102 protein-coding genes and 1 riboswitch (2 of these 103 cut by a window edge) are annotated in these 115,343 nt (G+C 40.5%); of the genes, 42 read left to right on the forward strand and 60 right to left on the reverse strand.

Going from position 1 to position 115,343, the window contains the following annotated elements; all coding sequences use genetic code 11:
• The 4 genes in view from M472_RS24785 to M472_RS24795 are tightly spaced (at most 3 nt apart) and all read right to left on the reverse strand, a layout consistent with a single transcriptional unit that may run on beyond the window.
• On the reverse strand, positions 1–7 hold the 5' end (the start) of the coding sequence (locus M472_RS24785; RefSeq protein ID WP_031301273.1) for an alpha/beta hydrolase family protein. Its footprint begins 1,358 nt before the window's first position; 7 of the gene's 1,365 nt are visible here — the first part of the coding sequence; it begins with the start codon at positions 5–7; its stop codon lies beyond the left edge, outside the window.
• 3 nt (positions 8–10) lie between these two features.
• Positions 11–595, reverse strand: a complete 585-nt coding sequence (locus tag M472_RS24790; protein WP_021068509.1) for a hypothetical protein — start codon at positions 593–595, stop codon at positions 11–13.
• The gene (locus M472_RS44300; RefSeq protein ID WP_021068510.1) at positions 588–1,064 is read right to left on the reverse strand and encodes a hypothetical protein; all 477 of its coding nucleotides are present in this window, start codon (positions 1,062–1,064) and stop codon (positions 588–590) included. Before M472_RS44300 ends, M472_RS24790 begins: the two co-directional genes overlap by 8 nt.
• Positions 1,054–1,326 (reverse strand): DUF2089 family protein, encoded by a 273-nt coding sequence (locus M472_RS24795; RefSeq protein WP_021068511.1) that lies wholly within the window; start codon positions 1,324–1,326, stop codon positions 1,054–1,056. Before M472_RS24795 ends, M472_RS44300 begins: the two co-directional genes overlap by 11 nt.
• A gap of 266 nt (positions 1,327–1,592) precedes the next feature.
• On the opposite strand from M472_RS24795, the gene M472_RS24800 reads away from it, so the two are divergent.
• Positions 1,593–2,330, forward strand: coding sequence for a lysophospholipid acyltransferase family protein (locus M472_RS24800; RefSeq protein WP_022829235.1), 738 nt, complete (start codon positions 1,593–1,595; stop codon positions 2,328–2,330).
• On the opposite strand, the gene M472_RS24805 is transcribed toward M472_RS24800, so the two are convergent.
• Both M472_RS24805 and M472_RS24810 read right to left on the reverse strand, forming a co-directional pair.
• Positions 2,327–3,391, reverse strand: a complete 1,065-nt coding sequence (locus M472_RS24805) for a glycosyltransferase family 2 protein (RefSeq protein ID WP_021068513.1) — start codon at positions 3,389–3,391, stop codon at positions 2,327–2,329. The genes M472_RS24800 and M472_RS24805 overlap by 4 nt on opposite strands.
• Positions 3,392–3,440: 49 nt before the next feature.
• A complete protein-coding gene (locus tag M472_RS24810) occupies positions 3,441–4,415 on the reverse strand; it encodes a lysylphosphatidylglycerol synthase domain-containing protein (protein WP_031301276.1) in 975 nt (324 codons plus the stop codon).
• Between the two features lie 230 nt (positions 4,416–4,645).
• Between M472_RS24810 and ruvC the strand changes: the two genes are divergently transcribed.
• The gene (ruvC, locus tag M472_RS24815; RefSeq protein WP_021068515.1) at positions 4,646–5,209 is read left to right on the forward strand and encodes a crossover junction endodeoxyribonuclease RuvC; all 564 of its coding nucleotides are present in this window, start codon (positions 4,646–4,648) and stop codon (positions 5,207–5,209) included.
• Here the strand turns inward: ruvC and M472_RS24820 are convergent.
• The gene (locus tag M472_RS24820) at positions 5,206–6,249 is read right to left on the reverse strand and encodes a hypothetical protein (protein ID WP_021068516.1); all 1,044 of its coding nucleotides are present in this window, start codon (positions 6,247–6,249) and stop codon (positions 5,206–5,208) included. The two genes, ruvC and M472_RS24820, sit on opposite strands and share 4 nt — an antisense overlap.
• A gap of 282 nt (positions 6,250–6,531) precedes the next feature.
• Between M472_RS24820 and M472_RS24825 the strand changes: the two genes are divergently transcribed.
• The 5 genes from M472_RS24825 to M472_RS24845 all read left to right on the forward strand — a co-directional run bounded on the left by M472_RS24825 (position 6,532) and on the right by M472_RS24845 (position 11,755).
• Entirely contained in the window at positions 6,532–7,002 is a 471-nt protein-coding gene (locus tag M472_RS24825) for an Lrp/AsnC ligand binding domain-containing protein (protein ID WP_021068517.1), read from the forward strand.
• A gap of 113 nt (positions 7,003–7,115) precedes the next feature.
• Positions 7,116–8,990: a DNA mismatch repair endonuclease MutL gene (gene mutL / locus M472_RS24830; RefSeq protein WP_021068518.1), complete on the forward strand. Its 1,875-nt coding sequence runs from the start codon at positions 7,116–7,118 to the stop codon at positions 8,988–8,990.
• A 10-nt stretch (positions 8,991–9,000) separates the two neighbouring features.
• Positions 9,001–9,714, forward strand: a complete 714-nt coding sequence (locus tag M472_RS24835) for a rhomboid family intramembrane serine protease (RefSeq protein ID WP_021068519.1) — start codon at positions 9,001–9,003, stop codon at positions 9,712–9,714.
• 50 nt (positions 9,715–9,764) lie between these two features.
• Complete coding sequence (locus M472_RS24840; RefSeq protein ID WP_021068520.1) at positions 9,765–10,643, forward strand: rhomboid family intramembrane serine protease; 879 nt, start codon at positions 9,765–9,767, stop codon at positions 10,641–10,643.
• Positions 10,643–11,755, forward strand: a complete 1,113-nt coding sequence (locus M472_RS24845) for an endonuclease/exonuclease/phosphatase family protein (protein ID WP_021068521.1) — start codon at positions 10,643–10,645, stop codon at positions 11,753–11,755. The genes M472_RS24840 and M472_RS24845 overlap by 1 nt, the downstream gene beginning before the upstream one ends.
• On the opposite strand, the gene M472_RS24850 is transcribed toward M472_RS24845, so the two are convergent.
• Positions 11,745–13,370, reverse strand: coding sequence for a S41 family peptidase (locus tag M472_RS24850; protein WP_021068522.1), 1,626 nt, complete (start codon positions 13,368–13,370; stop codon positions 11,745–11,747). The genes M472_RS24845 and M472_RS24850 overlap by 11 nt on opposite strands.
• 289 nt (positions 13,371–13,659) lie before the next feature.
• Here M472_RS24850 and M472_RS24855 point away from each other — a divergent pair, with 289 nt between their 5' ends.
• From M472_RS24855 to M472_RS24865, 3 genes are all read left to right on the forward strand, one after another.
• A complete protein-coding gene (locus M472_RS24855) occupies positions 13,660–14,229 on the forward strand; it encodes a hypothetical protein (RefSeq protein WP_021068523.1) in 570 nt (189 codons plus the stop codon).
• A 94-nt stretch (positions 14,230–14,323) separates the two neighbouring features.
• Positions 14,324–15,721 (forward strand): class II fumarate hydratase, encoded by a 1,398-nt coding sequence (gene fumC, locus M472_RS24860; RefSeq protein ID WP_021068524.1) that lies wholly within the window; start codon positions 14,324–14,326, stop codon positions 15,719–15,721.
• Positions 15,722–15,824: 103 nt separating this feature from the next.
• On the forward strand, positions 15,825–16,259 hold the full coding sequence (locus tag M472_RS24865; RefSeq protein WP_021068525.1) for a hypothetical protein: 435 nt from the start codon (positions 15,825–15,827) through the stop codon (positions 16,257–16,259).
• Between the two features lie 60 nt (positions 16,260–16,319).
• Here the strand turns inward: M472_RS24865 and M472_RS24870 are convergent, their stop codons facing one another.
• Entirely contained in the window at positions 16,320–17,426 is a 1,107-nt protein-coding gene (locus tag M472_RS24870; protein WP_021068526.1) for a toxic anion resistance protein, read from the reverse strand.
• A gap of 6 nt (positions 17,427–17,432) precedes the next feature.
• Positions 17,433–18,209: a hypothetical protein gene (locus tag M472_RS24875; protein ID WP_021068527.1), complete on the reverse strand. Its 777-nt coding sequence runs from the start codon at positions 18,207–18,209 to the stop codon at positions 17,433–17,435.
• A 108-nt stretch (positions 18,210–18,317) separates the two neighbouring features.
• On the opposite strand from M472_RS24875, the gene M472_RS24880 reads away from it, so the two are divergent.
• Positions 18,318–19,331: an acyltransferase gene (locus M472_RS24880; RefSeq protein WP_021068528.1), complete on the forward strand. Its 1,014-nt coding sequence runs from the start codon at positions 18,318–18,320 to the stop codon at positions 19,329–19,331.
• A 2-nt stretch (positions 19,332–19,333) separates the two neighbouring features.
• Here the strand turns inward: M472_RS24880 and M472_RS24885 are convergent, their stop codons facing one another.
• Together M472_RS24885 and M472_RS24890 are read right to left on the reverse strand one after the other, a co-directional pair.
• Positions 19,334–20,566 (reverse strand): ROK family transcriptional regulator, encoded by a 1,233-nt coding sequence (locus M472_RS24885; protein WP_021068529.1) that lies wholly within the window; start codon positions 20,564–20,566, stop codon positions 19,334–19,336.
• 204 nt (positions 20,567–20,770) lie between these two features.
• On the reverse strand, positions 20,771–21,148 hold the full coding sequence (locus M472_RS24890; RefSeq protein WP_021068530.1) for a DUF3127 domain-containing protein: 378 nt from the start codon (positions 21,146–21,148) through the stop codon (positions 20,771–20,773).
• A gap of 67 nt (positions 21,149–21,215) precedes the next feature.
• On the opposite strand from M472_RS24890, the gene M472_RS24895 reads away from it, so the two are divergent.
• The 9 genes from M472_RS24895 to M472_RS24935 are packed head-to-tail and all read left to right on the forward strand — an operon-like array spanning position 21,216 to position 28,589.
• A complete protein-coding gene (locus tag M472_RS24895) occupies positions 21,216–22,379 on the forward strand; it encodes a THUMP domain-containing class I SAM-dependent RNA methyltransferase (RefSeq protein WP_021068531.1) in 1,164 nt (387 codons plus the stop codon).
• Between the two features lies 1 nt (position 22,380).
• A complete protein-coding gene (locus M472_RS24900; RefSeq protein ID WP_031301278.1) occupies positions 22,381–23,028 on the forward strand; it encodes an HD domain-containing protein in 648 nt (215 codons plus the stop codon).
• A 40-nt stretch (positions 23,029–23,068) separates the two neighbouring features.
• Positions 23,069–23,914, forward strand: a complete 846-nt coding sequence (locus tag M472_RS24905) for a phosphodiester glycosidase family protein (protein WP_021068533.1) — start codon at positions 23,069–23,071, stop codon at positions 23,912–23,914.
• 21 nt (positions 23,915–23,935) lie between these two features.
• Positions 23,936–24,700 (forward strand): glycerophosphodiester phosphodiesterase family protein, encoded by a 765-nt coding sequence (locus M472_RS24910; RefSeq protein ID WP_021068534.1) that lies wholly within the window; start codon positions 23,936–23,938, stop codon positions 24,698–24,700.
• A 1-nt stretch (position 24,701) separates the two neighbouring features.
• Positions 24,702–25,535 (forward strand): endonuclease/exonuclease/phosphatase family protein, encoded by an 834-nt coding sequence (locus tag M472_RS24915; RefSeq protein WP_021068535.1) that lies wholly within the window; start codon positions 24,702–24,704, stop codon positions 25,533–25,535.
• Between the two features lie 46 nt (positions 25,536–25,581).
• Positions 25,582–26,367, forward strand: a complete 786-nt coding sequence (locus M472_RS24920; RefSeq protein ID WP_021068536.1) for a DUF4197 domain-containing protein — start codon at positions 25,582–25,584, stop codon at positions 26,365–26,367.
• A 21-nt stretch (positions 26,368–26,388) separates the two neighbouring features.
• On the forward strand, positions 26,389–27,654 hold the full coding sequence (pepT, locus tag M472_RS24925) for a peptidase T (RefSeq protein WP_021068537.1): 1,266 nt from the start codon (positions 26,389–26,391) through the stop codon (positions 27,652–27,654).
• A 19-nt stretch (positions 27,655–27,673) separates the two neighbouring features.
• Positions 27,674–28,000 (forward strand): carboxypeptidase-like regulatory domain-containing protein, encoded by a 327-nt coding sequence (locus tag M472_RS24930; RefSeq protein ID WP_021068538.1) that lies wholly within the window; start codon positions 27,674–27,676, stop codon positions 27,998–28,000.
• A gap of 19 nt (positions 28,001–28,019) precedes the next feature.
• Complete coding sequence (locus M472_RS24935) at positions 28,020–28,589, forward strand: nitroreductase family protein (RefSeq protein WP_021068539.1); 570 nt, start codon at positions 28,020–28,022, stop codon at positions 28,587–28,589.
• A 39-nt stretch (positions 28,590–28,628) separates the two neighbouring features.
• On the opposite strand, the gene M472_RS24940 is transcribed toward M472_RS24935, so the two are convergent.
• From M472_RS24940 to M472_RS24980, 10 genes are all read right to left on the reverse strand, one after another.
• Complete coding sequence (locus tag M472_RS24940; RefSeq protein ID WP_022829237.1) at positions 28,629–29,279, reverse strand: hypothetical protein; 651 nt, start codon at positions 29,277–29,279, stop codon at positions 28,629–28,631.
• On the reverse strand, positions 29,269–29,817 hold the full coding sequence (locus tag M472_RS24945) for an RNA polymerase sigma factor (RefSeq protein WP_021068541.1): 549 nt from the start codon (positions 29,815–29,817) through the stop codon (positions 29,269–29,271). Before M472_RS24945 ends, M472_RS24940 begins: the two co-directional genes overlap by 11 nt.
• Before the next feature lie 96 nt (positions 29,818–29,913).
• Positions 29,914–31,167 carry a YeiH family protein gene (locus M472_RS24950; protein ID WP_021068542.1) on the reverse strand — a complete coding sequence of 418 codons (1,254 nt, stop codon included), beginning with the start codon at positions 31,165–31,167 and terminating at the stop codon, positions 29,914–29,916.
• A gap of 3 nt (positions 31,168–31,170) precedes the next feature.
• A complete protein-coding gene (locus tag M472_RS24955) occupies positions 31,171–32,088 on the reverse strand; it encodes an epimerase (protein ID WP_021068543.1) in 918 nt (305 codons plus the stop codon).
• Positions 32,085–33,551 (reverse strand): phytoene desaturase family protein, encoded by a 1,467-nt coding sequence (locus M472_RS24960; protein WP_021068544.1) that lies wholly within the window; start codon positions 33,549–33,551, stop codon positions 32,085–32,087. The genes M472_RS24955 and M472_RS24960 overlap by 4 nt, the downstream gene beginning before the upstream one ends.
• A gap of 214 nt (positions 33,552–33,765) precedes the next feature.
• Complete coding sequence (locus M472_RS24965; RefSeq protein ID WP_021068545.1) at positions 33,766–35,550, reverse strand: acyl-CoA dehydrogenase family protein; 1,785 nt, start codon at positions 35,548–35,550, stop codon at positions 33,766–33,768.
• Positions 35,551–35,575: 25 nt separating this feature from the next.
• Positions 35,576–36,751, reverse strand: a complete 1,176-nt coding sequence (locus tag M472_RS24970; protein ID WP_021068546.1) for an acetyl-CoA C-acyltransferase — start codon at positions 36,749–36,751, stop codon at positions 35,576–35,578.
• Positions 36,752–36,778: 27 nt separating this feature from the next.
• Positions 36,779–36,928: a four helix bundle protein gene (locus tag M472_RS45940; protein ID WP_021068547.1), complete on the reverse strand. Its 150-nt coding sequence runs from the start codon at positions 36,926–36,928 to the stop codon at positions 36,779–36,781.
• Positions 36,929–36,981: 53 nt separating this feature from the next.
• Positions 36,982–39,408 carry a 3-hydroxyacyl-CoA dehydrogenase/enoyl-CoA hydratase family protein gene (locus tag M472_RS24975; protein WP_021068548.1) on the reverse strand — a complete coding sequence of 809 codons (2,427 nt, stop codon included), beginning with the start codon at positions 39,406–39,408 and terminating at the stop codon, positions 36,982–36,984.
• A 90-nt stretch (positions 39,409–39,498) separates the two neighbouring features.
• The gene (locus M472_RS24980; protein WP_021068549.1) at positions 39,499–39,954 is read right to left on the reverse strand and encodes a MarR family winged helix-turn-helix transcriptional regulator; all 456 of its coding nucleotides are present in this window, start codon (positions 39,952–39,954) and stop codon (positions 39,499–39,501) included.
• Positions 39,955–40,233: 279 nt separating this feature from the next.
• On the opposite strand from M472_RS24980, the gene M472_RS24985 reads away from it, so the two are divergent.
• On the forward strand, positions 40,234–41,196 hold the full coding sequence (locus M472_RS24985) for an isopenicillin N synthase family dioxygenase (protein ID WP_021068550.1): 963 nt from the start codon (positions 40,234–40,236) through the stop codon (positions 41,194–41,196).
• A 79-nt stretch (positions 41,197–41,275) separates the two neighbouring features.
• Here M472_RS24985 and M472_RS24990 read toward each other — a convergent pair whose 3' ends face one another.
• The 4 genes from M472_RS24990 to M472_RS25005 form a co-directional block, all read right to left on the reverse strand.
• Positions 41,276–42,028 carry a porin family protein gene (locus M472_RS24990; RefSeq protein WP_021068551.1) on the reverse strand — a complete coding sequence of 251 codons (753 nt, stop codon included), beginning with the start codon at positions 42,026–42,028 and terminating at the stop codon, positions 41,276–41,278.
• On the reverse strand, positions 42,028–43,212 hold the full coding sequence (locus M472_RS24995) for a PCMD domain-containing protein (protein WP_021068552.1): 1,185 nt from the start codon (positions 43,210–43,212) through the stop codon (positions 42,028–42,030). The genes M472_RS24990 and M472_RS24995 overlap by 1 nt, the downstream gene beginning before the upstream one ends.
• A 123-nt stretch (positions 43,213–43,335) precedes the next feature.
• Positions 43,336–43,701, reverse strand: coding sequence for an MmcQ/YjbR family DNA-binding protein (locus M472_RS25000; protein ID WP_021068553.1), 366 nt, complete (start codon positions 43,699–43,701; stop codon positions 43,336–43,338).
• A 26-nt stretch (positions 43,702–43,727) separates the two neighbouring features.
• On the reverse strand, positions 43,728–44,294 hold the full coding sequence (locus tag M472_RS25005; RefSeq protein ID WP_021068554.1) for a thioredoxin family protein: 567 nt from the start codon (positions 44,292–44,294) through the stop codon (positions 43,728–43,730).
• Between the two features lie 228 nt (positions 44,295–44,522).
• Between M472_RS25005 and M472_RS25010 the strand changes: the two genes are divergently transcribed.
• The 3 genes from M472_RS25010 to dnaK all read left to right on the forward strand — a co-directional run bounded on the left by M472_RS25010 (position 44,523) and on the right by dnaK (position 50,206).
• The gene (locus M472_RS25010; protein ID WP_021068555.1) at positions 44,523–47,222 is read left to right on the forward strand and encodes a TonB-dependent receptor; all 2,700 of its coding nucleotides are present in this window, start codon (positions 44,523–44,525) and stop codon (positions 47,220–47,222) included.
• Between the two features lie 46 nt (positions 47,223–47,268).
• Entirely contained in the window at positions 47,269–48,156 is an 888-nt protein-coding gene (locus M472_RS44305; protein WP_021068556.1) for a GLPGLI family protein, read from the forward strand.
• 145 nt (positions 48,157–48,301) lie between these two features.
• Positions 48,302–50,206, forward strand: a complete 1,905-nt coding sequence (dnaK, locus tag M472_RS25015; protein WP_021068557.1) for a molecular chaperone DnaK — start codon at positions 48,302–48,304, stop codon at positions 50,204–50,206.
• Between the two features lie 52 nt (positions 50,207–50,258).
• Here the strand turns inward: dnaK and M472_RS44310 are convergent, their stop codons facing one another.
• The 3 genes from M472_RS44310 to M472_RS25025 form a co-directional block, all read right to left on the reverse strand.
• Positions 50,259–50,705, reverse strand: coding sequence for a hypothetical protein (locus M472_RS44310; RefSeq protein WP_021068558.1), 447 nt, complete (start codon positions 50,703–50,705; stop codon positions 50,259–50,261).
• A gap of 146 nt (positions 50,706–50,851) precedes the next feature.
• On the reverse strand, positions 50,852–51,766 hold the full coding sequence (locus M472_RS25020; protein WP_021068559.1) for a sugar phosphate nucleotidyltransferase: 915 nt from the start codon (positions 51,764–51,766) through the stop codon (positions 50,852–50,854).
• Positions 51,767–51,910: 144 nt separating this feature from the next.
• A complete protein-coding gene (locus M472_RS25025; protein ID WP_021068560.1) occupies positions 51,911–53,458 on the reverse strand; it encodes a helicase HerA-like domain-containing protein in 1,548 nt (515 codons plus the stop codon).
• A gap of 219 nt (positions 53,459–53,677) precedes the next feature.
• Between M472_RS25025 and M472_RS25030 the strand changes: the two genes are divergently transcribed.
• The 3 genes from M472_RS25030 to M472_RS25040 all read left to right on the forward strand — a co-directional run bounded on the left by M472_RS25030 (position 53,678) and on the right by M472_RS25040 (position 56,510).
• Positions 53,678–54,022, forward strand: coding sequence for a hypothetical protein (locus M472_RS25030; protein ID WP_021068561.1), 345 nt, complete (start codon positions 53,678–53,680; stop codon positions 54,020–54,022).
• Between the two features lie 106 nt (positions 54,023–54,128).
• Positions 54,129–55,703, forward strand: coding sequence for a SulP family inorganic anion transporter (locus M472_RS25035; RefSeq protein ID WP_021068562.1), 1,575 nt, complete (start codon positions 54,129–54,131; stop codon positions 55,701–55,703).
• A 159-nt stretch (positions 55,704–55,862) separates the two neighbouring features.
• A complete protein-coding gene (locus M472_RS25040) occupies positions 55,863–56,510 on the forward strand; it encodes a carbonic anhydrase (RefSeq protein WP_021068563.1) in 648 nt (215 codons plus the stop codon).
• Between the two features lie 65 nt (positions 56,511–56,575).
• Here M472_RS25040 and M472_RS25045 read toward each other — a convergent pair whose 3' ends face one another.
• From M472_RS25045 to M472_RS25075, 7 genes are read right to left on the reverse strand one after another with little or no spacing between them, the layout of a single operon-like run.
• Positions 56,576–57,823: a sugar MFS transporter gene (locus tag M472_RS25045; RefSeq protein WP_021068564.1), complete on the reverse strand. Its 1,248-nt coding sequence runs from the start codon at positions 57,821–57,823 to the stop codon at positions 56,576–56,578.
• A 14-nt stretch (positions 57,824–57,837) separates the two neighbouring features.
• Positions 57,838–59,031, reverse strand: a complete 1,194-nt coding sequence (locus M472_RS25050) for an AGE family epimerase/isomerase (protein WP_021068565.1) — start codon at positions 59,029–59,031, stop codon at positions 57,838–57,840.
• Positions 59,032–59,052: 21 nt separating this feature from the next.
• Positions 59,053–59,901, reverse strand: a complete 849-nt coding sequence (locus M472_RS25055; RefSeq protein ID WP_021068566.1) for an endonuclease/exonuclease/phosphatase family protein — start codon at positions 59,899–59,901, stop codon at positions 59,053–59,055.
• Between the two features lie 3 nt (positions 59,902–59,904).
• On the reverse strand, positions 59,905–61,677 hold the full coding sequence (locus tag M472_RS25060; protein ID WP_021068567.1) for a RagB/SusD family nutrient uptake outer membrane protein: 1,773 nt from the start codon (positions 61,675–61,677) through the stop codon (positions 59,905–59,907).
• Positions 61,678–61,680: 3 nt separating this feature from the next.
• On the reverse strand, positions 61,681–64,917 hold the full coding sequence (locus tag M472_RS25065) for a SusC/RagA family TonB-linked outer membrane protein (RefSeq protein ID WP_021068568.1): 3,237 nt from the start codon (positions 64,915–64,917) through the stop codon (positions 61,681–61,683).
• A gap of 10 nt (positions 64,918–64,927) precedes the next feature.
• Positions 64,928–66,130: a DUF5689 domain-containing protein gene (locus tag M472_RS25070; protein WP_021068569.1), complete on the reverse strand. Its 1,203-nt coding sequence runs from the start codon at positions 66,128–66,130 to the stop codon at positions 64,928–64,930.
• Positions 66,131–66,137: 7 nt separating this feature from the next.
• A complete protein-coding gene (locus M472_RS25075; protein ID WP_144062624.1) occupies positions 66,138–68,264 on the reverse strand; it encodes a hypothetical protein in 2,127 nt (708 codons plus the stop codon).
• Positions 68,265–68,569: 305 nt separating this feature from the next.
• Between M472_RS25075 and M472_RS25080 the strand changes: the two genes are divergently transcribed.
• Positions 68,570–69,799: an ROK family protein gene (locus M472_RS25080; RefSeq protein ID WP_021068571.1), complete on the forward strand. Its 1,230-nt coding sequence runs from the start codon at positions 68,570–68,572 to the stop codon at positions 69,797–69,799.
• Positions 69,800–69,871: 72 nt separating this feature from the next.
• Here M472_RS25080 and M472_RS25085 read toward each other — a convergent pair whose 3' ends face one another.
• Positions 69,872–71,152, reverse strand: a complete 1,281-nt coding sequence (locus M472_RS25085; RefSeq protein WP_158499861.1) for an FAD-dependent oxidoreductase — start codon at positions 71,150–71,152, stop codon at positions 69,872–69,874.
• Positions 71,153–71,275: 123 nt separating this feature from the next.
• On the opposite strand from M472_RS25085, the gene M472_RS25090 reads away from it, so the two are divergent.
• On the forward strand, positions 71,276–72,946 hold the full coding sequence (locus tag M472_RS25090) for a glutamine--tRNA ligase/YqeY domain fusion protein (protein WP_021068573.1): 1,671 nt from the start codon (positions 71,276–71,278) through the stop codon (positions 72,944–72,946).
• 120 nt (positions 72,947–73,066) lie between these two features.
• On the opposite strand, the gene M472_RS25095 is transcribed toward M472_RS25090, so the two are convergent.
• The 4 genes from M472_RS25095 to M472_RS25110 all read right to left on the reverse strand — a co-directional run bounded on the left by M472_RS25095 (position 73,067) and on the right by M472_RS25110 (position 76,381).
• Positions 73,067–74,023, reverse strand: a complete 957-nt coding sequence (locus M472_RS25095) for a methylenetetrahydrofolate reductase (protein WP_021068574.1) — start codon at positions 74,021–74,023, stop codon at positions 73,067–73,069.
• A 48-nt stretch (positions 74,024–74,071) separates the two neighbouring features.
• Positions 74,072–74,175, reverse strand: a riboswitch (SAM riboswitch).
• Between the two features lie 50 nt (positions 74,176–74,225).
• The gene (gene rimM / locus M472_RS25100) at positions 74,226–74,750 is read right to left on the reverse strand and encodes a ribosome maturation factor RimM (protein ID WP_021068575.1); all 525 of its coding nucleotides are present in this window, start codon (positions 74,748–74,750) and stop codon (positions 74,226–74,228) included.
• Positions 74,751–74,836: 86 nt separating this feature from the next.
• Positions 74,837–75,382, reverse strand: a complete 546-nt coding sequence (locus tag M472_RS25105) for a 30S ribosomal protein S16 (RefSeq protein ID WP_021068576.1) — start codon at positions 75,380–75,382, stop codon at positions 74,837–74,839.
• Between the two features lie 114 nt (positions 75,383–75,496).
• Positions 75,497–76,381 carry a hypothetical protein gene (locus M472_RS25110; protein WP_021068577.1) on the reverse strand — a complete coding sequence of 295 codons (885 nt, stop codon included), beginning with the start codon at positions 76,379–76,381 and terminating at the stop codon, positions 75,497–75,499.
• Between the two features lie 84 nt (positions 76,382–76,465).
• On the opposite strand from M472_RS25110, the gene M472_RS25115 reads away from it, so the two are divergent.
• Positions 76,466–79,828 carry a UvrD-helicase domain-containing protein gene (locus M472_RS25115; protein WP_021068578.1) on the forward strand — a complete coding sequence of 1,121 codons (3,363 nt, stop codon included), beginning with the start codon at positions 76,466–76,468 and terminating at the stop codon, positions 79,826–79,828.
• Between the two features lie 68 nt (positions 79,829–79,896).
• Positions 79,897–82,782, forward strand: a complete 2,886-nt coding sequence (locus M472_RS25120; RefSeq protein WP_021068579.1) for a PD-(D/E)XK nuclease family protein — start codon at positions 79,897–79,899, stop codon at positions 82,780–82,782.
• Positions 82,783–82,811: 29 nt separating this feature from the next.
• On the opposite strand, the gene M472_RS25125 is transcribed toward M472_RS25120, so the two are convergent.
• From M472_RS25125 to M472_RS25155, 7 genes are all read right to left on the reverse strand, one after another.
• A complete protein-coding gene (locus tag M472_RS25125; RefSeq protein ID WP_021068580.1) occupies positions 82,812–83,681 on the reverse strand; it encodes a cupin-like domain-containing protein in 870 nt (289 codons plus the stop codon).
• A 169-nt stretch (positions 83,682–83,850) separates the two neighbouring features.
• Positions 83,851–84,891, reverse strand: a complete 1,041-nt coding sequence (gene porN, locus M472_RS25130) for a type IX secretion system ring subunit PorN/GldN (protein ID WP_021068581.1) — start codon at positions 84,889–84,891, stop codon at positions 83,851–83,853.
• Positions 84,892–84,910: 19 nt separating this feature from the next.
• A complete protein-coding gene (gene porM, locus M472_RS25135) occupies positions 84,911–86,434 on the reverse strand; it encodes a type IX secretion system motor protein PorM/GldM (RefSeq protein ID WP_021068582.1) in 1,524 nt (507 codons plus the stop codon).
• Positions 86,435–86,477: 43 nt separating this feature from the next.
• Entirely contained in the window at positions 86,478–87,119 is a 642-nt protein-coding gene (porL, locus tag M472_RS25140) for a type IX secretion system motor protein PorL/GldL (RefSeq protein ID WP_021068583.1), read from the reverse strand.
• Positions 87,120–87,170: 51 nt separating this feature from the next.
• The gene (gene porK / locus M472_RS25145) at positions 87,171–88,469 is read right to left on the reverse strand and encodes a T9SS ring complex lipoprotein PorK/GldK (protein WP_031301284.1); all 1,299 of its coding nucleotides are present in this window, start codon (positions 88,467–88,469) and stop codon (positions 87,171–87,173) included.
• Between the two features lie 255 nt (positions 88,470–88,724).
• Positions 88,725–89,492 (reverse strand): uroporphyrinogen-III synthase, encoded by a 768-nt coding sequence (locus M472_RS25150; protein WP_021068585.1) that lies wholly within the window; start codon positions 89,490–89,492, stop codon positions 88,725–88,727.
• Between the two features lie 12 nt (positions 89,493–89,504).
• Positions 89,505–90,437 (reverse strand): DUF4271 domain-containing protein, encoded by a 933-nt coding sequence (locus tag M472_RS25155; RefSeq protein ID WP_031301285.1) that lies wholly within the window; start codon positions 90,435–90,437, stop codon positions 89,505–89,507.
• Between the two features lie 100 nt (positions 90,438–90,537).
• On the opposite strand from M472_RS25155, the gene M472_RS25160 reads away from it, so the two are divergent.
• Positions 90,538–91,104, forward strand: coding sequence for a DNA-3-methyladenine glycosylase I (locus tag M472_RS25160; RefSeq protein WP_021068587.1), 567 nt, complete (start codon positions 90,538–90,540; stop codon positions 91,102–91,104).
• On the opposite strand, the gene M472_RS25165 is transcribed toward M472_RS25160, so the two are convergent.
• The 3 genes from M472_RS25165 to M472_RS44315 form a co-directional block, all read right to left on the reverse strand.
• Positions 91,101–91,646: a phosphoribosyltransferase gene (locus M472_RS25165; protein ID WP_021068588.1), complete on the reverse strand. Its 546-nt coding sequence runs from the start codon at positions 91,644–91,646 to the stop codon at positions 91,101–91,103. The genes M472_RS25160 and M472_RS25165 overlap by 4 nt on opposite strands.
• A gap of 5 nt (positions 91,647–91,651) precedes the next feature.
• Positions 91,652–93,697 (reverse strand): transglycosylase domain-containing protein, encoded by a 2,046-nt coding sequence (locus tag M472_RS25170; protein ID WP_021068589.1) that lies wholly within the window; start codon positions 93,695–93,697, stop codon positions 91,652–91,654.
• A 137-nt stretch (positions 93,698–93,834) separates the two neighbouring features.
• Positions 93,835–94,461, reverse strand: coding sequence for an outer membrane beta-barrel protein (locus tag M472_RS44315; RefSeq protein ID WP_021068590.1), 627 nt, complete (start codon positions 94,459–94,461; stop codon positions 93,835–93,837).
• Positions 94,462–94,691: 230 nt separating this feature from the next.
• Between M472_RS44315 and M472_RS25180 the strand changes: the two genes are divergently transcribed.
• The 3 genes from M472_RS25180 to M472_RS25190 all read left to right on the forward strand — a co-directional run bounded on the left by M472_RS25180 (position 94,692) and on the right by M472_RS25190 (position 97,750).
• Entirely contained in the window at positions 94,692–96,113 is a 1,422-nt protein-coding gene (locus M472_RS25180) for a Gfo/Idh/MocA family protein (protein WP_021068591.1), read from the forward strand.
• A gap of 245 nt (positions 96,114–96,358) precedes the next feature.
• Positions 96,359–96,643: a hypothetical protein gene (locus tag M472_RS45135; protein WP_144062625.1), complete on the forward strand. Its 285-nt coding sequence runs from the start codon at positions 96,359–96,361 to the stop codon at positions 96,641–96,643.
• A 48-nt stretch (positions 96,644–96,691) separates the two neighbouring features.
• Positions 96,692–97,750 carry an Mrp/NBP35 family ATP-binding protein gene (locus tag M472_RS25190; RefSeq protein ID WP_021068593.1) on the forward strand — a complete coding sequence of 353 codons (1,059 nt, stop codon included), beginning with the start codon at positions 96,692–96,694 and terminating at the stop codon, positions 97,748–97,750.
• A gap of 49 nt (positions 97,751–97,799) precedes the next feature.
• Here the strand turns inward: M472_RS25190 and M472_RS25195 are convergent, their stop codons facing one another.
• Both M472_RS25195 and M472_RS25200 read right to left on the reverse strand, forming a co-directional pair.
• Positions 97,800–99,083 (reverse strand): FecR family protein, encoded by a 1,284-nt coding sequence (locus M472_RS25195; RefSeq protein WP_021068594.1) that lies wholly within the window; start codon positions 99,081–99,083, stop codon positions 97,800–97,802.
• Between the two features lie 34 nt (positions 99,084–99,117).
• A complete protein-coding gene (locus M472_RS25200) occupies positions 99,118–99,654 on the reverse strand; it encodes an RNA polymerase sigma factor (protein WP_021068595.1) in 537 nt (178 codons plus the stop codon).
• 583 nt (positions 99,655–100,237) lie between these two features.
• Between M472_RS25200 and M472_RS25205 the strand changes: the two genes are divergently transcribed.
• Together M472_RS25205 and M472_RS25210 are read left to right on the forward strand one after the other, a co-directional pair.
• Positions 100,238–100,555, forward strand: a complete 318-nt coding sequence (locus M472_RS25205) for a hypothetical protein (protein WP_144062626.1) — start codon at positions 100,238–100,240, stop codon at positions 100,553–100,555.
• Between the two features lie 162 nt (positions 100,556–100,717).
• Positions 100,718–101,110: a hypothetical protein gene (locus M472_RS25210; protein ID WP_021068597.1), complete on the forward strand. Its 393-nt coding sequence runs from the start codon at positions 100,718–100,720 to the stop codon at positions 101,108–101,110.
• 99 nt (positions 101,111–101,209) lie between these two features.
• Here M472_RS25210 and M472_RS25215 read toward each other — a convergent pair whose 3' ends face one another.
• Genes M472_RS25215 through M472_RS25225 form a run of 3 tightly spaced genes read right to left on the reverse strand, consistent with a single transcriptional unit; the run spans position 101,210 to position 106,627 of the window.
• Entirely contained in the window at positions 101,210–102,562 is a 1,353-nt protein-coding gene (locus tag M472_RS25215; RefSeq protein WP_158499862.1) for a RagB/SusD family nutrient uptake outer membrane protein, read from the reverse strand.
• An 11-nt stretch (positions 102,563–102,573) separates the two neighbouring features.
• Positions 102,574–105,819 (reverse strand): SusC/RagA family TonB-linked outer membrane protein, encoded by a 3,246-nt coding sequence (locus M472_RS25220; protein ID WP_158499863.1) that lies wholly within the window; start codon positions 105,817–105,819, stop codon positions 102,574–102,576.
• A gap of 10 nt (positions 105,820–105,829) precedes the next feature.
• The gene (locus M472_RS25225) at positions 105,830–106,627 is read right to left on the reverse strand and encodes a TlpA family protein disulfide reductase (RefSeq protein WP_021068600.1); all 798 of its coding nucleotides are present in this window, start codon (positions 106,625–106,627) and stop codon (positions 105,830–105,832) included.
• A 426-nt stretch (positions 106,628–107,053) separates the two neighbouring features.
• Here M472_RS25225 and M472_RS25230 point away from each other — a divergent pair, with 426 nt between their 5' ends.
• From M472_RS25230 to M472_RS25245, 5 genes are all read left to right on the forward strand, one after another.
• Positions 107,054–107,458 carry a helix-turn-helix domain-containing protein gene (locus M472_RS25230; protein ID WP_021068601.1) on the forward strand — a complete coding sequence of 135 codons (405 nt, stop codon included), beginning with the start codon at positions 107,054–107,056 and terminating at the stop codon, positions 107,456–107,458.
• Positions 107,459–107,462: 4 nt separating this feature from the next.
• Complete coding sequence (locus M472_RS25235) at positions 107,463–107,819, forward strand: hypothetical protein (RefSeq protein WP_158499864.1); 357 nt, start codon at positions 107,463–107,465, stop codon at positions 107,817–107,819.
• 39 nt (positions 107,820–107,858) lie between these two features.
• Complete coding sequence (locus M472_RS45365; RefSeq protein ID WP_022829239.1) at positions 107,859–108,005, forward strand: hypothetical protein; 147 nt, start codon at positions 107,859–107,861, stop codon at positions 108,003–108,005.
• 3 nt (positions 108,006–108,008) lie between these two features.
• The gene (locus tag M472_RS25240) at positions 108,009–109,379 is read left to right on the forward strand and encodes an RNA-binding domain-containing protein (RefSeq protein WP_021068603.1); all 1,371 of its coding nucleotides are present in this window, start codon (positions 108,009–108,011) and stop codon (positions 109,377–109,379) included.
• Positions 109,380–110,492: 1,113 nt separating this feature from the next.
• Positions 110,493–111,122 carry a hypothetical protein gene (locus tag M472_RS25245; RefSeq protein WP_021068604.1) on the forward strand — a complete coding sequence of 210 codons (630 nt, stop codon included), beginning with the start codon at positions 110,493–110,495 and terminating at the stop codon, positions 111,120–111,122.
• 169 nt (positions 111,123–111,291) lie between these two features.
• Here M472_RS25245 and M472_RS25250 read toward each other — a convergent pair whose 3' ends face one another.
• The 4 genes in view from M472_RS25250 to M472_RS25265 are tightly spaced (at most 6 nt apart) and all read right to left on the reverse strand, a layout consistent with a single transcriptional unit that may run on beyond the window.
• Positions 111,292–112,161, reverse strand: coding sequence for a DUF4302 domain-containing protein (locus tag M472_RS25250; protein ID WP_021068605.1), 870 nt, complete (start codon positions 112,159–112,161; stop codon positions 111,292–111,294).
• 6 nt (positions 112,162–112,167) lie between these two features.
• Entirely contained in the window at positions 112,168–113,070 is a 903-nt protein-coding gene (locus M472_RS25255) for a zinc-binding metallopeptidase (RefSeq protein ID WP_021068606.1), read from the reverse strand.
• A gap of 1 nt (position 113,071) precedes the next feature.
• Positions 113,072–114,670 (reverse strand): RagB/SusD family nutrient uptake outer membrane protein, encoded by a 1,599-nt coding sequence (locus M472_RS25260; RefSeq protein WP_021068607.1) that lies wholly within the window; start codon positions 114,668–114,670, stop codon positions 113,072–113,074.
• 4 nt (positions 114,671–114,674) lie between these two features.
• Positions 114,675–115,343: the final stretch of a SusC/RagA family TonB-linked outer membrane protein gene (locus M472_RS25265; protein ID WP_021068608.1), read on the reverse strand. 2,994 nt of this gene lie beyond the right edge of the window; 669 of the gene's 3,663 nt are visible here — the last part of the coding sequence; its start codon lies beyond the right edge, outside the window; the stop codon is at positions 114,675–114,677.

A 115,343-nucleotide genomic window follows, 5' to 3' on the forward strand; every position in this document is an offset into this window, starting at 1 on the left:
TACGCATCAATTAGATATATAAATTAAGAAACTGTAATAGCGTGTTTAATAAGAGGACCAAAAGAACGATAATAACCATATCTCCCCCTTTCTTACTATTCATTGCAATTTTCATTCCCATTGTCAAAAGAATAAAGAAAACAATCAGACAACCAATCGAAAAGAAACCAAAAATGAGCATTAAAATGATCTTATCCAGCGGAATCTTACTGGGATCATCGATATGATCTAACACCAGAAATTCGATCGATTTCAAAAAATCAGATACAACAGGTATACTACTTACCAATAGCAATACATACATCCCGAAATGGGCAATCAGCACCGTATTAAGCACATCGACAAATCGTGTTCGACTAAACCGGATCAGTGCAAAAAAATACAATAATAGCGTATTAGCTATTATGGTAAACCCTAAGTTATACAAGGAAGAATACCATTCTTTAGGTTTCACATGCACCAGTTTTAAGGACCCCAGCATCAATGTATCACTATAGTTGGTCAACACAACTGCAAACGCAAAACCTATGAATCCGAACAGAAGCAACTTCTTTTCGGAACTATCTACAAAGGGGTTGAATGTCATATTAGCCATTTTCTCTTATTTTTGTGATAAACTGTTGAATTTCCTCGGGATGTTGTGTGCCTACGAGAATCTTCTTTCCATTTTTAAATTCAAGCTGCACTCCATATTTCCCTTTGCTGGTATACGCTACCCCACCACTTCCAATCCGATGCCCCCATCCACCAAATTCGTACAGAGAATATTTACGGATATATACTTTTTGAACGTCTCTCCAAGCCCAACGCTTTCGCCATGCAAAGGGCAAAAATGTAATCTCGATCCCATCCGCATCTATAGTCGTACATAACCTGGCAAAGGCAAAATAGATAATTAACGCCAGGATTATCAACAAACCAAAATCAAAGGTTAGGTCGCCTATTTCCTTACGTTCACGATAAATATCTATCAGAGGAATCAACAAGAGCAATGACAGCAAAACAATAACCCATATCTTTGCAAAACTCTGCTTCTCCAGGTAAATATTAGAATTATTTTTCATGTTGTAAATCATTTACTTTAGCGATTAAATCATCTAATCTGTTGCGGACCGTAGGATAACTTTTCCCAAGCTTAGAAGCCATATCTTTAATACTTCCTGAACTCAATAAAAATTCCAGCACAAACTCTTGTTCTTCAAGATTAAGCTGCATATACACAGGCAATCGATAGGTTCCAGACACCTCTGTATCACAGTTCGTACAATTAAGCTTGGCTACTTGTAATTTTCCATCACAACTCGGACACTTCACGGGTAATTTCATATGTGTATAATTATTTCATGATCGGCATCTAGAGGTCTCATGATTGTTTGTGTTTCGATAAACAGGAGTATCTCATATCAACAAACCAAACAAGAACCTAAATATTAACAAACAAAACATTAATATTATTACATACAATTTAAACATTATTAAACAAAAAGCCAAATAGATTAATAAAAATGAACAAAGGACTATCTGCTCAAGATTGCTCAATTGTATTGCATATACGCTGTAATTTCTCTAAGTTTGCTGCATTATTTTTTTGTATGAGAAGATTTTTTGGATACCTTCTGACTCCTATTTTTTATTTCTGTTTTGCAGTTGCACTTTTGATTTTCCACCCGATTCAATGGTTATGCCTAAAATTGGGCGGCTATACAGCTCATAAGCGGAGTGTAGATATCCTTAACTTCTTTCTCACTTCTTGTAATTATACGCTATTCAATTCGGTACAGTTTACCGGACATGAGAAACTGCCTATTGGCGTTCCCATCATATTTGTAGCCAATCATCAAAGTATGTTTGATATCCCTGCTATAATATACCATCTAAGGAAACATCATGCTAAGTTCATTTCAAAGATAGAGCTTGCTCATGCTGGAATCCCAAGTATATCCTTCAATTTGCTACATGGAGGAGCTGCTAATATCGATCGCAAAGACCCCAAACAATCCATAGCAGAGATATTAAAATTGGCCAATAACATGAAACAAAAAAATTGGTCTGCTGTCATATTTCCAGAGGGAACACGAACTAAAACAGGGAAAATGAAAAATTTCTCCGTTGGCGGTATTGCAACACTATTAAAGAAAAATCCGAATGCCCTCGTCGTTCCTATAGCTATAAACGGTTCTTACCAAATGGTGCAATATGGAATGTTCCCACTGAGACCATTCACTAAAATGACCTGGGAGGTATTAGCCCCTATAGACAAGGAAGGACTAAATGCTGAAGAGATCGTAAAACAAGCAGAAGATCTGATCAGATCAAAAGTAGAACATTAATTTACCTGCCTGCCCTTCCAATCATATTTACCTGTATTCCCAGCTATACCGATATATACCATATAAAAGCTATGGACTATAGATAGAATTGGTACATATTTTAATAATTCTTTTCTGCCCATAAAGGAAGAAATAGGTACCATAAAAAAGAATTCTACAATTATCTTTAAAGCAAAAGCAGTCAAAAGAAGCCAGTTAAACTCAGGCATTCGGATAAAAAACACAAGCAGAGAAACCAAAAGAGCTAGATTAAATAGCCAAATACTCACTCCTAACGCCACTACTTTTTTATTCTTATACTTCGTACTCTTAGAGGCCCATCGTTTACGTTGGCTGATAAACGATTTCAGATCAGGTTTAGCATCAGTATACACAATCGCCTCCTTTGACTTACAAAAGCCAATTTTATCGGCATATTTCTCTGCTACTTTATGAAGGAAAAGCTCGTCATCTCCCGATGCTAGATTATCAATACCTGTGAATCCTCCCATTTCAAAAAACACAGATTTTCGATAAGCTAGATTCGCTCCGTTACAGGTCGTAGGAGAACGAAGACCGATCCCAGCAGCCCCCAAGCCAATGAGATACATAAACTCCAACGTCTGCAACTCTTCGAAATGGCTTTTTTCTTCCGAATATAAAACTGGAGAAGAAACTAAATAACTATCGTGAGCTTCGAAATATTGTACTATTGTCTGGAGCCAATTCTCTCCCATCCTACAATCCGCATCCGTAGTTACTATAATATTCCCAGCAGCCATTTCAATGGCTTTAGTAATGGCATATTTTTTATAAGAATTAAGTTTATCACCTACTGAAAGCTGTAGCAACTTCACTCCTTTATCGGAATACGACTGTACGATATCCGCAGTTGTATCGGTCGAATGGTCATCAACAATAATAAGCTCAAGTCTCTCCCTAGGAAAATTTTGATGCAATATACACTCGATAGTACGCGCAATATTATCCTCCTCGTTACGCGCCGCAATGAGCACCGAAACGGTTTCGGATATAGAATCAGTTGATTTAAAATAAGGTATATTTCTCCATCCCTTACGCATGTAAAAGACAAGGAAGACATATACTACAGCACAAAATATTAGGGCAAAATTAAGAATTACTATCACTTAGGTAATTAACATTCAATACAAAAAAAGAACCAATAATAGCCGGCAGAATCAAGTTAACAAACCATATACAAGAAACAATAGCCATGACTGCTATCTCCTGTGTGGTAACATAACTATATAGATTGCTAGCGACAAAACTACGTACACTAAAGTCAAATATATCCAATGAAGGTACAGCAGCTTGCACAAAGAAAAGAATAAAAATCATTAATATCATAGATATCAACGGTATTTCAGGCAAAATAACCACCATCAGTATCACATATTGTGATGTAAAAATCACAAACCTAGCCAAAGAAAGAAGAAGGACATGGAGAAGTTCCCTGGAACTTACATCTTTTAAAACAGAAAAAAAAGGTTTCACTTTACTTAGCCAACTCAATTTCCCAACAAGATGATCTATCCATTGTACGTTAAAATATAACAATAAAAAAGCAAATGCGTAGATTATGGCAATCATCCAAATGGCCAAAATAACCGAAGCAGGAGCATCTATAAAGACTGTAACAAACCAAGCGATGCTTAGTGCACCAAAAAAACTAGTCAATACCAGTTGAGCGAACAGCCCTACTCCCATCAATACAGCACCTCGTGCGCGATTCTTTGGTTGTAGAAGCAATACACGTCCCCCATACTCTCCGATTCTATTAGGGGTGAATATTGCCCAAGTCAAACCGCAGAAAACGGACTGTATAGCTTTCCAATAGCTCAGAGACTCTAGATTCCGACTTAGATATCTCCATTTGACGACCTCTAAGAACCAATTACACAACATCAAAACAACAACAACGCCCAACGTCACATACATGGTTGATGATGGAATGCTCTTCACTAATGAAGTAAATGCCAGCAGATTTTGTTGATTATTGACCTTGGTTATTATAAACCAAATTGCCAAACCTACAATACCGAACTTAATGCCGTAATTAAGATATTTTTTCTGTGTCTTTGTCAATTTCAAAATTTTGAAAGCACAATTTTAAGCATATTTTTTCAGTACCCCTATTTTTTACAGCTTGTTTAAAATTTTCGAGACATTTTTATTATATCCAATAAATACATAAAACAGCATCACTAGTCTATATGGTAATAAGCGGCATGTATGATTCCTGTTCTCTAACAGGCCTACGAAGATCAAAACTAACCACAGTCAAAAGCAAACAAATAATTACTTAGTTTTGTACCATGCAAAAGGAAAAGGCCAAAGAAAGAATTATTTTGGGAATTGACCCAGGGACCATCGTTTTGGGATATGGAGTCATAAAAGAAGTCGGAAAAAAAATAACTTTGGAAACGCTGGGCGTTGTAAAGATGGGACATCTTGACGACCATGGCCTGAAACTGCAGCGTATATTTAAAAAAACCTTAGCCTTAATTGAAGAGTATAAACCGGACTGTGTCGCTTTAGAAGCTCCCTTTTACGGTAAAAACATTCAGGTCATGCTAAAACTAGGGAGAGCACAAGGAGTAGCCATGGCTGCAGCTCTCAGTCAGGATATCCCCATTTTTGAATATGCTCCACGAAAAATAAAACAATCTGTAACGGGCAATGGAAGTGCAAGTAAAGAACAGGTTGCGGCTATGCTGCAGAGTTTGTTGGGTTTTAAAGAAACTCCGGAGTTTCTAGATGCTACAGATGGTCTAGCCGTGGCAGTATGTCACTCTTTTCAACAGAACACCACTACAGGTAGTAAAAGCTACTCCACCTGGTCAGCGTTCATTAAAGACAATCAAGATCGGATCCGCTAGAGCTGCACCTGTCTGATGACATTTTTAACATTTAGCTCTACAATATCCGTCATACTCTTACATCGATAATAATTGTCATTATTATAATATCCTGCATATCCTTCTCGAAGCTGAATGATATTTTCAACGGTTGATAACTGCTGAGTTTGAGAAGCATCTCTCAAATCTTTTATGCGATGACGCTCACTCCGCACACGATGTACAATAGAAGACCGTTCTTCCTGTTGATACTGCAAGACTGTCCTATCATTCAAGTGTTCCATACAGAGTTTGACATAAGGAAAATTTTCCTTAAAAAACTGAGGCATATATACCTTTGGATTACCTTCATAAAACTGTTGGTCAAAGTCAATTGCTCTTATCCTGAACTGAAAATCGTCAAAATCTGGAGTTATTTGCATGACAAAGTTGTAGGCCCGCATATCGCCCAACAACGATATAATACAACGCTCATTAAACTTAACAAACTCCTTGGCAATTCTTGTCTGATTGTAATCGGGATTTTCGATTCTCCCCTTACTAAAAACATCGCCCGGAATGCCTACGATATGCTCCTCTACCAAAGTGTCACGATCATAGACATAGTTCACTTGGTTGGGAGAAAGAATCTCCTCTAATTCAAGCCCATAAATTCGAGAAGCATCGGCTTGTTTAATATAAAAATAATCATAGACATCATTCAATCGATTTACTATCCGAATTCTAAATGGCTTTGTATTACCAAATGCACAGTACTCAATCCTATCTATAATTTTATGCTGTACTATTCGTGTATTTCCAGACGCCTTAAGCACCGCATAAACGACCTTCAATCCTTCGTACAATTGATCCTGCAAATGCGGCGGATATAGCGGAGTCTCCCAAAAGGTATCGTTACCATTCTTATCCATCACAGGCACTGTCTCTTGGAAATGTAATAAATCATAGTAAGAAATCGGCAATTTGGCTTCCCGTTGATACATTTTAAGGTATTTCAACAAACCAATACCAACCGAAAATATCGGCTTCTTGCGTGAAATCTTTACATCATCAATCTCCATAAATAGTTACTTAATTCTTTAATTTTTATAAAGATAAAGAAAAGCGGCAGTGTAAAAAAACAGAACTATTATTAAAATATCACAAAATACAATTCATTTTTTTCAAAAAATAAAAATACAATATGATTTTTTGTTATTAATTTTGAAAAATATTAAACAGAAAAAAAGTCATCGTTTCAGTGCGCTGATCTATTAAAAACGTATTTTAAGATCAAGCAATAAGAAACCTGATATTTATTATTGACAAACACAATAAAAGAAACAGTATAATTTTTACATTCTATGGAAAAAAACTATTCAAATTACGATCTAGATAATCTTGACGTTCAGATTTTATCCATTTTAATGGAAGATGCATCTATTCCATATACAGAAATAGCAAAGAAATTAATTGTCTCTGGAGGAACCATACATGTCCGTATGAAAAAAATGGAGGAACTTGGTATCATACATGGTTCCAACCTTATTATAAACCCGCAGAAAGTTGGTTTTGATATAACAGCATTTTTAGGGATCTACCTAGAAAAGGGATCTCAGTATGCTGATGCAGTAGAGCAACTGAGACAAGTCAAGGAGGTCGTTGAATTGCATTACTGTACAGGTCAGTACAGTATGTTTGCCAAAATCATATGCAAGGATACTGCACATCTCCGTAAAGTTCTTAATGAAGACATACAAGGACTAAAAGGAATACAACGTACAGAAACCATTATCTCTTTAGAAGAGAGCATAAAAAGGCAAATCACATTATAAGAAAGAGTTACTTATGGCAGGCCAGGATCTGCCATAAGTAAAAAGCCTATGGCTGCTAGGTAAAAGCCATAATTGATATCACACATAAAGGTTTTTTCGTAACTTCGCAACGTATGTCTGATATTATACAATTACTCCCAGATTCCGTTGCCAATCAGATCGCCGCAGGTGAAGTGGTCCAAAGACCTTCCTCTGCTGTGAAAGAACTCATAGAGAATGCTATCGATGCTGGAGCAGACCGTATCAAGTTGATCGTTAAAGATGCCGGCAAAACCCTAATTCAGGTCATAGACAATGGATGTGGGATGAGTATTACCGATGCACGCTTATGCTTTGAGCGACACGCTACCAGTAAGATTAGAAAAGCAGAAGACTTATTTGCGATCCGCACGATGGGATTCCGTGGTGAAGCAATGGCATCTATCGCCGCAATCGCTCACGTAGAACTAAAGAGCAAACGTGTAGAGGATGAACTGGGTACCATTGTTGAGATAGAAGGCTCTAAGGTAATTGACCAACGCCCGGAAGCACTGCCTGCTGGAACAAGCATAGCAGTAAAAAATCTCTTCTATAATATTCCAGCTCGACGCAACTTTTTAAAGAGCAACTCCGTCGAAATGCGTCATATTATTGACGAATTTCAGCGGATCTCACTAGCCCATCCTGATATTTTTTTCAGCTTACACAGTGACAACAATGAGCTCTTTCATCTCTCACCAGGTAGCTTAAAACAACGAATAGTTCATCTCTTCGGAAATAATTATAATCAAAAATTAGTACCGGTAGAAGAAGAAACAACAATCATCAATATTCAAGGGTTTATTGGCAAGCCCGAATATGCAAAAAAAACAAGAGGGGAACAGTTTTTTTTCGTCAACAAGCGATTCATAAAAGACCCTTATTTAAATCATGCGCTCATGAATGCGTATGAAGAAGTCTTACCTACGGACAGCTTCCCTCTATATGTCTTATTTATAGAGATTGATCCTTCAAAAATAGACATCAATGTCCATCCCACAAAGACTGAGATCAAATACGAAGATGACAAAGCGATATATGCTATTTTAAGATCCGCAGTAAAGAGATCACTAGGTCGATATAATATCACTCCTTCTTTGGACTTTGACCAAGAGACAAGCTTTAGTAATTTAATATCCACCAAACCGTTGGATGAAATACAAGCGCCAACAATTTCTTTTAACCCGAATTTTAACCCCTTTGAGGACGGAAGTGATTTCCCGACATCCTCCAAAACCTCGAGATCGGAAAGCTATTCGAAAGGTTTAGAAAAGAAAATAGGTATGCCTCAAAATTGGGACACACTGTATCAGATTACGGAACAGGAGGAGCACTCCCAACTGTCCCTTCATCCAGAACAGACCGAAACGGAAGAAACCTTTAAATACAAGAGCGAGGACAAAAAGCTTTTTTTTCAAATCCATAACAAATATATCATCTCTCAAATTCATTCAGGCTTCATGCTCATTGACCAACAAGCTGCGCATGAACGTATTTTATTTGAACAGTACAAGGAGCATCTAGAAAATAATAAAGGATCCAGCCAACAAAGTCTATTTCCCAGTACGCTAGAGCTATCCGCTTCAGATTTCGCACTGATGGGAGAACTCCTTCCTGAACTACAGACATTAGGCTTTCAACTTCGTCCTTTCGGAAAAACTACTTATATTGTCGATGGAATTCCTGCTGATCTCGGAACGAATATTAATGAAGCGAAAATTGTCGACCAGCTGTTAGAAGACTACAAGCATAATGCTTCGGAACTCACACTCAGCAAAAGAGAAAATTTGGCTAGGAGTTTAGCTAAAAATGCCGCGATTAAACCGGGAACAGCATTAGATAACGAATCGATATCCGACTTAATCGACGCTTTATTTGCCTGTGAAAGCCCTAATGTTTCTATACATGGCCGGCCGACAATCATAACCATCACCCTGCAAGAATTGATGGAAAAATTTAATAAAATTTAGAAAAGCATACATGAACAACTTATTTGATAATCTTACTCCAGTCGTAAAAAATCTATTGATCATAAATATCATATGCTTTATAGGTACTGTTATTTTTGAACCAGCAAGCAGGTGGTTTGGAGTATACTATCCAGATTCTCCGTTTTTTAAAATATGGCAACCCATTACGTATATGTTCATGCATGGGGGATTCAGTCATATTTTCTTCAATATGTTCGCTCTTGTTATGTTCGGACCGATTATCGAACGTATGTTTGGATCAAAACGATTTTTAAACTACTACCTGATCTGTGCTCTTGGAGCACTGGTACTTCAATACGGTGTACAAGCTATAGAAGTAAAACAGATAGCAGGAAGCATTAGAGCCAGTACTTTTCTTAACTTTGATTTTGCATTGGATCGCGTCTCCACGTCCTTGCAACTCACACAGGATCAATTTGACACTTTAGTATCAATATATGGTACACCTATGGTAGGCGCATCTGGTGCAATATTCGGTTTATTGCTAGCCTTTGCCTATCTGTTTCCAAACATGCCTTTGTATTTCATGTTTATCCCTGTCCCTATCAAAGCAAAGTATTTCGTAGGGGCTTATATCTTGATTGAAGTATATCTTGGTTTTAACAACTCTGGCTCTTCCATTGCCCATCTCGCGCATGTAGGTGGAGCATTATTTGGCTATCTATTGATAAAAATCTGGAGAATAAAAAAAGGATATCATTAGTATGGTATCACTAAAGATTAAAGAATAAAAACATTTAATCTCGAAATGGCATGAAGGAAAATGTCTTAAAATCATTTGTTAGGGATACCTATAAAAACACATCTGCTATTCCGTACATTATTACAGGACAGGTCTTCATGTTTGTATTGATACATATTTTTGAGCTCCTGTCCTTTGATGAAGTTATAGCTATCGATCTGTTTCAATGGACTTATCAGCATCTTAGCCTTCCGACCTCATTCAATACATTTATCCAACAACCCTGGTCTTTAATCACACACCCTTTTATCTACAAAGGTATTTTCAATATCCTCTTTGATTGCCTGTGGCTGTATTGGATAGGCAACATTTTTTTGAATTTCTTGAACAACAGACAGCTTCTTACCGTCTTTTTAGGAGGCTTGTTGATTGGAGGACTGCTCTACATCGGAATGAGTTCATTCCCTTACTTCTCGAGTCAAGCAAAATATTGGAATACCACGACATTCGGCTTAGCTGCATTAGTGAGTAGCGTTATTATACTTGTTCCGAATTTAGAAGTTAACATGTTTATCTTCGGAAATATTAAATTAAAGACAATCGCTATAGTTTACCTCGTTCTCCAATTTGTATTCCTAGCATTAGAGATACCAGCAGCTGCTGTAATTTATGTAATTATTTCATTCTTTGGACTATGTTTTATATGGCAACTTCAAAAAGGAAATGACTGGAGCCGGATGTTCAAAAAAAGTATGCGACCTAAACATTTAAGAGTCGTACAAGGAAAAAGTATTCATGATGCTATAAATTCAAATAGAAAACATCCTTCGGACTTACCCAATCAAGAACTTATAGATCAAATATTGGACAAGATTTCGGTAAGTGGATATGAAAGTCTAAATTCGCTTGAGAAGGAGATTCTCTTCAAAGCTAGTAAACAGGACGAGTAATGAAAAAACGATCTTTTTTACAAAAGAGACTTGGCTACTTTAGCAGAACAGTGCTTGTGATAAATATCTTTGCTATCGCTGCCTTATTGCTAAGTTACTCCGCTTCCTTTATCGATCCACAGCAATTTTGGCCTATCGCTTTCTTTGGCCTTGGGTTTCTCCCCATCCTAATTATCAACTTGGGATTTATGGTCTATTGGTTTTTAAGGAAAAAGCGATATGCCTTATTAAGCCTATTTGCAATTTTAGCAGGATGGAGTCTACTGGGGAAGCATATCAACTTTAAGAACAATAAGGACAAGATTGTTGTAAAAGCGGATACCACACTTCGGGTGATGAGTTTTAATGTTCATCTTTTTGAAAAGTTCAATAGCCCTAAAGACAATTTCAGGGAAGAAACTGCAGAATTGGTCAATACTGTAAATCCTGATATAATTTGTTTTCAAGAGTTTTACAGTCGTATTCGTGGATCAAAACAATTCACCAAACTACTAAAAGAGGAAGGCAAGTTTGAAGACTATTATTTCGAACCCGTTTCTAAGAATGATTATGAGGGGTACGGGCAAGCAATCTTTTCAAAATTCCCCATTATAGACCACGGAACTATATTCAAAAATGGGTATGGCATCAATAGGATTATCTTCGCAGATATCAAACGAGAAGCTGATACGATACGAGTATACAATGTACACCTGCGCTCTTTTGCACTACAGGAAGAAGACAAAGAATTTATACAGCTTTCAGCTGCCGCTCAAGTAAAAGATGAGGAAAAGACGAAACAGGTCGGGCGCAAACTAAAAAGAGCATTCACCAATCGCAGTGAACAAGCCAAATCTCTCCGAAAGCATATCGAATCGTGTCCCTATCCTTATATTGTTATGGGAGATTTCAACGATACCCCCATGTCCTACAGTGTCAATATAGTAGGACAAAATATGTATAATGCATTCGAAGAAAAGGGATTTGGATGGGGAGTTACCCACTTTGGAATGCTTCCACTATTTCAGATTGACTACATCCTATGCGATAAGGCAATTACTGTAGACAATTATGGTATTATCAAAGAGCGTCTATCTGATCATTATCCAATCTGGGCAGATCTTATTCACTAACTCCAATAGGATCTATGGCACGAGGCTGCAATAAATCTATAGCTCGCCTTACATATTCATCTCTTCTATTCTTGACTTTAAAATATGCTTCCCTGCCAAAATAATAACGCCCCACAATAGCCTCGATATCAGATTGTATCAATTTCAAAAGATCTTTACTACGTCGTTCGTTTACAATAATATCCCTTTCCCTCAAATAAAGAATAAATCGGTCGTACTCTGCCTGGGGCAGATGATATCCCTGGATAAAGTTTTCTATCGAATATGCTGGCAATTGTTTAGTAAAGCGTTCGTAGACAAATTGCTCCAAATAACTAGACTTTACAATCTCCTGATAAAGTAAACTCAATGTATTAGAATCGATGGAAATCTTGATATCAGGACTGATTCCGCCCCCGCTAAACAGTTCTCTACCAGCCAACGTTTTGTACATCTGGGCGTTCGCAAAGGTGGTATCAAGTACCCACAATCCTCTATACATACTCGCGTAATCTATCATATTAGACCAATTTGCCGTATACTTCTTCTGTATACTACGCCCTAACGGGGTATAATACCTAGAAATACTCAAGTTTATCCTCGAACCATCCAAAAAATCAAACTGTTCTTGCACAATTCCCTTTCCATACGACCTGCGTCCGACCACAGTAGCCCGGTCCCAATCCTGAACGGCTCCGGCCACAATCTCTGAAGCAGAGGCTGTTCCCTCGTTAATCAAAACGATCAATTTTCCATCCGTATACTCTCCTCCACCTTCAGAATAATACTCCCGTTTATTCTCGTGAGCCCCCTCCGTATAGACTAGCATCTTTCGATCCTTGAAAAATTCACTGGCCAAACGAATAGCAATATGGAAGTAACCTCCCCCATTATCTCGAAGGTCCAAAATAAGATTTTGAGCCCCCTGCTTTTTGAGCTCCTTAATAGTTGCTTTAAAATCTTCAGCCGTTTTCAACCCAAAACGTCTAATTCTTACATAACCGATCGTTGGCTTTACCATATAAGAAACATCAATAGAACTTACGTTGACCTGATCCCGGATAATTTTAAACGGCTCACTTCTAACATCACTATCCCGAAGAACATACATAGCAACACTAGAGCCTTTTTTCCCTCGCACCATTTTATCTACTGTCGATTGTGCAACTTTTCTCCCAGAAACATAAGTAGAATCTATCCTCAAGATTCGATCACCGACCTTCAATCCAGCTTTTTCGGCAGGCCCTCCACTTATGACCCCTACAACTAACAATGTATCATTGAGATTGAAAAATTCTAATCCGATTCCTTCGAATGTACCTTCCAATGCTTCAGACTGAGCCTTAGACTCATTAGGCAATAAATAAGAAGAATAAGGATCAAGGTGAGCTACAATATGATTGATAGCTCCATTTTGCAAGGAGTCCACATTTAGACTGTCCACATAACTATTAGAAAGGAGATCAAGTACCTGCTGAATTTTATACGAATTATCAGAGAGACCAATAGGTACTAAAGAGCTTCCTGGTTTATTACTCTGTTGGTCTACGTAATTTTGTCCAAGAATCAATCCTAAAAATAAGGTTGCCGCATAAGTAGCAGCTACAAAAATATTCCGTCCAGTACCTTTCTGCATGTAATTAATCCGTAGTATACACGTTTAACCAGGATATATGTGTTATACTGATGCTTATTTGATCAAAAAACACAATACACAAAGATACCAAAATAACTGCCAAACTATTTAATATCAACAAATAATTACGATTATTTACCTTTTTCAAACACGCTTAGAAGAGCGACAATCGGTACACGTTGATGGTTAAGTTCTACTTTTCGTGCCACACAAACTAGATAACGAAAGCACTTTTTTGCTTTCCTTGTCATGAATTCAAAGCTTTTTATTTAGGTTTGAAAAAAAATATATGCACGAGATCGAGCCTTACTATAAGTGGCGCCATGATTATATCTCATCCGAAGATGACAGATCACCTTTTTTTGGCGTTGTCTATAACGAATTTGAATTTGACAAACAGGTTTATAATTTTTTGCTCCATCCACAGTGGGATGACTTCGGCTCACAGACCTTGTACATTAAGATATTATATGTTGATTATGATCATGGTTTTACAATCATGGAGCTGATAGGCGAATGGAATGATGCTATCTACAATGATATTATGCTATTAAAACGCGAGGTTATCGATATCTTAATACACCAAGGTATTACCAAATACATTCTTATTGGCGAAAACATATTGAATTTTCACACATCAGATGACGCATACTATGAAGAGTGGTTTCAAGACATAGAAGATGGTTGGATAGCAGGCCTACATTTCAGAGATCACGTCATACAAGAATTCCAAAATAGCAATATAGACTATTACATCAATTTCGGAGGTCTTTTAAACGAAATACCTTGGCGCACACTAAAACCAAAGCAACTCTATTATCATATCCATGAACACCTACAAAGAAGATTGGGAGAATAGATAAGCATTGAGTAACTTTGTACTAAGGATTTCTGTCCAAAGAAGATGGTTCAGAGATCTTATTTTTTGAGTTTAAACTTTTTACTTTAACATTATGTCATTCAGAATAGAAAAAGATACAATGGGTGAAGTTCAGGTACCAGCAGACAAATACTGGGGAGCCCAAACAGAACGTTCACGCAATAACTTCAAAATTGGACCAGCAGCTTCTATGCCTCATGAAATAATAGAGGGTTTTGCTTATTTGAAAAAGGCAGCAGCTTATGCAAACCATGAATTAGGAGTACTTCCTATCGAAAAAAGAGATGCGATCGCTACTGTATGTGACGAAATATTAGCGGGTAAATTAGATGATCAATTTCCATTAGTTATTTGGCAGACGGGTTCAGGCACACAATCTAATATGAATGTGAATGAAGTTGTTGCAAATCGTGCACAAGTATTAGCTGGAGGTACTATTGGCGAAGGCGAGCCGGTTCTGAAAGCAAATGACGATGTAAACAAATCTCAATCATCCAATGATACTTTTCCTACTGGGATGCATATTGCTGCCTATAAAGCTGTAGTAGAAGTTACGATCCCTGGAGTCGAAAAACTCCGCGACACGCTAAAGCGTAAGTCAGAAGAATTCATGAACGTGGTTAAAATAGGACGTACACATTTAATGGATGCTACACCTTTAACATTAGGTCAGGAGTTGTCGGGCTATGTGGCACAACTAAACTATGGAATTAAGGCTGTAAAAAACACATTAGCACATCTTTCAGAAGTTGCACTTGGAGGTACAGCCGTAGGCACGGGACTGAATACTCCTCAAGGATATGATGTTCTTGTTGCTAAATATATTGCTCAATTTACAGGCCATCCCTTTATTACTGCTGAGAATAAGTTTGAAGCCCTAGCCTCACACGATGCTATTGTCGAGACCCACGGAGCACTTAAACAACTTGCTGTTGCATTAAACAAAATAGCAAATGACATCCGTATGTTAGCTTCTGGCCCACGCTCAGGTATTGGAGAGATAATAATTCCGGAAAATGAACCAGGATCATCGATCATGCCAGGCAAAGTTAATCCAACACAATGTGAAGCATTGACAATGGTTGCGGCACAGGTCATGGGCAATGATGTTGCTATTACAATCGGCGGTACACAGGGCCATTACGAACTCAATGTTTTTAAACCCGTAATGGCAGCTAACTTTCTCCAATCTGCCCGTTTGATCGGTGATGCTTGTATTTCCTTTGAAGAACATTGTGCCGTTGGTATCGAACCGAATCACGCACGCATCAAAGAGCTCGTTGACAATTCGTTGATGTTAGTCACAGCATTGAATACTAAAATAGGCTATTATAAAGCAGCAGAAATTGCACAGACTGCACACAAAAACAACTCTACACTGAAAGAGACTGCGATAGCTTTAGGCTACGTTACTGCAGAGCAGTTTGATGAATGGGTAAAACCAGAAGAAATGGTAGGTAGCTTAAAATAAATTAGTGCAGATACTTAAAAAAAAATATGCGAATAGATTGGTATACCTAGGAATATTTCTAGGTATACTTTTTGTATTTCCAAGATGTCAACGACATTCCGAAATGCAAACAGAGGGTGTTTCATTCCTTCAGGGCGTGTGGGTACAAGACAGTATACCTCAGCAGCAGCAAATGCTTAATTTTACATTACATGAATTTACTTTTACCTGTGATTCTTTATATAGTAAAATGTATGTGCATGCTCGGACAAAGACAATACCTGACAGCTGTTACAATAATGGTTCTTGGACAGAATATGCCAAGGCAGTTTACGTCCTAAGAGGAGACAGTATTATAGCAGAAGGGATATACACCAAAGAGAATGGAAAACAAAAAATATCTGGTTGCTACAAAAGCGGACAATATCTGCCCCGATTCAAATTAGTATACCATGACAAAGATTCCGTTGTATTAGAGAATAAATTTGATTCTCGCCCCATTATACTACGAAAGACCAAAGACATAACCTGTGTTCCTAAAAAACGTTGGGAAATGTAACAATGAAAGGGCTTTGTCCTACATTTATATCAACCAAATGCAGGACACAGCCTCTTTTATTTAATTTATCAGTTTCGAATCGTCAGAAGACTTTAAGAGATTCGTTTTCAGTTCATTTTCCGATTGCAACAACTCTTGCTCGACAACTTTCCGTTTCTCGCGACCATCTCGTTGTATTTGAAGGACTTGCTCAATGGTATTTATAATATCCGAGTTTGCCTTTTTGATTGTTTCAATATCTACAATTCCACGTTCGGTCTCCCGGGCAACATTAATTGTCGACTCTTTAAGCATCTCCGAATTTTTACGCAAGAGCTCATTGGTTGCGTCCGTGACAGCCTTTTGAGCCTCTAGCGCACGTTGTGCATGAGCTATTCCCAATGTAAGAACCATCTGATTCTTCCACAGCGGCAAGGTATTGACAATACTCGATTGTATTTTTTCCATCAAAGAACTACTATTGCTCTGTATCATGCGAATCTGCGGAGCAGTTTGCAAAACAACCATACGTGTCAGCTTAAGATCGTGAATCTTACGCTCGAAACGAACAACATGCTGTTCCATATCTTTGTATGCCTGTATCTTATGCTGATCTCCCGAGTCCTCTGCCTCCTTTTTAAGCTCTGGCAAAGTAATGCGATGTACCTCATCTAACTTTTCCTCGCCTGCCGCGATGTGCAAAGACAACTCTTTAAAATAGTTTTGGTTTTCAACAAAAAGCTTATCAAAAATATTTACATCTTTCAGGAGATTTTTATAATGCCCCTCCAACTTCAATTCAATCTGGTGAATATTTTTCTCGACAGAAGCATATTCAGTCCGCATACGTTGGATTTTTTTCTTTACCGTATCAAAAAAAGGGATGAGAGGCTTCTTATTTAGATTTTCATCAAAAGATTTGATATCCGAACGAAGATTCAACAGAATTTCCTCCGCTCCTCCCATATCTTTTGTGCGTACCTGCTTTAATATTTCGTTCGAAAAATTACTTACCTTCGTCTGGCTAGCGACACCAAACTGAATAATATCCGTTGTTGAGTGAAGGTTTATCTTATCTTTATATTGTTGAACCAATGCCTTTTCTTCGGGTGAAAAACTCACCTGCATTTCTTTACTTTTATCTTGGTTATTATCTTCTTCGTTAATAGTCAGATCTATAGTAGCCATATTTTCTTAATCTTTTAAAAGGTTCTTATTCTTTAAGGTTTGTAAATACACATCAGATTCTGCTGAAACATCCAACAACCGCGCCTTAATCAAATTAGTAACGTCGAGCTCAATCGCAGTAGCAGCTTGAGCAAGTACCGCCTCCAATTTATTTTTTGAGTCCAGCGTTACCTGATTATTCAGCCTGGTATTTTCGAGATCATCATACTCTCGGAGGACATTGACAACTGTGCCATGTCTTACCAAGAATTTCTCGGCTTCCTGAATATCTCTCTGCTCCAGCAAATGAAAAAGCCGAACAATCTTATCTACATATTGCTGTATATTTCTATTATCCACCTCTTTCTGAAAATAGAGCAGCTTCGTAACAAAGGACTGCGGAGTCTCTATCTGGGCCTGCGCCAGTTCCAAACGGCGTTGATCCGCCAAAGTATTAATCCATGTCAATGAGCGTACTTCGCCCAGTTCCAGTCTTTGTAAATAGGATTTTGATTGGTTTAACAAGAGTCCATTTCCAATAATATAAGAAGATATATATCCACAGACTGTTAACAACATACCTTGCGACATAGCTCCGGCAAAAACATAGAAAGAATAAAAAAGCCCAAATTGTACAAAAAGCAATAGCCAGGATAACAGATACCATGACCTTACTTTACTCTTAGACGCCTGAGACATCATCACAAAAGGATGAATAGGCGGAGCAAACATCAAAATAGACAAAAACGTCCACTTTAATTGTCCTAACTCCCAACGTTTACTCTTTTTTGTGGCCCAACCCATAATGCAATTTAATTATTTTTTTTGGTAAACATTAATAATTCACCTACACTCAACATCTATATTACGTGGATACCCAATTCTTGTTCCAATTATATATATTTTTACATCATGGCAGAAAAAAACACCTACATTATTTACCTCCGTGTCATTGCGACAGTATTTGTAGTATTGATACATGCTTCAACAGGTTTTCTATACCATGTGGACACAACGACATTTGATTGGAACTATGCCAATTGGATCAATGCTGCGACTAGGTGCTCTGTCCCCCTATTTGTCGTAATATCAGGTGCATTGTTACTACAGAAGGATGAAAACATAGGGGAATTTTATAAAAGACGTCTTCCCAAACTCATCTATCCCTTTATATTTTGGACGATAATTTATATTATATATTATTTCTACCGTTACACCAACTTTGCAACACTGTCATTTGAAAAAATATGGGATATAACATGGGATAAAATATTGCATGGAGCTAATGCCCATTTATGGTATCTATATATGATCATTGGACTCTACCTAACAATACCCTTCTTAAGAAAGATATTGGTCCAATGTAATCTTAAAGAGATCGAACTTTTCTTATTACTATGGTTCTCAAGCATGTTTATATCGAACCGTGAATTCTATTCCATCATGCCTAAATTCGACCTTACTTTCTTCTCTGGATATATAGGCTATTTAGTACTGGGCTACTACATCACTACAGTGGATTTCAAGTGGCACAAGTTAGCCGCCCCAATCGGCTACATTACAGTCACCCTAATCACCGCTATAGGCACTTATCTATTGAATAAAAAAGGAGCGAAACTAAACACTCTACTTTACAACTATGTATTTCCTACCACAGCGACGTCAGCAGCATTTTTATTTCTTTGGGTTAGACAAAGTGTCACGAAAACAGGAACCGTACCTAGATGGATATTAATCATCGACAAGTACAGTTTTGCCATCTACCTAAGTCATATTCTACCTCTTAACTTCTTACACCCCGTATTTTCACGCCACATGAGTACCGGTTGGGTTATCCCTTTAGCAACAATCAGTACGATAATAACTTCTATCCTTTTAACCTTTATCCTCCGTAAGATGCCCTACGGTAGATATATCAGCGGATAAGCTTAATTTGTTGTCAACAAATCATTGTCAAAACAATTAATAATGAAGTAACGAGCCAATCCAAATGTTATGTCATTTTCGCTCAAAGTAGAGAGCACAACCTCACAGTTATTTAAAATCCGTCCCATCGCATAGGTCTGTATTTGTTGTTGAATAGGATTCGTAATCAATGTTGCTGCTTTAGCAAAGTTACCACCTAGAACAACGCGTTCTGGATTAAAAATCTGTACAAACAAAGCGATTGCCTTGCCTAGATTTTTCCCTAGTTCTGTGATCAACTCAATTGCATATTGATCTCCTTCCAAGGCAGCATCTATAATATGTTGTGGCTGTATATTTTCACTATTAAACTTTTTGGCAAGTAATGTAGGGACGTTATTTTTAATATCTTGTCCTGCTTTCTTGACCAATGATATCCCTGAAGCAACAGTCTCTAAACACCCCCTCTTTCCACAGTAACAGAGTTCCCCATCTTCAACAAAGCTCATATGCCCCATCTCTCCGGAAAAACCATTTTTCCCCATATAAATTTCACCTTGCGCAACAATACCTAAAGCCATACCCCAATCCATCAAAATTGTCAGCCCATTTTCAATATTCTTTAGTGCCCCAAAGTTCTGTTCGGCATAAGTTGTCAATTTGACATCATTGACAATATATACTTTCTTGGAAAAAGTTTTTTCCAGGTGATTCTTTAAATCAAAATCTGACTCAAAGAAAAAAGAATAGTTTTTGCCTTTCGATTTATCGATCAGGCCGGGCATAGAAATAGCGAGTCCAGATATATCTGACCAATCTAAACAATGATGAAGAACATATTCTTTAATGACCTTTTGAAACTGTTCCAAACCGCCTAGGTCGACAGATAAATCACAATCATACGATGTTGAAGGCACTAGAATTCTACTATTATTATCTATATAAGAAATTTTTACAGAAAATCGATTCACTTCGACACATAACACCTTGAAAATACCATCATTTAGTTGGTACAAATTAGGCTTGCGTCCTCCTATCGACTCACCTCTTTCCTTTTGAAGAAGTAACTTCTGATCTATCAGCTCAACAATTAAAGCATTTAAGGTTGGAAAACTTATCCCCAAAGCTTTCATGAGTTCGTTGACGGAAATCGTTTCCTTATCATACACGGCACGCAACAACCTGTTTTTCCGTTGCATAGCACGGATATATTTGGCGTCGGATGAACTTGACAAAAGATTTTCTAAAATACTCATAAAACAGGTTTCTTAATGAAAATTGATACGATATCAACGATCGCTCCTAAGATACAACTTAAAACAAATAATAATAAATATTACCTTAAAAATGAAAGTTTATTAAAATGTTGAGCCATAACACCCTTTCATTTGTTAAAAAATACAAAAACAAAAAAGCTATTCCGTTGGAATAGCTTTTCTATATTGACTGAATGGAATTGACTAGAACGGCAAATCGTCATCATCAGCACCTGAAGAGCTGATATCAACAGGCGCAGGCATATCTGCATACCCTGGAGTAGCTGCTCCACTACCTGTATTAGCTAATTTGGTCACGCGCCATGCAACTAATGAGTTGAAGTATGTAGTCACCCCTTCTTTGTTAGTCCAAGGACGTCCGCGAAGGTTAAACGATACTTCGACTTCTTCTCCAACAGCCAAGTTATCAAAGATATTAACTCTATCTTGTGTCGCTTCGAAGCGAATATACTCTACAAATTGTGGGTTCTCGGCGTATGCAACAATAAGATCTCTTTTCTTAAAAGACTCTGTAACCTGCTGTAAAGCACCGACTTCATGTACTTTTCCTCTGATTTCCATATTCAAAATTATTAAACCATAAAATTACACATTTTTTGCGTTCTAGATTAACTAACTTTGCACAAATATGAAGGAAGTTTTCAACACCCCAAAAAAGGTGATCATCACATGCAATAAAAGACTATCACCTTACTTGCAAGAAGAAGTAGTAGCCTTAGGCTTCGATATTAAACGAGCATTCAACACCGGAGTTGAGTTATATGCCTCTGTAAACGAATGTATCAAACTTAATTTGAACCTACGTACTGCCAGTCAAGTACTGTATGAGTTAGGTTCTTTTAGAGCCAATAATCCTCAGGAACTCTATGAAGGTCTTCTAAAAATAGACTGGGAAAATATTATTCCTTTTGATGGATATTTTTCTGTAACATCCAATGTACACAACGAAACCATAACTACACCACTATTTGCAAATGTCAAAGTAAAAGATGCTATCGTAGATCGAATAAAAGATAAAAAAGGTGTACGGCCCAATTCGGGTCCTGATTTTTTTAAATCCGTCATACACTTACATTGGATGGAAGATCGAGCAGAGATATTTTTGGATACTTCTGGCGAGACCTTGGCTAAGCATGGCTATAGAAAACACCCTGGAAAGGCTCCTATGCTTGAAGCTTTAGCGACATCCACCATATTAGCTACCAAATGGGACGGAAAATCACCTTTTGTCAATCCCATGTGTGGTTCTGGTACCCTAGCCATAGAAGCGGCACTAATTGCCCAAAATAGAATGCCTGGTCTACAGCGCATGAACTATTCCTTCATGCATTTCATCGGTTATGACGAAAACGTCTTCTTTAGTGAAAGGAAGCTCTTGAAAGAGAAGGCTGACAAATCACAAACTCCTCCAATCATAGCCTCCGATATTTCTGAGCAAGCTGTAGAAATAGCAAAGATCAATGCGAAAACCGCAGGAGTAGAACATTTAATCACTTTTCAAGTTTGCGATTTTGCGGACACCACCGTTCCAAATGTACCTGGAGTTATTATGTTCAACCCAGAATACGGCGAACGACTAGGTACACATACCAAATTGGAAATCACTTACAAAAGAATAGGAGATTTCATGAAACAAGAATGTAAAGGCTATCGCGGTTATGTATTCACTGGTAATCCTGACTTAGCAAAAAAAATCGGCCTAAAAGCATCTAGACGCTTCGAATTTTTTAACGGTAAACTTGATTGCAGGTTATTGCAATACGAGTTGTATGATGGCTCTAAAGACAGTTAAGATGCAAGACATCATCGATCGTACGGTAATTTTTGTACAGAAGACATTAGAGGGGGCCGAAGCAGGACATGATTGGTGGCATATTCAGCGTGTATGGAACAATACAAAGCTGATTTTAGAAACAGAACAAGCTGACCGGCTGATATGTGAACTTACCGCACTATTGCATGATATAGCCGACAGTAAGTTTCACAATGGAGACGAACATCTAGGCCCGCGTATAGCTGGTGAGTTTCTAACCTCTATCGGCGTAGACGAAACTACAATTTTGCATATACAGAATATTATTCTCAACATGTCTTTTAAAGCGTCTTTAGGTAAAATAGAATTCAACTCTAAAGAACTGGAAATCGTTCAAGATGCGGATCGTTTAGATGCCATTGGAGCGATAGGAATAGCCCGAGCATTTACATACGGTGGATTTAAGAACAGAGAAATCCATAATCCCGATATACCAATTCAATCGAATTTGGACAAGGAGTCTTATAAAAATACAACTGCCCCTACAATCAATCACTTTTATGAAAAGTTACTTTTATTAAAAGATAAAATGAATACCCCTACTGCAAGACAAATAGCAGAAGACCGGCATGAATACATGAAGAGCTTTCTGCAACAATTTCATAGCGAATGGAATGGTTTAAAGTAAGTTAACCATTTATTAACAAAAGTTTCCTAAATTAGGCAGTATGAACTCTAAACATACTGTCTTTTTATTTTTAACAACCATCTTATTAACAATACTTTACAATAACAGCTATAGCCAAAGAAGGGACTCTATTACCTTCGCCGGAATACAATGGAACACCTCTGCAGTCAGTAAAGGAATCCATTGGAAACAGGCCAATATAAGCGATATCTTTAACAGTCGACAAGAAATAAACATCATAGAAATAGATCTAAAAAAACACAAAAACTCACTTCGTCTAGCAGCTCTTCCAAGGAGTTTAGAAAAAACGTCTGTACTAGCAGAAAAATCCCATGCGCGGGTAGCCATCAATGGAGGATTCTTTGACATGAAAAATGGAGGAGCCATAGATTTCATCAAGGCAGATAATCATGTGATTAATACTACAGCAAATCCTTCTATACGGGCCAATGCTTATTTTGTCTTCAACTCTAAAAAAGTGGAGATAACAACAGATTCAACGCTGGCCTTCCATTACCCCAATGCTTTATTATCTGGGCCTCTCTTACTCGAAAAAAGCTTACAACAGAGACTTCCTAAAAACTCTTTTAATGACCACAGACATCCAAGGACGGCTATAGCACTGAAGGATGACAAGCTGATTTTTATCACCGTAGACGGTCGAAATTCAAATTCGCAAGGTCTCAATCTAGAAGAACTCAGCAAAATCTTGCGATGGTATGGCTGTGAGGATGCTATGAACCTAGACGGTGGCGGTAGCACAACAATGTATATTAAAGGCCAACCAAATCGGGGAATAGTCAACTATCCAAGTGACAACAAGCAATTTGACCACCTGGGAGAACGCTCTGTTGCGAACATCATCTATTTGTTTTCAAAAAAATAATCAACCTTAAATCAAAAATACATGAAAAATCTAACCACATTACTTTTATCAATGTTGTTTATCAACTTAGTAGCCGCACAAGAAAGTAAGATTATAGCGCATCGTGGCGCCTGGAAAAATACCAATGCTCCACAAAACAGTATTGCCTCTCTGCAAGAAGCAATCAAACAAAAGGTATGGGGAAGTGAGTTTGATGTACATATGACCAAGGACGGAATACTTGTAGTAAATCATGATAATGATTTTTATGGCATTGATATAGCTACTTCTACCTATGAGCAACTCCTAGCAAAGAAGCATCCTAATGGAGAAAATATAGCTACTGCAGAAGAATATCTAAAAGAGGGGCTGAGACAAAAAAAAACAAAATTAATTTACGAGCTCAAAACCAACCGTCTTGGCCTTGAAGAAACATTAAAATCTGCAGAGCTCTCCCTCGCTCTACTGAAACGATTAAAGACAAAAAATAAAGTTGAAATAATCGCATTCAGCTGGGATGCTTGCTTAAAACTACGATCACTTGACAAAGCACTAAAAATACACTATTTAAATGGAGACAAAACTCCACAAGCTCTAAAAGAAGCATCTCTATCCGGGTTCGACTACAACACAAATACTCTTAAAAAAAGCCCCAATTGGATAAAAGAAGCCCAATCTTTAGGATTGAAGACTAATGTCTGGACTGTCAACACACAGGACGATATGGAATATTTTATAGGTCACAAGATACATTATATTACTACTGACGAACCAGAGTTATTAAATACCACATTACATAAAAAATAACATGAAAAGAACGATTATACTCTTATTCTTCTTGGGTTACCTTTGCCAGACGATCGCACAGGAAATACGAGCAGCGAGTTTCAATATCAGATTAAAAACAAGCAATGATGTCGGAAATCTATGGGACGACCGTAAAGATGCACTCTGCAATTTGATCCGGTTTCACGAGTTCGAGATCTTTGGGATCCAAGAAGGCTTCATCGAACAACTAAAAGATATGCAGCAGCGGTTGAGCAATTATTCATACATAGGTGTTGGCCGAGATGACGGTGCCGAAAAAGGTGAACATTCGGCAATTTTCTATGATAACACTCGTTTTAAAGCATTGAAAAGCGGAACGTTTTGGCTGTCGGACACGAACACCGAAGTACCCAATAAAGGATGGGATGCAGCACTGCCAAGAATCTGCACATGGGGAATCTTTCAAGATAAAAAGAATAGAAAAAAGTTTATTTTCATGAATACACATTTTGATCATGTCGGTACGGTAGCGAGACGGGAAAGTGCCAAGCAAATACTTGACAAGGCCAAAGAATTTGCACGAGATTTGCCCCTCATCTTAACAGGCGACTTTAATGTGGATGAAAACAGCGATGCATACCTTACTCTAGCAAATAGCGGAATAGTACAAGACACCTATACACTAGCTCCATTAAAATACGCACCGAACTCAACCTTTAATGGGTGGGGCAAAAGGCTAAAAACCAGTGAGCGGATTGATCATATATTTATTACCAAACCTTTCAAGGTTGTGAAGTATGGCATACTTACGGATACGTATATGAACAAATTTCCATCGGATCATTTCCCCGTACTTAGCGTATTGAAGTGGTAGGTTTCTAGCATATACTTTCGTATTTTTGCATCTTAATACGATGTACATGAAAACGAGAAATATTCTAGTCTTAAGCTTAATTTCTATCCCTCTTTTCTGGGGGATAGAAGCTTCTGGGCAAACAAAAAATCCACTATCTTCACTAGGTCGCATTTTGGGCACCAAGTCTCCATCCAACACCAAGCAGCAAGGCACGACCAACACGATAACGCAGACTGAAGCGATTACTGGAATAAAACAGGCGTTGAGCAATGGCCTTACGAACAGCATAAATACCCTCTCTGTTAAAGATGGTTTTCTAGGAAATGCAGCTGTAAAGATTTTAATGCCAAAGGAAGCACAACAAATAGAAAAAACATTACGCTCCCTAGGCATGGGCAGTCTTTGCGACAAATTTGTAGTTAGTTTGAACAGAGCAGCCGAGTCAGCCGTGAAAGAAGCTGCGCCCGTATTTGTCAGTGCTTTATCACAAATGACGGTAACCGACGCATTTAATATTCTATTAGGTTCTGAACAAGATGCAGCGACTTCATTTTTCAAGCGTACAACTTCGACAGCACTTGCTTCCAAATTCAGCCCTATTGTCGAATCGGCCCTAGGCAAAAATAATGTAAGTGGCTACTGGACACAATTAACATCCGCTTACAATAACCTACCCCTCTCTCGCGAAAAAGTCAATACCGATCTTAATGCATATGTAACCCAAAGGGCCATAGAAGGCTTATTTGTACAGGTCGCCACAGAAGAAATAAAAATCAGGCAAAATATAGTAGGATCGAGAAACTCAAACATTTTAAATGATGTTTTTGGCTGGGTAGACAAACAGAAATAGACAGATAATAAACATTAACATATGGATCATTCAACTATAAACACAATAAAAGACTTCAAAGTTGCAGACCACTTTATACGTTACGTACAGATAGATACGCAGTCTGATGCGAGCTCCGCTACTTTCCCTTCCACCTCAAAACAACTTAACTTAAGCAAGCTCTTGGTCGAAGAGCTCTTAGCTATCGGAGTAAAGGATGCCCAGCTGGATGAGAATGGTTATGTATACGGTACCATCCCTTCAAACACAGACAAAAATGTTCCTGTGATCTGTTTTTGTTCGCACGTAGATACCTCACCTGATTGTTCTGGCAAAGACGTTAAACCCGTAATACACCATAACTATCAAGGCCAAGATCTTGTCTTACCGGATGATAATAGTGTCGTTATTAGATATACTGAACACAAAGATTTGGCTGAACAGATAGGCAATGACATCATCACAGCATCAGGGACTACTCTTTTAGGAGCAGACGATAAAGCTGGAGTTGCCGAAATTATGGATGCAGCAAGACTGTTAATAGCAAATCCCCAAATCAAACACGGCGACATCAAAATTCTCTTTACACCAGACGAAGAAATTGGTCGAGGAGTTGATTTTGTCAATTTAAAGCACCTCGGAGCCCAGTTCGCCTATACAATGGATGGCGAAAAAGCGGGTACTATAGAAGATGAGACCTTCTCTGCTGACGCAGCAAAAGTGACGATACATGGTGTATCCGTACATCCTGGATTTGCAAAAAACAAAATGCAGAGTGCCATTAAAATTGCAGCTAAAATCATTGAAACCTTGCCTGTGGACCGATTGTCTCCGGAAAGCACTTCAGGCAAACAAGGATTCGTACACCCCACCAATATATCAGGTACGGTAGAAAAAGCAACGATAGATTTCATTGTGAGAGATCACCTGACCAGTAATCTTCAACAACATGAAGCCGAACTAGAAAAGATCGCTCAGGAAGTAGTCTCCCGATACCCAGGCTGCACCTACACTTTTGAGACCAAAGAACAGTACAGAAACATGAAAGAGGTTTTGGATCAGTACCCGCAAATCATGGAAATCGGTCTAGAAGCAATAGAACGTGCTGGTATGAAAGCAGAAAAACGCAGTATACGCGGCGGTACAGATGGCTCTCGACTATCTTTTATGGGATTACCTTGTCCAAATGTATTTGCAGGAGGGCATGCCTTCCACGGAAAAATGGAATGGGTCAGCATACAAGACATGGAAAAAGCAGTCAAAACTATCTTACATATCGCAGCATTGTGGGAAGAGAAATCAAATTAACCAATATATTTTTAATAACATGAAAAAAGCAGCAAGCATACTCTCATTTCTATTTTGCCTTGTAGGTTCTTTATTTGCACAAGAGCAACTCGAACTCCAAGGAAAAGTTACCGATGGGAACAATGGATCTATAAAAAACATAACAATCACGATCAAAGGGAAGGAAGAAACTATCCAGACAAATGATGTCGGATCGTATCGTACAACAATTCCAGAAGGAAAGCAGGTCGTCAAATTTTCAGCTCCAGGATATGCTTCCAAAACTATCATTATAGAAGTCGTCGACAATACACAATTAGACGTTCAGCTGGATAAAATTCAAAATTCAAAATCATCTCGTTTATAAGCAATCAACAAACAATATCATGAAGAAAAAAAACGATGTCTTAGAGGCAATCCACTTTAGAAGAACGGTAAATCAGAATAGCTTTACCTCGGAAGAAGTAAGTAAAGAGGACATCTTGACCATACTAGAAGCCGCAAATGCAGCTCCAACGCACAAACGTACCCAACCATGGCGATATGTAATATTTAGAAAAGAAGGACTACAACGCTTAGGTACTGAACTGGCACGAATTTATAAATCCATTACACCTACGGAGAAATATACCGAGGTAACGGAGCAAAACATGGCAAAAAAGGCTACTATGTCTAATGTTGCCATCGCTATCGTTGTAAACTATACAGGGGATGTTCCAGAATGGGAAGAGCTTGCCGCTACAGCATGTTCTGTAGAAAACTTATGGTTAGCCGCCCACTCTTTAAATATTGGAGGATATTGGGCAACTCCAGGATTAATAAATCATCTTGGCGGATTTTTAAACCTAGAAGAAAATCAAAAATGTATTGGGATCTTCTACTTAGGACATCATCAGGCTGAATCACGTGAACCTGTACGAACACCGATCGAAGACAAAATCCGTTGGGAAGAATAAAAAGCGAAAGAGCAAAGACTAATAATCTTTGCTCTTTTACTACATCTTCAATTGATGTAAATCGATACGCATCTCCACCTCCCCTCCTCGCCATTTCGGACCATTTTCCAACAAATTCACCAGTTCGGCATATAGTTTTACATCTTTGTTCCCATCAATGGATAACTGATATGGCCTTCCCTTTTCATCAATTTTAAAACGGACTAAAACCTCACCTTCTCTATGAGATACTCCCGTATAATCATGGGACAAATAAAGTTCATACTTGCTCCATCCAATCATTGGCTCTCCATCAAATTTTCCCGTGTTGGTCACTGTAATGGAGAACACTTGATCCTGCATAACTTCCACCTCGGCTAAGCTGGACTTAGGCTGAGGAAAGTAGCGCAACAACAACAGTGTACAGACAGCTACAAACATAACCGCAGCCGTAGCGCCTATTGCCAGACGCTGCCAACTATAAAATCGTCTATTCTTACCAATAGATTGTTCTGCTATTCGTGTAGTCAACCGCTGTTGTAGTAAACTCAACTGTTTAGCGTCCACGCCTTCCTGCAATTTATAGCCATCAATAGCATCTTGTAGAAATGGGTCATCTAGCGCCTCACGCTCCAGTGCATACATTTCCTCACGGCTCATTAAACCATTTACGTAGTTATGAATTCGCGATAATTGATACTTATTTTCCATTTCCTTTACTTTCCATACAGATCTTCAGATTGCGTTTACCGTTTTGGATTGCACTCTTGACCTTATTCAAATCATACCCTGTTCCATCAGCGATGTCTTTATAACACATCTGCTCCAAATAGAACAAACGTACGCACTCTCTTTGTTCAACATTCAATTTTTGTAAACAAGAATCCAATTTGTCAAAATCATCATCGTTCCATTTAAATTCTTCCTCCTGCACCAATCTCTGTTCGCTTTCAAAAAGATTGTCGTCAATATCTAAATGTATAGCCCGCTTATCTTTCCTCAATTGCATAAGACAAAAATTTCTGGCATATACATGTAACCAACTTTTGAAATTCTCGACTTCATGTAATCGAAGTTTAGCAATCAGTTCTTCAAAAATATGCATCACAGCATCCTGGCTACGATCTGCATCTTGTAGATACTTGAAACAGACCCCATAAAGAAGAGACATATAAGGCGTATACAGTTTCCCCAGAACATCTAAGTTCCCGGTAATCTTATACTCCTGAAGCAACTCCTTTTCATTCATTCTTCGTTGTTTACTATACTAAAGATGCTTTAAGATACATAATTCCATAAACAAAATATCAAAGCAAAAAGGCCTCTATATTAAAGTGTCCCCAGTTTATCGGAACAACAACAGAGCAATCACCAAAGTAACGAGGACGTTAAAAGTCTGCGCAATAAGAAATGCATACAGAGGCTTTTTGTTCTCTTGCTTGAATAGATCTTTAAAATTGGTTTCTAGACCAATGGAAGTAAATGCTAATGCAAACCACAGTCCCTGAAGGCTTTTTAAACTGCCTTTTACCATTTCATTGGTCTCATTTGATACAACAAATGAAAAAAGCAGCGAAGCAAAAACGAATCCAAGAACAAACTTTGGAAAGCGTTCCCATATCACCTTTAAAGTAGGCTTCTCTCGCATTGTTTCCTCGTCTACCGATTTCGAATAGGTCCAGTAAATACTAATAAAAAATGCCGCGATTCCCAACAAGACATTTTGTGAGAATTTCACAATTGTACTTACTTTTAACGCTTCGTCACCTACCAAAGTCCCAGAAGCGGCGACAGCACCAGAAGTGTCTATGGAACCGCCCAACCAAGCTCCAGTAACTGCCTGAGAAAGCCCCATCTTATCAGCGAGATAAGGCATAAATATCATCATAGGTATAGCTGTGATAAGCACCAAAGAAATCACATAAGACAATTTCTTGTTGTCTCCTTTGATTGCTCCAGACGTTGCAATAGCGGCGGATACACCACAAATCGATACGGCACTGGACAACATCAACGACATTTCCTTGTCTATTTTCAGTTTCTTACATACCCAGAAGGCGAAATACCAAACAGAAACAACCACAACAAGTGCTTGGATAAGTCCACGAGATCCAGCCTCCAATATATCACCAAATATAACGGTTGTCCCTAAAAGGATAAGACCAATCTTAACATATAATTCGGTACTTAAAGCATTTTTAAACCATTCTGGAAGATTAAAAAAATTACTGATAACTAGACCTATCCCTAGACTGAAGATAACAGCCTCTAAATTATATTCTTTAACAAAAGAGTTCCCTGCAAGGATGACAGCGACAATAGTTAAAAAATAAACCATTGGGAACACAAACAGTAAGGCTTTAACACTTTTCTTAAGCAACCAGGCTCCAATTATAGCGATGCTATACACCATCGCAAACTGACAGAGCACAGCAAATACATTTTCAGAAGAGAAAACTTTGCTTTCCAGCTCTCCAAAATTAGTCCACGTAAAACTAGGCACAGGAACAATGAGTCCGGATAGAGCTAAAAATGTAATAGCTAAGCCAAGTATAACCACGACCCAGTCTTCTGTAAATGTAATTTTTTTCGACAACATAGTTTAAGTTGATTTTATAAGTTGCGCCAAGGCGCTGTGAAGATAGTTATATTTGAATTTAAAACCATCCTCTATTGTCTGTTTTGTCGTAGCGGGAACCGTTTGCAATAGGAGACTCACATCAACTCCTTTCAAAAAAGAACCTACATACGCCATAAAAACAGGCACGGGCAGTCCCAAGGAAATCTTAGCCTCTTCTCTAAATACCCGCATAAAATCCTTATTGCTCCTAGTATCCGAGCTACAAGCATGATATACAGGCGCAGGCTCTTTCGATTCCATAACCCACTTTACCATTTGAACAAAATCATGTTCATGGATCCAACTGACCATCTGCTTTCCGTCCCCTACTTTTCCGCCCAAGCCCATCTTCACCAAAGGATGTAATTCGGCAAACATTCCTGAACCCTTGCTTAAAACGGGACTGATACGCAATATCACTTTCTGGGTATTCCGCAATGGAATGTCTACAAAAGCAGCCTCCCATTCTTGTGCCAAAACACTTAGAAAATCGACTCCATAATCTGTACTATCCTCTGCATGCAAATTCTCTTTCCCACCGAAAATTGAAATACCAGAGAAATTAATCCATAACCGAGGAGGTCGCCTTAGAGATCGAAGAGCTTCACCCAAAAGCTTGGTCGGGACGACCCGGGAATTGGTCAAAGTCTGTTGATTCTCTTTTGTAAAACGACATTGTATACTTTTTCCACAAAGGTTAATCAGTGTATCTGCATCCTCTAATTCTCCCACCCAATCACCGAGTGTCTCTCCATCCCAATAAACATAGTCAACCTTTTCCATTGTCTTATCCACTTTACTCCGGGAAAAGACTACAACTTTCATCCCAGCTTTTATTAACAGCTCAGCCAGCAACCTTCCCAGGTGGCCACTGCCTCCTGCCAACACTACTTTTTTCATTCATTTCCTCCTCTTAAGAAATTAAGTTTCAAATCTTGTTCTTTAATCCCGTAATGATCTTTTAATACAGTCTTTGCGGCCGCATAACCACACATTCCATGTACTCCACCGCCAGGAGGCGTAGCCGATGAACAGATATATGTGGATGGATCAGAGGTCCTATAGGGTGTCAATGAACGGATCGGCCGCGTATACAACTGTCTTATATCCATTAATCCTCCATTAATATCTCCTCCACTATAATTAGGGTTATAGCGTTCCATATCCATAGCATTCATCGAAGAACGAGCTATAATTGTGTCTTTAAATCCTGGCGCAAAACGCTCGATCTGCGTCTCAATAGCCTCTGTTCTATCGACCTCCACCCCATTAGGAACGTGACAATATGCCCATCCGGTATGCTTACCCTCGGGAGCTCGCGTGCGATCAAAAGAACTCTGCTGTGCAAACAAAACAAAAGGCTCTGTCAATAGCTTGCCGCAATGTGTCATCTTTTCATAATGTGCTATCTCTTCGTAAGTATTTCCGAGATGTACCGTTGCAGCTTGATTACATTCACTATTTATAAACGGCGTAGGATCAGAAAGAGCCCAATCTATTTTAAACACCCCCATTCCTTGTCTATACTTCTCCAACTGTTTTTTATAGCTCTTTGCCCATTCTATTCCTTTCAATCCGAGCAATTGTCGTGGCGTGAGATCCAACAATAAAACCCGATGTTGCGGTATATCACGAATATCTTCCACCCAACAATCACACTGTATTGTACCGCCGAGAGAAAGATAATAACTTTTTAAAGCATTAGCTATAGATTGAGACCCTCCCACCGGAATTGGCCAGCCATACCGATTTCCAACCGCCATCAATACCATGCCGATCGCCGATGTCCCCCAATTGGACAGCGGTTGTATACCATGTGCAGCCATTCCTCCGAATAGAGCTCTCCCTGTTATCGTCTTAAAACGATGTACCAACCAATCGGCAGGCATGAGACCATCCAGCCCAAAACCCATCATCTGACCAGGATGCTCCGGAAAGCGCAAAGGCCCCATGATATCCAACGACAAAGTCTCCCATTGCTCCACCACAGGTTCGATAAGATCTTTATATTTTTTACCGTCAGCACCAAGAAAGGCGACAGTTTCATCCACAGATTTACATAGGCGTGCTACCTCTCCATTTTTCAACGGATGCGCTGCCGCATATGGAGCCTGAACAAAGTGCAATCCGTGCGCTTCCAGCGGCAAGGAACGCAAAAAGGGAGAGGCCATCGCCATAGGATGTATCGCAGAGCAGACGTCATGGCGGTAACCTGGTAACGTCAATTCCTTTGTACGCATTCCGCCGCCAATAGTATCAGCACCCTCCATAATCAGTGTGCTTAAACCCTGCTGTTGCAAAGTGATTGCCGCAGCAAAACCATTCGGACCAGAACCAATTACTATTGCATCGTATGTAGTCATACTAAAATATAAAGTACAGCTAAGTTACTTACTTTAACGCAAAGACCACCCGAACAGCACATATAGTTACAACTTACATAAAAAATGAGTATTCGGAAAATGGAGATTTCTCCCGAACTAATCGATATAGAGAGCGCCACGATACCATCAATATAAATGCAAAAAAGCCTGTGCAATTTGCACAGGCTTCCTTTTCTACAAAAATAAACCTCGCTTAGAAGCAATATCTGTTCTCTTCGATCAGCTTGCGTGCAATACGCTGGCGAGCTTCCTTCACATTGAAAGGTTGTGCTTTTGTAAAACGTCGCAAACCAACCAACATCATATTCAACTCATCCCCTTCTCCAAATGAGTAGAGAGCCTCTTTACCTGCCACATTCACCTTATCTATAGCCGAGTACAAGTATACACGAGCCATATCCGCTTGTAGACCTGTTGCCTCTTCACCCAATGTATGGTACAGTTTTTCAGTTCTTAATAAGACAGACTCCGCTACATATACATAACCTATAATATCTGCTATATTCATCAGTATCTCCTGCTCTTTAGAAAGTGACATCATCAACTTCTGCACAGCCGCCCCTGCTACCATTAACCCCGCTTTCTTCAGATTAGCGATAATTTTCTTTTCCGCTGCAAAAGGTGCAGTATCCTCATCTGCAAAATCAGGAATAGCCATCAATTCGCCCACGACAGCCTGAGCAGGCCCCATTAAATCCAGCTCTCCTTTCATGGCACGCTTTAACAACATATCGACAACTAACAGGCGATTAACCTCATTCGTACCTTCAAAAATACGATTGATACGAGAATCCCGATACGCACGTTCCATAGGAGCCTCGGCTGAATACCCCATACCACCGTAAATCTGCACCCCCTCATCGACAACATAATCCAGCATCTCTGAACACCACACTTTGATGATAGCACACTCTATCGCAAACTGTTCTACAGATTTTAATTTTGCTTTGGCTTCGTCCATACCTCCAGCTATCAATGCCTCATAAGTATCATCAATATTCTGTCCGGCCCGATAAGCTGCCGATTCCGTTGCAAACAAACGAATAGCAGATTCCGCCAGCTTATAACGGATTGCTCCAAACTTAGAGATAGGCAGATTGAATTGCACACGTTCATTCGCATAATTTACTGCTGTCGAAATTACAGCACGAGCAGAACCAATCGTAGCAGCCCCTAGCTTGATACGTCCAATATTCAATATATTCACGGCGATCTTGAATCCATTCTCACGTTCCGAAAGCATATTTTCAACAGGCACAGCACAATCATTAAAGAAAATCTGCCGTGTAGAAGATCCTTTTATCCCTAATTTGTGTTCTTCAGGATTCATGGTAATACCGCCAAAATCTTTCTCTACGATAAATGCCGTCAAGTTTTTGTCATCTCCAATTTTGGCAAATACAATATAGATATCTGCAAAACCTCCATTGGTAATCCACATCTTTTGACCATTGATCAAATAATGGGTGCCTTCTGCATTTAATTTGGCAGAAGTACGTCCTGAATTGGCATCCGAACCTGAATTCGGTTCTGTCAAACAATAAGCAGCCTTCCACTCACCAGTCGCCAATTTCGGTATATATTTAGCCTTTTGTTCGGCATTTCCATAATATAAAATAGGCAATGTACCAATTCCCGTATGAGCAGATAACGCTACTGCAAAAGAAAAGCCTCCACCTACCGCATCAGCGACCAGCATTGACGTGTTAAAGTTTTTACCAAAACCTCCGTATTCCTCAGGGATAGACACCCCCAGCATCCCCAATTCGCCAGCCTTATCCATCAATTGTTGCATCAGACCTTCTTCCTGAGCATCTATTCTATCGAGTTTATTCAAGACCTCGGTATCCAAGAAATCGAGACAGGTCTGACGAATCATCTTCGCTTCTTCATCAAACTCTTCAGGGATAAATACTTCGTTATAGGGCGTTTCTTTGATTACGAATTCACCACCTTTGATTGCTATTTTATTTGTCATTTTATTAAAATTTGAGATTACTAACCTAGTCCATCATTTCAAATATCCCTGCAGCACCCTGACCGGTACCCACACACATCGTTACCATACCGTACTTTTTACCACGACGCTTCAACTCATTGAGAACCTGCACTGTCAGTTTTGCACCTGTACATCCTAACGGATGCCCCAGCGCAATAGCACCACCATTTACATTGACCTTCTCTTCATCCAATCCCAGTGTCCGGATAACAGCCAATGACTGCGATGCAAATGCCTCGTTCAACTCAATAAGATCAATATCTTCTTTTTTCAACCCAGCCTGTGCTAATGCTTTTGGAATAGCCTCAATAGGACCTATTCCCATGATCCGTGGAGGTACGCCTGCTACAGCATAAGAAATCAACTTAGCAATTGGCTTCAAACCAAGTTCCTTCATTTTACGCTCTGACATTACCATCACAAAAGCCGCCCCATCGGACGTCTGCGAGGAGTTACCCGCTGTCACCATGCCATCTGCCGCAAACACAGGTCTTAATTTGCTCAACGCTTCTATTGTCGTATCTCCACGAGGTCCCTCATCCGTATCAACGACATATTCACGTGTAGCCATCTTACCATCTTTAACATAGTTCTCTTTGATTGTAATCGGCACCACTCCGTCTTTAAGATGTCCATTTTTAATGGCTTCAATAGCTTTTTGGTGAGACTTCAAAGCAAATGCATCTTGATCAGCACGCGATACCTTATACTCCTGAGCCACGGCCTCTGCTGTCAGGCCCATGCCCCAATACCAGTCTGCATGGTCTTTTGCAACTTTCGGGTTAGGCACGATCTTCCAACCACCAAATGGCATACCCGACATCACTTCAGCTCCTCCGGCAATAATAATATCAGCCATTCCCGCTTTGATCCTAGCTGTGGCGGTTGCAATCGTATCCAAACCAGAAGCACAATAACGGTTGACCGTTACCCCGGGCACCTTGTCCGTGTCTAGTCCCATTAACGAGATAAAACGGCCCATGTTCATCCCTTGTTCTGCCTCTGGCATCGCATTCCCTACGATGACATCATCAATTTCTTCTTTATTTAAATGAGGAATCGAACCTACCAAGTGCTTGATAACCTCGGCGGCTAGATCATCTGCCCGCATAAAACGAAAACCACCTCTAGGCGCCTTGCCTACGGCTGTACGATATCCTGCTACAATGTATGCTTCCATATTTTTTTAGTATTAAGTAGTTAGATATTAGTATTTAGATTTCAGCTTCTGCTGAAAAACGTAATTCATTTTCTGCAATTCCGCAACCTTATCTAACATCGCTTCTAAATTATCATCTAATAAATAACCTAAGTTTTTTGATAGGATTAACTGTATTTCGACCTCATATGTAGACACGCATGCGCTATCGCGAGAAATTGTCTAAATACTAAGTACTAAATACTTTTAATCTAATTCCGCAACGCCTTTCCTTTCGTCAACATATGCTGAATCCGCTCTAAGGTCTTTCGTTCAGCACAGAGCTCCAAAAATGCTTTACGTTCCAAGTCCAACAAATACTGTTCAGATACTTCAGTAGGAGCTGAAAGATCACCTCCACACATCACCCATCCCAGCTTTTCCGATATTTTCTTATCATGATCAGAAATATAATTGCCAGCTCTCATCGAAGAAGCACCAACATAGACAATACCTAATCCCTGATTGCCCAAAACTTTAATATCGTGGCGCGGTACAGGCTGTACATAACCAGCATCCGCCAATTCGATGGCTTTCGCTTTGGCATCAGCTAATAATCGAGCCCGATTCATCGTAATAGCGTACTTACCTTCTTGCAAGTAACCAAGCTCATAAGCCTCCACAGCGGACGTAGAAACTTTTGCCTGTCCTATCGTCAGAAACTTATCTTTTAATGTATTTTGTGTAATCTGATCCTCTTTAAATTCGTCCGAAGCACGTAACGCAAACTCTTTAGAGCCACCTCCACCGGGGATCACTCCAACACCAAACTCCACTAACCCCATATAGGTCTCCGCATGTAACTGTACAAAATCGGCATGCATAGAAAACTCACATCCACCTCCCAGTGCCAATTGGAACGGTGCCACAACAACAGGGATAGCAGAGTAGCGTATACGCATAGATGTATTTTGGAACATACGCACGGCCATATTTAACTCATCATAATCCTGTTCTACAGCCATCATAAAAATCATTCCGATATTGGCTCCTGCCGAGAAGTTCTTGCCGTCGTTAGAAATCACCAGACCACGATAGTCCTTCTCTGCAATATCTATGGCCTTATTGATACCCTGAATCACATCCCCTCCGACAGTATTCATCTTCGTATGGAACTCACAGTTAATAATACCATCGCCAAGATCTATAATGGATACACCAGAATTCTTCCAGATGGTCTTTGCCTCCCGGATATGATCCAGCACGATAAGATCCTCCGTCCCTGGTATCGCTTTATAAGACTTAGAATTTATATCATAATACTGACGGACGCCATTTTCTATTTTATAGAAAGACTCACATCCTGCAGCTAGCATATCGTGTACCCACTGCGCTACCTCACCACGTTGCCCTGGAAGCCGCTTTTCTTCTTTTTTAATCTTTTCTAATGTCTCCCGCACCCCTAGAGCATCCCAGACTTCAAAAGGACCGATTTCCCAACCAAATCCAGCGCGCATCGCATCATCGATACGGAAAAAATCATCCGTAATCTCAGGCACTCTATTCGAAACATATTCAAACAAAGGATAATGCATAGCTCGGAACAACTCACCAGCCTTATCCGTTCCCTGCTCATATACCTTCATCCGCTTACGAATATCTTCGACCTGTTTGGTTGCTTCTAAAGTAGCAGACTTCACCTTTGACTGAGAACCATATTCCAGCGTTTTAAGATTCAGGGATAATATTTCAGAAGTTCCATCTGCTCCTTTTACTTTTTCATAAAATCCCTTTTTCGTCTTTTCACCCAACCACTTATTAGACACCATCTGTGTAATGAAACCAGGCAAAGTAAACACCCCTTTAGCTTCATCATCAGGAGCATTCTGATCAAGACCGTTAGCCACATTAACCAATGTGTCCAATCCGACGACATCAGCAGTACGGAAAGTTGCAGATTTAGGGTGTCCCATCGCTGGCCCCGTATATTTATCCACTTCTTCTACAGTCAATCCCAATTGATCCACAAGATGAGTCAACGCTAACATAGAGTAGACACCGATACGATTGCCTATAAATGCAGGCGTATCCTTACACAGCACGACGGTTTTACCCAACATTTTATCACCATAGTGCACTAGAAAGTCAACGACATCCCGCTTAGTATGAGGGGTAGGTATAATCTCCAAAAGCTGTAGATAGCGAGGTGGATTGAAAAAGTGTGTCCCACAAAAATGAGCAATAAAATCGTCGGACCGGCCTTCTGTCATCAAATGAATGGGGATACCAGAAGTATTAGACGTAATCAATGTCCCTGGCTTTCGGAACTGTTCGACCTTATCAAAAACGGACTTCTTAATATCCAATCGCTCGACCACAACTTCTATAATCCAGTCTACATCAGCAATCTTGGACATATCATCTTCAAAATTTCCGGTACTTATCCGTTTAGCAAAAGACTTGCTAAATAAGGGCGCGGGATTGGACTTGATCGCCGTATCAAGTGATGCGTTTACGATACGATTACGTACGGCCGAATCCGTCAACTGAAGTCCTTTTGCTTCTTCTATAGAAATTAATTCTTTCGGTGGAATATCCAATAACAATACTTCCACGCCTATATTGGCAAAATGACAGGCAATACGAGACCCCATCACTCCGGACCCCAATACGGCTACCTTTTTAATGTTTCTGTTCATATGTAAATACATTTTTCCGTTTATAACTTTAAGCCACTCTACCTAGAAATGTCCCACATCTATCTTTGTAAAGTCACTCATCTCAACACCTTATTTCAGTTCCAACACATTCATCGGTTCAGCTTCATAATCACCAGCCAGATCATTCACCTTAGCAAGCATCTTGATCAACTGTACCCGCTCCTTCTCCGTGAGCTGAGCCTCCAAGTATTCATTGAAGCCACGCACAACACCCTTCGCTACCCTTCGCTTTTCCACGCCAAGCGGGGTTAAGTACACCTTTACAGACCGCTTATCTGTCGTGCTTGTTTCCCTATAGATAAAACCAAGCGCCTCTAGGTTATTTAACACCCGAGACAGAGAAGTGGTTTTCACTCCTGTAGAATTTGCTATTTGAGAAACAGGAGTACCATCTTTATGGATATTAATCAATATATATCCGGCAGCCTGCGTAAACCCATGTTGTGAAGCAATATTGTTATATTTGTTCGCAACAGTCTGCCACGCAGCTTTTAAAAAATAATCAATTGTATTATCTTGGTTCATTGTTGATTTTTGTGACCTACTTGTATTTTATTATGCAAGCATAACAAATCTAATAGTTTAACTTGTATATTCCAAATACTTGTAAAAAAATATAACACCCACACAAAGAACCATAACAATCTGTTTTAAAACCTCTTATTCTTAACGAATCAAGTAAAAAAAGTATTTCCCAGAAGTCAACAGTTAACTAGATGCAGCCAATAGCTAGCATTTATAATAGGGTATAAATGGAATCATAAAACTTTTATTTAGGTTTGTATCAGGTTTAAAAAAAATAATATGGCACTCGTAAACATTCCACGTCTAGACTTGCAGCACTATACCCAGGGCAATGTCGACCAACGCAAACAGTTTGTTCAAGATATTGGCAAAGCATTTAACGAAACAGGCTTCGTTACCATTGCAAATCATGGATTAAGTGAGGAATTAATATCCGAATTATATCAAACAGTAAAGGCATTCTTTGACCTTCCTCAGGAGACTAAGGATAAATATGAATTCCCAGAACTTGCCGGACAGCGAGGCTACACAACAAAAGGCAGAGAAAAAGCCAAAGATTCCAAAACGCCAGATCTAAAAGAGTTTTGGCAACGCGGACAGACTATTGTTGGAGAAGAGTATTCCAAAAAGGACTTTCCTGACAATCCACTCGTAGAAGAGCTACCCAGATTTGAAGCAGTTACTGCTGAGATCTACAAAAAACTAGAGAATGCCGGTCGTAATCTATTGAAAGCCATTGCAACTTATCTCGATCTTGACGAAGATTATTTTGAAAAGTATGTTATCAATGGCAACTCTATATTGAGAGCAATCCATTACTTTCCTATCGAAAATCCAGAATCATTAGCACCCGATGCCGTACGTGCTGGTGCACATGAGGACATCAATCTCATCACCCTATTGATAGGAGCATCCGCAGATGGATTAGAGGTACTGACAAAAGATGGAGAATGGTTTCCCATTAAGGCTAAAGGAGAAGATATCGTTGTCAATGTTGGGGATATGCTACAACGACTAACGAACAACAAACTGAAATCGACGACACATCGTGTAGTAAACCCACCAATCGAGTTGATGAAGACTTCTCGTTATTCAGTACCTTTCTTTTTGCATCCTAAAGCTCAAATGAGCTTGGCATCCTTAGATTCTTGTATAGATACAGCTCACCCTAAAGTATATGAGGATTATACTGCAGGACAGTACCTAGACGAACGTTTACGTGAAATTGGATTGAAGATGTAATCTCTAATACAGATCCTTAATATAGAAAAGGCGGATCTATACGGATCCGCCTTTTCTATTAATTAAATACTGATATCATCTATTTTAGCGTATAGCCTATTCCAACATTCATGAAGATATTGTGCATACCAAAACTAATACTCTCAAACCCTGTTTTCATAATGTTGTTAAAACCATAGTCAAATTGAGCTAAGGCAGAAAACTTATTATTGATCTCATATTTTGCACCTAAACTCATACCAACATCGATATTACGCACACTCTCTGAAAAATCATAATCAGCTTTATCAATATTAATCTTATCTCCTGTAGGAGTCTCATGTCTCAAATATCCATCAAACGCTTCTCCGTAGAATTTTTTCCTAACAGCAAATGCCACATAAGGGCCTGCTTGAACATTCCATCTTTCAGACACCTGATAGGTAGCCTGCACCGGAACAGAAATATAGAGATTATGAACCTTAGTCGTAATATCTCCAGTATAATATCCACGAAGCTTGCCTTCGGAATCATTTATAGCACTAAATGTTGTTTTATAACCTTTAACTCTGGCCTTCGCATCCATTCCCTTTCCTTCGAAAATAGCTCCAACAGCTACCCCCCATTTTGAATCTATAGCATAATTAGCTTTAGCACCTACATAGAACGGTAAGTTAGGATTATAACTTTTTATCTTTCTGATTTCCACAGGTAGAGATAATGGAGCAGCTCCTCCAATCTTCCCTCCTAAAATAAAATCAACGCTAATATCTCCAATCTCCTGTGCATTACCTTTAGTAATGAAAAGGAATACCGCAGAGAGAACAACAATATATTTACTAATTTTTCTCATTACTTAGTTACAATTTTTAAATCATCAACAATCAACTTACTTCCTACGGCCCCGATAAAACTATCTCCTCGTTTACTTGAACTCATTACAATCGCAATGTTATAATCCAATCCGGCAACTGCCCCCATATCCACCTTAGTACGATATTCGAACGGCAAGCTAAACTTAACAAATCCATCTCCAGTTGTTGCTGAACCATCCTTAATTTTAGCAATTGCCACAATACTTGGATCAGTAAGGATATTATGTCCTGTCAAATAAGGTACTTTTTTCTTCGGGTCACTCACCGATTCCATTAATTGTTTACGATTATAAAAAACAGCATAAATATCACAGGAATCCTTCATATTCACTGGATTCATATTTTCATCTGTAACTTTATCGGCAGGTTGATACTTGTAATACCCCTCTAGTGCGGCAGGAACCTTATTAAATGGTAATCCAAATTGCGTAGCAGAGAGGGCATCCGTTAACACTGGTCCTGTATCAAATGCACCAATAAACAAATTTCCTGCGGCTATTGGTTTTTTTAATTTTGCCACGAAATCAGCTGTAGCTTTCGTCTCTAAAAGCAACGCTCTTTCCCCCGAATATGCATCAGTCGTTGTTGTAGTGGGATATGCATCGGGCTCAAGTTTTCCTCCCCCAAACATTAAAGAAAGAGAGTAACCAATATTTCCTGATGACCAATTGTAAAAATCCTGATTATCTATACGATTGAAGAATTCAGTATATTGTTGATCCTTATTAATGACAATTTCTTCAAAGCCATATTCTGTAGGGACAAATCCGTCTTTTGTATTTATAATTTTTAACAGATATTGCTTAGAATACTGCTTGTCTTGGGAGATTGTTTTAACAGAGACTCCTTCTGTTTGCATACGCTCAGCTAACTCCCTATCTACTTTAAGAACATTATTATCCATCACCTGTCCATCTTCCGCTTGTAACTGAGCGCCTTCGGTCAAAGTAAATTTGATATCGAACTCTAGGGTTTCTTCTTGATCAGGTTTTAAATACAACACTATACTACCTCCTGAAACTACAGGCTCTAATAAAAAGACATCATTTTCAGTTTCAGCTTTAATAATATCAGCCTCCATATTTGGAGCCTCGTCCTTTATACAGGACGACAAAAACAGGAGCAGCGCTCCGTAAAAAAACAATAAACCACGTAACTTCATAAACTTTCAATTTTTAAGCAGGGCAAAGCTAGTCTTATTATCACGTTAAAAGAGCATTGGATAAGGTATAATCAACTATATCTACTAAATCTTTACATTACCTTGTTTTAATGCATGGAAATATCAGCTGACGCTCTCAATTTCTTCACGCACCTTTTTTGGCAAACTATCAAAAACAAGCTGATAACTGTGGTCGACCAATTCAAACAATACGGCATCCGACAATTCCCGATTGGCATATACCGTGTTCCAATGTTTCTTGTTCATATGGTATCCAGGAAACACTGTATTGTCATAGCACTCTCTAAGCTCTACCGCATATTCTGGATCACATTTCACATTAAAGCTCAACTGATCCACCTGATCCAACCCCACCAATAAAAACACTTTACCTGCTACCTTGAACACTAGCGTCTGGGGTCCAAAAGGCAACTCCTCAGAGGCCCCCTGTTGGCTTAAACAATATTCCCGAAGTTCCTCAATATGCATGATCCTAATGTCTAGAGTCCCAAATCTTATTTCTTTTCTACTCCGCTCAACAATGCCACAAGTTCATGCTGCAATTCAATACCTTTGTCGGCATTGTACCAGGTTTGAAAATAAGTCTTGATATCTTCAAACTCTTTGCCTTCAGCTTTCATTTCATCAAAGATCTGTTGTAATGCTGCAGGCCTAGGTCCCCAGATCGCTATATCTTTCCCCTGCTCATTTCTAATAATTAATTTAGGAATAGACTTGCCCCCGTTTGTCAAGTACTTATCGATCAGAAAAGGTTCGGAATCCCGCAATTGGATATCCAAGATAATATTAGGGTTATCCTTGATCAAAGTATGAATTTGAGGAACACTATGTGCAGCATCACCACACCAGGGCTCTGTTATCAAAATCCAAGTCTGCTTTTCGGTAGATGTAGAGAAAAATGTGCGGACATCCTCATTAATCTCAAATTTCTTCAACCATCGATTCATCCGAGACCAATTGAGCTTGGCATAGTTAAAATATTCAGGATCGTTGTAAGTAGGATAATTTGATGGATGCGTCAACACATCTTCAAAATAGTTCAAATAAGCTTCGAAAGTCATATAATTTATTTTATCAAACGGCCATCAATAGGCCCATATTCATTGCTCAATATCACATAAGCTATCAATTATTACTTTATGCGATAGCAGTATTTCATAGTTGGACATTATTTCTGCACAAAAATAGGCATAATACCTCAACAAAACAGTCATCAAAATGTTGCAATCCATTTAACATTATTTAATAGTTGTTCACTCTATCTTTGATCAGTCTTTTAAACCAATTGAATGAAAAGATTTATATTCAGCATCCTTATTTTAGTTGCCACAAACTTTGTTTATGGACAACATGCGCTATCCGGCAAAGTCATAGACAAATCGGATAACAAACCCCTTATCAATGCATCTATAGTCTTGCTCGATCAGGACTCTATCATGCAACAGTTCACAAGAGCAGATGAAGATGGAAGATTTTCATTTAAGAATTTGAGAGACTCCTCCTATCTACTTATTGTATCCTATCCAAAATTTGAACTCGTTTCTAAGAAGATAAAGACAGAGGGCACCAGTTCAACATTAGCTCCAATAGCATTAAATTCACAGGCCAACTTGATTGAAGAGGTTGTCATCCAGCAGCGTCTTCCTATTCGCATCAAGGGCGATACATTAGAATACGATGCTGGCAGCTTCGAGACAGAGAAGAACGCCAAACTAGAAGACCTGCTAAGACGTCTTCCTGGCCTGTCGGTCTCCGGCGATGGCAAAATAACAGCAAATGGGAAATCAGTATCCAAGGTATTGATCGATGGTGAAGAATTTTTCGGTTACGATCCTAAAATCGCCATTCGAAATATTCGGGCAGATGCTGTCGACAAAGTACAGGTCTTTGAAAAAAAATCCAAGGAAGCTGAACTCACAGGTATAGATGACGGCGTAAGAGAAGTTACCGTCAATGCGGTATTAAAAGAAGAAGCACGAAAAGGTATTTTTGGTAATGCGGAAGCACTCGCCGGAAGCAGTGACCTCTACACGGGCAGCTTATTTGCAGCAAAATTCAACAAGACAGAACGTATGGGCGTGACAGCCAACACCAACAATATGGGAGCTGGCATGGGACGAGAAGGAGGTTTACGCATGAACAGCCAGATTACAGGAAACCCTGTCAGTACGTCCGTAGGAGCTAATTATGAAAATCAGTTTTTTCAAAAGAAAGTCAATTTCAATGGAAATTACAACTTCAACACAAACAGTAACAACAATGAGCGTCAATCCTTTAACAAACAGTTATTGGCAGAAAATGTAATTGAAGAATCAGAAAGCAAGTCAAAGACTGCAAACTCGTCAGACGCACATGGTATACGATCAGAAATAAGATATAGAATAGACTCTACATCCAATATGGAGATCAACTTGGGAGCCAACTTTGCCAATAACTATAGCAGTAGCCAGTCCAATAACTATACTACCCAAAATGGAGAAGCTTTCAGCAGAATGGGAGACACAACAACAACCAACGGACAAACTCGTTCTAACGATATACGAATCAATTATAGAAAACGGCTGAACAAAAAAGGAAGCTCACTAAACCTACACTTTAACAACAGCTATAATAAAAATAATTCCGAGAGCATTGTCAACCAAATTGCGATGTATCATGTAAAAGGAGATACCACTTACATCAATCAAAATAGGCTGAACAACAATAACGGCAATAACATCTCTGGGCAGATTCAATATTCAGATCGTATTTCTGACAAGCTCAACTATTCACTTGGTTATAATATCAGTAATGCTACCAACGAAACCCTATTAAATGCATTCGAAAGAGGCAACAACACCGCTCCAGTCTTAGATTCTTTATATTCGCAAGATCAAAGAACGGTTAATACCAGCCATGGAATGGTTGCCAACCTTAATTACTTTACAGAAAAGCTTTCGGTGAACCTATCCAACCGTACAAATTTTAGGGATCAATCTCTGACAGATGAGTATAGAAATATTAATCTCGATCGTACATTTTGGGATAACGACATTAACATGAATGCAAACTACAGGCTTTCAAATAGAAAAAACGTAGGAATATCTTACCAAAACAGCTTTAACATCCCTACGTTTGCGCAGTTACAACGATTACAGCCTCAGACCAATCCCTTATTCAAACAAGAAGGGAATCCGGATCTGAAGCGATCAAACAACAATTCTTTCCGGCTAAATTATCACACCATGAGTCTCTTAAAAGGAACTAACTGGAACCTCAATGCGGACATTTCGTTTACCACAGACCCGATAGTCAATCAAAGAGTAATAGACACTCTAACCGGTGTGACAACCAGTTCATACATCAATGTTATTGGTAAATCCAGCTGGCGGGCAGGGATGAACAGCAACTTTAATAAACCTGTATTTGACAAAAACACACAATTCAATATATTTAGTGGGCTCAATTACAACAATGGTTTCAGCTACATTAAGTACGGCGATGACATTAAAACGCAGCAATATCAGCTTAACAATGAACAGACCACAAGCCTATCCACAGGTATCGGTCTTAATGAACAAAACTCTAAAGGTCTAGATTATGATTTCAATTGGAGAATCAGCGTCGATAATCAAAGAAACAGCTTACAAAAAAGCTATAATTACACGAGTTTCAATATGGCAGGTTCTGGATATTTTAAATATTTCTTACCTAAGAAATTCAATGTCAGCAGTAACGTAAATTATTCTTTAGAAGGACCTACCAAGTTTTATAACAAAAGCTTGCATCAATTCTATGTTAATGCCGAGATCAGCAAAAAATTATTGAGCAATGAAAGTCTTACGGCCAGCATCAAAGGCTTTGATATATTCAACACTTACAATAACATCAATAGATCATCCTCTGAGACCGGTTTCAATGAATCTACCCAGCAAATATTGACACGTTATATACTGGTTGGACTAAAATGGGATTTCAATAAAAATTTGGGCAAGAAAAAAACAGATTAATAGCGAGAGGATAATTTCTGACTACGTCGTAAAACAAGAACTTAACATGAACAAGATATTAATATTAACTATAGGCCTCTTACTCGGTATTACTGTACAGGCACAGTATGCCTACTTCGGCACTAGAGGCACCATTTCTTTTGACAGAATAACATACACACGTGCGCAGACTAGAGAGATGATGAAAAAATTTGACGATATGTCGCCAGGTGGAATGGGAGGTAGACACTTTTGGGGAGGAGATATCAATACGATGCCCGACTCTCGGACCGAGCGCATGACTATGTATTTTGACGAATATGGCAGTTTACTAGTACCAGAAATAAATGAGGAAGAAAACAAAGACGCACGCAATCAGCCTAGAATAAGTGGAGCTAGAGGCGGTAGAGGCACAGGCTCCATGGGAGCAGTAACCATGCGAGGCGGTGGTGGTGCAATGGTAATGCGCAGCGCTCGAACTCGAGGAAACACCTCCAAAGTACTTTATCAAAACTTAAAATCAAACACGGCAGAAGTACAAGTTGAACTAGACGACAAATATATCCTCAAAGATTCCCTAACACAGGTAACATGGCGCTTTACAGACGAATACCGCAACATCGCCGGTTTCGAATGTCGTAGAGTAAACGGTGCTACTGCAGACTCTTTGTACCTAGTCGCTTTCTATACCGATCAAATACCCGTATCGGCAGGCCCAGCGTTAAGCCATGGTTTACCAGGTATGATCCTAGGCCTTGCGATTCCCGAAATGCATATACAGTATTGGGCAACAAAAATAGACTATCACAATGAGGCCCTACCAACCGATTGGCGCGATAAAAAATCAAAAGCCATGACATTAGATGACTTCTCCAACTCGCTTGGCAGATTCTTTCAACGAGGCAGTGACAGTGGATCCGCAAAAAAGAAGATTCTAGAGCAAATAATTTACTAAAAAAAGACATTTTGTCATTGAATGGTGTCACATTACCGCCATTTTGTTGTTCTTATTCGCTTTTTTGGGGCAAACATTTTGTTGGCATAAGGGTTGTTATAGTACAATCAAGAATTAATAACTCGTAAAAACAATACATAAGAATATGTCTAAAATTATAGGAATCGACTTAGGAACTACAAACTCATGTGTAGCCGTTATGGAAGGTAATGAGCCAGTAGTAATTGCAAACAATGAAGGTAAACGTACAACTCCTTCAATTGTGGCATTTGTAGATGGTGGTGAGCGTAAGGTAGGAGATCCTGCTAAACGTCAAGCTATCACTAACCCACATAAAACAATTTACTCTATCAAACGCTTTATGGGTACTTCATATGATGAGGCTTCTAAAGAGCTTTCACACGTACCTTATAAAATAGTAAAAGGCGACAACAATACGCCTCGTGTAGAGATAGATGATCGTAAATACACACCACAAGAAATCTCCGCAATGACACTTCAGAAAATGAAGAAAACTGCTGAAGACTACTTAGGTCAAGAGGTAAGCCGTGCTGTAATTACTGTACCTGCTTATTTTAATGATGCACAACGTCAAGCAACCAAAGAAGCTGGTGAAATCGCAGGTCTAAAAGTAGAGCGTATCATTAACGAACCTACAGCTGCAGCTTTGGCTTATGGCCTTGATAAAGCAAATAAGGACATGAAAATCGTTGTATTTGACTGTGGTGGTGGTACACATGACGTTTCTGTTCTTGAATTAGGTGACGGGGTATTCGAAGTTAAAGCTACCGATGGTGATACTCACCTAGGTGGTGACGATTTTGACAATGCCATCATCAACTGGTTGAACGATGAGTTCAAAGCAGAGAACAATGGTTTCGACTTGAAAAAAGACGCCATGGCTTTACAACGTTTGAAAGAAGCTGCTGAAAAAGCTAAAATTGAACTTTCAAGCACTTCATCTACAGAGATCAACCTACCATACATTACAGCTGATGCTACAGGCCCTAAGCACTTGGTACGCACATTGTCACGTGCTAAATTCGAAAGTTTAGTAGCTGACTTAGTCAAACGCACAATCGAACCGTGCCGCACAGCATTGAAAAATGCAGGCTTCAGCACTTCTGACATTGATGAAATCATCTTAGTAGGTGGTTCTACACGTATCCCTGCGGTAGTGGACGCAGTAAAAGAATTCTTTGGCAAAGAGCCTTCTAAAGGAGTAAACCCAGATGAGGTTGTAGCATTAGGTGCTGCTATCCAAGGTGGTGTATTGACTGGTGAAGTAAAAGATGTATTATTATTAGATGTTACTCCTCTTTCATTAGGTATTGAGACTATGGGTGGTGTAATGACTAAATTGATCGAAGCGAACACCACTATCCCTACTAAAAAATCAGAGGTATTTTCTACGGCATCAGACAATCAACCATCAGTAGAGATTCACGTATTACAAGGCGAGCGTCCAATGGCTGCACAAAACCGCACTTTAGGCCGTTTCCAATTGGCAGACATTCCGCCTGCACCACGCGGTATACCTCAGATCGAAGTAATATTCGATATCGATGCCAATGGTATCATCAAAGTATCGGCTAAAGATAAAGCAACAGGAAAAGAGCAAAATATCCGTATTGAGGCTTCTTCAGGTCTTTCAGACGAAGAAATCCAAAAAATGAAACAAGAAGCAGAAGCTAATGCAGAAGCGGACAAAAAGATAAAAGAAGAAGCAGATAAAATCAATGCTGCAGATGCCTTAGTATTCTCTACAGAGAAACAATTGAAAGAATATGGGGATAAAATTTCTGCAGACAAAAAAGCTCCGATTGAAGCAGGCTTAGAGAAATTGAAAGCAGCGCATGCGGCAAGAAATTTTGCAGATATCGACACTGCTTCCGAAGAGTTACAAAACGCATGGAATGCAGCTTCTGAAGAAATGTACGCAGCTTCGCAGCAAGGTCAACCTCAAGGTGGAGAGCAAGCTGGACAATCTGGAGGTAACCAAGGTGGTGCTGATGACGTTCAGGATGTAGACTTTGAAGAAGTAAAATAAAAAAATAATAAATAATCAATAAAAAAGAGGGACGATGTCCCTCTTTTTTTAATTACAGAATATTCAATATTTTATACTTCTTACTGTTAAAAACAATCTCATCGCCAACTTCAGCACCATCTAAAGCCTTATAAATCGGAGCCTCAACATTTACACCGATATAGCTCTGCCCTTCATAATCAAATGCTATAGATGCAATTCCAATCATAAAACCGAAAGAGTCTGTCATAACCAATGCCCCTGGCGTAACTTTAGATTTAGGGCCAAAGTCTAGTTGCAAAAATGCTTTGAGGATTGCTTCTGCCCTATCGATACGAAAAGAAAGACTTCTTGCAGACTCCCGGCTCTCGTCCTGCTTAGCGAAGTCCTCATGCCCTAAGGAAGACTCTTCATCCAGATCAGCAGCCCCTGCGTAGATTTCATACATTCCTTTTAAAGCCTCCAGGTCCTTCCGTTCATTTTCTAAAATCTGATTTTTAATAGTTTCTTTTAATGACATAATGTTCTCATTTTTAAGGTATGATATTACTTTAAATATAAGCAATTAAAAAAGCAAAAAAAAGAACTGTAACAGTCTGGCAGATTAAATAAAAAAAGGCCCTAAGAAAATACTTAAGGCCTCAATAGATAGTAGAAACAATGTTTCTAAAAAAGCTTTTCAGGATAAGCTCCCTCAGCCACCAGCTTAGAGATACTTTCTTGCACAATCGGCTTATCTTCTGAATAAGTCACTCCAAACCATTTAGAAGAAGTCGGAATCACCTTGAAATTCGCTAAACCATGCCTTACCATATAATCTGGCACAGAAGGAATAAAAAACTCAGCTTTAAGATTGTCTGCATTTTCTTCCACAAATTTAGGGAACATAGACAAGGCAACCTCAAATACTTTTGGTGTGAATCCCCAAAAATTCATAGAAACACGTGTATCGGGAGCAAGCTCAGTTTCAACTCCACCTTCCTCGTATACAATTTTCTTACCGCCCGCTCCATCTTCTTTATAATAGATGTTCGTACGTTCAGTAACGCTATCCATATTACCGTCAGTTGACACTTCACAGACCCCCCTAGAAACATAGCCATAGTCTGACATCGTATTTCCGACCTCAAAGCCCATCAATGACATATGCGTATCAGACACTTCATTATTCAAGAAATCGGCCATTTTCACAAAAGAATCTGTCCCATAAAAATCATCCGCATTAATTACACAGAAAGGCTCATTGATCAAATCTTTTGCACTGAGCACAGCATGAGCAGTACCCCAAGGTTTGGTACGTTCGATAACACGGTCCACGCCAAACTTCGTCAAGTCAAAATCTTGAAAAGCGTAGTCCACATCGATTAATCCATCAAATTTGGAATCAAATTTTTCCCGCATGACATCTTCAAATTCCTTACGGATGATAAAGATTACTTTTCCAAATCCAGCATGTATAGCGTCATATATAGAATAATCGATAATAGTCTCACCATGAGGGCCAAAACTATCTACCTGTTTCAAAGATCCATAACGACTTGCCATCCCAGCTGCTAAAACTAACAAAGTAGGTTTTCTCATAATATATAATAGAGTTATATGCTTATTTTCAAATTGTGCACAAACCTACATAAATTCATCTTCATGTGCAATACAATGGACTCGTATTAATCAATTTATGCAGTTACTTTCAAACACTTAAGACCTTGAAATTAAAGCACAATACTATTTCTTTTTAAAAAAGGCATTCAATAAACCATTAGCCAATTTGCCGATTAACTTCACTCCCTCACGAGCCAATGTACGACTGGCTTGAGCTTGGGCCGCTTCCATAGGAGTTTGTCGCCTAGATCGTGTCGCTGCAGGCCGAGCCGCTTGTTTCTCCGCCTGTTGCCGATTCTTTTCTTCCTCCTTTATCCGATTAGCTGTCGATATCCGCTCCTCCAATATTTCAGAAGCCGTACGTCTCTCGATGCGTTCCTGATACTTAGTAAAGAAAGAAGAACCTCGGATCAATTCTTCATACAGTGAGGGAGAACAAGGCCCCATTATCGCTCGGGCAGGCACCAGATGCGTAGCCACGACCTCCGTTGGGATCCCCTTATCATTCAATACCGTTACCAGTGCTTGACCTGTACCCAGAGATGTTAGTATCTTATCGATCTGATAAAATTCCGAAGTCGGATACGTCTTCACCGTCTTTCTCAGATTCTCCGCATCATTGGGCGTGAAAGCCCGCAGTGCATGTTGTATACGATTACCCAATTGCCCCAACACACTCTCGGGAATATCCGTAGCCGCCTGCGTACAGAAGAACACCCCTACCCCTTTTGAACGGATCAAACGAACGATCTGTTCAATCTGCGTTAAAAACGCCTTAGAGGCACCGTTAAACAACAAATGTGCCTCATCAAAGAAAAAGACCAATTTGGGCTTATCCAAATCACCCACTTCTGGCAATTTCTTAAACAACTGCGCCAATAGGCTCAACAGAAAAGTAGAAAAAAGTAAAGGTTGATCCTGAATATCAGAAATGTTCAAAAGCGAAATAATACCTTTGCCATCCACCTTTCCAAAAAGATCATTAATATCAAATTCCCGCTCTCCAAAGATATGTGATACCCCTTGTTGTTCAATCGCTACGATCTTTCGCAATATAGCCCCCGAACTAGCGGTACTGATCCGACCATAATCTTCTTTGATTTCATCAGCTCCCGGTCCATCAGAAAGATAACTCAACAGCCTCTTCAAATCAGTAAAGTCAACCACAGGCAACTGCGTGTCTTCCGCATACTTAAAAATCGCGCTCAGCACTCCAGATTGCGTATCGTTTAAATCCAAAATCCTTGACAACAGTACTGGCCCAAAATCTTCCACAGTCATCCGCATAGGCGCTCCTAGCTTTCCGCTCAGTGAAAACAGCTCTATTGGAAATTCAGACGGCTCAAAAGGTATCCCTACAGCGAGCCCACGTTCTAGCAGCGCATCATTCGTCTTACCAGCTTCAGCCAACCCCGAAAGATCGCCTTTGACATCCAACATAAAAACAGGTACCCCTGCGTCTGACAGCTGCTCGGCCATCAGTTGCAACGTACGTGTCTTTCCGGTTCCAGTCGCTCCGGCAATTAGACCATGACGATTCATCATCTTCAAAGCCAGATTAACCCTTGCATCCGTCACAACCTCACCATCCAGCAAGCCCGAACCCAGTTGAATAAAGGCTCCTTTAGGATTGTAAGAAGCTAAGATCTTATCAATAAACGGTTGTTTCATCGTATCAACAAATTAGTGTTTGTGTTACCTAATTTATAAATAATTCGCTCAATATCTCAATAAAATTATCTCTGCCTCAATCTAGACACATCACACAACAACGAAAACAAGCTTTATATGTATATTTTGTAATATTTTTATAATAAAATTTCAAAAAACATACTGTTTGCCATTTTTTATTTTATTTTTGTTCAAGTGAAACACACAGAGAACATAGATATGTTTAGTAAAGCAAAGCGAATCCTAGCTGCTAAGATTTGCTTTCTAGTCTTCTTTACAAAGATGCTTATCTCTGCCACCCCTATATTTATAGATGTTTTAGACAAAGGAACCATTCTACAGGTCGTCATGCAGCTCGAAGTTGAACAGACTTCAAGCGGAGCTAACAGCAATAATGAAGACCTACACGAACATGGTGTCAAGATTTTTAAACCGGACGCCATAGATTACCTCGCATTTAACCCTTCCGTCGAAAACAACGGAAAACAACGTAACTATCTCCGTAACGAGAAGGACATCTGCAGTTACCACCCTTCTGCCCCCACCCCGCCTCCTAACTGTTAAATCCATTCGTCCAAAGCTATACCTCTCCTCTATCCCACTACAGATAGCGTACAGTATATAGCTTACAATCGATTTAACACAACACAGTAAACATTATTGAATTTTTATGTTAGGAACACGTATGTCCGCTTTTCTCAAACTATCGAAAAGGGACTTAAAATATGACTTCCCTGCAAGTATTGTGGTTTTCCTAGTCGCTTTGCCGTTATGTCTAGGCATTGCAATGGCCTCTGGAGCTCCCCTATTCGCAGGTGTATTAACAGGAATAATTGGCGGCATTGTAGTCGCTTCCATCTCAGGATCACAACTCAGTGTAAGTGGACCTGCAGCAGGTCTCACTACCATTGTCTATGGAGCTATCCAACAGCTCGGAGCTTATGAGACTTTTCTCTTGGCTGTCGTTATCGCAGGTATTGTACAGCTACTCCTTGGGATCATCAAAGCCGGAATGATTGGAAATTTTTTTCCTTCGGCTGTCATTTTAGGAATGCTGACCGCTATTGGTATCACCATTATACTAAAACAATTGCCATTAGCTTTAGGGATGACAGAATCACACGCATTTGAAATTGAAAACGGAGGTGGCATAGGCGCATTTACAGACACAGTCTTTTCCACGGTCAATATAGGAGCTACGATTATCTGTCTACTTTCACTGGCCATATTGATATATTGGCCAACTTTAAGAGGGCTCAACAAGCTTCCGGCTCCACTTGCAGTGGTTGTACTGGGCCTAGGCTTGGGCTATGCTTTCCAAGGGACTTCTTTTGCACTCATCAACGGATCCACACACTTTGTAGCGATTCCTACCGTATCCTCCTTTCAAGAGTTTACGAGATTATTCATCTTTCCCGACTTCAGTCAAATTACTAATGCAGAGGTATGGACAGTAGCGATAACCATTGCAATAGTAGCAAGCTTAGAGACCCTGCTCAGTATCGAAGCCGTCGACAAATTAGACCCTTTGAAAAGAGTGTCTCCAACTAATAGAGAGCTCGTCGCCCAAGGAGTAGGAAACATGACTTCAGGATTTCTGGGTGGCATTCCTTTGACCTCTGTTATCGTACGGTCATCTGCTAATGCAAATTCCGGAGGACGTACGCGTCAATCCGCTATTTTACATGGTATTTGGTTACTATTGGCTGTATTAGCCATTCCCTTCGTCATCAACTTGATACCACTTGCCTGCTTGGCAGCCATCCTACTGCATACTGGATATAAATTGGCCAAGCCAGCACTGTTCAAATCCATGTACAACAAAGGTCTCGATCAATTTATTCCTTTCATCATCACCGTTGTCGCCATCGTGGCCACCGACTTACTAAAAGGCGTAGGTATAGGTATCCTTGTAGCTATGTTCTATATTTTTAGAGCGAACATACAGAATGCGTTTATCTTCAACTTCACCAAAGATTCCGAAGCGGATAAAGCCGAAACCACCAAAGTAGTCATTACCCTCGCCGAAGAAGTGACTTTTCTCAACAAAGCAGCTATACAAAAACAGCTATATGACTTACCAAAGGCGGTAAAATCGGTCACTATAGATGGACGAAACAGCAAGTTCCTAGACAAAGATGTCATAGAGGTTATTAAGGACTACGAACAACATGCACTCAACAAGGGGGTGGAAATAGCACTCGTAGACATTACATACAAAAAACAACCACAGGAACAGTTTTAAAAAAAGAAAACAATTGATATCCTCAAACAACTGAACAGCAAAAAGATACACAACACAACATCACCAAGAGGAGAAAATATAAGGTGGTACATAATAGAATTAAATCGAAAATACTGTAACTTGGACTCGTTTAAACAGTCCATACATTAAAACAATAACATGGAAAATAAAGAACTAGAACTAGGTTTTCAAAGAATAAAACAGGGTAATAAAGATTGGGTAGACTTTGTAAGTAAAGACACGACAGGGCGATTCCAGCAATTGGCCAAAGGACAGAACCCAGAGATTCTATGGATCGGCTGTGCCGATAGCCGAGTTCCTGCCAATGAAATCACAGGAACCAAACCAGGAGAGGTTTTTGTACACCGTAATATAGCCAACATGGTTATCCATGCGGACATGAGCATGTTATCCGTTCTGGATTATGCTGTAAACGTTTTAAAGATAAAACAAGTCATCATAGCAGGCCACTATGGTTGCGGAGGAGTAGCCGCGGCCCTAAGCCGTCAGCAATTTGGCATTATAGACAACTGGCTGTGTCATATTAAAGATGTATACCGTATCCATGCTGCTGAAATCGATGCTATCGACGAGCATGAAAAAAAAGTAGACCGATTGATCGAGCTAAATGTTAAAGAACAAGTTTTCAACCTCTGCACGACATCCATCATACAGAATGCGTGGAAAGAACGCAATGATCTAGCGGTCCACGGGATGGTTATCAACATCGGTACTGGCGAATTGACAGACTTAGGCTGCACCTTTACCAGCAACGATGATCTAGGAGACGTCTTTGCTTATAAATAGGAGACTGACCTCTAAAAGAAAAGCCATATAACAGTTGTTATATGGCTTGTTTGTTTTACCAGAAACTATATCGACACAACCTCTTCTGCATTTTTCTTACCAACGGTCAGGCCAAACCACATAATCACTATATAAGCTAATACACAAGGTAAAAAAGCGATTTCCCAAGAATAGAGATCTCTCAATACGCCCTGGACGTATGTTAAGATCGCTCCTCCTACTATTGCCGTAGAAAGCATTCCTGAGGCAGTTCCCGTATGAGCCCCCAATCCTCTAACAGATAGCGAAAAAATTGTAGCAAACATTATTGCATTACATAACCCCACAGCTACCATGGCCCATATAGAAAAAACTCCTGTGCTCCAAGTCGACAATAAGACCAAAGATGTAGACAACAACGCCATAATAAAAAGGATCCGATGACTCGCAAATCGCTGTAGGAAAAAAGCTCCTAAAAACCGACCGACCAACATCCCTCCCCAATAATACGTCAGGTAAAAATTTGCAGCACTCTCCGAAATCTCCAGTCTATCCGCTATATAATTCGTCAGATAAGTCCCTATACTCACTTCAGCACCGACATACATAAACAATGCAATAATTCCGAATCGGAGATTCGGGAATTTCTTGAGTAGGCCAAGCAAATTAACTTTCTCCTTTTCTTCATCTGCGCTATGCTCCCTTGATTCTACCACTGGCAACTTGATCCAAAAGACCAACAGACCAATCAACAGCAGCCCCGTACCGATAAACAAATAAGGCTTAACCAGCGCCTCAGAACCACTGGATTCTGAAATCTTAGCCAGAATGAAGTGCGCACCAAAGACAGGAGCCAATGTAGTCCCCATAGATCCTACCCCTTGTATTAAAGTCAATCGAGATGCAGCACTACTTGCTGGCCCCAGTACCGTGATATAAGGATTCGCAGACACCTGCAATAAGACAATACCGATAGCTACGATAAAAAGAGAAATCAAGAACAAGAAATACTCGTGAAAAATTGAGGCAGGATAAAACAAGAATGCCCCTACAGCAGCAATAGAGAATCCTGCCACCATCCCATTTTTATAACCGATCCTATCGACCATCCTCCCTGCCGGAATAGAGATCAATCCATAAGTTAAATAAAAATAGAATTGGACAAGAGAAGATTGAGAATAACTAAGATTAAACCCCTCTTTAAAAAATGGGACCAGCGTATCATTCAATACGGTAATAAATCCCAACATAAAATAAAGAATCGCTAGAACGAGCAGAGCGACCTTATAAGAGGTACCAGCATCCTGTCCGTTAGCTTGAACTGATTTTGTCATATTTCTAAGGGGTATTAATCTTGTTTTTCAAGTAAAGTCTGTTTATTATGAATTTTTTCGGCAAGGCGAGCCAACTGGTACAAAGCCCTTGGGACGTGAAAACAACCTTTCCATTTCCCTCCCTTTAAATTTAACAGCACCTCACCCCGTCTGTTTAAATAGCCGTACATTTCTCCGTATTCTTGATCCACAAAGTTCGTCCATATATAATCATGCAGTTTTTCATACCATACCAGACACTCCTCATTACCAGTCAACTGATAACCCTTTAACATAGCAATAGCCGCTTCTAAATGAACCCACCACAACTTTTGATCCCATTCTAATTGTTGAACGGGAACTCCCTTTCGATCTAGAAAATAAAATATTCCACCAAATTTCTCATCCCATCCATACTTTATCGTACGAAGGCCGATCTGCACACACCGATTGATCAAATCACGATCACCCCATTTTTCAGCAATGTCCATAACAAACCACATCGCCTCCAACCCATGTCCTGGGTTGACCAACCTTCCTTCAAAAGTATCACTAAGACGGCCTTCCTGATCCACATTTTCTAAAATAATCCCCAAATCTTCCTTATAAAAGACATTCATGACTTCATTTACACCAAACCGAAGTGTACTTTCCACCAACTCATCCGGAAGAAGAGACTCTATTTCCAAAACCAAGTTACACAATATCATAGGAAGGGAAAATCCTTTCAAAGCCCTATGATCACCTATCAACTTGGAATATTTTCCCTTAGGATCCTTTTGACGTTCTAAGATATTATGAAAAGTCTGCAATGCTATATCACGGTACACCTCTTCTCCGCTTGCTTTAAATAATTGAGCGTAGCCCATAGTGGCAAAGCAGTCTGAGAAAATACTATGAGGCTGCACAATAGGATTTCCTGCTCTATCCAATGCAAAGAACCAATTCCCATCTTTGTCCCTGCCATTCTTCAAAAGAAAATCCGCTCCCTTCTTTGCTACACGCAAATAAGTTTCGTCAGCCTTATAGTTGTTGTACAGCATCGCAAAGGTCCATACTTGACGATGCTGCAGCCACATAAACTTATCGGTGTCATAACACCGTCCCTCCCTATCAAGACAAGTATAAAACCCACCGTACTCCTCATCAATAGAGTGGTTTAACCAAAAAGGGATAACATTATCGCTCAGATAAGCGCTGTACAACTTCGCTCGTTTATCAAAATTCATGATTAAATTTTAGGTTAGATATTATTGATATTTTAACTCCATAATTACGGGTAAATGATCCGAAGCATATGTTTCAGGATAGGTAGCATAAGACTTAACAGTAAACATATTTTCTGCAATCCCATTATATAACAGAAAATCAATAGCTGTAGTCGGTTTTGTGGCAGAATGCGTACTTGGACAATTCGTACAAGGTACCCTAAAAGCCACCTTGAGTAAATCCCATACCGGGTTAGACTGGTTCATATTGAAATCTCCCCCAAGTACCATCGGATATTTTTGGTAGGATTTAAGTGCTTTTAAGACCTCTCTCGACTGCAATTCTCGATTAGCATCGGCAAGGTGATCCAAATGAGTTGAAGCAAACACAAAATCATTACCATCTTTCAATTTTACGCGTATCCATCCCAGCGTTCGCAGTTCCGCATTCGTACCCGGATTCACCGGGAGCGAAATATTGTGAAACTCCTCTATCGGATATTTTGATAAAATAGCCACTCCATATTCACCATTTGAACGATTTATAGCTTTAAAAAACTGATAGTGCATACCTGTGAGTTCAGCCAATTTAGCAGCTTGATCCAAATCCTTACCCGAACGGTCTGTAAAACGGTCCACTTCCTGCAAAGCAACAAAATCTGGCTTTGCTGTATTGATCACATTAGCAATTGCAGCCATATCGATCACCGTAGCAGGTTCTGACGGTGGATTACCGATATGAATATTATAAGACATAAATTTCAATACTTTTTCATTAGAGACACTTCCGCCCCCCTCTTCGTTTTTATCCTTACTGCACGCCAAAAGCACGATACAAAAAGGAATCAAAAACAAGAACGATACACTTATAGCTTTAATATTTAATTTCATAGCTTACCAATTTGGGTTTTGTTTTAAATTTGGGTTCATTAAATAATCACTTTCCGGAATAGGATATAGATACATGCGATCATGCCATACGCGGGGCACATGATTCATCCATAGTATTTCGCCTTTATTTCCCTCCGACAGAATCATAGCATTAGGCTGACCATTGACCGTACCGGCAATATTCATATAGATCACACCACTTTCCGTTTGACTCGGAGTCGCTGTTACGAATGCTACATCATTTTTTCCATCTCCATTCAGATCCATGGGGGTATTTAGCGTAGGCACATACATACCATTCCACTCATCTGTAAACAATTCGCCTCTCTTCCAACGAATGATATCATAAAACCGAAATCCCTCCAAGGCCAGTTCTATCCCTCTCTCTCGACGAACTTCCAAAATCACCGCATCATTTATCCCTGGAAAATATGCTTCCTTCAAATAAGCATCTACAATAACAGGCTTACTCGTTAAGCCCTGTGTTATCCCCCCTCGTTCCCGCAGCAGTCCAATACTCTTAGCCCAATCTGCATCAGACAGATCACCCAACTCCGCTTTTGCCTCTGCAAAATTCAATAGTACCTCCGCATAACGTATCAATGGAATATGGTATGCATTTCTAGCCCCACCATCTAACGATTCATCCGGCTCGACCCATTTGATAGGTTGGTATCCCGTGTACGTATGAGAAAAACTAGGCGCAGTTAACACCGACTTTCCTCCATTGACACGAGCATATCCCTCCGTCCGTATAGTCTGCTGCAAACGGCGGTCCCGATGTTGTGTCTCTTCTTGAAAAGTCTTCGTTCGATAATCTGTGGACGCCGTAAAGGAACTGCCATCCCTGTTCAGATATGTATGGATAAATTTTCTGGTGAAGCTAAGACGGTCCCCATACGAGGCACTCGTATAATACCAATTCGCATCATGATATACGCCTAATTCCGTACTATAAGCAATATTCAATATCGTCTCATTCGTCACCCCTTGCTTCACAAACAAATCTCTATAGCTCGTTTCCTCACCACTGTTATGCAATGAATACAGCTTGGAGTCCATCACAGCAGAGGCAGCTCCAGCCGCTTCTCTCAACCATTCATCCGCAGTTGATTGAAGTTTCAACTCCTCATGGTACTTGCGATAAGTCCCCTCAAATAAGCAGATTCTAGATTTAAGCGCCAAGGCAGCACTCTTGGTGATACGTGTTCGTGTTGGCTCGGATACAGCGCTGATATGTTGGATTGCAAAATCCAGATCTTTCAAGACGGAGTCCATGACCAATGCGCGCGAATCGCGCCCCCCATACAAGAGTTGATCCGTATTACTTAACGTCTTGTTTATCCATGGCACATTTCCAAACCTTTTTACTTTTTCAAAATAAAAAAGAGCACGAAAAAGCCGGGCGATACCATTATAGTTGTTCCGCACTTCCTCACCAACCCCAGGGGAATTATTATTTTCCAAGAAGTAATTAATATTCCGCAAAGCGGTCCATGTCCATCCTGTACTCTGTCTAGGCCCAAATGCTCCCGGGCGAAAGAAATCAGGCACATCTTTACGTGCCACGAAATCGCCCATATTATCTCCCCTCAGAATATCTGTTGCCGTAGGCAAAATGGAGTAAAAGGAATTAGAATACAACTTAAGGCCAGACTCTGTATTGAATACAGCTTCCTTACTAACCGTGGACTTTGGTTCTTGGTCCAGTTTATTACAGGATGACATGCCCCCCAAGACCAATACAGTATATATAAAAAATCGAGTAAATTTCATGTCTTAAAAAGTTAAGGTAATACCAAAAGAATAACTCTTAATCATCGGATAGTTGAAACCATCACCTTGGTTAGAATCCCCTAAAAGCTTATCGGAGTCGCCCGTATTTTCAGGGTCAATATTTCCTTTGGTCACTTTAAACATAGGGGAGTAAGTAAATAGATTTTCACCCGAAAAATAAACGGCTAGAGATTTGACAGCATATTTATTCAAGAAACCAGTAGGTACGTTATAACCGACCTGCAAATTTTTCAATCGTGCATATGCAATATTTTGTAGATATCGAGTCTGTGTCTCTCGGAGCGTCCCACCTGCCGTCCAAGCCAAATACCCTGTATATCGAGGAAAATAAGCATCTGGATTATCTTCGGTCCAAATATTGCCCAGCTGAGAGACCAAAGGGTGCCCATAAGGAGCATTATATTGCCCCCAAAAAGTATTGGCGCCTCTGCTTGGATACCAGTCCTGCTTACCGACTCCTTGGATAAAAGCCGACATAAAAAAGTTGCTATAATCAAATGCAAGATTTAACCCAAATCGATACCTCGGCATGCTATTGCCAATAATAACACGATCCCCGGAGTTGGTAGCCGTATTCTCTCCATTGTTGATCACCCCATCATTATTGATATCCTTAAACTTGATATCTCCGACACGCCACACACCGGCAGCAGTAGTGCTAAACAAACTTTGATCAGCAGAAGTTTTTATTTGGTGTTGACTTGTATAAAAACCATCGGTCACATAACCCCATATGTCACCCAACCTCTGTCCTTCATAATAGTCATTTAACAATTTGCGTTCGTTATTGAACTTCAAAATCTTAGCTTTATTATCAGAAAGAACCCCCTTTATACTAAAATTAAATGGCTTATCTGCAATATTGAACTTATCTGAATAAGAGACTGTTGCTTCAAATCCACGCGTCTCTAAATCTGCGTAATTGCCCTTAGGCGAACTTGCACCAAAAATAGCAGGCAATTCTTTACCGGCAGTAAACATATTGGTTGTTTTACGAACGTAATAATCCGCGTTGACCGTCAGCCTGTTCCTAAAAAAGCCAAGATCAACACCGTAGTTGGCTGTAGTCGATGTTTCCCACGTCAGACCATCCGGGAGCACAGCCGGTGCGCTTGTACTTGCCTGCTGTCTACCTTCGAGAATACGCGTCATCTGCCCCAATGCCAGCTGCTCCTGAAAAATATAAGAAGCTATATTTCCATTTCCCAATGAGCCATAAGAAGCTCTAAATTTAATATCAGAAACCTTATCCTTATTCCATGTCCAGAACGGTTCATTTGTAAGACGCCACCCAGCCGAAACCGATGGGAACAAAGCATAGCGCTCATGCTTAGGAAACTTAGAAGATCCATCATACCGTCCGTTAACTTCAAGCAGATAACGATCATCATACGCATAGTTCAATCGGAAGAAACCGCCCAAGATGTTCCATTGCTCATAGCCACCAGTCGTAGCCATAGATTCTCCCAATGCCAGATTAATATCTTCCGCATCCTCATAAATCAACCCATTACGTTCCATACCGATACGCTTATACGTACTCAGTTCATAATTATAACCTACCAGCGCTTTGAAATAATGCTTGTCAGCAAACATTTTTTCGTAGTCAGCATACAGGTTGCTCGCCATGTACTGTGTATTACGTTGTATTTCACGAATATCATTATACTGATTACCCAGATATTCGACACCCCCCTGTACCCTGCTATACGGAACAGGAACCCGTATACGGTTCTCATTGCTATTTGTATTCTGATACGTAAAATCTCCCTTTACATTAAGCGCATTATCCAAAAACTTAGCATGAAAACCTGAGGTAGTACGCAATACATTTCGATCATAGTCCATACCATTCTTGCCATAAACGTAATCTCCAACAGTATATGCTGCCGATTGTGTCAATGTACCATCCGGATTAAACATAGGTACCATAGGATGCCCCTCTGCCGCCATATTTCTCCAAATACCGCCACCCTCTCCAATATTCATCGGAATGTGAAACACATTTTTTGCAAAGTCCATATTGTTATAGACCTGTAGCCAATCGGTCAGTTCAATAGCACCTTTGGCCCGTATATTATACCTCTTAAAATCATCCGAATTATATTTAAACAAACCAGGTTGGTTTAAATAATTTGCAGAGAATATATAACTTGTTTTTTTACTCTTCCCCGAAAGGCTCAAGTTTTGATCCAGAGCATGTGTATGCTTCTTATACAGATCATCCATCCAATTATGACTGTCATAATAGATATACTCGCCCGTATTAGGGTCGACCTCTACACGAGGGAGACTTGGATCCTCACTCCTTCTTTTCAGTTCTTGTAAATACTCTTGCGAAAACTTCATCGTCTTATTAACATTCTGCGGATAGCTGGCATAATTGTTCCAACTGCCAAATGCCTCATTAAACATGGAAGCCCATAGGTATCCGTCAGAAACAAATTCCGGAATATAGGTCGGATTTTTTATCGCATAGTTTCCTGTATAGTTAATTTGTATCTGATCATTCTTGGGGCTCTTCGTGGTGATCAAGACAACACCAAATGCCCCTCTAGCACCATATATCGCCGCAGAAGCAGCGTCCTTGAGGACCGTAATAGACTCAATATCATGTGGATTTATCAGGGCTGGATTCCCTTCAACACCATCGATCAGGATCAAAGCAGAGCCTCCCTGTCCTATAGAAGTTGTACCACGGATATTAAAACCAGGTGATTGACTGGGTCTGCCATCCGCAGGCGTTATATTAAGGTTAGCCACAGCGCCTTGCAGACCCTGCGAAATATTAGTAATAGGCCTATTTTTGAAAGTCTCCTCACCGATATGTGCGACTGCACCCGTTAGGTTACCTTTCTTTTGAGTACCATATCCTACGACCACCACTTCTTCCAGATCCGTACTGCTTTTCGATAAGATCACAGTAACTTGAGACAGATCAGTAAAATTAACCTGCTGCCCCATATAACCAACAAGACTCACCGTCAGTACGCCCTCATCGGCAGTCACGGGCAATACAAACAGCCCCTTCTGTCCGGTCTGCACCTGAGTATCTCCCCCCTGTAGTCGCACTGTCGCACCGATCAAAGGTGACCGATCAGCATCCAGCACTACACCATGTAATTGCTTTTGCGTCTGCGCAAAAGAAGGGGAGCGCATACCAGCCAAAAACAATAGACTGATAAAAGATATAAATAATAGTTTTAGTTCCTTATTCATGATTTAGGATTTAAAAGTTAAAATGAACATCATCGATATTAATCCTTGGCCTATTGTTATTGGCAAACGGAAGCGATGTATTCACAATACGGAAGCGAACATTTTCACTAAAACCAGCGTTTATCGGAAATTGTACCGTACTCAACACAGTCGACTTGTTATCGATTTCGGTAGTACCCACCAGGGTATAACTCGCCCCACCATCTTTGGACATCTCCAGAGCAAACACCGTCGGATTGACATTACCGGTTTCTGCTGCCGCAGGGTATATGCCGTAAGAAACAGCAATAGTCTTGACGCCTTTCAGGTCAAAATTCATCGCAATAATTCCATTACGCTTCGAGTTTCCAACGGTCCCCTGCAAACGTATACTCTGTTTGCCATTTTTCGGATCGGCTGTACTTGTAGCCGTAATTCCCCCATCGACAAGCCAAGATCCAGTTACGAAATTCATAGACTTCGCATCATAATTCGTATTCGAGCCCTGCTCGAAATCCTCTAGAAGTTCTTTCAGACCGACTTGAATATCCTCAAGATTACGAGGTACCAATACAACATTCTTTCCTTCCAATCTCGCTATACCAACCATAGCCTCCACAAACTCAGGATTGTCCTCCCCTTCAAAAACAGAGCCTTCCTTAAAGTCGGCCATAATCTCTACGATTTCATCATCGATCAATAATCTGCCTTTCAGTTTACCATCTTCCCCCAAAGCAATATTAACCTTATCCAGTTTTACCAGAATCGGCCCCCAATACCGCACGTTGGCAAGAAGAGTAGCCATACTGGTAGTTTTAGGACGTAACATATTGCCCGAACTTTCCACCTGGATTCGTTCACGTTCCAACTGCACAACGACCAACTCCCCCTCTATCTCTTTCAATGTAGCTCCTTCCAAATCCAATATCACCACATCCCCCATCAATAGATCTGTATTTGCAAACCCCAACTGAACGACGATTGCAGCCTCTGAAACCAGATCCTGCACAATCAGCAGTGTATTATCGCTATTTTTTGCTCCTGCATCAGAAGTCACCATGCCACGAATTGCAGTTTTGCCAAACACAAGGCTCTCCTTTTGCTGTACCTTTCTCAGCGCCTGTATACTCGCAGGCATCGAGTATTCATAATTCGGTATCTTAACATCCTGTCGGCAGCCCTGCAACAGCGACAACAAGAGAGTCAAGAATAAAAGGTTCTTAAACAATTTCATTTTACAATCAATTTAGTTTTAACATGCTATTTATTAATACATTAAATAATTCCACAAACTCCTTATCCTCTTTAAAGGAAGACGTCATTTCCCAAAAATTCTGTTTATTAACCTGTGCAATCAAGGAATTGACGATCCAGCTCTGTGTCCATCCCGTCTGAGTGCCCCAAGGCCCCCACCCAGAATCGGCATTACTTGCCCAATAATCCCACCGTCCAAAATCAAACGCTCGGAACCAAGCGCCGTCCAGATCAGGATGTGCCTCACTTTTAACCTGACTTCTGACAAAAAAAGCATTGATCTTTTGCAGGGCATCGCTATACTGTTGATCTTCTGTAGCCGCATATGCTTCACTTAGGCCAAAGGAGGCGTAGTTTAATGTATACAGCATATCCGTCACCGGGTCGCCGTAATCCGATATTAATGGCGCCTCTTTCGACCCATACTCTTCGTTGCTTTTGACCTTATCATATCGCCCCAGCCCTGCTATCCCCAATCGCTCTTTAATAGCCCCCGAACTATCCAGATCCTGCAGCAGCGTATTCGCAACCAACTTCAACCAATAGCGATGCAACTCGGTATCCTCCACCCGAACCAGCCATGACAAGGGAAGTAACATGCGCGCATATTCCTGCTGAATACCGTTTGTCCATTTCCATAGTGGAAATGCATTCATCGTAAGCGTTATAGCTTTTATAGCCCGTTCTTTAAGCGGCTCATAACCTGTCTTATCATAGAGCCATAGATAGTTGGCCCACAACCAGGACTCATAGTGCGGATGTAAATTGACCAGATCTTTTTCATATAAGCTCTCCCATGTCAATGTCTGTAACTTTGCATCTCTAAACCAAGGACCGCGAAATCCCGACTTTCCAGTAGTACGAAAATTACCCAAAATACCTTCAATGATATACGAGTGATAACGGCTGGTGTTCAGGTTGTGGCTGGCTCCAATAGTAGCCAATAAGGCCCTAGCGTTGTCATCTCCATAATAGGCATCTGGATCCGTTGTGGCCCAACCTATCAAGCCAAATGAGGTACTTTTGGGATCATCTCTTTCTCCACTCCGAAGATTAGATTTGACATACAGAAACTCCAAAAGATTCTCAGCTATCACTTTGTAATCTGAATCGTGAGAAAGCAGTGCTCCCGAGCTCAGAGCGAAAGCAGTCTCCGCTTGACAATCCCCTCGAATCCACCATCTGATAGGCTGCGATCCGTCAGCCTGTATATAAGAAGCATGTCCTTCCAAAATCCCTAGCGACCCATCCCCTACACGGTGCTGGAGTTCCGTCCTTGGAAATACCACCCCCTCTCCATTTTTCTTGGTATACTGTTGTAGGTAATCGGCCCAATCGGGATGCACAAGTAGTCCCGACTGCCTATACCATTCCACCCCTCTTCGTATCGCCTCACTATAATCATCAGCTTTAAGCACTTGACCCTTGGAAAAGCTAGGAGACACATCTGTCGAAGCTTCCAGCACACCAATATCTTCAACGCCAACATGTTTCAGAATATATTGCCAAAGTTGATTCAGAACCTGATTAGGACCAAACCGAGAAATCACATAATCACTCAGTGCAGTGCTAGATACCAGAATCTGTCCTTCTCTATACAGACCAGGATAAGCGATGGTACCATCTAGGCCATACTCTGCAAAATCAAACCCTGCAACCTTCGCGATAGCCATAATCGGCTTATCATTTTTATATAAGTAGAAATTATGGTCGTTTAACGTGACAATGCTATTAGCAGGAACACCTATATCCTGAGCCTCAAGAAGAACACCTCGTTCCAACCCTATCTTTTTCACCTCAGGACGGCTCTCTCCCCAATAATAAGGGTATTCTAGATAGACCTTCAAACGTTTGCTCTCTATCACTCGTTTTTGACTCTCCTTTAATTGACCACTATCGTTTCTCGTGTTAGAAAGGAGCAGCACCCCATCTCCCACACCCGCACGATTTAAAACATCTTCCATATTTGGCCTTAGAAAAAAAGCCACGTTATTAGCCTTCAGAACTTGCAGAAAACGGTTACCACCTTCCGCCACAACCCAAAGACCACAAAAGGCTGACTTAAAGGACACAAAAAGGAGGGAAAGCAGCAGCTTATATTTTAAACTTTTCATAATTGATTCAAATTTATTAAATTTAATTAATATATATGTTAAAATTAAATAAATTTTTAATAAACAAAAAGTAAACAAAACAAACACCTCAATAAGCGAAATAAGCGACATACAAGAAGTTGACAAATAACAAAAATGATTTACACACCATAGAAAACATAATAAAGCCGGCTTAATACCCGTCACCACATATTAATATTTTTTATAAACACAGGTGTATTTAATACAAAGAAACATTAATTGAAGGAACAACAATTATTCTTACTATCTTAGTTGAAGATTTTAAGCAACAAACGACAACTTCGATGGCCTCTAGCTTTCTAACGGACTTACACAATGCAAACATCTCCGGAGTAGCATTTAAAAACATAAAACTTAAAAAGAAAATACTAGCGTACTTTGCCACCAATGAGCTGGGCACTATCGCAGAGCTCAGCAAGGAATTCAACATCAGCATCCCTAAGATCAACGAATCGATCAATGAGCTTATGGAAGAAAAGCTCGTTAAAGACTATGGCAAGCAGTCTTCAAATATCGGGCGCAGACCCAATAACTACGGCTTAGAAGCAAACTCTGCTTTCTTTATCGGGGTACAGGTCAGTCATGATTTTTTGAGCATCGCTATGATCAACATGAAGAAAGAGCTCATCGCCAGCAAACATGACATTCCTTATACCTTAGAGAACAATGAACAGTCTCTGCTGGATATTTGTAAAGAGATTAAAGACTTCGTTGCCAAACTCAGCATAAAAAAGGACAAGATACTGGGAGTAGGCATTAATCTTTCGGGACGTATAAATTACAGAACCGGCTACTCTTACAGCTATTTCAACTTTTACGAAGATCCCTTATCCAACTTTTTCGAACACGAATTGGGCATACGTACATTTTTAGAAAATGATACCAAAGCACTTTCTTACGGCGAATTTTCCAGCGGTGTGCTGAACAATGAAAAAGATGCACTCTTTGTCAATGTAGACAATGGCATAGGCCTTGGAATCCTAATAAACAATCAGCTTTATTATGGGAAATCGGGATTTTCAGGCGAATTTGGACACATCCCCATGTTTGACAACGATATCATCTGCAAATGCGGCAAGAAAGGCTGTCTGGAAACTGAAGCCTCTGGATATGCATTGCGACGTTCGGTAATAGCCCAGCTCGAGAAAGGAGCCACCAGTATATTGACGAAAAAATTCAAAGAAATAGAAGACATCCGTCTACAGGACATTATCCAAGCAGCAAAAAAAGATGATAATCTATCCATAGAAGCGATAAATCAAGTGGGCGAAAACTTAGGCCGTGGTCTTGCCGCGCTGATCAATATTTTTAATCCAGAGCTCATCATAATTGGAGGAATCTTAGCGACTTCGGACGAATACCTCAGCCTACCGTTAAAAAATGCGATCAACAAATATTCGCTGTCCATTGTGAATAAGGACACGAAAATCGCCATGTCCAGCAACGGACAAAAATTTGCAGCCATGGGCGCATGCCTACTTTTAAGAGACCGACTTTTAGAAATCACTGAGTAGACGATTTTCGATTACTCAAAACATCCCTATGATGAAGTAGCTACTCCACATTGTGATAGAGCCTATTAACCCCTATCGCAATATTTTGCCCTCAACATCCACTGCTTTGGCATAAGGATCCGCATAACGATCTACCAGTACTGCAAACTCATACCGACTGACTACGTGATTCGGATCATAATCTCCCTCAAACTTTAGTTTTCTTGACCACTCTTTCTCTACCTCTCGATCCAGCTCATCTCCTCTGAACGAAACCTGCTTAATCAGCGCCAAGAGTTCTTTCAGTTCAAACACTCCATCCTTTTTATCCACAAACCAAAGCTGACTCCTAGAGTACAGGCTGTTGAATACTTCTTTCACACGATCTATATTAACCGGTGTCTCCCCACTAAAAACAAGCGGATTCTGCTCTTCACCTGCAGGCAGCAAGGATACCAGGTATATTTTTTGAATAGATTTAAAATGAACATCTGAAGAGCTTACGTCCAACCACGGTAAAAGACGAGCATCGAAAGTCAACAATTCCGTTTGGAGTTTACGCATGTCGACCTTATCGGCTGTAGTCTTAAAAAAAGAACAATACCCCGCCGCCGCACCCAGCGCCTGCCCCAGGTTCGCACGCAAAGGCAAACTGTTATCATCCAATCCCACTTGCACCAAACCAGAAGTATAGAAAATATTAGAAACACGACGTGCAAATAGATCTGACCAGGTATACCCATATACCACATCAGCATACTCACCAATAGATACCAAAGTGCGTCGTTTGGCGGCCTCGATCTCAGCAACAGACAATACCCGAGCAGGTTTTGTAAACACATCCGTCGACACCACAAACGCTCTCGTATCACCTCCTTCAGTGGCATCTACCATAGCCCGTACCTTATACTTACGTTTATTCGACAACGTCACCGTCACGTCCTTTTTCCCGTCTACAACCTTGGTAATGCCAGCAGTCTGAATAAGGGTCAGATTACGTTCTTTACTCAACATACGCTCTATAGCATTCCGCAGCAACTGCGGATCCATGTCACGCTGTAGCGCCACCAGCAAGGAATCGTCTTTCCCCTTGAGCTGCCCTGTTTCTATCAGGATATCTTTCCAAATGCCACCCAACAACCGACTATTGGAAGTAACAGAAATTCTCCTTTTTGTCAAGTCTTCCAAGTAGGTTGATTTCGTAGAAACCCAGATGGTAGGCACATTAGAACGTACCGCCTGTAAGGCAGCGGCAAATGCTTCTATGCCATCGCCGTAAACCAACAATGTAGGTTTAACTTCTTTAGCCTTCACTTGCATCACACTGCAAATCAGAACGATGCTCACCAAAATAACAGCCTTTAATCTTATCATAGCACAAAATACATAAAATTTCTTATTCACATACGTGCTAAGCTGCATATTTGCACCGCAGTAGCACGCATTTTTTTACGGCCAACTTGGTAACTATATTGCTTTATTGAGTAACTTTGCTACATGATAGAGGACGAGAAATCACTTAATTTTATTGAAGAAATTGTCGAAGAGGATCTTCGCAATGGAACACATGATGGACGTGTACTGACACGCTTCCCTCCTGAACCCAATGGCTACCTGCACATCGGACACGCCAAATCCATCTGCTTAAACTTTGGATTGGCACAGAAGTACAACGGAACGACAAACTTACGGTTTGACGATACCAATCCCGTTACTGAAGACACCGAATACGTGGAAAGTATAAAAAAAGATATACAATGGCTGGGATTTCAATGGGCTGAAGAACTCTACACCTCCGATTATTTCGAAACCCTTTACCAATATGCAGTTAAGTTGATCCAACATGACTTGGCTTATGTGGATGACAGTACTGCAGAAGAAATTGCTGCTGCAAAAGGAACGCCGACAGAACCAGGTGTACCAACACCATACCGCAGCAGATCGATTGAAGAGAACTTAACACTCTTTCAAGAGATGCGTGACGGCAAATATAAAGATGGAGAGAAGGTATTACGTGCAAAGATTGACTTAGCAAATCCAAACATGCATTTGCGCGACCCATTATTGTACCGCATCAAGCATGCTCACCACCACCGTACAGGTGACACGTGGTGCATCTACCCGATGTACGATTTTGCTCACGGGCAGTCCGATTCTATCGAAAAAATCACCCATTCCGTATGTACGTTGGAATTTATCCCCCACCGTCCATTGTATGATTGGCTGATTGAAAAATTAGAAATATTCCCTTCACATCAGTACGAATTTGCACGTCTCAACATGACATATACCGTCATGAGCAAGCGTAAACTTCTACAATTGGTAACCGAAGGACATGTCGAAAGCTGGGACGACCCACGGATGCCGACCATTTCAGCCTTCCGCAGAAGAGGATACACACCTGCCAGTATACGCAATTTCTGCGAACGGATTGGTGTACAGAAGCGGGAAAACATGATTGACTTTAGTCTTCTGGAGTTCTGCATTCGTGAAGATCTAAATAAAACTGCATGGCGCCGTATGGCCGTACTTGATCCTATCAAATTGATCATTACGAACTACCCGGACGGACAAGTAGAAGAATTGGTTGGTGAGAACAATCCTGAAGTAGAGGGAGGCGAAGGCAGTAGAGCAATACCTTTCTCCAAAGAACTATGGATCGAACGCGAAGATTTTATGGAAGAACCTCCAAAAAAATTCTTCCGCCTAGGCCCAGGACTATCCGTTCGTCTAAAACACGGCTATATTGTCGAATGCCATGATTTCAAAAAAGATGACAATGGAAATGTAACAGAGATACACTGTACCTATGCACCGAATTCTAAGTCTGGCGAGGACACCTCCGGATTAAAGGTCAAAGGAACCATACACTGGGTATCTGTTGCACACGCCAAGAAAGCTGAAGTAAGATTGTATGACCGTCTGTTTCAGGTGGAAAATCCGGCTGCCGAGGAAGACTTCAAAGCATGCATCAATCCGGACAGCTTACATGTTATCGAGAATGCGTATATCGAACCGGATCTTGCTGACGCTGTACCCGGCAAAGGATATCAATTTATCCGTATGGGATACTTCACCCTCGATACCAAGTCGACACCAGAGCACCTCGTGTTCAACCGCACAGTGGCACTGAAAGATTCATGGGCTAAAGAAGTCAAAAAAGGATAATAATAAAAAAGGAAGCTTTAAGCTTCCTTTTTTATTATACAATCAGAACCTGTGCTTCTAAAACTAAAATACATAGCCCATAAATTAGCAATCCACCATTGATCATTACCCCCTATACCTTTACGCCAACTGCTCGACGATCTTTTGCGTAGGACCAGGGTTACTCATCGTGTAAAAATGTAAAACCGGCGCACCAAAATCAATCAACTCCTTACACATATTGACCATCCATTCCTGACTTACAAGATGCACATCCGCATTCGTTTTGCAGGCGTCGACCGCATCACTGAGCTCTTCTGGAATATCCAAATGGAATATCTTAGGCAGCGCAATCAGCTGTTTTTTAGAAGTCAACGGTTTAAGTCCTGGAATAATTGGCACATGAATATCATTATCCCGACATTTAGTGACAAACTCTTTATACTTATCAATATTATAGAACATCTGTGTCACGATAAAGTCCGCTCCCATCTCCACTTTCTTCTTCAGCCACTTAAAATCCGTATTGAAGTTGGGCGATTCAAAGTGTTTTTCTGGATAACCAGCCACTCCGATACAAAAATCGGTTTGTTCCGAACTCTCCATATCCTCGTGAAGATAATGCCCTGCATTCATACTAAGCACCTGTTGTAGTAACTCCGTCGCATACGCATGTCCGCCGGGAGTTGGAATAAAATCCGCATCCCCTTTACGCGCATCGCCACGTAAAAGCAAAACATTGTCGATACCTAAGAAATTAAGATCGATCAGTGCATTCTCCGTTTCCTCTTTGGTAAAACCGCCACAGATAAGGTGTGGCACAGCATCTACCTTATATTTATTCATGATTGCGGCACAGATGGCTACCGTACCTGGACGCTTACGATACGCAACCCGTTCCAACAACCCACCGGCATGCTCTTTATAGAGGTAGTCTTCGCGATGGTACGTAACATCGATAAAAGGAGGATTGAACTCCATCAATTTATCCATCGTATTAAAAATACTCTGGATTCCCTTACCCTTGGCAGGAGGAAGAAGTTCAAAGGAGAACAAGGTCTTTCCATCAGCCTGTTTAATATGGTCGATAATCTTCATACAAATATATTAAGGCCAAGAGAAAGCACACAAAGGCATTGTGCGTTCAGCTTATCTTTCCCGCCAATTGGAGGGTAGAATGTAGCACCTTGAACAGTGTCAGGTTGCTAAGGCTTCAGCGGGTCTATTCCCTCGGCCTTTCTCTATAAGCAGAGCTAATATCGGTTTTTAAAACGGAAAGAAAAAACGGAAAGAAAAAAAATTATTCTTTATACAGCTCCACCAATCCTTCTGGCAGCTCCACCTCAATAATTTCTTCCTCAGCATCGATACCCAATATCAGATCTTCGGACAATGGAAACATCAGTTCTTTGCCATCCATGTCTACTGTGGCAATAAACTGTTGTGGCATTTCCTGTACATTGATAATCTCACCAAGTTCACCGTACTCTTCATCGATCACGAGATAACCGACCAGATCCGTGTAACGAAAATCATCGGGATCTCTCTCAGGCATCTTATCATTCGGCAGGTACATTTTCTTACGAACCAATACCTGTGCCTTGTCTATATGGTCAACATCTTCAAATGTAGCATAGGCTGTACTATTGTTATGCAGCTTGACCTGATCCACAAAATAGGGCACCAATTTCTTGTTGACCTCTAAAAAAATAACCTCAAGTTCCAACTCATCATAATCCTCAAATTCGAAAAACAACTGTACCTCTCCTTTGAGTCCTCTCGTCTTGCTTACATAGCCGATATAAAAACTGTCCTCTATTGTCATATTCTTTACGTAAAAAGGCAAAAATAAAAATAAAAAGGTCGATCCATATCATGAATCGACCTTTTCTTTGAATACTTTATGAAAGATTAACCTTCAGTTTCTTCTGTGTTTTCAGCACCTTCAGTTGCTTCAGGAGCTTCTACTTCCGCTTCTTCAGCAGGAGCTTCTTCAACTGGTGCATTTTTAGCTGCTACTGCTGCTGCAATTTCTTCTTTTTTCTTAGCTTCAGCTGCTAGAGCTAATTTTTTAGCTTCTTCTTTAGCTGTAGCTAAGCCAGATTTTTTACCTTCGATTTTAGCTGCATTGCCATCAGCCCAGTTAGCAAAAAGCTCTTCAGCTTTAGCTTCATCAAAAGCACCTTTTTTAATACCACCTTGCAAGTGTTTTTTGTACAACACACCTTTGTAAGAAAGGATAGCACGTGCTGTGTCTGTAGGTTGAGCACCTTTGTTCATCCAATCCAATGCTTTATCGAAATCTAAAACGATAGTCGCTGGATTAGTGTTTGGGTTATAAGAACCTAAACGCTCGATGAATTTACCATCACGTGGAGCACGTGAGTCTGCTACTACTACGTGGTAAAAAGGTTTTCCTTTTTTACCGTGTCTTTGCAATCTGATTTTAGTTGCCATGTTTGATTATTATTTATGTATTCAACATATCCCCCGTACTGCATGTAAGAGGGGACGCAAAGATAAAGATTAAAAAGGGAAAATTAAAAATTAAAAACCATAAGAAGAAGATCGCTATATTTTATAGAAAATCTTTAGCGTAGTATGACCTCGCTTGATTTCTTTGATCCGCCTCTGCTCATCGTACATATAATCGATATTCATGGATTTTCCATCAACCTCCACATTGACCATATTATTCTTATTATATATTACGAAAGGCTCTAAAGATAACGCCTTTTCTACTTCCTTAGGAACAAAGCCAAGCGACCCAAACAAAAACATATAGACATTGTAACTGGAATCATACGAAAATGAACGGTTGCTTTTAATTTCAATTTCTTCAGCCTCAGGGTTCCATTTTCCATTCACTTTCCCCTTGACTGTCATCTTTTCAGCCACGATATTGCTTTTTTTGTGTTCAAACATTCCCACAGATGTTCCTTTTTCGAATCCACTTGGAAACTGTACGCCAGACGTATATACTGCGTGAGGACAATCAATGGTCGACGGAAGCGAAGAATTGTCTCCATAACCAAGGGAATAACTCCTAGATTCGACGCCAGGGCGAATATACATCCCGCCCTCAGACGAAGACGAAGGTTCTTTAAACTGAACGTCCGATATAGACTTGAAACGCCCCAAATGATCATACGTCAGATCAAACCAATAATGGTCTGCAGAATTAACAAATTCAGAAGGTTCTATTTTTACGTCTATCTTCGTCACCTTACCTGCATTATTGTATTGGTACGACTCCCCTTGAAAACCAATGATCCGCCCTTTCTCATCGTATACAATGTCATCGATCAACGTAGGGCCAAATGACGGAGCTGTATAATGAAATTCCAAACGATCTATTTTAGAAAAAATCGGAATAGAAAGGGAATCCTCCGTATCTTTTTTACAGGAATAATTCAAGCCAGCACATAAAAAAAGAAATAGAACGAAATACTTCATAAAAGCCTTTTTAGTTTAATAATTGTAGAACGTAAAGTAACAAATAACTTTTTAATTTGTGCTTTTTAATTTTTACTTTGTAAAATGAACAATGTAGCTCCCCTCAAAATTCTGAAAGCTTCTGCTGGCTCGGGAAAGACCTTCAGCCTTACTCTCCATTACCTCTCCCTATTGCTGGATAATGAAAACAATTATCGGGAGATCTTGGCCGTCACCTTCACCAATAAGGCTACTGCAGAGATGAAGGAGCGAATTCTTTCTGTACTCCAAGGTCTCGCTGTCGACGACAGCAGCCCTAAGATAGAAAGCTTCCGGGAGTTACTATTGAAACAAAACCCAACATGGACTGCCACCATCATTCAACAAAAAGCACACCGAGCCTATCGTAGGATCCTGCACGACTACAGTCATTTCACCATAAGCACCATTGACGGTTTTTCACAAAAAGTGATACGTGCCTTTACCTATGAACTCAATCTCGATGCGGCCTATAAAATTGAAATGAACACCAACAAGGTCAAAACAGACCTTACCCTAATGCTCAACCAACTGCTCGATGAGCGGCCCGACCTGCTCAACTGGATTATCGGCTATGCGGAAAAAAAAATAAACAATAATGAAAACTGGAATTACAGAAATCAGCTCACTCAACTCGCAGGACTGATATTCTCCGAAAATTTTCAAGAATTCGATGCCGCATTAACGACAGCAAATACAGCCGAGATTTTCAATCTTCTCAACACGGAAGTCATCGAGAAAACGCAATCCTACCTGGATGCCCTTAGCCTGGCGATTACCTCCTTTCAGGATACATACCGTACAGTAGGAGTCCAAGCGGATGAACTAAAAGGAAAATCCCGCAATAAGCTTGTTGCAGCAAGCAAAGTGTCCAGTAATGTACAAAAGCTATCGCTTTCAGAACTTGACAAGCTAATGGAAAGATTTCTCCTGCTCATCGACAATGAAGAAGCTTTCACCGACACCGAAAAAAACGTAAGACACGACTACATCCAGGCCTTTCAGCCCGTATTGCAACAGTTTGTAGAGCTCCGAAAACTGACACCTATATATATAGCTTACCAAGCCGTGCAAGGAAACCTGTACTACCTGCGCCTCTTAAAAGAAATGAGCGATCTATTAGGCACATGGCGCAAAGAGAATGCTGCTCAGTTGATTTCTGACTCACAGATATTACTCAATAAGCTGGGGCTTGACAACAACAATGATCCCACCTTTATATGGGAAAAAATAGGAAACAGGTACAATTACTTTCTATTTGACGAATTTCAAGACACCTCTCGTATCCAATGGAAGAACTATAGTCCTTTATTATTAAATGCACTCGGCAACACAGCCGGAGGACGTAATGAACACCTCATCGTCGGAGATGTCAAACAAAGTATATACCGCTGGCGCAATGGAGACTGGCGTATCTTACTCCAACAGGTCGAAAAACAGGTTGTCAACACCTTCCATCTATCCACTGGTACTCAGAGCAGCTTTATAGAAAATGGGGTTTTAGAAACCAACTTCAGAAGTCTGCCCAACATAATACGTTTCAACAATTACCTCTACCAACAGATTCCTGCACACCTCCAGCACGTGCTGAATGAGAAAGTATCCGAAGAACTCTCTGACGAAGGGTTGCAATGGTGGGAGCATGAGGGCAATCATAACATGTTGATACAAGCCTATGAAAACAGCAGCCAGTCCATACCCCAGCAAAAAGCGGATAATAGGGTACAACAGGGATCGATCGAAATAGATTATTTCCCAGTTACAGATGGTCGCTTCAGAGCCAAACAGACCGTAGATAATGCCGCTGAACAGCTTTGTCAGAAAATAGGACAATGGATCTCAACAGGAAGGTATGAAGCAAAGCAGATCGGTATCTTGGTTCGTAGTAATGCCCAGGCTATGCTCATCATACAAAAGCTAATGGATTATAAAAACAGGAACAGCTTGACGTTTGATGTTATTTCAGGCGACGCCTTGTCACTGGCATCCAACGATGCGGTCAACTTATTGATCGAGACATTAAAGGCGATCGTGTATACCTCGGATCAACATGTCATACATCATGCACGAATAGCCTATCTCTATCAGCTGATCCAAAGCAATACAAGCTTTGACCCCGCCCTATGGTTGCAGTTTAAAGCCAATGAAATACAAGCTTATCGCGAGATCCTGCCAGATGAATTAGTTACCAATTGGGAGCTATGGCAAAAGCTACCACTGATTCATCTCATAGAAAAATTGATCGAGATTTATGGATTCACCTCTCCAGGCAACCTACACCTCCCTTATATCTTGACTTTCAAAGATATCGTCGGCAGTTTTACTGCAAATGGCGAACGTGGTATCACACAATTTCTCGAATTTTGGGAGCAAGATGGAAATAAAGCCGCTCTGCCATCCAACGGCAAAGTCAATGCTATAGAGGTAACGACCATTCATAAATCTAAAGGACTAGCCTATGATGTGGTGATGATTCCCTTCTGCTCCTGGAGCATAGATGGTATGCTGAATGGTGATTTTTGGATAGACACCGACAACTCACCCTTTGCGCAATTGGGAAAGATACCCATCAAATACAACAGCAATGTAGCCCGTTCTATTTTTTACAAACAATATTACGAAGAGATGCTATTCAATTATATGGATTCGCTCAACACTCTATACGTAGCCACGACACGTGCTGTAGAACACCTTTATATTACGGCTCCTGCATTTAAGGAAACCGTAGATAAGAAGACGGGAGAAATCACGGGAATGGACATTAAAAACGAGCTTATATCAGATGCCCTTTATCAGGTATTGGCACAGCCCAACTCGCCATTTGTTCTGGAGGACGGTCAGTTGCACATCGACCAACCTATTTCTCCCCTATCTGATGCAAAATCAACACATCAAGATAACCAAAGCATTGCGCTGCCCTTCTATCCAACATCAAGGGCCATGGAAAGTGCGCTGAACAAATCGAGCCATCGCAGTATCAATACCATATTAATGATGGAAAAAGCATCGCAATACGGGATACTGGCCCATGAGATCATGGCCGAGGCCGCCGAAGAGAGCGACATAGCTAAAATCATAGCCCGTTATATTGACGAAGGTATACTTGCTGTCGAAAACAAAGACATTCTGGAAAAAGAAATAAACCAAATCTGGCACCACCCACAGATACATCCCTGGTTAATCGGTCAACATAAAATATGGAACGAATCCGCTATAATCACCTCTGATGGGCGAACACTGCGTCCAGACAAGGTATTTACGAATGACCAGGAAACGATTGTATTGGATTTCAAATTTACGAGTGACAATTATATCGAACACAAAACACAGGTAGATCAGTACATGAAAGCATTACAAAACCTAGGTTACAAACAAGTCAAAGGCTACCTGTATTATGCTAAAGTCAATGAACTAGTCGAAGTACGTTAAAAAGTGAAATCGCTAAAGGGCAACAATGTAGCCCCAAGACGCAGTACTAATGTCTCAATATTAAAAAAATGATTCCTTTTCTAAAATTAGTCGCACAAGATATACAACAACGATTTGGCAATGACCTGTCCGATATAGCTATTGTATTCAACAACAAGCGGCCTATTACATACCTTAAAAAACATTTGGCTGATACCTACGCACAAGCGATATGGTCTCCGCAATTCTTCACCATACAAGAGTTCTTGGGCTTATCTTCCAACAAAGAGCAAGTAAGCCCATTGACACAATTTTTCTATCTTTTCGATCTCCACAATGATCTTCTGGCTACCGAAGGGCTCCCGCCAGAACCCTTAGAAGAATTCTATCCTATTGCCGAAATTATATTAAGTGACTTTGGTCAATTGGATTATGACCTTGTCGATATTGACCATATCTACATGGAACTGTATGATACCAGCCGTATTGATATCGAGTTTCAGCACTTAACAATAGAACAACAGGAATTCATACGCCAATTTTGGCAATCCTTCCATATGGCAGGGCATACAGGTGTACAGCAACGATTTTTAAAACTATGGAAGCGCCTTCCAATTCTCTACAAAAAATTAAAAGCGAAACTAGAAGACCAACACCAAACCAACTACCCCACGATATATCGTAATCTAGTAGAGGGTACGATGGACAATCCAGATTTTGTTGCCTCCTATAAAAAAGTACTTTTCGTAGGATTCAATGCGTTAAACAAAGCCGAAGCCACGCTCTTTCAACGTTGGCAGGAAGAAGAACGCGCCCTATTTTACTTCGACGCAGACACCTATTACCTGAATGACCAACAACAAGAAGCGGGGCTTTTTATCCGTCGCAACATTTTACAGACGGAGCTCATCAATGCATTAGGAAATCCTCAGGATATAATAGGCCAACGTAAAGACACCGTCCATCTCTATGCATCCACGGGAAAAGTCAGCCAAACAAAATTGCTCCATCAAGTCCTGAACGAGCAAGAAAAAGAAGGAAAAAGTATCGCCATATTATTAGCCGATGAGACGCTCCTGGTTCCGCTATTACAAAGTCTTCCGGAACTAAAAGTGAATATCACAACAGGATTTCCTTTGACCCAATCACCTATTTTCGGCGTCCTCAACCTTTGGATGGACGTACATGAAGCAATATCTCACTTCAAGAGGACAAAGTTGCCCTATCAATACCTGGAGACCTTCCTCAACAACCCAATGACACGGGTTTCCGCAACGGAAAAGAAGGCCAACCAGGACTTTATAAACGAAAAGCAGCTATTCGAGATCAGTCTCCAAGACATAGCGATCAACAGCAGTATTCTTTCCGACTTTTTCAAGCCATTGTCCGACAACAAGCAAGTCGTCCCGATCTTGATTGCTATCTTGGACAACATATTGACTTCATTAGCACAGGACACGCAAATAAAACAGATAGACGCCAACCTTCTGATCGAAACCAAGAAGGTACTTAATCAACTGCAACTCGGTTTCTCAAAAATACCAAAGCTGAGTATTCTATTTCAAATAGGCTTGATCCGAAAAGCTATCGTCACGATCAATTCTGCAATCGAAGGAGATCCCTTGGATGGTATACAGATCATGGGCCTATTAGAGAGCCGCTGTCTCAATTTTGACCAGGTATATATCCTTGGGGCAAATGAGGGTATATTGCCCAAAGTCTCCAGCGGTGTTACCTTCTTACCAAATAACCTAAGACGTGCCTACAATCTCCCGATCTTAGAAAATCAAGACGCACTGACCGCTTATCTTTTCTACAGACACTTCCAATACAGTAGCGATATCCATATATTCTACAATGGCATCGTCGATGAAAGCAGTACCGGTGAAGAAAGTCGCTTTATACGTCAGTTGGAGTTTGAAAGTCAGATGCATTTTGCAAAGCATCAACAGCAGCAACCCATTCAGTTTCCACCAGTAGCTACCGAACTTATCATTCCAAAAACGGGAGCAATATGGGACAAGATGTACCGTACTTTTATAGAAGGAGGACGTAGGATATCGGCAACAGCGCTTACAACCTATCTCGCTTCGCCGCTGCAGTTTTTCTTAAAGCATGTAGCCGAGATCAAGGAACCACCTTCTATTTCACAAGAATTTGAGATGAACCGCTTAGGCACAGTAATCCATGAGGTAATGGAAAAAATACTTCAACCTTACAAAGGTATAGAAGACTTCACCCCGACCGCTACACTCAAAGACAAAATACCGTCTGTTGAGCTACTGGTACAACAGGAAATAACATCATTATACCACATTGAAAGCCAATCGATAGATGATTTTAACAGCTTGCAACATATCATGCACAAGATTGCAAGCGAATATGTCAAAATGTATATTCAATATGATATAGACAACTATCAATCGTTCCGAATAGTTGAATTGGAAAATGATCAGGACTATACCATGGACTTTCCTATTCAAATCGATAACCGAACAGAAACGGTTACTCTTTATGGAATCATAGACAGAGTCGATCAAGTGGTGACAGATCTGGGCGAAGTAAAAACACGAATCGTCGATTACAAAACAGGGGCTGATGCCGTAAAATTTTCGACAATGGAAAAGGTCCTTACGTCCAATACGGAAAACAAGGCTCTCGTACAGACACTCTTTTACACCTATGTCTTTGAACAGGTTACAGGACACCGTGATCTCGAGCCCCACCTTTATGTAGCCCGTAAGATGCGAGAAGAAGGCACCTTGTTTTACGGCAGTTATGGCGCACTGATGGAAGGCGAATTTCTAGCAAATCAGAAGGAACAATTCGTTGATTTCCTCCGGACGACCCTAGAAGAGATTTTTAATACAGAAATCCCTTTCAAACACAATCCTGACACACCTATCTACCCATCAGATCCCTACACTCTTTTTTACAGAAATGCAGTTAGCGCAGATGAGGAAGTGACTGATTAAAAAAAGCGAGCTAGATTAGCTCGCTTCTTTTATTTTTGACATCGTTTAATCGCTTTATTCGCTCGTTTTGTCGCGACTTCTACTTTATAATCGAGCCATTTATTCTTGAATATCTTCCGCATCGTATCATCAAAATGTCTCGTGATGAAAAGATTCCGTGCACCTTTCAATTTCTCTCCGAAGGAGTTTGCTAGAGCACGAACCGAGATGGAATAACCTTCCGTCTCGTATTGGATATAATGCCACCATCCTGCAGGCATATAACATGTCTCTCCAGGGCCTATGACCGCCTCATAACCGTGTAAAAGCTTCAGGGCAGGATATACATCCGTACTGCTTGTTTTCAAGTTAGCAATACTGTGAAAGTTATAAGGCAGTTTGTACATCAAGTCTGATTGGTTATTTGGAAACAACCAAATCCGCTTATATCCCTGAAATTGGGAAATAAACACATGCGACATATCAATATCAAAGTGATTTCTCGTGGCAGATCCCTCACCCCCAAAGAACATATAAGGCAGACCCTGGATCACTTTTCCTCCGGTCACATCATTATACACCACATCTTTCTTTAGTTCAGGTCTTAATTTAAGAAGGTTGAATAAGAAAAGTCTCAGTTCTGTAGGTTCTGCACTTATCTTATCTAAATATTCGCCAAAAGTCATTTTACCTACGGGCGGACTAGCTGCATAATTTTGGCTTTCTTCTTCCTTACCATAAATATTTACAACTTCACTTCCGGCTATTTCCTTGAAATAGTCGTAACTCCATTTGGTCCAACAGGCACTATCCGGGCTTATAAAGTCCTTAATGATTACAGGTTGTCCCTTATTTAGGTAATCTCTCACAAAGTCATTTGGAGCGATTCCGGAGATTTTCTCGACAGGTTGTAGTTTCACAAGCTTTTTGTTTTATTCCCCTTATATGCAACAATATTAAACAAATCTATACAAAAACAGATATCTAGACGAGAGAATTCGCCAAATAGCTCTTTTATCTAGAAAGATTCTAAATACTAAGTTGAGAAAATATTCTGAGAAAACAAGTGACTTTCATCACTTATTTTAATTAATAAGACCATAGATCCTGTTCCCAATCCATGATTACTTTCTTGATCCTTTCGGATTCCAGCAATCTTTCCACATCATCTTGAATATAATCTTTTATACGAAGGTCTTCTGGGTTATCTTGTTTAATGATATAACTTGAAAACAGACGCTTGATAAAGATATCATCATAACTCAATCCCGTAGCTGCATTATGTCTATTCATCGCTTCCTTATTTACAAGGACGTGTCTAGCTTCTGGAAAGTAAATCCAAAATGCAGGAGTAGCATCTACTGCTGGTCCAAAAGCATCTGTCGTCGGCAAAGAAGGTGCCTTATCAGGTGTAGTTGAATTTTCACTAGCCGATCCCTCTGGTTTTACAGCGAAAGGGTCGAAAGGATCGTAGCCACTATCGTTGGTTGTTCCTGATCCACCTGTTGCAACATTCTCCATACCAGGAATCTGAGGAGTGATAAGAGGAGCTATCCCCACAATACGGGGCTCAAACACCGAACGTTGCTTATCAAAAATCCAGTCTTCTTTGATTCTAAATTTGATTACATTCTCTCCACTGAACGCACGGCTCTCATATTTGGAGCTGATAACTTCATTATTTTCGTTAAACTGCTCTACCAATACACTATCGCCACCCAAGCGTGCCATCACCTGATCAATCGGCAAGATCTGCATTTTCTCAAAGTTATCGCCCGTTGGATTATCCGCAGTTGGAGTTGGATCATATGCTGTCAGCTCTCCCGCTTGGATAGCTGTGACGATGATATCCATTAACCGAGCTTTCGGTGAAGCAAAAATCTGATTCATCTTTTCTCGGAGATCAACTTCCCTCCATACCCTTTTTCTATAAAAAACATCCGTTTGTCTGATAGGCGAGTACGGAATTACCTTACGGTTCTCGATATCCGTATTTTTATAGTACCCATCAATGGGAGGCTCATCTGCTGGCGTACGAGTGGGCTTTGTGCTATTCGTGAGATTAGCATCCTGCGCTACCGTGGCCAAGGCCAATACCGTACAAGCAATTGATAAAACTATCTTTTTCATAATAATACTTATTATGCTACTAATTTGTAACCTGGAATGTAATAGGTTCCAAGTTTTGTGCTACACCATCAGGTCCTATCCCTACAATATCGTAGATCATTACGACCGAACCAGCTTTAACACCACTAAGTCCTGACTTCATCTGCGCACTAAAATCATTGCCAGAAGAAGAATAAGGTCCGATAGGATCTACCCGAGGTATAGCGATATACATACTGAATTTAGTAACTCTAAATTTAGCATCAAAATCAAAATTATCCAAGGAGGCCGACACGACAGTCTGTCCTCTTAATTGTGCCGCCGAAATACGTCCCCCAGTCTTTCCTCCCACACGCGCAGTAGGCTGAGGAATACGTTTCACACGAAACTTCGAAGTACCCAGATTTTGGGTCTTTCCATCTATGGTAGCTGTCACAGCCAAAGAAACATCACCAGGCGATGAAACACGAGCGGTGTACTTGGCGTCACCTTTCGATGTAAGATTCACACCTGCCCCAGAAACTTTCAAACTTTCTACAGGCACACCTGGTGCCGAGATCGAAATAGGATTGTCTACGCCGATATACAATACGTTCATCGCGTCAGGCGAAACTACAGCAGATGGTTTCGAAACCTGAAATGTCATAGGCTCAGTTTCGTATGTTTTGACCGTACCGTCTGTCTGCTGAACACGGATAGATCCGCGCCATGTATGTGTACCCACACCTGGAGTCAAAGAATAGGTTCCTTGCCCATCCACCACTGGCAGCGAAGAACCATTAACCGATATCTGCGGACTTGATTTAGAATCATAGGCCGTAAGGAAGACTTTGGCAGTATACGGTTGTCCGGCTATCAAATAAGATGTCGGCGCAACAGCCACGGCTGCAAATTTATCCAAATTGACCACAGCCTGATCCATCTTACCAAAAATATGTTTTACAACAGCGGATTCCGCATTCTTAGCATCAGCATTAATTTTATCCAAAGCCGTAATTGCTGCCGTCAATGGAATACCGTCACCAAAATTTACATTTTCCCAGGTCTTTTTCACACCAGCCCTTGGAGCAGGATCCTCGGCCGACAATGCAAAGTTCACCTCGTTATTAGTCAGTTTTTTCAATTGATCAGCGGTGCTATTTATCAGCTCACGGAGTTGTTTTCCTCTTCCTTCGTTGATCATTAAACGGGTCGAAATCCCCGTACTACTACGGTATTTGACGTCTCCTGTCTCTTCATCCATTCCTCCCCCCGCTCCTGACAATGCCTGGTTGTATTCTGTCAACTTAGATGTTAATTGCGCAATCAGCTTTTGCGCTTCTTCCGCTTTAGTCAACAAGGGTTGCGCACGCTCTGGGTTTTCCTTCATTTTGGTTTCCCGAAATGCTAAAAACATATTGTCGATACCAGCCTGCGTATTCTGTGTCGATGTATTTAAACTATTTCCTAGATTTCTAAAGGCGTCTAGAATAGAATCCGATACATTTAGCGCTACCAATCCCAGTAGTACTAGATATAGGATCCCAATCATCCGCTGTCTAGGTGTTTCCTTATGTCCTGCCATAGTCTTTAATTTTCCTTAGATCTGTTTCCAATTAAAGTTATACTTAGGAACGATTAGCATTCATTGCCGACAACATATTACCATAGATGGAATTCAATGATGTCAAGTTTTTATTGAAAGTACTCACTTGCTCTTTAAACTGTTGCATATCCCCAGAAGCCTCATTAAAGGTCTGCAGATCCGCTGCTGCACGCTCAAAAGCATGGCTTAACTGTGATGCCCCCGTAGAAGCAGCATTCAGCTTGTCCGCAAACTGATTCGTAGCTGTAGCCGTATCAGCAACCTTAGAAATTGCAGCGACCTTATCCCCGAACGTACGTAAACCATCGCCTAAATTTCCGATCAGATTCTCATCAATTTTAGCATCTTGCAATAACTTGTCCAATGCAGCAGTATTACCAACCGCCGCAGGTTGTGCAACAGCTGCTACAGCACTGCGCTTGGGAAGCTCACCGTTAAAATTCTCATCAAGCTCCGGATATACTCTTGTCCAGTCTACTTCTTTTTCTTCGGCCATAAATCCCATAATGAAAAACAACAAAGCCTCGACAGCGAGCCCGATGCCGATCATCCATTCTCCTCCTTTGAAGGAAAGAATTTTAAACATCAAACCGATAATAACTACAGTCGCTCCCCAGTTGATAAGCGTGTTGATTCCAAAACCAAATTTCTTTTTGCGTGCCATATGACTAATGCTAATTTACTAGTACGTTATTAATATTATTGCTCTTATATTCTAATATGCTACCCCAGGGTATCGTGTAACCGACCGAAAGCCAATATACGACTTGGCGGTATCTTGATACTCATACTGTCTAGTTCCGTTCTGCAAGAAGAAACCGACATCTTTCCATGATCCTCCACGGATTACCTTTCTCTTCATCGTCTCGTGATCCGATGCTTTAGCATTGTAACTATAGGTAGGATTCATATCATGGACAAAAGAGTAGGCTGATTCATTATAACTGGACTGTGTCCATTCGGCGACATTACCCGCCATATTGTACAGTCCAAAGTCATTCGGCCAATAGGAATATACTGGTGCAGTATAAGCTACACCGTCATCAATATAATTACCACGACCTGGTTTAAAGTTGGCCATGAGACAACCTCTGGCATTACGTGCTGTCGGTCCACCCCATGGGTATTGTGTACCAGTCTTTCCACCTCTTGCTGCATACTCCCATTCTGCTTCTGAAGGCAACTGATAATCGAAACGCGGTTGTACACGGTTCTTCGCAGCCATATTATTAAACAATTGTGTACGCCAAGAGTTAAAGGCCTGTGCTTGTCGCCAAGTTACACCGACAACAGGATAGTCGTCAAAAGAAGGGTGCGAAAAATACCCGTTGACCATAGGCTCATTGGCTGCATAACTGAAATCAGCAAGCCACACTGTCGTGTCTGGATAGATCAACATCGTATCACGCATAATAAAATCCGAGCGTCTTTTGGAAGGGTCATTTTTCCCACGAACAGCCGCTTGTTGGTCATACCATTCAAAATGATATTTCAACAGGCGCACATCCAACTCATTCCGACCAAACACTCGGTCTTCCCCTTGGTAGAACATACTACCTAGACGTTCTCGTTTATCTTTATCCGTAGTTTTCCATGGTGATTGCTTAGCCACTTTATCCCAATCGATATAGCGTTCACCACTGGCATCATCTGTGGCCAAAAAATAGGAATCATCCCCTAAAAAATTGTGGATTAAAATCGAATCGCGAACCCAGTTGACAAACTGACGATACTCACTGTTGGATATCTCTGTGTCGTCCATGTAAAACGGAGCAATAGTAACTTGACGATTTTGGGCGGTTTGTGAAAACCCGATATCTTCGTCCGATTGTCCCATGATAAAAGTACCTCCTGGAATAAGTACCATCCCATGTGGAGTCTTATTTGCCTTCAACTTATCCAATCGTACGCCTACTAGCTCACCGGTATTACTTGGCCCCTTACATCCCATGGCGACTACCGCTATCAGCACGCATACAAAACCATAAGACAATCTGTAACGATTAAATTTCATAAATTAATAATCTAAGCTAAAACTTTACTCAAAGTTCTTTTTATCCCATCAAAAAGCCAACCAAAAATCGACTTTTAACACATAAAAAAACTCCGAGAAAAAACTCCTCAAACTTTTAACAAGCAAAAGAAGCACCTAAAAATAGGTGTTAATTATGTTATTCAATCAAGAATTTTCAAAAAAAAACAAAAAAGATCTCCTCGAGCTTCCTTTTAACACTTTTTAACGAAATTCTTGAAATTGAGAAACGTCCTTCTACTTATTGACCTGCTTGATGTATTGCTCTACAGCCATAGTCATACTTGGTGCACTAGGTGTCGGAGCAGGAATATCTAACAGCAAACCTTTTTCTAACAAAGCCTGTTGCGTACTGGTACCGAATGCAGCGATACGGGTATTATTCTGTACAAAATCCGGAAAGTTCTCATAGAGAGACTGTACGCTGGATGGACTGAAAAAGACAATAATATCGTAAAAGACATCCTTTAGGTCTGCGATATCACTTATTACGGTTTTAAACAAAACTGCAGGCGTAAAATCATAACCATTATCTTGAAGCCACTTTTGCGTCTCTTCATTAGCCACATCTGAACAAGGGAACAAAAACTTCTCCTTACTATGCTTTTTCAACACCTCTTCCAAATCCTTGGCAGTCTGCTTTCCGAAGAATATCTTCCGTTTTCTATATTGTATATATTTTTGTAGATAAAGTGCAATAGCCTCTGAAATGCAAAAATATTTCAACTCTGCCGAAACCTCGAATCGCATCTCTTCACACACTCTAAAAAAATGGTCAACGGCATTTTTGCTCGTAAATATTACCGCCGAAAAGTCAGAAAAATTAATACGATCCTTTCTAATTTCTCTAGCAGGAACCCCCTCTACATGAATAAAACCACGAAAATCCAATTTTAGATTATACTTTTCCGCTAACGTAAAATAAGGCGACTTATCATTTTCAGGTTTTGGCAATGTAACCAACACGCTTTTTACTTTTTTTGCTCTCGCAACGTCGATCTGCATAAAATTCTATCTTTAATTGTTTAGTGTTTTCACTAATATTAAAATCGGTGCAATTTCTAAGCTGCAAAGATACAGAATTAAATAAAAGATTGAAAACCTAAGATTCCCCACTACACTGTAAGCGGTACGTAAAAAGCGGTATAAGAACAAGATAGACACCACAATGAGAAAGAAAATTAATATTATCTTAAAGTATGAGGTCGGGAAAAAGGTAACGAAAAGCAATAGCGGCATTAATATTAACATACTGTTAAAGTATACTAAATACAGTACGGTGATATATTCCCGGACCAACCTTTCCACCTCAAAGACGATAGCGATAGCCCGGACCATGACGATCTTCGTAACGAACAGAATTGCCACAAAAACTGAAATCTGCAAAAAGCTAGCAAAAGTCACAGCGCTCATCGGATTATAGGCAGACCGATAGATAAGGATAAATAAGCCGAGGGAAAAACTAAAGATAATATACAGAAATATGTACGGCCAGGACGTCACTACATTATCTTCCTTACTGATCTGAGCAAGAACTCGATCATTAAAAAATCCGTAGATAATATTTTGAAAATTCGAATAGAAAAACAATCGAACCAACCCTATCCCCAAAAACAACAAAATCAGCACACCAATGATCCATAGCGGACGATCCACTTTCGAAACAGCCGGCATAGTAGCCTCTTCCTTATGAGTGACTAGACTCGCTGCAAATTCCATCCAAGACACAAAATTGTTATCGCTTACAATTACTTGCTTCCGAAGGCTATCCAGATACGGATTGGGTCTATTGTTATCCAAAAAGATATACACCCTTGCCAAAGAATCTTTTTTTAACGCTACAGTCGCCAAAGAATCCTGTACGGCCCGTTGCAAGGAATCCGATGGTATGGTCAATGGTACAGTCTGTGCCTTTAAGGTGACAAACGAAAATATCACTATAACTAGCATCAGAAGATATTCCAGTTTTTTCCTAATTTGCGACAGCCTATACTTTGTTTTCATGTGTATTCAAAGGTAGGATTTTTGTCCTTAAAAACTAAACGATTCTATGAGTGAAGCAAGCAATAGATGCCCCTGGTGCGGAAACGATCCGCTATACGTAGCCTATCATGATACAGAATGGGGGAAAAAGGTTACTGATGATCAGATTTTCTTCGAATTCCTTATACTCGAATCCGCCCAAGCCGGTCTGAGCTGGATTACCGTATTAAAGAAGCGCGAAGGGTACCGCAAGCTGTTTGCTGGCTTTGATCCGGTAAAAGTTGCTGAATTTACAGAACAACAGATCGATAAAATAGCACAGGATCCGGCAATCATACGACACCGCGGAAAAGTCGCTGCGGCAGTAAACAACGCCAAAGTATTCCTCACAATACAAAAAGAATTTGGCTCTTTCTACAATTACCTTTACACCTTTATGCCCAATGGACAACCTATCCAAAACCAGCTCGCTTCTATGAAAGAGGCGCCTACCAGCACCTCTCAATCCGATGCGCTGTCCAAGGATCTAAAAAAACGAGGTATCAAATTCTTTGGAACAACGATATGTTATGCCTTTATGCAGGCTGTAGGCATGGTGAATGACCACCTCGACAGTTGCGACTTCAAAAACTAACCAGCTCCTGTAACCTCTTTGTAAATATCAGGGAGGTTACGGCACTGCCCGTTATAATCCAGTCCATAGCCCACGACAAATTCAGGGTCAATTTCGAAACCTACGTACATGATATTTTCAAATTCATGCTGGAGACAGGCAGGCTTCAACAAAAGCGTACACACCGCCACACTCGCCACCCCCAGTTTTTCCAAGGCTTCCATCGTATATTTCAAGGATCGACCAGAGTCAACCACATCCTCTACGATAACCACATCGCGTCCCGTCAGATCAATGCCAACACCGATGAGTTCGTGTATACTTCCCTGTGCCGTCCCAGCGTAGGAAGCTAATTTAACGAAAGACATTTCACAGGGGATGTGCACCTGTTTCATCAGGTCCGCCATAAACATAAAACAGCCATTCAACACCCCAATAAATACCGGGTGTTTGTCTGCATATTGCACATTGATATCTATACCGATCAGACGGATTCTCTTTTTTATTTCATCATATTCGATAAAAGGTTCGAATTTCAAATTATCAATCTCGATCGTTCTCATCTTATTTAATTCTTTTGTTCTTTATTCATCAGCTTCTCCAAGATAGACTTCTTCGCAGTCTCCTCTCTCTCCATTTCCTCCATTAGACGTTCATGTTCTTCTACTACCCCCAGCGATACCGTATCCCGCACCAAGGGGGCAGGAGGACGTAAGCCTGACTGTAGCACGACATCGTAAAAACCATAATTAGCCGGCACATTGACCTCTTTCAGATCGCCAACCTTGGTCATGATATAACCATAGGTATTGAAATGACGCTGTACCCACGGCTTAAGATGTCCCGTATAATCAAAGGAAGACAATCCCGTCTTAGGTCTCGGCACAATACTCGAAAGGAATAGACTTTCTCCCAGATTGAGCTCCTGTGGCCGCTTTTTAAAATAGTACCGCGATGCTTCAGCAATACCGTACACATCTTTCCCCCACTCGATCACATTCAGATAGATTTCAAAGAGCCTATCCTTACTGACCTGACCCGAAGCCTCCAGAAGCCAGACCAGCAGAATTTCTTCAAATTTACGCGTCATCGTCTTCTTGCGATTCAAAAACACATTCTTGACCAACTGCATCGACAACGTACTCGCCCCACGCTTAAACTTACGTTCTTTAATATTCGTTCGAATCGACAATTTAAAAGCCTCTTCTTCAAAACCATTGTGTGTATAGAAAAAGGGGTCTTCCGTATTACGTACGGTAGTCTTCAGTACATAAGGTATCTGTCCCAGTGGTGTAAAATCAGGATTGCTTGGTCCTACCACAATATGCCGTACAAAGGTCGTATCGTCGTAAGCATCATACTCAAAAGGAAAGTTAAGCGAGTCCACTTTGGCTTTCCCCCAATGTAATACTTTCAGATCCGTGTCATCGATTGATGACTTGAATACGATATTGTCAGGATTATCCAATTCGACAGCAAAATCAAGGTTATAATCGACTTGCCCCGTCACTCCTATTCCTTCCAAACTCTCAAATAATCCAACAGGAATAGCATCAAAAAAATTCTGTGCAACAAAAGGGCCTGTACGTACAGAAAGCTCGATCTTCTTAGCAGGTTTGATCGTAAACTTCGCCTTGGGAGATACAGAAAACTCTTTGACCGTTATTTTTGACTTATCAGTCAATGCAATATAATCGTTAGCAATGGCAAAGCCACCTGTTGCCTGGCCATGAGGCAAGACCACCGGCTCGTCCGAAAGCCGTCTGTGCCTGACCACCAGGTTGTCATATTCGACCGCCCCAGTCACATGCAACAGATCTTTTTCCACTTTTCGGATACCCGCAAGGTCAAAAACCAGTTTGTCAAAGCTAATGCCCAAACCATATTTGCCCCGTAAAAAAGGCAGCTCTGTATTCTTCTCTTTGGACGATACTTCGACTTTGAGTTTCTGTTGATCGCCATTGACATAACCTTGGAGACGCCACTCGGCATCATGATCATTCAGAAAAAGACTCGTTTCGAAATCACCGTCATCAACAATAGCTTTAGGAACCCGTATACGCTGATGGAGCAGACTGTCCCGGTAAGAGATTTCAAAATCATTCATCCGCATATTGCTGGGTACTTTAGAGAAGATCTGTTTAGCGAGACGTTGTGCCCACTCTGCGAAGTTGCGCTCATTGGGCTCTTCCACAGAAGTGGAATCTTTTTCCTTTTTACGAAACAAAAAGTCATAATTGCTGAGCGTGTCTTTTTTGACAAAGGAGACTTTGCCCTTATCCAGATCGAAGTGACCTATTTTAACTTCGCCAAACAATAAAGGCCATACCCGAATACCGACCCCCAAATGATCCATCGTCGCCAACGTATCTCGGCCCACAGGGATTAGAGCAACACGATCAAAAACAACAGTCGTCAGCCCATCAAAGCGATAATTAGCCACATTAAAATCAAGCTGATAGTCTTTCTTAAGCTTTGCTTGTGCCTTATGCACAGCCATATCCAAGTACCCTTGCCGTTTGGACATCGCAAAAGCAAATGCTGCTCCAAACAATACAACAAGAACTCCTAAGGCTATTATAAGCCACTTTTTCCGTGACGATGAAAAACGCATATCTAAATCGACCTATTTCGACGTTAAACTTAGATAAAAAGCGTGAAAATCCCGAAAGATGCATCAAAAAAAATCGAGACATCCCGATTACAGCATCAAAGATATCTCGATTTAATTATCGTGTGAGCTAGAAAAAACTACAATCTAGCACTGAATCCCAAAGACAGAAATCCTTTGAATCCAAATCCCAGCTCCGCAAATCCACCAAAACGTTCCCCGTAACGAACTCCAATAGGATTGATCTGGAAAGCAAATACCGTTGAGCTATAATCCTTATCATTATTAGCCGCTGCTCCTACACTGGACGTTCCTGATAAGGTGGTCACCCCAGCAGAAGCATTTCCATACAACCTTACTTTCCGCTTGCTCATATAGGCGTATTCCGCAGAAGGTAATATCAACACAAAGTTTGTTTTACGAGTTCCCTCTTGTACATCCCCCTCCTTCTTCAATTCGTAATCCGCTTTGAATTGCATATAACCCAAGTCCAATCCAACATTAAATCGGGGAGTGACGTGATACCTATAGCCTAATCCATACACCAATGGCATTGGACTCTCTCCCGTACGTTTTATTTTGTAATCACTAAAAGAACTGCTAAAAGCATCTGTTAAAGACATGGTGATACCATTGATAACCGCCAACGGTATCCCATCACTGATCTGAAACCGCAGTTCATGTTTGAGCTCACTCGTCTGCGCAACAGCTCTTGAACCGAAACAGACAGACAGAAATACACAAAAAAACACATTCGCTTTCTTCATAATAAAAGGGTTTAAAAAAATTGTTCAATAATACTGTTTATCAAACAATCCAGGTTTACAAAAAAATTCTGATGCTAAGCTACTTATAATACATTGCAACTACAAATACCCCTCCTCTGCGAGAGAGCTTCCTAAAAACAAAATTCTTCAAAACACAACATTTATACACTTGCAATAAACAAAGAATAATATTACTTTAGACTATACTTAAACATAAACACTACTAGATTATGAACAAACGGGAATTTTTAAAAAGCAGTGCTATAGGCGCGTTAGGACTTCTCCTTTCGCCTTCTATCCTAAAAGCTTTCCCTACAGATCGTCGGTTACGAACTGCACATATCGGTGTTGGCGGCATGGGAAGAGCAGACTTGGATGCCATCTCCTCCCATCCAAATGTAGATATTTTTGCGTTATGCGATGTTGACGCCTTAAACCTTAATGAGGCACACAAACTACACCCCAATGCTCGTACATTTTCCGATTATCGAAAGATGTTGGCCGAGCTTGGCGACCAGATTGACGCCGTCATCGTATCGACACCCGACCACACCCATGCTCCAGCTTCCCTATTGGCCATGCAGATGAATAAACCTGTTTACTGCCAAAAGCCCTTAACGCATTACGTGTCTGAATCACGTGAAATGAAAAGAGTGGCAGCTGAAAAAAAATTGGTCACCCAGATGGGGATTCAGGTACACTCTTTTTACGACTACAAATTGGCAACGCTTTTGATTCAGTCGGGTATAATCGGAAAGGTACACACTGTACACGCCTGGTCTCCAAAAAACCATGGTTACGACGGGCCTCCGCCTCAAGGAGAAGATCCAATCCCAGAGACACTGGATTGGAATCTATGGGCAGGGACCTCACCCAAAAGACCATATAAAAAAGGAGTGTATCATCCAGGACGTTGGAGACAATTGATGGATTACGGCTGTGGCACTTTGGGCGATATGGGCGTACATATTTTTGATACCCCATATAATGCGCTGCAACTCGACGTACCGCGCACGATCGTCAACGAGTGTCGACCTACGAATGGGTTTGGTTTTCCAGAGCACAATAAGGTGACCTACGAATTTCCAGGCACGGCATATACGACCGCATCGTTAAAATGGATCTGGTATGATGGCCCTGGCGCTCCGGCAATCAATGAAGACTTAACGCTCCCCAATATGAAAGCTGTTAAAACAGAGGCAAAGAAACAGGACGAGCCAGGTGTACTGTCTTTAGACCCTAAGATAGCAGGCGACGGACAACTTCCCGAACAAGGGGCGATGTTTGTCGGTACCAAGGGACGCCTGTTGTTACCGCACTTCATGCAGCTACCTCGAAAAATAGTCGATGGCCAGTATGTCGATATCTCCCATGAAATAGACGCAATATCGGCCAAGCATAACCTGGGCAAGCCTGTTCGTGACTATGATAAGGAAGGTGCCAAGCACTACCATCAGTTTGTAGATGCTTGTTTGGGCAAAGCAGAATGTTCGGCTCCTTTTGATTACGCCTCCCGATTAACGGAGACCATTTTGTTAGGAACCATTGCTGGACGCTTCCCTGGAGAAACCCTCCATTGGGACGCCAAAAAAGCTAAATTTAAGGAAGAAAAAGCAAACCAATATCTACAAGGCAACTATAGGTCCTTTTAAACAAAAATTTGTTATTCATACAGAAAGGTTTCCATCATCAGGATGGGGGCCTTTTTTTGTTACCCTTAGTCAAGCCATGGGTCTTTAAAGCAGCAAAATTTGCTTATATGACTTATTTTCATTATATTACAAAATTCAGGCTAAATGATACGGACTGCCTGAACGGATTTCTTTCAATTTTCGAAGATATTCCAGGGGTAAACAGACACACCACCTTATCCCTTACATTCAAATTCACTAAGCATATGAGCAATAACATTTTAATACATTATCCAAAGGCAAGTTCGAGGCCTGTTAGTGTCAACTACAAAGTGTCGAACGAAGGTGACCTAAAAACGATTACCTGTGTTGTCCCTGATAAGGACAACACCCCATCATGGCTCGAACTACAGAAATTTGAGCTGGTAGCCATGAAATTTGACAACGCTTACGATCTGGTATTCGAACAGCGCAAGTTTGACCGTAATCTAGATACCGTCTTATTCTTGGACAAAGTCTTCGAAAAGATTATGGATTTGAGGCAAGCATGACACGTTTGTCTGCCGCAATGTGTAGCTTTGTAATAGAATTACGAAGTTATGATTACAAAAGAGCAGATATTACACGCACTGAGCCATGTAGAAGACCCGGATTTGAAAAAAGATCTGGTAACACTCCACATGATTCAAAATATAGAGATATACCCGAACAAGTTAAAATTTGATGTGGTTCTGACCACACCTGCCTGTCCGATGAAGGGGCATATCGAACACGCCTGCCGTAATGCGATTGCCCTATTTGTCGATAAGGATATCGAGGTTGACATCAACATGACCTCTAATGTCACCAGTGTAGACACATCCCAACTTAAAGGCATTAAAAACATCATCCTCGTCTCCTCTGGTAAAGGTGGCGTAGGCAAGTCGACCGTGTCCAGCAACCTGGCATTGGCATTAGCCCAATCAGGAGCCAAGACCGGTTTGTTGGATGCTGACATTTACGGTCCGTCCCTCCCAATCATGTTCGGCCTTGAAGGAGCCAAACCGATGGCTACGCAGATGCCCGATGGTAAGACCAAAATCGAACCCGTTGAAAAGTTTGGATTGAAACTTCTTTCCATTGGTTTTTTCACTGATCCGAATCAACCGATTCCATGGCGCGGACCGATGGCGACATCGGCTATCAAGCAGCTCTTCAATGATGCAGATTGGGGCGAATTGGATTATCTGATCGTGGATATGCCACCGGGTACGGGCGACATACATATCACCGTATCGCAGACCTACCCTATTTCGGGTGCTGTCATCGTGACCACACCGCAACAGGTAGCACTTGCTGATGCAATCAAAGGAATAGCGATGTACCAGATGGAAGGTATCAATGTGCCTATCGTCGGTATCGTAGAAAACATGGCTTACTTTACGCCTGCCGAACTGCCCGACAACAAATACTATATCTTTGGTAAGGATGGAGGCAAGCGATTGGCAGAAGATAATAAAGTTCCATTCTTAGGCGAGATTCCATTGATCAAAGCTATCAGTGATGCTGGAGACAACGGCTTTCCAGTAGTAATGGATGATAGTGAAAACGTCGCTCAAGCCTATAAAGATATAGCGGGCAGAGTCGCTCAAGAAGTCAGTATATTGGCAAATAGATAATATTTTACGAGCAGGCATGGCCTGCTCGTAAAATATTACTGTTAAAATGTTAAGGTTTCTTCGCCAGCCTTGTATCGGTATCTTCCGGACAAAAGCTCAACAGCTCATTCCTTTTGACCATTTTGGTCCCATTTTGTCGTATTATTGCAAAAATTTCTTTCTCAGTAAGTCTGTGACAGACCGATTCATTGACACGACGTTCATCAGGTATACAATGTATATTCTGAATCCGAAACCCGTACCAACGGCTCATTTCTACGACAAAATCACGCAGCGATGCATCCTCATACACACGTACCGCCTTACTCCATCGCTTTACTTTATCATAGTCTGCATTCGCCGTATAGAACAATGTATCCCGTATATTCCGGCTATCCCTATCCGCAATACGCACTAAAAGGCCCTGCGCGCCGAGACAATCCAGCTTCACTCCCCTATCCTTATTATTCTCCTGCAATGTCGCTACACCTTTCAATATCGTAGCCTGGGTCATACCGTTTAGTGCCATCACCATCACTTCTCCCTCTTCCATGGTCACCTGCCCGTTATCTGTCACTAACCGCAACGGCCACACACCCCTCTTTTGTTCCATCGTTATCAGGGCTTCCCCCGACACCCTCACTGCGGTACGATTTTTCAGTTGTTGCAACGGGTAGTGCAGTGCCGATTGCGCGTTCAACCTTACGTGGGCACCATTCGGCAATTGAACCACACACTGCTGTAGTGCCGCTGTAGAAATCACCAACTCACGGAGCTTATAATCCATCTCTACGGCAGCATTTTCCTCCAGTACCAATAAGCCATCCGGCATCCTCCGAGCTACCAAAGGCCCTATAGCAACAGATTCGCCCGCTGTTAGTACACGCCTATTATCATCTCCCCACATCAGTGTAGATACCGACTCCGATAGGGGCAACTCGATATCCGTGCCGGCATCCCCGCAACTGCCCTCCACATATAGTTGGGGGGGCTTAGACTCTCGGCCCGCTAAAACAAACAATAGCGCGGCAACAAGGCAGGCCGATACACCAAACGCTATCCGCCCCAGCAGCTTACGTCTTTTATCTCTTTTCAGCGCTGTGACCATCTCCATACCAACCTGTATCGCTTCGGCTTTCTCGATAACCATATCCATATCGGGCCGCCAGTCGCCCAATTTACCTTTGGGCAATTGCCCACCCAGCCCACGCAGTACCTCGATGACCATATTATCATAGGACTCCTCCGAATGATACGCTTTCTCCTGTTCCAGTAGCAGCGCTTCTTCTGGGCTGATCTGTCCCAACAGCTTCTTTCTTATTAATTCTTCGATATGCAGCTTATTATTTTTCATTACGATCTATACTTTAATTTTTTGATGCTAACGATTACCTGGAGCCACCCCTCAGAAAGTTCACACATTTCTGCTTCACTTTACTCATCACATTCTTTACAGTTTGCGGCTTCAGGTTAAACCGTTCTTCCAGCTCCTCATTATCCAAACCTTCCAGTGCCGAAGCCCTTAAGATTTCACTTTCCCTCGGGGTCAGCAGTTCGCCTTTGGAGAAAATCTCGTCCATCAGCTCTTTCACAAGTAGATCCAGATCGGCTTCCTCGCCACTACTGATCTGATACTGCTCTTCGATCAGATCACCAGCATGTTTTTGCTGTGCAATACGGATTTTACCGCCTATCCTTCGGGCTATCCCCATGATATACCCAAAGGGATCATTCGCGCTTGCCACCTCTTGATGTTTTTGATATATCACGATCAGCGTAAGCTGTATGACCTCCTGTACCAGATCCATATTATAAGGAAATTTGTGCACGACAAATGCTTTCAACTGGTTGCCAAACCTCTCTTCCAGAAGTCGCACCCCACGATGGGGATCATCGTATAGTATTTTAAAGATTTCATTGTCCATATCTTCGGTTTTATATCCATACTTCTATTTACTCTGCCTATTAAATGAAAATTATAGCACTGATAATCACTCAACTAAAATAAAATCAAGAATACACATGGTATTTCTGCCTAAAAAAAGGCAGTAGTATATAGAGGACAATGACATTTATAATATGGTAATCCGAACTTAGATAAATTGCCTTTTATATGCAATATAATTGCGTAGCATATAAAAGCAGTTTATCGATCTCTACTCAGCCATTGATAAACTTATTTATAGAGTAAATATAAAACTAAAAAACAGAAAAACAAAACATAAAATATTTATTTACAAATAGTTACAAAACATTGTGACCTGATATTGGAATGGAATGACAGAGTTATCAAGTTAACCCCGATGAAAAATCGGGACTTCGTTTCACTACGCAAGTGATGGAGTTAACATGCAGGGCAAGATAACTGGTTAACACATACGTTGAAGCGAAGTCCACACATCATTGGGAATAACTAGATCATCAAATAACATGATCATTTGATAAAATCAAAAAGCTATACAGATACTTGATAACGGGTTCACAGGATAACTAGATAACAGAAGAAAAATGAAAACAACAAACCATATCACCTTTTACAGCATCCGGATATTCCTGATGGTATTCTGGCTATACGTTGCGATGGACAAGCTGTGGGACTGGCCTTTACTTGTCAATCTATTGCTACTTGGGCTCTCCATACTGGGGTGGTATTTGACTGGACCAACTGCCCCCATGGTCGCGTACACAAGAAGCAAAAGACAAGTAATATTATTCATCCAGTACCCCATCAGTATAATGGTACCGATGTACCGCCTCATTCTAGTGCGAACCAAAGTATTCAAGCGGCGATTTGCCCCTTTCCCGGCTAGTCCGGTATTAGAATAGATTATGATACGTAGCGGTATCTGCGTCAAACTTGCCAGCAAGAATACCCGAGGTATTAAACCAAGATCTATACACCTCGTAAAAGCATAGTGATGGTCGACAGTAAAGAAATTAGAGTTTTTTGGAGGACGTTTTTTGCTATTATAAAAACGGCAACAAGAGATGAAAACATTAAATTTCATCAAAAAATATGCGATGGCTATAATAGCCGGAATCGCAATCATCGGGTTTAGTTCGTTTAAACTATATCAAAAAGAAACGTTGACAAATGTGGTGTTTACGTATCAGCCACCAGGCTCTTTGGCAAATCCTTTTGACGATTCCAATGTCAAAAACACTAATTATTGGAAGCCGCTAGGGACGGAATGTCCTACAGATCAGGATCAAGAAGTAGCCTGTTCCATTCGCGTGCCGATTGAAAATACAGAAGACGAAGCTGGCTTAGCTTTAGATCCGTCAAAAGTTTCAATCCAGACCACATTCTTTGCTACGAATAACTATGGTGTAACTACCCATAGCAGTTATTCTAACCCGAGAAATAAACCTATGCCGTAACGTAATTTAGGATAGGATATAAAACCGTCCCTGAAATTTTCAAGCCATATTGGTAGAAATTTCAGGGCGGTTCTTTATGATATTATAATAAATTGCATTTTACTTTATGTACTCCTCTATATCTGTCGGCAATCCTAATATCAACTTATCACTTGTTGCTGTAACCTCTACCAATCTTCCTTGTATTTTTCTTTTAAGTTTTAAAGAACTATCCTCTAACCCCTGCCGCTTTACATCGGATAATCGCAGCCCTCTGAATAATAGTTCCTTTCTACGCTCCAATAAAACAATTCGAATTGCTTCGAACCTCGAATCAGCCTTTAACTCTAAGAATACACGATCTTTATTCCATCTGTATTTCCTAAAGTTGTTTAGAAGCTTTATGGCAGATTTAAAATCTCCGATCCTGCACATAGATTCTATCTTAATCAGAAACATCTCAGCTGTCGTGAGTCCCGTAAATAGCCAGCTGGTAGACATGGAATAAGTTCCTTTAAACCTTTGATAGCTCTCACTTGACCTGAAGAAAGCAGTTTTTCTTAGGTCATCCGTATGATAGCTATTATACAACGTTGTATCAACATAAGATCCAGTTGTAGGCACGTGCAATCTAAAGTTCAGCGCCATATCAGCATAATAAATTGTTTCCTTATTAAATCTTTCAAAAGGCACAGCATCGTTGATTTTTATTCCATCTGCCGCATTATTATAGTCCATAAGATCACTATTAATGCGAAGTGCTAACTCTGCATAATACTGTGCATTGGAATAATCACTCATCGATAGGTAAGTCCTCGCTAATAAGGCATACACTGCCGCTTTAGAGGGTCTTGATTTCAGCTTCGGTACCTCCGGAAGATAATCAACTGCAGATTTAAGGTCTTCTAAAATACGTTCATAAACGGTAGCAACAGAACTAAGTCTGCTCTGCTTATTAAAATCCGAATCTTCACGAAGTACAATCGACAAACTACTATTGTCTCCGTTGGGATTAAACACAGCACCGTATGCCCATACTAATCCTAGATAAGCGTTAGCTCTATAAAACAGTGATGATCCGTAAATATTTGACCACACTGCGCTATTAGTTTCGTTCTTTGATATCTTTTTCAAGATATCCAAACAAAAATTAGCATTGTAGACAATCGTATACGCACTACTCCAATCATTTTGAAATTTTGATTCTACGGGCAACCATTCGTATAGTGGTTTATGGTCTTCTAGCGTAGCAATATAGCGACTGTCGGTCAAAAAGTAATCATCAGCAGCAGCTTCCAAATAAGAAGGTGTGCGTCTTTCATTCATATCCTGAAAGCTGTCCAATAGTGCCTGCAAATCCTCTAGCTTATCTGGTACAGCAAGTTTATTGTTGCTTTTTAGATCAAGAAAATCAGAGCAGGCTGTCTGAAATAAGCAGAAAAAAATACTGCAAAAAATAAATTGTGTCTTCATGATGAATCGCATTAAAAATTTGATCTAAAACCAAAACTCCATGTCCTCCCAGCTGGGTTTGTATACAAATGCTCGGGATCCAAGCCATCTGAATTTGATCGCCATAGTATACCTAGATTGGCGACATTAGCAAACAGATCAATAGTGAGGGGCCTTTTTGAATTCAAATCTAGTTGGTAACTCAGGTTTATAAACTGAAAACGTACATGATCAGCTCGTTGCACCAACACCTCCGATCCAAGATAAAATGAGTCTCGGTCTTTAGTTACCAGAGGATACTCAAAAGAAGGCACCGATGTCACATCACCTGCTTTTTGCCAACGCTTAGCGTAATCGGCATGGCCTGCACCATTATTAACCAGTGCACTATAATTGATTGAAGGTTTCCGAAAGTAATACCCCATTTTGTACATCAAGTTAAAGCCTACGGTAAATCTTTTATAACTTAAATCTGCTCCCCAAGAACCAAAGTGTGTAGGTATAGCAGACCCAATAAAACGGATGACTCCATTTTCCTCTCCTTCTTTATATGCACTATTTTTTAACGCTTGATAATCAATAGAAACATCACCGTTTAAAAATCCCATTGGATTTCCATTGTCATCCAGCCCTTTCCAGGTATACGCCGCAATGGAATAAAATGGATATCCCTCTACGGGAGTGATCTGTACACTGGATCGATCCATTAGATTGGAGACTTTAGAAGCAAGCCCTTCATCATAATACCGATGTGTAATACTTGAGCTGTAGTTATAGATGAACGATGAACGGAGGGCCATGAATCCCCACTGCTTATTGAAAATCAATTCTGCATCGAGCCCCTCTCCTTTCATCTCTGCAACATTCTTAGTAATTGTTCCGCGCATACCCCATGTTGTGTAATCGTATTCCGTAATTCCGTACAAATCTTTACCGTATTTACTGTAATAATCAATAGATCCTGAGATGGGCAGATTCTTCAATTGAAAGGTTAGACCACTATTGATCTGACGCACCTGCTCCCACCTCAGAGACGGATTGTTGAGCGTTTCAATTGCGGCCGCAGGTAGTCCTCCGACCTCTACCGGATTATTAAAATAGGCTGCGACAGGCAGTGCCGAACGGCTCAAGTCTACATTCCCCGAGTATCCTAATGAGGATCGTACACGCAGGTACTGGAATGGTAAACTATTCATAAAACTCTCTCGAGTTACTTCATAGCCAACACCTACAGACCATAACGGTTTCCACTTATCGTTGGTAGAAACACCGTAAATATTTGAGCCATCTTTGCGCATGCTAGCACTTATTGAATACCTCTTCAAAAGTGTATAGTTAAAATTACCGTAGCCACTCAGGAAACGGTTCTGAAGGGTAGGATTAAGGGATGAAGCACCTGCAATGCTACTTTGGGCTCCTCTAGGAAATGTGCGGTAGCGTGTTGTAAAGCTAACGGGAACATAACCAAGCGGGTCTCCATTATACCCATAATATGTCCATGCAGCACCGTCTGTACGGGTCATCCTACCTTCCAATCCGAAAAAGAGCTTAATATCGTGAATACCCCACGTTTTTGAGTAATCAATTTGGGATCTAAGGTTATGACTTATATAATCAGAAATTGACTTTCTTAGAACATCCCCTTCAGGCACGATGTACGTTACTTCCCCTGTTTTCTCATTGATCTGCGAGAATTTATTGACCATATCCCGCACATAATAGCTAGCTGAATTATACTGCCTATCCGCTACATTATCCTGTTTGGATATTTGGTAATATACAGCAAAATTAAGTCCATCCACCAACTGGTAGCTCAACCCAATATTCCCAAGGAGCTCCGCATACCTGCTTCTCGTTTCCGTCTCACGGCTATCGGCTATTGGGTAATATTTCCAGTCCAAAAGCCGGCCTTTTCCTACCGTATCAATCAGATTTTTATTCCAGTACTGATAAAAAGCCTCCTCTTCACCATTTGCATCATATAGGCTCATATAGGGTACCTCCTGCCTCGTTCCCATTTGCATAAGAGATATTAGCGAAGGGATATTATCCCTCTTTTGATTTCTCAACGAATAGCTGAACGATGTCGCCAACTTCAGGTTCCGAAGCAAGTTAAGGTCATTGTTTAATCTGAGATTAACTCTTGAAGATGGCTGCCCTATATTGTCCTTTACGTGACTATTATTCAAGGAAATTCCCCAATTGTTCAATCTGCTACTTCCACTCAATCGTATTCCAGTTTGTTGCTGCAACGCAGTACGATTAAAGGTCTCACGATATTGCTTTCTCAAATCTGACGCAGCATAGAACTGACGCCTTTCTTGGTATTCATCAGAAGTAATAATTCCCTTCTTTTGTTTATCCAACCAATATACGATCGGTGTCAGGACCGGACCAGAAATACTATTTAGATTGGAGTTAAAATAACCAGCCTCATACAGTTTTTCTTCCACAGCTATATAATCATCATTTGACATATACTGCTCTCTACGATCCATTGGAGTCTCAGAAAGGGTGGTTGCATTTTCAATACCTAGATTGATTCTTTCCCCTTTAGCTCCTTTCTTTGTTGTAATTACAAGAACACCATTCCCACCTCTAGCTCCATAAATGGAGGTTGCAGACGCATCTTTAAGGATAGTGACACTTTCCACATCGTTTGGATTGATATTGTCAATATCACCGTCGTACACAAAGTTGTCTATGACAATCAGGGGATCTAATGGTCCATTGATCGTACTGTATCCTCGCACAGTGATACCCGTATTATTCTGTGGGTTTGTATTCTCTCTACCCTTTTGGAAAGCCAGACCATTCGTAATGCCTTCCAGCCTTGATAAGATATTGCTGCCTGTCTGCTTTTGGAGCATCTTTTCATCTATAACCGTGATAGCTCCGTTCACTTCGTTCGCTTTTAGTTGCTGGTAGCCCGTACTGATCAGCACTTCCTCTATTTGGTTCGCAGTAGTATCTAGTATTATCCGGATATCGGTTGAGGCACTATCCAGCTCGTAGGTCTTAGAGTTGTACCCCATTTTGGAGAAGACCAGCTCATCAGTCTTGTTAAGCATAAGTTTAAATTCTCCGTTGCTGTTCGTCCGGACAGAGATTCGTTGGGCGGTAGCTTTGACCGTCACCCCTTCGATCCCTTTTGCCTGGGCATCGGTTACCGTCCCTGATACCAAGATATCTTTCTGCTGAGCGACAGCCATACTACTCCATAGGATAGCACATATTAACAGAATTAAAACTCTGCTTTTCTCGATAAATGTATGCATAGCCATTCCGTTAAATGTATGAACCATATATGTAAGCCGCATGTGATGGGATTTCAGCTAATTTGCCGGACAGAATATCTATATATTCTGTCTCTGTCAATTTCCCTGCATTGGAGATTCCGAATAATTGACCATTCTTTATCCATAGTGTAGGCCCTGTTCTCCTATCATTCCAAAAGAAAAGATGATGCAAAAGAGCGGCACTTTTACCTATGATCTGTGTGCTCTTATAGCCAAACCGTCTGCATGAAGGCACTGCTCTGTATGTAAGATTAGTGTCGAAATTCCCCAGTAACGTAAAATTTGTATTCTGATCAGAGAAGCGGCTTTCCCATGCAGTCATGGACTTAATACAAGGACCACAGAAGTCCGCCCACAGGTCTATGATCAGCCATTCTCTATCAGACTCTTGCCTTAAGGTAGTGGTATCACGACCATTGTAATCATTTACAATCCATAGCGGAAGATCCCAAAGTTCGTCCGGTATTTTGTCCCCAATCTTGATCTGTTTTATTTTCAGGGTATCAACATCGTATCTCCCGATCTCGAACTTCTCCAAGTCTGCCTTTGGATATTCCTCCAATGCACCTTTGTAAAACCTTTCATGATTAAATGGCCTAAAGATTACCGCATCATACAATGTATAATTATAGTTCCAAACTAATCTATTTGGCTTTATTCTAAGGCCATCGGCCTCCTGCCCGAAGGCAGGAATGACCGCAGCCGCACTAAACAACACACAGAATATTAGCATAGGTAGTGTGTATACCTTGGGCAGTTCTCTTCCACCCCCATTAAAATTCTTCATTTTTTGGATTCATTAGGTATGACCTAATATTATCCCGTCACCCTAGCCTGTCCCGATATCTTGTCGGGAAGCGGAACGCAGAGGAGTCGAACGGGTCTAAAAACTATACAGTCTTTAACTAGGCCACACGATTTAAATAAAAATTGATTAACTGATTTTGTCTAGCGCGCTTAATCGGGAGATAATTTGGTTTTAATCGGTATGTATTACGCTTGGACACAGAAATCGAAATAACGAGCCACAGAGCTACTCGGGGCCTTTGATGATGTTTGTATAAAGCTGTTTATTAAACATAGTTTATCCGTATTGGTTTATACAAAAATCGGCAAACGGATTTTAACGAAGGAAAATCACAGGTTGTATTATTTTGTATTTAGGTTGTAATTAACTAATTTAGTTGTATTATACACTTTTAAAACTATAAAAATGAGAAATAGTGCAACGAATGACGAAAAAATAGGATCTAAAATTAGAAAGCTCAGACAGATAAAGGGGTTCAGTCAAAAAATGTTTGCTGCTGAATTAAACATCTCACAACAAGCCGTTTCGAAAATTGAAAACAGCGAAATAATAAACGAAGAAACACTTAATAAAGTTTCCGAAATTTTAGGCGTATCTATCGAAACTATCACTAATTTTGATGAAGATGCTGCATTCACGAATATAATTGAAAGAAATGAAACAATCAATCAACGTTGCGATGTTGTAAACAACTATAACTCTACGGATAAAATCGAAGAATTGTATGAGCGACTACTAAAAAGTGAGCGAGAAAAAAATGAAGTTTTCAAACAAATGCTAGAATTAAAAGATAAAATGACCAATGAATAACACGATGATTAATAAACAAAAGCACGGAGGCCTTCAATTAAAAAATGTATTAGAAACTTTTCAAATTTCTTCTGAAAAAGTCTGCAAAGACTTAAACATAACAATGCAAGAACTCGTATCAATATTTTCAAAACAAGAACTTGACCAAACGACTATACAGCTTTTTTCAAATTACTTGAGTGTTCCATCTCATGTAATTACAAACTTCAAAGACGATATGAATTTTAATACTACAATTCTATCAGAAAACAATACTGTTATAAATTACAACTATTGTATTAATCAAAATTCTATCGAAAATATCGCCAAAATATATGAAGTTGTTAAGGAGCTTATAAAAAAAGAAAACGGAGTTAAGTAATCTGCAATTATCTAACATTAAATAATCAAGCAAAACGCCATGACCTCAATTGAAGATGCACTATCGTTAAAACAAGAGTTTGAAACCCTTCGTCCTCTTTCCAAAGAGCAGGAAGATAGAATCATGCAGAAGTTCAGACTAGATTGGAGTTATAATTCAAATAATCTAGAAGTTTTAGTAGGCTAGGTAATGACAAAACCAATAAAAGAAGATCTACATACGGAATTTAAAACCTCTTTCAACGATGGAGTTATAGAATCCCTTTCTGCCTTTGCTAATACCAAAGGCGGACGGGTACTTGTTGGTATTTCAGATAGTGGCAAGCCGATCACAGGCTTTTCCATTGGGGATGAAACGCTACAAAAGTGGATCAATGAAGTCAAGAACAAAACTCAACCTAGTATTATCCCCGATGCAAGCATCATCAATATTGACGGTACAGATATCGCCGAATTGGCGATATCAGAATTTCCAATCAAACCCATAGCGTTTAAAGGAAGATATTACAAGCGAGTGAACAACTCCAATCATCTGTTATCAGCCGTTGAAATTTCTGACATGAGCATCCAATCCCTTCAACTTTCGTGGGATTCCTATCCCGCACATGGGAAGACCTTCGATGATCTTGACGAATTATTGATAGAAAAATTTATAGCAAGGGTTAATGCAGCCGGAAGATTTCAGTTGCTAACCGATGCGACCAGTAGCCTAGAGAAGTTAAAACTGATTAATGGCAATCAGATTACTAACGCCGCCTGGCTACTTTTCGGCAAGGGAAACATAGGATATAATGTCCATTTAGGAAGATTCAAAACTCCTACCTTTATCATTGACGATAAAATGCTGAATGGGGCTTTGTTCCAAGTGATCGATGAGATTATGCAATATCTAGTAGCACGCATCAAAGTAGCCTTTGAAATAAAGGGATACCCCACACAACGTACCGAAATTTTCGAATACCCACTTCCCGCTCTAAGAGAAACAGCAATAAACGCCCTTATACACAGAGACTTTAGAAGCCCTATCGATATACAGATAAAACTCTTTGACAATTATGTATCGTTTTTCAATCCAGGAAAACTTATGGGGGATCTCACCACGGAAGATTTGGAACGAGATAACTATCGCGCGTATGCCAGAAATAAACTTATTGCTGAAGCATTTTATCTTACGGGCGATATTGAGAAATATGGAAGCGGGTTTCTCCGTATCCGCCAAGAGATTGAGACCTATCCGACTATGAAGTTAACCGTTGAAGAGATTCCTAATGGCTTTCATGTACAATTGGGATATACAGAACAGAAAACTTCTACTATCATCAAAGAGGGGAATAAAGAGGGGAATAAAGAGGGGAATAAAGAGGGGAATATATTCTCTTCAAATCAACAAATTATCATAGAAGCAATAACGAACAATCCCAAGATAACCATTCCAGAATTATCTGAAATAATAGGGATCAATGAAGCAAACATACAAAAGAACATCAAAAAACTACGTGATTCAGGCAAAATAAAACGTGTAGGCTCAGCAAGAGGTGGATATTGGAAAATAATTGATTAAGGAGCTTATTAAAAAAGAAAATGAAAGAAAATAAATTCTTCCAGTTTTATGAGATATACAGAATATATAGCTTTACTCACCTCAAAAAAGCCTCTTAAAATAGTAGCCATACTTTCCGCAGAAGAAGGGGATGTCGTTTGAATCCATAGCATTCGGTAGTTCTTGCATCTCCCTTCAAGAGAGGCAGGAGACAGGTTCGAGACTGCCTTGAGACATATTCGCCTATTGTTCGCCTATTTTTCGACCATCGTTTGCCTTGGAGACCAAGCATTGTCGAAGAATTATCAAAGGACAGGCGAAGCAGTCCCGAAGGAATCCCGAGGATGGTACGGAGCATTGCCGAAGCATAGTCGAAGCTATAACGGAGTTGAACGGACTTGAGCGGACTTAAAGGGACTTGAGCAGACTTCGAGTGATCATTTTATGTTATTGGTAAACACGCCTGCAGAATGCTCTATATACCAATATGAAACTGTTAAAATCATCACTTCTCGCTAAAAATCAATATAAAAGAGCGCCCTCTCGCTACGTAACATGGATACATTCTTGTACAAGTAGATGAGATACTGAACCAAAAGGATTAGAAACCAGCAGCAGTAATTAAGAGTCTGGGCTACATATGTGACATACCCATATCGGTACCTGCTATATTTAGATCACTTTCTACGGTTGCTACGTAGCAATTGGAACCATAATGATGATTCTATCCCTAACTGATCTTACTTTATGATTTACCTATACGAGACTGCGAGAAACTCACAACAGTCTACCGCACTCATAATTAACCATGAAGAACATTCATTATTGCATAAAGTAAAACATTGTTTCTTTAAACGCATGTTACGTAGCGATAGCATATACGATAAAGACCTTCTCTTATAGTTGCACAGCACTATTTGTTACTTGTACCAGATCAAGAGCAACTCATATGCCTTCGCCAAATACTTGACACCCAAAATGTCAAAGCAGGATCTCTCCACAGACACGCCTCGGAGCATTTGCAAAGGCTCACACCATAACTTCTTAATTGCGTGTCCATTTAAGTTTTAGTATATTGAGTCTGCCTATCAATGGCGAACAGTTATAAACTACTTGATTCTGTTTGTTTTAATTATGAAGTATATCCGTGCAAAAGCGAACTTTTTCCGATTGGCCGATGAAAAGTTAATTGTCCTGGGAGCCCGCATTATAGAGTGTATGAAGACATCAGAGGTCTTTACCGATCCCACTCCTACCATAGTACAATTGGAAGAAGCTTATGCATCCTATTATGAAGCGGTGGTACCCGCGGCTAGTCGAAGTAGGGAGACGCAAGCCTTGAAGCGTGAACGGAAGCGCGTACTGGCAGATTTATTTCAGCAACTTGTCTATTATGTCAATACCGTAGCAGACGGACAGCTATCCCTGCTATACAGTTCCGGCTTTCCGGTGTTGACCGGCAAGCGAACAGGCGTAATACCAGCCACTCCAACAGGGATAGTACTGGAGGATGGCAGACGGGCTGGTGAAGTCGCATTCCGGTTTACCCCGGTAGGTCGAGACATGCAGTATGAATACAGCTTTGCCGTAGAAGACTTAAACAAAAAAGAGTTGGTATGGGGAGAATCCTTATTTACTACTAGATCTTTCAAAACCTATCAGGATGGGTTTACTGCAGGAATCTACATTTACTTTAAAGTGAGAGCTCGCAACAAAAACGGAGCAAGCGATTGGTCTACAGCAGTTCGTTTTTTGGTGCGATAGACATTTCTGCGGCATCACTTTCATAACGTATTATTGACCGCAACGATTTTTACTGACACTACTTCAGAGCAAATATGATTTTGGTAAATAGAGAAGGGGGAATAATCCCCCTTCCATTTAAACTAAACACATGCTAAAAGACATCGATGAGATGGTCTTCTGGATGACTTTACGTAGTAGGAACAAGTTTTACAGTTCCGGCTTCGTTTGTAAAATAACCCTTTGTATAACTCCCCCCAGGTTCCACATACTTCAATTCTTTAAACTTTACACCTTTTATATCATATTCTGTATAAAAATCCAGTCCTGTAGGGGTATAACGGTATGCAAATGGAGCCGAAGTACCAGCTATCAATAAAGCGCGCTTCGTTGCTGCTGTTGCAAATGTAGCATTTATCGACTCTGTCCCCACCTCAAATTTATAGCCCCCCATCGGATGGAATTTAGCAACGGCTGCACGATAGGCATTCAGAATAGTGCCTGCCTCACTTGATTTAATCGGTAACAGAACAACCTTATTGTATGATCGACGTGCTTCCAAAACAACAGAGTCCGACGATACTTTGGTAACCAAAAAGTCATTTTCACCCTTCATCCCCTCATTACTGGCACCAATACCTGCTTTATCTGAAATAAACCCAGGCAATTGATACTCCTTCTCCTTATTGAAATATTGCGGTAAGGCAAAAAAATGAAAAATTCTATTATAGGTGTCAAAGCTTAAAATAGGACCTGCTCCCGGGATGACAGCATAAGTACTCGTTTGAGCTGCCAATGTCGTCATATCCCCTTCTACTACAACATCTGTTGAGTTGGTAAATTTTGTAAATAATGTATATCCTCCAAACTCCATAGCTTTACTCGGATAGTATTTGACCAACCAACCATCTTTATTGGCCTGTAAAGTAGAGTACACATTCGCTATACTTATATTTAAACGTTCTGTAGGACTTTCTTCGAAGATACGATCCATTTTTTTCTCGCAACCTACGGTGAAAGATAAAATGGATATGCCTAAAATCGCTAGTTTTAATTTCATTTTTTCTTAATTTAATGTAGTTTGATCAAATGTTCCCAACTCTGCATAACGTGCCAAAATATTACTGCGAAGCACATCCATATCGATATTCCATTCTGATTTCATGTAAGACTTTACAATAGCCAGTTTAGAGAGAATAATAGCTTTACCTGCTGAGGCTGAACCATCCGAATTCACGATGGCATCAAAATCTGCCTGGCTTCTTGTTACATAAAAAGAATAAAGCTCCGCGAAATCCTCTGTATCGGCTTTTGAGGCATAACGCGACACAAAACCTGCTTTTACAGCAGACTCGAGTGTTGGATACTTCGCATTCCACTCATCTTCAACATAATTAAGACCAGATATTTCTTTGAAACTGCTCGGATAGGGTTTATTCTGATTCAGTATATGTTGAAACTCGTGGTGAACCGTCTTAAAATACTCATCATTGAGAAATACAGAACTGACGCTCTTAGCTTCAGTCAATCCAAGCAGATTGTATAGCGATACTTTTGTTCCCGATTCAGCCGTTCCTTTTATAATAACCCCATTGGTCTGCACGGGCACCGATCCCGTAAAGGTTATTATTTTGGGAAAATTATCCCGGATAAACTGCTTGCTTCCCGTCACTTGATTATACGGCTCGATAGCCAGGAATAACAATAACTTGGATAACCTTACAGAAGACTCATAGGGTGCGGGGACCAATCGGTAGGTCATATCAGACTCCTTGTCCACATACTTGTACATGATTTCGATATTATAAGGCTTTACAAAATTATTATACAAGTAGGTATCCAATGGATTCTTGGGGATATCCGAATCCACAAAGACGCTATTCGAATTCAGTTTATCTTCTTTGCTACATGCTGTGAACAATACGCCACACGAAGCTATTAATAGGACTATATTATTTCTCAATTTCATATTATCTCGGATTAGGTGTTAAACCAGCACTAATTACATCCTGTGGCAATTGAATAGCTCGGCGATTATCGCGGACTTTCATTGTATTCGTTGTTACGGTATACGTTATCGTTCCACCATTAATCGCAGGCGCTTCTCTCCTGGTAATTTCAATGCCATAACGCTTCACATCGAACCAACGCATTCCGGTGTGAAGAAATTGTAAACGCTTCAATGACAACACCGCATGCAACATATTCTCTTGTGTTCCCTTCCTTTCAATTTCAAAATCAGGACTTAACACCTTTTTGGGTGTCGGTTCAGTCGGGGTAAAGTAAGCGTATGAGTTTGCCCAGGTATTGATAGAAGCTTCACTGATCGTAGAAGGGTTCTTGATCGTATTATTATTGATATGGATCTGCATATCAGCAATGGCTGCAGAATAATTCTTCAAAAGTATGTATGCCTCGGCTCTATTTAAGAGAGCCTCCTCCGATGTTAACGGAGCGAACACTCCCTTCGTATAACCGGTCTTTTTGACTGGATCTGTATATTCAAACATACGTGCTATATGCGGGAAGAGAACTTTATTAGTGCTTGTACTCCCATACACAGAAGCTTTGATTCTATAATCTGTAGAAATCTTGGCTGTACCGAAAGGTTGACGAGCGAATGTAGTTTCTGTCATTCCGATGGTTCCGCCATGTGCAATCCTGTTAATTGTGGAATAATTACCAAAGGTCTGCCCCATCGATGAGGTAGCCGTAGCTAACAAAAAGTTGGCTTTTATTGAACTCGAATTATACTCTCTCGTAATATTGGCATAATCGGCTGCGAATGTGGCTATAGTTTGATAATCCCTCAAAGTGGTTGATGGGTTCTCTCCCAAAGCCTGTGTAGCATACTCAATAACCTTGGGCCAATCTTCGGTAAACAAGGCAACACGAGAAGCAAAGGTATAAGCAGCGGCCCGATTGAAATGATACTTCGCCACATTCGAGTTTGAGTAACTGGCATCGTTGATCAATGGCAATCCCTCTTCTATGTCTTTCTTCATAAAATCATAAACCTCAGCAACGGTATTACGTTCATATTTAGGATTTAGCGTAGTTTCTCCTTTAGTCATATACGTCACGCCCAGGTCTGTCGATGAGTGTGTCTTAGAATAATTCTGCGAAAAGATATTCACCAAAATCCAATGACTGTAAGCCCGTGCCAACAATGCTTCTCCACGCTGTGCGGACAGCGATGTTGGGTTACCTTGTTCATCAATAGCCTGCAAAGCAGCATTTGCACTGGCTATAGCGCTATAGCAGCCAGACCAGATCCTTTCGACTCCATCATTATCGGTTTCTTTGATCTCCTCCCACTTATAGATTTCTTCTATAAACTTAGGGTAGTTTAAATATACTGGACCGACATCATCCACATTGTCTGAAGACATTTCTGCTACAACCACGTAAGAAGTACTCGGATAAGCGCCAACTAATAACTTACCTATCTTGTCCACTGAGTTCAATTCAGAACGATTATCAGGCAATACATCCAGATACTTTTCACAAGAAGAAAAGCCAGACGCAATCGCTGCAAAAAACAGCATATAAAACAATTTCTTTTTCATAATCTTAAAATCCCATTCTTAAGGTTAATGTATACTGTCTAGCGATCGGCAGAGCCACACCACCAGAATTCACAAACTCTGGATCCTGTCCATTCAGGCGTTTATCCGCATAAACCAGCCAAGGATTAATCACGTTCAAGCGTAAACCCAGGTTAGACATTCCTGCACGTCGAACGATATCCTTGGGCAACTCATATGCTAAAGAGATGTCCTTCAGACGGATAAAATCACCCTTGGCTCTAGTTTCCGTCGAATAATTATAGGCATTATAAGCATATCCATACTTACTGTCATTACGGATAAAACGACTATCCAACACCACGGGTACATTGGTAATATTCTCGTCTCCTGGAATAGTCCAAGCGTCCCACAACTCTCGTGGCATAGCATTCAGATCAGAATACCCAGTCTTGTAAGCGGGATCAAGACGAACCACATTGCCAAAAGAATAGGTAAAGAATACATTCAATTTAAAATTCTTGTACGAAAACACGTTTCCAAAACTACCTAGATCGGTAGGATCAGTAGGTCCTTCATACTTTAAAAAGTTGATATTATCTCTATTTTGGAAATAGACACCTGTTATTGTTTCTTTTCCGTCTTCATTCATAAAGACTGGTAAACCACTCCCGTTCAACCGAACAAAAGGTATCGAGAACAAAGAGCGAACAGG

It is taken from the genome of Sphingobacterium paucimobilis HER1398 (assembly GCF_000416985.1).
GTDB lineage: Bacteria > Bacteroidota > Bacteroidia > Sphingobacteriales > Sphingobacteriaceae > Sphingobacterium > Sphingobacterium paucimobilis.

Coding starts and splice junctions, on each gene's coding strand:
- M472_RS24790 (WP_021068509.1), bottom strand. CDS start 595: ATGGCTAATATGACATTCAACCCCTTTGTAGATAGTTCCGAAAAGAAG.
- M472_RS44300 (WP_021068510.1), bottom strand. CDS start 1,064: ATGAAAAATAATTCTAATATTTACCTGGAGAAGCAGAGTTTTGCAAAG.
- M472_RS24795 (WP_021068511.1), bottom strand. CDS start 1,326: ATGAAATTACCCGTGAAGTGTCCGAGTTGTGATGGAAAATTACAAGTA.
- M472_RS24800 (WP_022829235.1), top strand. CDS start 1,593: ATGAGAAGATTTTTTGGATACCTTCTGACTCCTATTTTTTATTTCTGT.
- M472_RS24805 (WP_021068513.1), bottom strand. CDS start 3,391: ATGCGTAAGGGATGGAGAAATATACCTTATTTTAAATCAACTGATTCT.
- ruvC (WP_021068515.1), top strand. CDS start 4,646: ATGCAAAAGGAAAAGGCCAAAGAAAGAATTATTTTGGGAATTGACCCA.
- M472_RS24820 (WP_021068516.1), bottom strand. CDS start 6,249: ATGGAGATTGATGATGTAAAGATTTCACGCAAGAAGCCGATATTTTCG.
- M472_RS24825 (WP_021068517.1), top strand. CDS start 6,532: ATGGAAAAAAACTATTCAAATTACGATCTAGATAATCTTGACGTTCAG.
- mutL (WP_021068518.1), top strand. CDS start 7,116: ATGTCTGATATTATACAATTACTCCCAGATTCCGTTGCCAATCAGATC.
- M472_RS24835 (WP_021068519.1), top strand. CDS start 9,001: ATGAACAACTTATTTGATAATCTTACTCCAGTCGTAAAAAATCTATTG.
- M472_RS24840 (WP_021068520.1), top strand. CDS start 9,765: ATGAAGGAAAATGTCTTAAAATCATTTGTTAGGGATACCTATAAAAAC.
- M472_RS24845 (WP_021068521.1), top strand. CDS start 10,643: ATGAAAAAACGATCTTTTTTACAAAAGAGACTTGGCTACTTTAGCAGA.
- M472_RS24850 (WP_021068522.1), bottom strand. CDS start 13,370: ATGCAGAAAGGTACTGGACGGAATATTTTTGTAGCTGCTACTTATGCG.
- M472_RS24855 (WP_021068523.1), top strand. CDS start 13,660: ATGCACGAGATCGAGCCTTACTATAAGTGGCGCCATGATTATATCTCA.
- fumC (WP_021068524.1), top strand. CDS start 14,324: ATGTCATTCAGAATAGAAAAAGATACAATGGGTGAAGTTCAGGTACCA.
- M472_RS24865 (WP_021068525.1), top strand. CDS start 15,825: ATGCAAACAGAGGGTGTTTCATTCCTTCAGGGCGTGTGGGTACAAGAC.
- M472_RS24870 (WP_021068526.1), bottom strand. CDS start 17,426: ATGGCTACTATAGATCTGACTATTAACGAAGAAGATAATAACCAAGAT.
- M472_RS24875 (WP_021068527.1), bottom strand. CDS start 18,209: ATGGGTTGGGCCACAAAAAAGAGTAAACGTTGGGAGTTAGGACAATTA.
- M472_RS24880 (WP_021068528.1), top strand. CDS start 18,318: ATGGCAGAAAAAAACACCTACATTATTTACCTCCGTGTCATTGCGACA.
- M472_RS24885 (WP_021068529.1), bottom strand. CDS start 20,566: ATGAGTATTTTAGAAAATCTTTTGTCAAGTTCATCCGACGCCAAATAT.
- M472_RS24890 (WP_021068530.1), bottom strand. CDS start 21,148: ATGGAAATCAGAGGAAAAGTACATGAAGTCGGTGCTTTACAGCAGGTT.
- M472_RS24895 (WP_021068531.1), top strand. CDS start 21,216: ATGAAGGAAGTTTTCAACACCCCAAAAAAGGTGATCATCACATGCAAT.
- M472_RS24900 (WP_031301278.1), top strand. CDS start 22,381: ATGCAAGACATCATCGATCGTACGGTAATTTTTGTACAGAAGACATTA.
- M472_RS24905 (WP_021068533.1), top strand. CDS start 23,069: ATGAACTCTAAACATACTGTCTTTTTATTTTTAACAACCATCTTATTA.
- M472_RS24910 (WP_021068534.1), top strand. CDS start 23,936: ATGAAAAATCTAACCACATTACTTTTATCAATGTTGTTTATCAACTTA.
- M472_RS24915 (WP_021068535.1), top strand. CDS start 24,702: ATGAAAAGAACGATTATACTCTTATTCTTCTTGGGTTACCTTTGCCAG.
- M472_RS24920 (WP_021068536.1), top strand. CDS start 25,582: ATGAAAACGAGAAATATTCTAGTCTTAAGCTTAATTTCTATCCCTCTT.
- pepT (WP_021068537.1), top strand. CDS start 26,389: ATGGATCATTCAACTATAAACACAATAAAAGACTTCAAAGTTGCAGAC.
- M472_RS24930 (WP_021068538.1), top strand. CDS start 27,674: ATGAAAAAAGCAGCAAGCATACTCTCATTTCTATTTTGCCTTGTAGGT.
- M472_RS24935 (WP_021068539.1), top strand. CDS start 28,020: ATGAAGAAAAAAAACGATGTCTTAGAGGCAATCCACTTTAGAAGAACG.
- M472_RS24940 (WP_022829237.1), bottom strand. CDS start 29,279: ATGGAAAATAAGTATCAATTATCGCGAATTCATAACTACGTAAATGGT.
- M472_RS24945 (WP_021068541.1), bottom strand. CDS start 29,817: ATGAATGAAAAGGAGTTGCTTCAGGAGTATAAGATTACCGGGAACTTA.
- M472_RS24950 (WP_021068542.1), bottom strand. CDS start 31,167: ATGTTGTCGAAAAAAATTACATTTACAGAAGACTGGGTCGTGGTTATA.
- M472_RS24955 (WP_021068543.1), bottom strand. CDS start 32,088: ATGAAAAAAGTAGTGTTGGCAGGAGGCAGTGGCCACCTGGGAAGGTTG.
- M472_RS24960 (WP_021068544.1), bottom strand. CDS start 33,551: ATGACTACATACGATGCAATAGTAATTGGTTCTGGTCCGAATGGTTTT.
- M472_RS24965 (WP_021068545.1), bottom strand. CDS start 35,550: ATGACAAATAAAATAGCAATCAAAGGTGGTGAATTCGTAATCAAAGAA.
- M472_RS24970 (WP_021068546.1), bottom strand. CDS start 36,751: ATGGAAGCATACATTGTAGCAGGATATCGTACAGCCGTAGGCAAGGCG.
- M472_RS24975 (WP_021068548.1), bottom strand. CDS start 39,408: ATGAACAGAAACATTAAAAAGGTAGCCGTATTGGGGTCCGGAGTGATG.
- M472_RS24980 (WP_021068549.1), bottom strand. CDS start 39,954: ATGAACCAAGATAATACAATTGATTATTTTTTAAAAGCTGCGTGGCAG.
- M472_RS24985 (WP_021068550.1), top strand. CDS start 40,234: ATGGCACTCGTAAACATTCCACGTCTAGACTTGCAGCACTATACCCAG.
- M472_RS24990 (WP_021068551.1), bottom strand. CDS start 42,028: ATGAGAAAAATTAGTAAATATATTGTTGTTCTCTCTGCGGTATTCCTT.
- M472_RS24995 (WP_021068552.1), bottom strand. CDS start 43,212: ATGAAGTTACGTGGTTTATTGTTTTTTTACGGAGCGCTGCTCCTGTTT.
- M472_RS25000 (WP_021068553.1), bottom strand. CDS start 43,701: ATGCATATTGAGGAACTTCGGGAATATTGTTTAAGCCAACAGGGGGCC.
- M472_RS25005 (WP_021068554.1), bottom strand. CDS start 44,294: ATGACTTTCGAAGCTTATTTGAACTATTTTGAAGATGTGTTGACGCAT.
- M472_RS25010 (WP_021068555.1), top strand. CDS start 44,523: ATGAAAAGATTTATATTCAGCATCCTTATTTTAGTTGCCACAAACTTT.
- M472_RS44305 (WP_021068556.1), top strand. CDS start 47,269: ATGAACAAGATATTAATATTAACTATAGGCCTCTTACTCGGTATTACT.
- dnaK (WP_021068557.1), top strand. CDS start 48,302: ATGTCTAAAATTATAGGAATCGACTTAGGAACTACAAACTCATGTGTA.
- M472_RS44310 (WP_021068558.1), bottom strand. CDS start 50,705: ATGTCATTAAAAGAAACTATTAAAAATCAGATTTTAGAAAATGAACGG.
- M472_RS25020 (WP_021068559.1), bottom strand. CDS start 51,766: ATGAGAAAACCTACTTTGTTAGTTTTAGCAGCTGGGATGGCAAGTCGT.
- M472_RS25025 (WP_021068560.1), bottom strand. CDS start 53,458: ATGAAACAACCGTTTATTGATAAGATCTTAGCTTCTTACAATCCTAAA.
- M472_RS25030 (WP_021068561.1), top strand. CDS start 53,678: ATGTTTAGTAAAGCAAAGCGAATCCTAGCTGCTAAGATTTGCTTTCTA.
- M472_RS25035 (WP_021068562.1), top strand. CDS start 54,129: ATGTTAGGAACACGTATGTCCGCTTTTCTCAAACTATCGAAAAGGGAC.
- M472_RS25040 (WP_021068563.1), top strand. CDS start 55,863: ATGGAAAATAAAGAACTAGAACTAGGTTTTCAAAGAATAAAACAGGGT.
- M472_RS25045 (WP_021068564.1), bottom strand. CDS start 57,823: ATGACAAAATCAGTTCAAGCTAACGGACAGGATGCTGGTACCTCTTAT.
- M472_RS25050 (WP_021068565.1), bottom strand. CDS start 59,031: ATGAATTTTGATAAACGAGCGAAGTTGTACAGCGCTTATCTGAGCGAT.
- M472_RS25055 (WP_021068566.1), bottom strand. CDS start 59,901: ATGAAATTAAATATTAAAGCTATAAGTGTATCGTTCTTGTTTTTGATT.
- M472_RS25060 (WP_021068567.1), bottom strand. CDS start 61,677: ATGAAATTTACTCGATTTTTTATATATACTGTATTGGTCTTGGGGGGC.
- M472_RS25065 (WP_021068568.1), bottom strand. CDS start 64,917: ATGAATAAGGAACTAAAACTATTATTTATATCTTTTATCAGTCTATTG.
- M472_RS25070 (WP_021068569.1), bottom strand. CDS start 66,130: ATGAAATTGTTTAAGAACCTTTTATTCTTGACTCTCTTGTTGTCGCTG.
- M472_RS25075 (WP_144062624.1), bottom strand. CDS start 68,264: ATGAAAAGTTTAAAATATAAGCTGCTGCTTTCCCTCCTTTTTGTGTCC.
- M472_RS25080 (WP_021068571.1), top strand. CDS start 68,570: ATGGCCTCTAGCTTTCTAACGGACTTACACAATGCAAACATCTCCGGA.
- M472_RS25085 (WP_158499861.1), bottom strand. CDS start 71,152: ATGATAAGATTAAAGGCTGTTATTTTGGTGAGCATCGTTCTGATTTGC.
- M472_RS25090 (WP_021068573.1), top strand. CDS start 71,276: ATGATAGAGGACGAGAAATCACTTAATTTTATTGAAGAAATTGTCGAA.
- M472_RS25095 (WP_021068574.1), bottom strand. CDS start 74,023: ATGAAGATTATCGACCATATTAAACAGGCTGATGGAAAGACCTTGTTC.
- rimM (WP_021068575.1), bottom strand. CDS start 74,750: ATGACAATAGAGGACAGTTTTTATATCGGCTATGTAAGCAAGACGAGA.
- M472_RS25105 (WP_021068576.1), bottom strand. CDS start 75,382: ATGGCAACTAAAATCAGATTGCAAAGACACGGTAAAAAAGGAAAACCT.
- M472_RS25110 (WP_021068577.1), bottom strand. CDS start 76,381: ATGAAGTATTTCGTTCTATTTCTTTTTTTATGTGCTGGCTTGAATTAT.
- M472_RS25115 (WP_021068578.1), top strand. CDS start 76,466: ATGAACAATGTAGCTCCCCTCAAAATTCTGAAAGCTTCTGCTGGCTCG.
- M472_RS25120 (WP_021068579.1), top strand. CDS start 79,897: ATGATTCCTTTTCTAAAATTAGTCGCACAAGATATACAACAACGATTT.
- porN (WP_021068581.1), bottom strand. CDS start 84,891: ATGAAAAAGATAGTTTTATCAATTGCTTGTACGGTATTGGCCTTGGCC.
- porM (WP_021068582.1), bottom strand. CDS start 86,434: ATGGCAGGACATAAGGAAACACCTAGACAGCGGATGATTGGGATCCTA.
- porL (WP_021068583.1), bottom strand. CDS start 87,119: ATGGCACGCAAAAAGAAATTTGGTTTTGGAATCAACACGCTTATCAAC.
- porK (WP_031301284.1), bottom strand. CDS start 88,469: ATGAAATTTAATCGTTACAGATTGTCTTATGGTTTTGTATGCGTGCTG.
- M472_RS25150 (WP_021068585.1), bottom strand. CDS start 89,492: ATGCAGATCGACGTTGCGAGAGCAAAAAAAGTAAAAAGCGTGTTGGTT.
- M472_RS25155 (WP_031301285.1), bottom strand. CDS start 90,437: ATGCTAGTTATAGTGATATTTTCGTTTGTCACCTTAAAGGCACAGACT.
- M472_RS25160 (WP_021068587.1), top strand. CDS start 90,538: ATGAGTGAAGCAAGCAATAGATGCCCCTGGTGCGGAAACGATCCGCTA.
- M472_RS25165 (WP_021068588.1), bottom strand. CDS start 91,646: ATGAGAACGATCGAGATTGATAATTTGAAATTCGAACCTTTTATCGAA.
- M472_RS25170 (WP_021068589.1), bottom strand. CDS start 93,697: ATGCGTTTTTCATCGTCACGGAAAAAGTGGCTTATAATAGCCTTAGGA.
- M472_RS44315 (WP_021068590.1), bottom strand. CDS start 94,461: ATGAAGAAAGCGAATGTGTTTTTTTGTGTATTTCTGTCTGTCTGTTTC.
- M472_RS25180 (WP_021068591.1), top strand. CDS start 94,692: ATGAACAAACGGGAATTTTTAAAAAGCAGTGCTATAGGCGCGTTAGGA.
- M472_RS45135 (WP_144062625.1), top strand. CDS start 96,359: ATGAGCAATAACATTTTAATACATTATCCAAAGGCAAGTTCGAGGCCT.
- M472_RS25190 (WP_021068593.1), top strand. CDS start 96,692: ATGATTACAAAAGAGCAGATATTACACGCACTGAGCCATGTAGAAGAC.
- M472_RS25195 (WP_021068594.1), bottom strand. CDS start 99,083: ATGAAAAATAATAAGCTGCATATCGAAGAATTAATAAGAAAGAAGCTG.
- M472_RS25200 (WP_021068595.1), bottom strand. CDS start 99,654: ATGGACAATGAAATCTTTAAAATACTATACGATGATCCCCATCGTGGG.
- M472_RS25205 (WP_144062626.1), top strand. CDS start 100,238: ATGAAAACAACAAACCATATCACCTTTTACAGCATCCGGATATTCCTG.
- M472_RS25210 (WP_021068597.1), top strand. CDS start 100,718: ATGAAAACATTAAATTTCATCAAAAAATATGCGATGGCTATAATAGCC.
- M472_RS25215 (WP_158499862.1), bottom strand. CDS start 102,562: ATGAAGACACAATTTATTTTTTGCAGTATTTTTTTCTGCTTATTTCAG.
- M472_RS25220 (WP_158499863.1), bottom strand. CDS start 105,819: ATGCATACATTTATCGAGAAAAGCAGAGTTTTAATTCTGTTAATATGT.
- M472_RS25225 (WP_021068600.1), bottom strand. CDS start 106,627: ATGAAGAATTTTAATGGGGGTGGAAGAGAACTGCCCAAGGTATACACA.
- M472_RS25230 (WP_021068601.1), top strand. CDS start 107,054: ATGAGAAATAGTGCAACGAATGACGAAAAAATAGGATCTAAAATTAGA.
- M472_RS25235 (WP_158499864.1), top strand. CDS start 107,463: ATGATTAATAAACAAAAGCACGGAGGCCTTCAATTAAAAAATGTATTA.
- M472_RS45365 (WP_022829239.1), top strand. CDS start 107,859: ATGACCTCAATTGAAGATGCACTATCGTTAAAACAAGAGTTTGAAACC.
- M472_RS25240 (WP_021068603.1), top strand. CDS start 108,009: ATGACAAAACCAATAAAAGAAGATCTACATACGGAATTTAAAACCTCT.
- M472_RS25245 (WP_021068604.1), top strand. CDS start 110,493: ATGAAGTATATCCGTGCAAAAGCGAACTTTTTCCGATTGGCCGATGAA.
- M472_RS25250 (WP_021068605.1), bottom strand. CDS start 112,161: ATGAAATTAAAACTAGCGATTTTAGGCATATCCATTTTATCTTTCACC.
- M472_RS25255 (WP_021068606.1), bottom strand. CDS start 113,070: ATGAAATTGAGAAATAATATAGTCCTATTAATAGCTTCGTGTGGCGTA.
- M472_RS25260 (WP_021068607.1), bottom strand. CDS start 114,670: ATGAAAAAGAAATTGTTTTATATGCTGTTTTTTGCAGCGATTGCGTCT.